Genomic DNA, 102640 nt, shown 5'->3' with positions numbered 1-102640 from the left:
GCTGCGCTTTCGCACAGATAAAACATTTGTTGCTGACGCTGCGCTTTCGCACAGATAAAACATTTGTTGCTGACGCTTCACTTTCGCACAGATAAAACATTTGTTGAAATGAAACCGAACAAGAGTTTCGCGATAAAACGTGGGCCTATTTATCTGTCCTAAGTGGATTTACGATGATTATGCTTGAACCTGAAAAATATCCATTATGGGAGGGAATCGTAAAACAAGGAGTTAAGTTAATTGGAACATAAAGGAGTTAAAGAAGCATGATCCATAACGAAGTCAAGAAAGTAATGATGCTCTATAGTAGCAGGTTGAATGAAATGTTTCCAAATCAAGTTCGTGGTGTCTATTTATATGGGTCAGAATCAGTGCCCGGAATCGGCGTCTTCATCTCTATTTGTATGATGATTATTGGGGGCATCATTGTATCAATCGTTATACTAGGTGCGAAGCGTTTTATATGGAAAAGTACATAATTTGAACCAAAACGCTTTCATAGATTATTTGATTCAAATGTTAAACAATCGCAGCATAAAACAAAAAAGTCAATTCCGTATTGTACTGGGAATCGACTTTTTATTTGCATAAAGTATGTTTTTCGGCTGAACCTCTAAAGACAGAATTTCAACGCTTTAATTATTTTCTAAATACCATCAACTAAAGTGCAGAAGGTATTGTTGTTTTAGTATATAAAACTCATCATTTGTATTATTTTACATCCTTTGTCCACTCCGAAACTTTATCTTCATTGTCTTTGATCCATTTTTTTGCTGCTTCTTTAGGATCAGAGCCTTTCATAATATCGAACATAACACTTTCAATATCTTCTGGAGTCCAGTGGAAGTTTTTAAGAACACTATACGCCCCTGGATTATCTTCTTTCAATCCTTTACGTGCAAATGTACCAATATATTCTTCGGCTCCGTATATACCTTTAGGATCGTCTAAATATTTTAAATCAAAGGCGTTAAATTTCCAGTGTGGAGACCAACCAGTTACAATGATTTCTTCATTTTTTGCAATGGCTTGAGTAAGGGCTGCTGTCATTGCGCCTCCAGATGAGGTAACTACATTCCAGCCTTCAAGGTTACTATATTCTTTATAAGCATTTTCTGTAGTTGCTGTCATATTTGCGCCTGGGTCAATACCAGTTATCGTTTTACTAGCTTCATCTGTTAAATCTTCGATAGAGTTTACATCCATATAACTAGGGACAACTAAGCCAATTTTTGCACCTGTAAGGTTTTCACCCAAATCGACTATTTTATCCTTGTACTTCTCAACTTGTGGGGCATGTGTTTGTGGTAACCAAGCTGACACCATGCCATCAACCTCTCCTTTTGCAAGAGCTTCCCACATAATTCCGTTATCTAGTGGTGTTAGTGTTACATCATATCCTAAATCCTCTAGAACTTGTCCTACCACGTGTGTAGAGGCAATTTCAGTATCCCATTCAACATAGGCTAAGTTCACTTCTTTTTTTTCTTTATTTTGAGCGCCTTTATCATCTGAACCACAAGCAGTTAATACTAACATGAATGCGAAAGCCAATCCTATCTTAAATAATTTATCGAATCTCATGAAATCTCCCTTTCTTCTATATATACATACCTAAAATTAACAAGTAACAACTTAACGTTATCAAAAGGTTGTTACTTTTGTCAAATTGGCGTTTTTGGTAGAGTGTGTAAATCTCTTTAGAGAATAATTTAAGGCTGTCGTAAGGCTCACTTTAGATTTGGGAAAGGTGAATTCATTAAAGTCTAAGCTGTAGAGAAAAAAAGACTTGAATGGAGATGATTTTTCTTATGAGAACATCGGCTATTGTGCAAACACAAAATCTGACCAAAAAGTATGGATCTATTAATTCTGTAAATAAAGTTGATCTTCATGTTCAGGAAGGAGAGATCTATGGGTTTTTGGGTCCGAATGGTGCTGGAAAAACAACCACACTAAAAATGCTGCTCGGACTTATCAAGCCTTCGGAAGGGACAATCAATATATTTGGGGACAGTTTAAGCAAACATCGGTCTTCCATTTTGCAACGTACTGGATCCTTAATCGAATCACCTTCTTACTATGGGCATTTGACAGGACTCGAAAATATGAAGGTCATGCAACGGCTGCGAAATGTACCTGATAAAAATGTGCATGAGGCACTTCGTATCGTACGTCTAGAAAATCAGAAAGACAAAAGAACTGAGCAATATTCGCTAGGAATGAAGCAACGATTGGGTATTGCAATGGCTCTGCTTGCCTTTCCAAAGCTACTGATTCTTGATGAGCCGACGAACGGTTTAGACCCAGCTGGTATCGGTGAAATACGGGAGCTCATTAAATCATTGCCTAAAACCTATGGGATAACGGTATTGCTCTCTAGCCACCTGCTCTCTGAAATTGAACAGATCGCTACTTCAGTAGGTATTATCAGTGATGGGAATCTGCTGTTTCAGGGTAGTGTAGAAAGCTTAAGGGAAAAAGGCAGAAGCGCCATCCTTCTTAAAACTGGAGACAATACTAAGGCGGAGCAGCTGCTTCACACGCAAGGCTACAGTCTAACAATAAGCGGTAGCCATCTTGAGTTCGACAATCTGCAGGACAAAGAAGTGGCAGAATTGAACCGACTTCTTGTTAAACATAACATTCCTGTCACTAGGATTGAAGAGCATAAGAAAAGTCTGGAGGACATTTTCCTGGAGCTGACAGGGAGGGGGCAGAGCTTGTGATGAAAACATTAGGATTAGAATATTACAAAATACGCCGCAAAAAAATATGGATTATGATTACCTTGATTCTTGGTGTGGAGATGCTGTGGGCTTTCAATTCCATCAATCATTCTATTACTAAAAATCCGGTTAACGCAGTGTGGGAATCTATCTTTTTTGATATATCTTCTATGAATGGGCTTTTTATGCCAATTATTTCGGCTATCGTCGTTTCTCGTATTTGTGATATGGAGCATAAAGGAGCCACTTGGAAAATGCTTGTTGCTACTAACGTGAGCCGCGGATATCTTTACGCGGCGAAGTATATTTGCGCTAATAGTTTGCTCCTGTTTGGCATTCTTACACAGACCGTACTGATGATTATATTCGGACTGATAAAAGATTTTCCTGGTGCTCCTCCTACTGATTTTCTATTCAAGTTTATTGTTGGTAACTTGATGACGACTCTTGCTGTTACGGCACTTCAGCAATGGATTTCTTTAGCCATTAAAAACCAAGCATTTGCGCTGTGCTTCGGCATGCTGGGGGGCTTCATCGGTATGACCGCAGGATTTTTCCCTGCTGCAGCCAGACATATTTTTATATGGTCGTATTATTTGGATCTCAGCCCGGTAACATTTCATTTCGCTGAGTCTGCAAGTTTTTATATGGCACAGTCTGTTGGGTTCGGTCTTGTATTGATTGTACTAACGATGACTGTTCTATTTTATACTGCCGGAAGTATTCATGTATCCCGGCAGGAAATCTGAGGTGAGAAATTGATGAAACAAAGTATCTTTGCTGAATTGCTCAAGCTGCGCCATTCTCGTATAGGTCTTGTACTAGCTGTACTTCCTATCATAAGTCTGCTGTTTGGATGTACGAATTATTATTTTAACAAGGGCGTCTTGGGAAATGGATGGTATAGCTTATGGAGCCAGGTTTCCTTGTTTTACGGCGAGTTTTTTCTACCTATTTTAATTGCCATTTGTTGTTCTTATGTATGTAGGCTGGAGCATTTGAACCGAAATTGGAATATGATTTTGACCTCTCCAGTATCGGTTGCAAGTGTTTTTCTTGCCAAATTGTTTGTCGTCAGCATATTAGTTATGTTCACACAAACATTTTTCCTAGGGTTGTACTGGTTAGCAGGTACCCTGTCCCCCTTACCAGGTCCTTTTCCTGTAGAGACTATAGGTTGGACGGTCCGTGGTTGGTTTGCCACTCTCTCCATTAGTGCTCTGCAATTGGGAATATCGTTGCGAATGCGCAGCTTTGCAACACCTATTGGTATTAGTCTATGTGCAGTGTTTATCGGTTTGGGTATGTATGCTGCTAATTTAGGTATGTTTTTCCCGTTTTCATTACTCACGATTGGCATGAGTGTTTTGAGTCAGGATCGGCTTACTGACATACAGAATATTTTATTTTGGATAGTAAATTTAACTTTTGTAATTATTTTTGCGTCGATATCTATTCGCCGCTTGAAGAATAAAGATATTGTCTCATCCTGATTATGCTTGGAGGAATTTTAGATGAAAAAAATATTGCTGATGCTGGGGCTTTTCATCGTGCTTGGAGGTGTTTACTTGTGGTTTTTCTTAACCCCAGAGAAGCTAACACCTGAAAATCCTGCGGGAAAAACTATCTATTATACAATGATATCCGATTCTGGTATTCAGGATAACAATGGACGTCATGCCTATGAATTAACTGCCTACAATAAGAAAGGGAAGGAAAAAAAGCTTGAATTTTCGGCTGGAAAGCAATTGAGAGAAGGAGCGTATATCCAACTTAATTACACACGGATTCGAGGGGTCACATATTGGGAAGAAGTTGCCTTTGAGGAGTTGCCAGAAGAGGTACAACAGAAATATCAAAAATAATAAGAAAGCCTTTGAATGAAAATAGGAAAATACTGATAAATCCCCTATTCATGTATAATAAAAGTCAGGTGATATAGCATGGTAAATTTAAAAGACAAAAAAATATTAATTGTAGATGATGAACCAGAAATCAGAAAAATGATTGAAAGCTTTTTAAGAAAAGAGGGCTTTTTCCGTATATATAATGCAACTGACTGCGGTTCCGCCCTGTCAATCTGCCAAACAGATAAGCCTGATATAGCTATTCTCGACGTCATGTTACCTGATGGCGATGGATTCTCACTTTTGTCTTCTATCAGACAGATCTCAGAAATGCCAGTCCTTTTCCTTTCTGCACGGGGCGAGGATGAAGATCGCTTACTCGGACTAGGTTTGGGGGCAGATGATTATATTGTGAAACCGTTCCTACCGCGTGAACTAGTTTTAAGGCTTATGGCCATTCTGAAAAGGGTCTACTCCTCTCCTATTTCGGAACAATTGTCTGTTTTTCAATTAGGAGAACAGACTATTAATCTAGAAAGTGCTGTCGTATACGGGAATCAAAAGGAGCTACCATTGACGGCAAAGGAGCACGCTATACTTGTGAAATTATATGAAAATCAAGGGAGAATCGTTACGAGCGATGCCTTATGCCAGGCCGTCTGGGGAGATGACAGCTACGGTTACGAAAATACATTGATGGTCCATATCAGGCGGGTTCGTGAAAAAATCGAGGTGGATCCATCCAAACCACTTTATCTTCTTACTGTCAGGGGACTGGGATATAAACTGTTAGTGAAGGGGACGCGTTAAGTGGAAGGAGTTATTCGCATATTACGACGATTTGTCGCCGCTACTATTATAATCTCGATATTTCTGCTTATTTTTAACTTAGTAATGTTATGCGTGCTAGTGTTCACAGAAAATAATCAGTCTCCGTCTCCAGAAAACGTGGTGAAGCAAGTGGCCCAAAGTATGGACAAACAGGGTGACAGCTACCGATTGAACGAGAACACTGTCAAGCTTCTGCAGCAAAACAATGCCTGGGCTATGTTAATTGGTGAAGATGGCCATGTGCGATGGAACTACCATCTACCTAATGATGTTCCGCAATCCTACAATCTAGTAGAAGTAGCCAAGTTTTCACGTTATTATCTTATGGAATATCCTGTTTATACTTGGGAGCATCAGGATGGTCTGATTGTAGTAGGATATCCAAAGAAAAGCCACTGGAGGTATCAATTTGACTATCTCTCAGATTGGTTAGAGTCATTGCCTTTGCGGCTTATATTATTACTGATTTCTAATGCGATACTTGCTTTGCTAATATCTATCATGATTGGGACACGATTAATAAGAAAAATACGTCCTCTTGTGGATGGAGTTCACAGTCTTGCAAAGAAGGAAGTGGTTCAGTTGGATGCCGATGGGATATTCGATGATTTAGCCCAGAGCATTAATTCCACGTCTACTATGCTTCAAAATAAAACGGATGCGTTAAAGGCTCGGGATGAAGCCCGCTCCAATTGGATTGCTGGGATTTCTCATGATATTCGAACGCCTCTGTCGCTAGTTCTCGGCTACGCAAGCGAAATGGAAGAAAATTCAGACCTGCCAGACGAGCAAAGGCATCAGGCCAGCATTATCCGGCGCCAAGGCGAGAAACTACGATCACTTGTAAGTGACCTGAATCTGGTCTCCATGCTTGAGTATGAAATGCAACCTTTACATTTGAAGAACATTCGACTATCGGTTTTGGCAAGACAGGTTGCCACAGATTTTTTAAATAACGGAATAGATGATCGCTATGCCATTGATTTAAAGCTTCCCACCGAAGCAATCCACATCATTGGAGACGAAAAATTACTACTTAGAGCAATTAACAACCTCGTCCAAAACAGTATGCATCACAACCCAGAGGGATGCAAAATCGTACTGGAAACTGCCTTGTCTGAGGAAGGCTCCAAGTATCACTTTATCGTAACGGATAATGGACAAGGCATTCCGCAAGAACAATTAAAGAATATTACCGAGTTACCTTATTCACCAAAGAGAAAAGGGACTATCAAGCAAGGTCACGGTCTGGGGCTTCCAATGGTGGCAAGGATTGTGCAGGCGCATAAAGGACGCCTTATTCTTGAGAGTGGCGAGGATCAAAGCGGTCTAACTGCTGTAATGGAATTTCCTATCAAGCACCAAAATGATGAACATTAGAAAAAACTAAGAGGCAAATAAAATATTTTAAGAGAGTTTAAACGAGGCATTAGTTATAAAAACTATTGCCTTTTTTCATTGAATAATTTTGTCCCGTATTATCTGCCCATAAAAGACCGATTGTGAATGAAGCAAACCCTCACTGGTTAATGTTGCGATTTATCTTTTGTAGAAGGTTACCGCAAGTAATGGGTAGCAAGTGTTTTCGTATTCAATATATCGCTGGAATTGGAATGAGCCTTAGTTGGAGTCTTATGAAGCTGATATTGATGAAACTTAAAATTGCAAGAAAAAAGATTATCAATATTTGCTAAAAAACTAACAAATATTGATTGTAGAAGTTTAGTTAAATAATGCTATAGTTTCAATGTCAAATTTAAAACAGGCCACAAGGGTTTGTGGAAAGGAGATTATAATGAAAAAAGCAAGCTTACTATTGATGATTGTCATACTTTTGATATCTTCTCAACTATCATTAAGTAATCTATCTGCTTACGCAAACAGTGATAGTGAAGGTGAAGGTGATTATATAACAAAGAGCGTGGATGGCGGTGTTGCCATTGTCGGATATGAGGGTGAATCAAAGGATATTGATATTCCCGATAAGATTGAAGGGCAACCAGTTGTAGCAATTGAAGAAAAAGCATTTAATGACAAGGGATTAACAAGCGTAAAGATTCCATCAACAGTTACCTCGATTAAAAATAATGCATTCTCTAATAATTTATTAACAAGTGTAGAAATTCCATCGAGTGTTACATCGATTCAGAATTATGCATTTACCAATAACAGATTAACGCGCATAGATATTTCATCAAACATAACATCGATAGGAACTGGCGCGTTTTTTATCAATCAATTAACAACTGTAGAGATTCCATCAAGTGTTACAGTGATTGAAGCAGAAGCATTTGCTCGTAATGAATTGACACATGTTACTATTCCATCGAGTGTTAAAACGATTGGAGAACTGGCATTTTATCAAAATCGAATTATTAAGCTAGAGTTCGAGCAAGATCCCTCATCAAATCTTAAAACAATCGGAAAAAAGGCGTTTAGGAAAAATAAAATACCTGGTGTAAAGATTCCGTCAAGTGTTGCAACGATTGAAGAAGCGGCCTTTTCTTATAATCAATTAACAAGTGTGGAATTTGAGCGCGAGGCCAACAAACCTAACGGAGATAGAGAAATATGCATTTCATCAAAATTTGTTAACAAATATAAAAATTCCATCTAGCGTTTCAACGATAGGGGACGCCGCATTTTTGTTCAATCAATTAACGAGTGTGGAGTTTGAAACCCCATTAAATATAACAACGATAGGGACACATGCATTCGCAGAGAATCAATTAACTAACATAGAAATTCCATCAACACTTACAGAAATAAAGAGATCTATATTTGCTTATAATCAGTTAACAAGTGTACAAATTCCATCAAGTATCACAATGATAGATGAAGGAGCATTTGCATATAATCGATTGACAAATGTTGAATTCGAGAACCCCTCCAATGTTAAGACAATAGATGGAGTTGTATTTAAGAATAATCAATTAACAAGTATTGAAATCCCATCAAGTGTTGAGACAATCCGTTATGATGCTTTTATTGAAAACAGCCTAGATTATGTAATATTTCATGGGAAGCCTCAGTTCTCATCTGACAAAACTCCATTCGATCAACAATACAAGGAAGGAAAAACATTCTATGGATGGTTCGAAGACAAGGACTATACTATAAAATGGTCTAATACTATACCACAACCAATGACAATATATGCGATGTGGGATTTACCTAACAATTGTACCGTCACCTTTGATACGAACGGAGGTAACAATGTTCCATCCAAAACAACTAAGTGTGGAAATCTATTAATTGAACCGACTAATCCAAAGAAGGAAGGCTATACATTCGAAGGTTGGTATAAAGATAAAGGGCTTACGGAAGCATGGAATTTCAATCAAGATGTAGTAACAAAAGATATAACGCTATACGCCAAGTGGTCGAAAGCAAGCTATATCGTTACTTTTGATGCCAATGGCGGAAGCGAAGTCCCATCCCTATCTGTAGGACATAGTGAATTAGTAAAAGTACCAGTTGTTCCAAAGAAGGAAGGCTATACATTCGATGGCTGGCACAAAGATAAAGAATTGACAGTGCCATGGGATTTTGCAAAAGACGTAGTGACAAAAAATGTTACGTTGTATGCGAAATGGACAAAGGATCATACGTCGGGAGGAGGGTCTGGCTGGTCGCGTTTATATACTGTCACTTTTGATTCCAATGATGGGAGTGAAGTACCGCCACAAACAGTTGGATTTAACGACCTAGTGAAGGCCCCATCTACTCCAGTGAAGGATGGCTGTCAATTTACTGGCTGGTATAAGGATGCAGAGCTAAAAAATGCATGGGATTTTGCGAAAGATAGAGTAACAGCAGACATAATATTATATGCGAAATGGACAAAGGATAATGTGTCAGAAGGTAGTTATATTGTTACGTTTGATTCCAATGGAGGCATTAAAGTTCCTTCGCAAACAGTAGCATATAAAGCTTTAGTGAAAGCCCCTTCTAATCCAAAGAAGGAAGGCTACATGTTTATCGGTTGGTATAAAAATAAAGAATTCACAAAAGCATGGGATTTTGAGAAAGATGAAGTCACAGTAGATATAACGTTATATGCTCGGTGGATGCAGGAGAGTAATGGTTGTGACATTACTTTCAAGGATATTGATCATAACTGGGCACAAGATATGATTCAAGAAGTTGCCAAAAGGTGCATTATTAAAGGTTATCCAGATGGCACTTTCCGACCAAATGATCTGGCTCAACGTCAGCATGTGGTGCTTATGATTGACCGTGCGTTACAACCAGCACCAATTCGAGAGGCTGTATTATTTTCAGATGTACCTAAAAGCCATGTATATTTTGAACAAATTACACGACTACAACGAGCAGGTATAGTGGATGGTTCAAACGGGGCGTTTCGTCCAAATGATTATATAACACGTGCGCAAATGGCAAAAATAATGGTGCTTGCATTCGGCTTAACGCCAGAAGGCAATAGTACGTTCAAGGATGTCGACCGATCACATTGGGCGAGTGGATATATTGCCTCTCTAGCAGACTATAACATTGCACTAGGCGATGAAAACGGTAATTTCAGACCAAATGAAAATTTAACGCGTGCACAATTTACGGCGTGTATGTACCGAGCGCTTGGTTTATAAAACTTACCATGATGAGAGATGTATCGTAATTTGATATATCTCTTTTTTTAGATAAGAAAGAAGGACGACAGCCTGTGATGTTGGAAAATAACCCCTCACGATAGAAATTTTGTAGATGAAGATGAAAAACTAGAATTGAAAACCTCCGAAAGGTAGATGTTTTGAATAGATTTATAAGATTATCAAGTTTTGCACGAAAACGAACAAAAAGTGATTTTGCTTGTTTTAAATTGCTTGTTATAGTGTAAATAACCTTGAAAACAAAAGGCTATATTCACAGTTTCCTAAAATGAGCGAATTAGATGAAAATAAGCTGTATTTGTTGTTTGTAAGAAAATTCAAAAATTCACTTACTTCCGTTTTATTGTCTGAGTAGTTATAAAGTATTAAAAATAATGCTTTTTAATGTTTAGTGTTGTAAAAAAGCGGGAATAGAATTTATTGATAAGGGTTATATAAACTTATCTAAATTCAAATAAATGGTTTATTAGTGTGACACAGCTGGGTCTACTGGTGGAAGACATTGAGGTGTTTTTATGTATAATTTTTTGGATCGTTCATCTTTACAAAAGGTGGGAATTCTACATCATATTTATGAAGAACAGAGGGTATATTCAAGTTTAGAGTTATCTCAGATGATGGATTTGTCTGAAAGAACAATTTTGAAAATAGTAGATGAGATAGCAATTGATTTAAAATTTATTACAGAATCTGCGGTTATCCAAAAAGAAGAGCTGAAGTATTTTCAATTAATTTATAAAGATAATTTTTCTATGAAGACTATCGAAAGATATTATTTACAAAACTCATTAACATATAAAGCTTTTGATGAGATGTTTTACAATAAATTTTTTGATATTAACATGTTTGTTTTGGATAATTTCACTAGCCCTGCATCCGTGTATCGACGAATAAAAAAAGTTAAGCCTTTGTTAGATCAATTTCACTTGAAGTATACATCTTATGCAGAAGTCAGTCTTGAAGGGACAGAAAAGCAATTTCGTTATTTTTATTTCTTGTTCTACTGGAATTCGTGTTGGGGAGAGGAATGGCCATTTGCTCTAGTTTCAAGAGAAGAAATACTTGAATTAATGGAGGAAGTAGACATAGCCTATTCCGAACAACTTTTATATTGGCTGGCTATTTGCTTAACACGCGCAAAACTAGGTTGCTTAATTGAATATCATCCAATGTATGCAAACTTTACGAAACATCATCATAACTATGAGCAATTATCGAAAAAAATTAAGTATATATTTAGGGAATTTACTGATTTATCAGATGAAGAAATTGAATTAGAAACAATGTTTTCATTTTCCATCATTAGTTGCATGCGTCATTATCAGAAGAAAGATAGTACAGTAAGTTTGTTAATGAACTTTGCACAGCATCATAATCAGGAAATGTTTGTGCAAGCCACTATATATTGGATGGAGATGTTCATGGAGCATTTTTCAGTTACTTTAGATGTAGAAGAATATGGGGCACTCTTCGTAAACTTACTGCATCTCCATTATTTTATTTTATCTTTTTCTGGTCCAGCTAATTTATTTAAAGAAGATCTTTATATACAGCGCTTAGAAATGCATGAAACTGCTCAAATAGAAATCATGAATCAGTTTTATGATCGACTATTAGAAAATAAGGCTTTCGCCATCGTATTTAATCGCAGAGAAATATTAATTGGTCGATATCATAAATTGCTAAAACAAACAATTGATATTGCAAATAGAGATTCAATTAAAATAAAAATATTTTCAATGATAAATGATGTTCCATATTTATTCAGTCAAGTTAAACGCGTTTTTATCCATGTTGAGTTATGTTCTGAAGATGAAGAGGCGGAATTAATTATAACAGATCGCTTATACTTAAATATTAACAAAGACTTAGAAGATGTATTTGTATGGAATACAATTCCTCAAAAAAGCGATTATGAAAGGTTATCAAAAAAACTACAGGAAATCTATTTTAATAAGTATCAACAGCCGAATAAGCTACTATTGAAAACTTTAATAGGGGAAGTTTAAAGAAAATTAATCGATATTTTTGAACGGGGGTCGATTTATGTTCTGGAAAATTAAAAAGAAAGAGATAAATAATGCCTTTATATTACTTGATAATAATATAAAAATGAAAATTCAAAGTGGCAGTGAAATAGAGAAACAAATAAAAATGATTAACTTTTCAATAGAAGAGTTACAAGTAATAAAAAACTTGCAGCCATTTATTAAAGAAGAAATAGATGACATTGTTGATCTTTTTTACAAGAATCTCAGCTTGGAAGAATCACTACAAACATTAATTAATAAAATAGTTCAGTAGATGCTTTAAAGAAAACTTTAAAATCACATATTTTCGAAATGTTTTCAGGAATAATTGATGATGAATATTTTTTAAAAAGGGCTAGAATAGCACAAATGCATGTGAAAATTGGTTTGCAGACAAAATGGTATTTATGTGCTTTTCAAAAATTGTTTATAACAATTATGGAGATTATCGAAAAGAATCTTTCTGAAAAAGAACTTTATTATTCTAGTGTAAAAGCACTCTCAAAATTATTTAACTTAGAACAACAAGCGGTTCTGGAAGACTACGATAAAGAGATAAGTAGAATTAAAGAAAAATTAGACGAACAGGCGAAAAAAACTAAAATTCAAGTGATGAATTCAACTGAAAATTTAGCATCAATTTCAGAGCAAACAAATGCAGCATTTCAGGAATTACATATTCATTGCACAGAATTGGTGGAAAACGTAAATGCCGGAAAAGAGTTATCTAAGTTAGCAGAGGAGAGAGCGGAACATGGGAAGTTTCAAATAAGTAAACAGGATCGTAATATGAGGAATGTTCATGAGGCAGTTCTAATAATCTCCAATGATATAGAAGACTTGTTAAAGATAACAAAGGAAGTTCAAGGCATTATTGATATTGTAACGAAAATAGCGGATCAAACTAATTTATTATCTTTAAACGCAGCAATTGAAGCTGCAAGGGCAGGCGAACATGGAAGAGGATTTGCAGTTGTAGCAGACGAAGTTAAAAAATTATCAGAAGTAACAAAAAAATCAGTCTCGAATGTAGCTCATTTAATTTTATCTACTGTATCTAAGGTAGAAAAGTTAGCTGCCTCACTTGGCTTGATAAATCAATCTGTTCAAGACGGAAAACGAACAATGGAGCAAACTGACATATATTTTGAGCAAATTTTACAATCTATGAAAGAAACACAAGAACATAATGAACATTCACAAGAAAAAATTGATATTTTCGCCAATGTTGTCAATGAGTTAGGTAAAGCATTTGAAGAAGTTGCATTGTCGGCTGATCGACTTGCTAGTTTTGCTAATGAATTAAACAATTGATGAGGAGTCGTTTGAATGCGTAAAAATATACCAAAAGAATTAACGTATTATTTAAAATTGGGTGATGCTGTTGTTATCGTTGATCAAAATCAATTAATTATCGATGTAAATCAACAATACGAAACGATCACCGGCTATAAAAGAGAATTTCTTATTGGATTACCAGTAGATTGTTTAAAATCGAGTGTAACACCATTTGTTATGTATAAATCGTTAAACAGTACATTAAAAAAGGGACAGCCATGGTCTGGGACAATGGTGAATGTCAACAAATCATTAGAGTTAAGGTACTCATTTATAACGATTACGCCAATTGAAATAACAGGAATTATTTATTATGTAGGAGTATTGCGCTTAGCGGAACAACTATTAATAGATGAAGTAAATCAGCACAAAATAGATCAAAAGGAGCTATTTAAGTTGTTAGCTCTATCGAGTGAAATGCGTGATGTAAATATAGCAGAACATCTTTTGAATGTGCAAAAGTTAGCAGAAGAATTCTTACTAAGCCTCTTTGAAGATAGAACTTATCATTTATCGTTAGAGTATGTTAGTAAAATTATAGAATACAGTGTTTTACATGACATAGGAAAATCGGGAATACCAGAATCGATCCTGTATAAAGCTGGGTCACTAACAGTCTATGAGAAAAAAATTATGAAGATGCATCCTCTTATGGGTGTAGATGTATTGAATAAACTATCTGATGAAATGAACAATACAGTTTTTGATGATAAGAAAATAGCTGAAAATATTATTAAATATCATCATGAGAATTGGGATGGAACAGGATATCCAATGGGGTTAAAAGGAGAAGAAATTCCTTTTGAAGCGAGAGTAATATCTATAGTAGATGTTTACGATGCTTTAGTTAGTGATAGAGGTTATAAAAAAGCTTGGACAAAAGAAGAAGCTCTTTCCTATTTAAAAGAACAGAAGGGTATTAAGTTTGACCCTAATTTAGTAGAAGTGTTTATAGAAAAAGTAATAGGCAAGAATAGTATTTTACTAAAATAAAACAGAGTGTTCAGATAAAAATTGTATGTAATAATAACTAAACCTTAATCTATAAAAAAGAAGTACAAGCTATTGTTGGTTTAGATTTTTCCGTGAATGACTTATTCGTTGCAGATAATGCATGGGGCATATTCACGACATTTCTTAGGGACAAGTAAGAGGAGCAAGGAAAAAAGTTAATCAAAATAGATAGGTGGTTTCCATCTTCCAAAACTTGTTCCTGTTGTGGTCAAGTATAGGAATCTCTATCTCTTCTGAGCGTAAATTCCGCTGTGAATGTGGATTTGTAGCAGAAAGGGATTGGAATGCAGCCATCAACATCAAACATGAAGGACTACGTTTATTAGCATTTCATAGCAAAAAGAACTTTAGGAACAAGAGGGATAGCTCGATCAGTTTTCATTGGCTACTAAAAGCAACGATAAGTCGAGAAGCCCCCACTTCAAAAAACGTTAGGTTTAAGTGGTGGGTAGTTCACATTATTGTGATTAAGGTGGAGAGAAAATGAAGTTTTATAAAAACACATCTTTGGTTGGAAAGTTCGGAATATTCAATACCATTATGTTTATTGTACTTGTGATTATAGGGGTTACTGGGATATACGGTGTGAAAGAAATGAATGATAATGCAAAGTATATTTATGAAGAAAATTTAACTTCTGTTAGTTTATTAAGTAAAATGTCCGATAACCAGCAAAAAATAACTAATTTGAAGCTTAGACTATTTTATAAGTCACAAGATACCGATGAGAGGATGGAGTATTATGAAAAAATAGTAGCTTTGGACGAAGAAAATAGTCGTATTTTTAAAGATTTTAAGAACACAGAAATGGGAAGCGAAGAAAAAAAGCTAAGTAAGGATTTAGAACAAGTACTTGAAAGTTATAAAGGTATACTAGAATCTATTTTCCAACAAGCTATCTCTGATGTGGATATAGGAGATGTTGATGAATTACTAAAACCTCTATTAGAAAAAGAACAGCAGAGAGATAATCTTATGGAACAAATAGAGAAAATAAATATCAAGAGTGCTGAAATGAAAAGCGAAGAAAATGATGTAGCCTATAAAAAAACATTGTATAGAAACATTATTATTATAGCTATTGCTCTAATATTTAGCGTATGTGTTTTTGTTAATTTAAACAGATATGTTAAAAAGGCAATCTCCAATATTAATGATGTTGTATCTGGAGTTGAGGATGGTGATTTAACACGACATGCCGAGGTGATATATTCTGATGACCTTGGGAAAATTACGAAAGGATTGAACAATTCTGTTTCACATATTCAGGAACTTGTTTCTAGTGTTAGTAGCACATCAGCACAAATGAGTACTTTAAGTGAAGATTTAACTGCAACAATTGAGGAGATTACGGCTTCAATGAATGAAATTGATACAACTTCAAAGGATGTCGCTATGGGAAGTACTACACTAAGTGCAACAACTGAGCAATTAAACGCCACTGCCATTGAGGTGCTTGAAAGTACAAAAAAATTAAATGAGAAAACAGAATATAGTCTGGATTTCTCACAAAAAGTAAAAGATAGAGCAATTGAAATTAAAGAAACAGCTGTTCAAGCAAATAGTACCGCTCGTAATCTATATGATGATAAACAGAAGCTAGTTTTAGAAGCGATTCAGGCTGGAAAAATCGTATCGGAAGTAAAAGTAATGTCTGACACAATAGCAGATATTGCTGCTCAAACGAATTTGTTAGCTTTAAATGCAGCTATCGAGGCCGCAAGAGCAGGTGAGCAAGGTAAAGGTTTTGCTGTTGTAGCTGATGAAGTACGGAAATTAGCTGAACAATCATCTGAAACTGTTCAAAAAATACAAATTGTCACAAGTGAAGTAGAAAAGGCATTTACGAATGTGTCTTCTAATGCTCAAGAGCTATTACACTTTATCGATAATAAAGTAACACCTGATTATGAGCTTTTCCAAAACAGTGGAATTCAATATGAAGAAGATGCTATGTACTTTAATACATTAATATCAGAAGTAACAACGTTTGTTGGAACGATGAAATATTCTATGTTAGAAATACAAGAAGCAATTGAAAATGTATCTACTGTCGCTATAGAATCATCTGATCAGTCAAATGATATAGCAAAGAGTATTTCAGAAACATTAAAAGCAATACAGCACGTAGCAGAGTCATCCCTTGAAACCGCAACTATTGCCGAGAAAATTTCTCAACAATTGAATAATTTCAAGCTATAGAAAAATGACATCCGCGGGTAAAGGCTAAAAAACGTAAGTAATTTAAGTCTTCCGCGGGTTTAAGGCGTTGAGGTATATAGAGCTCAAATCCCATGGAATCAAAAGTAATCCCAATATCTCCGCGGGTAATTACGTTCAAAACATAGATGAACAAAAATTTTTTCCCTTCATATCCTATGTGAGAATGGATTTTACGTTATTGAGGAGGAAAGGAATGCATTGGATAGCCATCATTCTTATTGGGATAGCTGCCAACTTAGATAATTTAGGAATTGGTCTCGCCTATGGTATTAAGCGAGTGAAAATACCCATATTATCCAATGCGGTTATTGCCCTTATTTCAATGATTGTCACATACGCTGCAGTAACAGCTGGAAGTGTAGTTATTAATTTTATCTCTCCAGATTTCGCAAATTTAATCGGGAGTCTTTTACTTTGTGCTATTGGGATATGGACTTTATTATCTAGTCGCTTTTCTAAACAAGGAATATTGGGAAATCCTGAAGTATTTGATGAGGATAAAAATTATATAATTTCAATTCGAGAAGCAATGACGCTCGGCTTTGTCTTATCAGCCAATTGTTTAGCAGGAGGAATGGCACTTGGAGCCAATGGTATTTCTGCGATCTGGACAGTTATTTCTATCGGTATTTTTTCGTTCATAACAGTAGGCGCCGGTGTTCATTTTGGAGTCTTACTTACTAAGACTTTTATTGGAAAACACTCAACCGCTATTTCTGGTTGGTTACTTATACTTATAGGGATCATTGAAATTGTTTCTTAAAATACGCGGTGATAGAGTCACACCTATCGTTCGAAAAAAATCTGGCACCATCGATTTAAAAAAAGTTATAAAAATAACTTGACGTAAGTAAATTATTAATATATAGTAAGTTACAGAAAGTAATCAATTACTTTTCGTAACTACTTTTAACTAGGATGTACGAAAGAAGTAACTACAAATGTTTATCCCATAAAATTGAGGGAACATAATGAATGTAGTTACTTCATATTTTATCATATATCTCGAAATCGAGACAAAAACAACTTCATTGGAGGAATTTATAATGGCAAAATGGAATATTGATTTAGGACACTCAGCAATTAACTTTCAAGTAAAACACATGATGGTATCAAAAGTAAAAGGTGTATTCGATACTTATTCAGCAGATATTGAAGCGGCAGATCTTGCAGATTTAACAACAGCAAACATTAGCTTTACAATTGATGCAGCTAGCATTAATACACGTAGTGAAGATCGTGATAATCACTTAAAAGCAGCAGATTTCTTCGATACTGAAAAATATCCGACAATTACATTCAAGTCATCAAGCATCACAAAAAAATCAGATGATGAATATGCAGTTACAGGTGATTTAACGATTAAAGATGTAACGAAATCAGTAACATTTAATACCGAATTTAATGGTAAAGGTACAAATCCATGGGGCCAAGAAGTTTATGGCTTTGAATCTACAACTACAATCAATCGAGAAGAATTTGGCTTAACTTGGAATGCTGCTTTAGAAACTGGCGGTGTTTTAGTTGGTAAAGACATTAAAATTTCGGTTGAACTGGAAGTAAATCCAGCTTAATTTTGTAAAGAGGCTGGGACATAACTAATTTGTCCTTTATGAAAGATGGATAATTTTTAAATTAACAAAGAATATAAACAGATAACCCGAACTATTACGAAACACAGAATGAGCGTTTCGTAATATAGTTCGGGTTTTTCATTGGCTAAAATCCTTTTGTCCCAGCCTCATTTTTTTATCTAAACAAAAAAAACATTGCCAAAAAATAACACAATAAATAAGTTACTTGCATAATTTTAGGAAATACTGCATATAAAACATCATATTGTTTTTGGGGGCGATGAGATGAATGTATTAGTGACAGGTGGCTATGGTTTTATTGGTAGTGCAGTGGCGAGGCATTTTTTTAAAGAGGGTGCAAATGTTTATATTATTGATAATTTAAGTACCGGTCATTTACGCAATGTCGACTTTGACCATAAATCTTATCTTTTGAATGTGGAAGATGAAGTTTGTGAGCATCTCTTTAAAGAAACATCATTTGATGTGGTCATCCATTGTGCAGCGCAAACGAGTGTTCAAAAATCGATGCAAGAGCCAGTGAAGGATGTTTTAACGAATATTGTAGGACTTAGTCAGATGCTCTTCTTATCGTCAAAGTATAAGGTAAAGCATTTCGTTTTCGCCTCTTCAGCAGCTGTTTATGGAGATAGTCACTATCCCCCATTGGAAGAAACAGATGTTAGTGAACCGATTTCGATGTATGGATTAAACAAAAGTATTGGTGAGACATATTGTGAAAAATGGCAAAAAGATTATCGTTTACCGACGTTAATTTACAGATTTGCTAATGTATTCGGTCCGAGGCAATGTATGCAGGGGGAAGCGGCGGTTATTCCTAGCATGTTAAAAAGCAGTCTTGAAGGAAAACCCTTTACGATTTATGGAGATGGAGAACAAACACGAGATTTCATATATGTAGATGACATTGCAGATGCTATTTACGCTGGAGTGCAGGCTAGATTACAGGGCATTTATAATGTATCAACTAATGAGGCATGGTCGATTCATCAAGTCATTTTATTATTACAGCATTTAAATCATCCTTTAGAAATTCAATACGCTCCTGCGAGAGAGGGAGATATTGAGCATTCATTTTTAAATAATGCAAAGTTGGCGAAGGCAATCGGATGGAGACCAAAAACTTCTTTCGCGGAAGGCATAGAGCGTACATTGCAAGCATTACAAAATGAAAAGATAGTAGAAATTTAAACAAATTGTTAAAGTATGTCCTGTATATAAGTTGATTGTTGATTGAAGTGGGGAAATCAATCCCACGTTATGGGTGATGAACACAAAATATGTAGATGATTAAGTGTAATTTTTGACGATTTACCCTGCTCTAAAGGGGAAATCGTTTTTTTATATTTACAGAGAGAACTTATCATTGGTATTACGCGGGGGAATAGGTGTTTTTTTATGTATATAGTATAATTATTTTTTAAAGGGATGCTGCGGAATTGAATGGGGGCTTACAAATGCTAGTAGATTTTAGAGTGAAAAATTGTTTAAGTTATAAAGACGAAACACTATTTTCAATGGTAGCGGGAAGCCGCATTCGTAAATTAAAGGACACACATACAATGAAATTTGACTCGTTTCACCTTGTAAAAAGTGCCTTTATTTTCGGACCAAACGGAAGTGGGAAATCAAACTTATTCACTGCTATTAAAATTTTACGTTCTTTATTGTTTAACTTTGAAAATCTTAATAATGTTAAACAACTACGCTTGCCCTACCAGCCGTTTAAGTTAGGTGGCCGGCAAGAACAACCGACGGAATTTATGATTTCGTTATTACTAGATGGGGCGCTGTACGATTATGAGGTACAGTATAATGCATCGCAGGTTCTTTACGAAGGCCTAACTAAAACGACAAAGTCCATGAAAGAGCAGCTCTTTAATAGACAATGGGATGGGACAGAATATTTGTATGAAACTGCCAGTCCAGCGCTAGAATTGACAAAATATACGCGTAATAATACAGCTTTCTTATCAGTATTAAATGTCTTTAATGATCCAGATGCTACGAAAATATTTGATTGGTTTTTACATAAAATACTGTTTTTAGATGAAGCAAATCGGTTATCAAGTCATCCACTTATTCGTAAACTTGAAGAGGAGCCATTTAAGAAAGAGGTTATTAAGTTACTAAAGATTGCAGACTTTTCTATTCAAGATGTGACGGCAAGACGCGTTGAGCGTAGAGAGAAAAATACTATTGGCTATGATTTTGACACTCCGGAGGTTATTCAGGAGGTGGATATCGATTTGCACTATTTATCATTCGATGAAGCAGGTGCGCCGATTGGAGCAGAGACGATCAATTGGACGATGGATTCAAAGGGGACAGTCCGTATGCTGCATTTAGCATGTGTTATGGTAGATGCATACAATAAAGGGAAAACGATCTTTATAGATGAATTTGATACAGCATTTCATGTGTCCATCTGCGAATTTTTAATGGCCATTATGAACAGCAAGCGTAATGTGACTAATCAATTTGTTGTCACAAGTCATGAAATTGATTTATTAGATCAGCCACTACGTTCCGATCAAATATGGTTTGTGAATAAAAGCTTTAAAAATGAATCCGAGTTATACTCCTTATTTGATTTTGCAGATTTGCAGAAGAAACGTGGAGATATTTCCTATGCCAAGCGGTACTTAAAAGGCGAATTCGGGGCAACACCGGTTATTAATGAATATTTATCAGATCAATATCTAGGGGAAGTGGAGGTATCTGAGCCGTGAGAGTGCGTCAACAAGGTAACCGAACACTGCGTAAAACCGTTTTAATTTATTGTGAAGGTGAAACTGAACGCATTTATTTTGAGCAGATGCGTATTTTAAAGCGCTCAAAAATGGTAAGTGTCAAAATAAAAAACGTTAAGCGTTCAGCTATTAAGCTAGCTCAGCATGCCTATCGGGATTCAAGCTATCAATATTTTGATGAGGTTTGGATTGTTTTTGATAAGGATGATTTAACCGAAAAGCAATTAGAGGAAGTGAATGACTTTTGCGAGGAGAATAATATTCATATCGCCTATTCAAATGAAGCATTCGAATTATGGCTACTGTTGCATTTTGAAGAAGTCGATATATCTGAAAAGTATCCTCGTGCTGTATTAAATGACAAGATGGAGCAGCATCTTGGGGTGACACGTTATTTTCGTCATAAAGCGGATGAGTCAGTCATTGCACCTATCGCACTTCGACATGAGGTCGCTATTAAAAATTGCACAAATATGATGGCACTTCGCAAGGCGGAAAGCCGTGATAATCCTTATTGCAACATACATGAAATGATACAATACATATTTTAACTTCTTTCAGTAAAAAAAGGAGTTCTTAAAAGGATGTTAGCCTAAAACCATCGCATCCATGCGATAACGGCTAACTGACCTGCATCGGTAAAAGCGCCACGTCCTGTGGCATTACCGAAATGACCTACATCGTGTTGGCCCTCATGCAGGCCTAAGCACAAAGCCGATTCCGGACGCAATTATGCCGAGGCAGAGGCAGAATGGATTGCTAATCAGCAGGTTTTCTATTACTTAATGGAGAACCTGCTATTTTTATATCTCAAAATGGGGATAACAATTATTAAAAGTATGACATATATTAAGTTGATTGGAGTGGAACTTTTTCAATGCGACGATAACAACTAAAATTTTTTTTTTTATCTTCCACTCAAAAATGGTAGTAAATAAATTTTTTGTATTTGGGAATAATATTTGAAGCCATGACAATTGAACTGTACATATGGCACGTCCTTAAACCTATAAATGATTGAAAAGTGTATGTTGTGTTCGTAATTTTTCTAGACGATCTACCTTGCCTTTTCTTTCTAAACAGATTACAATGAAATTAAGTTAATATATCAGGTTTGAGCGATTGAGAGACCATTAAAAACATATGTACATTTGTACATGTGCTTTTAATGGTCTCTTTTTTTGCTTTAAATAAGGAGGAATTTCATTATGAGCACAGCTTCAGCAATACAACGTCAACAAACGATTGTAGAATTAGAAAGTAAAGAATATGATTTATTAGTTATCGGTGGTGGGATTACAGGTTGTGGTATCGCACTTGATGCAATTGCTCGTGGACTATCTGTAGCGTTAGTTGAAATGCAAGACTTTGCCGCTGGTACTTCTAGTCGTTCGACAAAATTAGTGCATGGTGGACTTCGTTATTTAAAACAATTTGAAATAAAAGAGGTTGCAGATTTAGGAAAAGAGCGTGCCATCGTTTATGAAAATGGACCGCATGTAACAACTCCTGTTTGGATGCTACTGCCATTCCATAAAGGTGGCACATTTGGTAAATTCTCAACGAATATTGGCTTACGTGTCTATGATTTTTTAGCAGGGGTTAAACGTTCTGAGCGTCGATATATGTTAAATGCTGCAAAAACAATGGAAAAAGAACCTTTGGTCAAAGGTGAGGACTTACGCGGCGGTGGTGTATATGTAGAATATCGTACAGATGATGCACGTCTGACAGTCGAAGTTGCCAAAGCTGCCATCGAAAAAGGCGCTACACTCATTAATTATACAAAGGCAGAAAACTTTCTATACAATGACCAAAAGAAAATGAATGGTATCGTAGCACAAGATTTGATTGCCCATAACACGTTTAATATTCGTGCAAAAAAAGTTGTGAATGCTGCAGGTCCATGGGTAGATGAGGTTCGTAATATTGAAGGGGAACAAAATGGCAAGCACTTAATTTTATCAAAAGGTGTGCACATCGTTTTTGATGAATCAAAATTTCCATTACGTCAAGCTGTCTATTTTGATACACCTGATGGTCGTATGGTTTTTGCGATTCCTCGAAATGGGAAAACATATGTTGGAACGACAGATACATTTTACGAAGGCGATGCCCGAGAAATGAATATCCACCAAGAAGATCGCGATTATATTATGAAGGCAATTCATTATATGTTTCCAAAAGTTAACGTCACTGATGCAGATATCGAATCAAGCTGGGCAGGTGTTCGTCCATTAATTCATGAGGAAGGTAAAAACCCATCTGAAATTTCTCGTAAGGACGAAGTATGGGAATCTGCTTCTGGTCTCGTGACAATTGCTGGCGGTAAATTAACAGGTTATCGTAAAATGGCTGAAACAGTTTTAAATAAGATTGCGCAAGATTTAGAACAACAATTTGGCATTGCATCAAAACCATGTCATACAAAGAATATTCATATATCTGGTGGAGATGTTGGAGGCTCCCAAAACTTACATGCCTTCGTGTCAAAACGAACAAAAATGGGTGTCGATCTCGGATTATCAGAAGAGGAAGCAAAACATTTAGCACATCATTACGGTTCTAATGTGGATATTGTTTTTGAATATGCTAAAGAAAAACATCCTGTTTTACCACAAGGGCTATATGCTCAGCTACTGTATGGTATTCATCAGGAAATGGTTGTTCATCCGAACGACTTTATGATTCGTCGTACAGCGTATATGTTCTTTAATATCGCTCTTGTGAAACAATATAAAGATGCGATATTAGATGAAATGGCAAAACAATTACATTGGTCCACTGAACAACGTACTCAGTATGAAAAAGATTTAAATTTAGAAATAACAAGAGCTACTACTGCATTATAATAAAAAGGAAGGTCGTCTTAATGGCGACCTGACTTTTTGAATAAAGGGGAAATCAAATGAATTTCAATGATCAACAAATTATTCCCGCTGCACGAACAGTTAAGCAATTTGATGAAATATTAAATAGTCGATTCGAATACATTGTTCTATTAGAAGTGCATATTAGTTTGCTCATGTCCATAAAACGAGAAGCAGATCGTAACGGTAAAAAATTAATTATTCATGCAGATTTAATTCATGGCTTAAAAACGGATAATTTTGCAGCAGATTTTTTATGTAATGATATCCGTCCAGCAGGTATAATTTCCACTCGATCTAATATGTTAATAAAAGCAAAATCTCGTGGGATTATTGCCATTCAGCGCGTCTTTTTAATTGATACGATTGCACTAGAAAAAAGCTTTTCAATGATTGAATCAGCGAAGCCTGATTATATAGAATTATTACCAGGTATCATTCCTTCAATGATTTCTGAAGTACACCAGCGCACTAAAATCCCTGTTATTACAGGTGGACTAGTCCGCACTGTTGAAAGCATAGAGGAAGCGTTATCAGCTGGAGCAGTAGCGATTACGACATCAAATAAGAAGTTGTGGGAAAATTTCCGGAAATCTTGTTGACTATGTATATTACTTTCTCTACAATGTACATAAGTTAAAAAGCGCGTGGTTAGGAAAAGGAACCCACATTTATTCATCTGCATTACAACGTGCAGTTTGTTTAAGTGTGGGTTTGTTTTTATATTAAGTACATTATTACAAAGGGGGTCTTTTTGTATGTCAACATTTACAGCTGAACTTGTCGGCACGATGATTCTTATTTTATTCGGTGGTGGCGTTGTTGCAGGTGTATCACTGCACAAATCGAAAGGTTTTGGCGGTGGATGGGTAGTGATTACCTTCGCTTGGGGTCTAGCTGTGGCTATGGCTGCATATGCTGTTGGTGGTATTAGTGGGGCTCATTTAAATCCTGCTTTAACGATCGCACTTGCTACAATCGGTAATTTCCCGTGGGAAGACGTACCTGCTTACATTGCTGCACAATTGATTGGTGCATTTTTAGGTGGGGTACTCGTTTATTTTATGTATTTACCACATTGGAAAGGTACGAAAGATCCGGAAGCGAAACTGGCTGTATTTTCTACAATGCCTGCTATTAAACATCCATTATCAAATTTAATTGCAGAAATGATTGGTACATTTATACTTGTTTTAGGTATTCTAGCATTAGGAACAAATACAATTACGGATGGCTTAAATCCATTTCTAGTTGGTATGTTAATTGTAGTCATCGGGATGGCATTAGGAGGTCCTACTGGTTATGCAATTAACCCTGCACGTGACTTAGGTCCACGTATTGCGCACTTTTTCTTACCAATCCCAGGTAAACGTGACTCAGGGTGGTCATACGCATGGATTCCAGTTGTAGGTCCAATTATCGGTGGTACATTCGGTGCCCTATTTTTCCAACAAATTTTTGAGGGAAAAAATAGTATCGCATTTTGGGTGTTTGCTATTATCGTAGTTATTATTTTTATCAGTGCTCAAATGACAGTGAAAAATGTTAAAAGTGAAGAGTAATTAAAAAAATTGGAGGTATGACCGATGTCAGAAAAAAAATATATTTTAGCTTTGGACCAAGGTACAACAAGCTCACGTGCTATTTTGTTTGATGAAAAAGGGAGCATTCTCCACGTTGCACAACAAGAATTCCCGCAATATTTCCCGCAATCAGGATGGGTTGAACATCACGCAGAAGAAATTTGGTCTTCTATTCTTTCTTGTATCGCTACAGTGCTTTCTGCAAAAAATATTGAATCAAATCAAATTGCTGGGATCGGTATTACAAACCAACGCGAAACAACTGTTGTTTGGGATAAACATTCAGGGAAACCAATTTATAATGCGATTGTCTGGCAATCACGCCAAACGAACGCTATTTGTGAGGAATTGAAAGAAAACGGTTACAATGACTTATTCCGTGATAAAACAGGTTTATTAATCGATGCATACTTCTCAGGCACAAAAGTAAAATGGATTTTAGACAATGTTGAAGGTGCTCGTGAAAAAGCAGAAGCAGGCGATTTATTATTCGGTACAATTGATACGTGGTTAATATGGAAGTTAACAGGTGGTAAAGTCCATGTTACAGATTATTCAAATGCTTCTCGTACATTAATGTACAACATTTATGATTTAAAATGGGATGAAGAAATATTAGATATTTTAGGCGTCCCTGCTTCTATGCTTCCTGAAGTTCGACCTTCTTCAGAAGTGTATGGATATACGGAGGAAGCTCTGTTCTTTGGTTCGGCTGTTCCAATTGCAGGGGCTGCGGGTGATCAACAAGCTGCTCTATTCGGTCAGGCTTGTTTCGAAGAAGGTATGGTAAAAAACACTTACGGTACGGGCTGCTTTATGTTAATGAATACTGGTGAAAAGGCAGTAAAATCAGAGAACGGTTTATTAACTACGCTTGCTTGGGGTTTAAATGGCAAGGTGACTTACGCTTTAGAGGGAAGCATTTTCGTAGCTGGCTCTGCAATTCAATGGTTACGCGACGGCTTACGAATGTTCCGTTCTGCTTCTGAATCTGAGCAATATGCTGCACGTGTAGAGTCGACTGATGGTGTTTATGTAGTTCCTGCATTCGTTGGTCTAGGGACTCCTTATTGGGATTCAGATGTACGAGGCGCAGTCTTCGGTTTAACGCGCGGTACTTCTAAAGAACATTTTGTACGTGCAACATTAGAATCGTTAGCGTATCAAACAAAAGACGTACTTGGTGCAATGGAAGCGGATGCCAATATCCCACTAGCGAAATTACGTGTAGATGGTGGTGCTGTTGCAAACAGTTTCTTAATGCAATTCCAATCAGATTTATTAAACGTTCCTGTTGATCGTCCAGTTATTAACGAAACAACAGCTTTAGGTGCTGCGTATTTAGCAGGTTTAGCAGTTGGCTTCTGGAAAACAACAGATGAAATTAGTGAGTATTGGAATTTAGATCGTCAATTCACACCTAATATGGATGACTCACATCGTGAAGAACTTTATGCAGGCTGGAAAAAAGCTGTAGCAGCTGCTCAAGCATTTAAATAAAAAGATAGCTGAATAGTGATGAAAAAAACCTTGATAGGCTAATTTGAAGCGGATCCCGTTTGTTAGACAAAAATCTAACTTTGGGAGGCACTTCAGTTGCCAATCAAGGTTTTTTAGGTCTGTACCCATATTTGCACTTACATATTTTGAAGATAGAACTAAGGTGAACATAAAAATAACAACAAATACATTACTATCCGCAATTGCAATATTATGTTTTGTCGTAAATTAAGAAATAATTGAGTTTGATTTGAAATAAAGTCGCGACGTATATAAAAAAGTTTGACTGAAAATCCTGAGTTGATATGCAGGATTTTTTCTTTTTCCACAACCGTGCCAAATTCTTGAAGAGGAGTATCGAAAAATGTGTGGCTATTCTGACTAGTGCTACGAGACTTAAAAACTCCGAGTAAGAGATTTTGGTGTCTTTTACTCGAAGTAAAGTTCAGAGTATAGTGTCTTAACTAGTAATTGTGCGGTTCATTATGATCGTAATTTAACAGTTTTATTTTGATTCCTTTTGTTATGTCTCCCGGATATCTCCTAGTAAGGGTTCTTTGTTGTATTAACTAAAAATCAAATTGTAAAGTAAACTTGACACTTCAGAAAATGTAAAGTAAACTTGACTTATCAACAAATGTACAGTTTACTTTACACTTTTAAAGGAGGCTTTATGAAAAACAGAATCCGCGAATTACGAAAATCGAAGAAGATTACGCAGGAGGAATTGTCGAAACAAGTTGGAGTCTCGCGGCAATCGATCATTGCAATTGAATCAGGAAAATTCAATCCATCTATTGAGCTTGCCTACAACATATCAAAAGCTTTCAATTGTACGATTGAAGAAGTGTTTATTTTCGAAGAGGGGGGAATGTAGTTATGGAGGTTTCTATCGGGGGTATTATTGGATTATATGGAGGAATGATTTGTGGGATCCTTGGCTGGTGGTTCGGACGGAAAAAAGCTAGAGAAAACAGAGGTTTAGATGAGCTATACTACCATATTTGGAAAAATGCAAAATCCTATTCATGGTATGTGACATTAGGAGCGATTTATGTTCTCTTTTCTTTAATCATGTTTGGGATTGAATTAAGCAACGCAATGGTTCTAGGTATCCTTCTTTTAACACACCTAGGGAGCTGGGGAATAAGTGGGATTGTTTTGTCCATCAGTATGTCCAGTACAGTCCCGTTGCAGCCTTCCCGTGTGAAGCTTGGCATACTCGTCGTTGTTACGTCTATTGTTGTTTTTATGATTATCTCGATCATTACGAATAACTGGATGTTTTTATTATTAAGTATACCACCTAATTTAATTGGACTTTTTACTGCACTTACACCAAAGAGAGAAGATTCCGAGTTAACTTCCTAGATTTGAAATAAAGTCGTACCATTATACCTCTTTGGATAACAATGTGCTTAAGTTGAACAAGAGATAGCCAAAAAATAATCAAACTTATTTATAAAAACTGCATACTAAATTACCGAAAGAGAAAGTATTTTGATCAATCTTTGTTCAATGTACTTTCTTTTCATTTACTATAAAAAATGATTTTTAGCATAACCTTTAATCCATTGAGAAAGTTTTTCTATAGCAACGCAACGCCTTGAAGCATGTTTATTCCATAAAAACATATAGTGTATATTGAGATTCATGAGTATTGGAATGAAAGGGGATTGCGTGGATAAATCTAAGTCGAATCAGCGCAAAGATTTGGAGGAGAATGCGAAGGATCAGCAGCTAGAGCCGTTTCGTGTCGATAATGAAGGAAAAAAGATGACGACGAATCAGGGGCTAAAAGTTTCGAATGATGAGAATTCGTTGAAGGCTGGAGTTCGTGGGCCAACTATTATGGAGGATTTTCACTTTCGAGAGAAAATAACGCATTTTGATCATGAACGTATTCCTGAGCGTGTTGTACATGCGCGGGGCTTTGCAGCACATGGAGAATTTGAATTGTATGAATCGATGGGGGAATATACGAAAGCAAGCTTTTTACAGGACCCTAATAAGAAAACACCTGTATTTGTCAGATTTTCAACTGTAGTTGGAAGCTTAGGTTCGATGGATACTGCACGTGATGTCCGTGGCTTTGCGACGAAATTTTATACGGATGAAGGCAATTACGATTTAGTTGGTAATAATATACCGGTCTTTTTTATTCAGGATGCCATTAAGTTTCCTGATTTAATTCACGCGGTAAAGCCTGAGCCTCACAATGAAATGCCACAAGCAGCATCAGCTCACGATACGTTTTGGGATTTTGTAGCGAATAATCAGGAAATTGCGCATATGATTATGTGGCATATGTCTGATCGTGCAATACCTAGAAGTTTTCGAATGATGGAAGGCTTCGGTGTTCATGCTTTTCGTTTCGTCAATGATAAAGGAAAATCGAGGTTTGTAAAATTTCATTGGAAGCCTGTGTTAGGGGTTCATTCACTCATTTGGGATGAAGCACAAAGTATTGCTGGAAAGGATCCAGATTTTCAGCGACGTGATTTATGGGAATCAATTGAGATCGGTGATTATCCAGAATATGAGCTTGGTGTACAAATGCTTGAGCCAGAGGACGAATTTAAATTTGATTTTGATATTTTGGATGCAACAAAGCTGTGGCCTGAAGAGATAGTGCCAGTTAAAAAGATAGGGAAAATGACCTTGAATCGTAATGTGGATAATGTTTTCGCTGAAACAGAGCAAGTCGCCTTCCACCCTGGAAATATTGTACCAGGCATAGATTTCACAAATGATCCACTTTTGCAGGGGCGGCTATTTTCTTATTTAGATACACAGCTAATACGTCTAGGAGGACCAAACTTTTCTGAAATACCGATTAACCGACCCGTTTGTCCATTTCATAACAATCAGCGCAATGGCTTTAGTCGTCAAACTATTAATGTAGGAAAAGTGAGCTATCATAAAAATTCCTTGGCCAATAATACACCATCAACATCAACGGCAAGGGAAGGTGGCTTTGTCCATTATGAAGAAAAGGTTGAAGGACGTATCACACGAGCACGTAGTAAATCCTTTGATAATCATTTTTCACAGGCGAGGCTGTTTTGGAATAGTATGTCACCCCCCGAAAAACAGCATATCATTGATGCCTTTAGTTTTGAGGTAGGGAAGGTGAAAAGTAAGTCCGTTCGCCAACAGGTTGTTGATATGTTTGTCCGTGTTGATAAAGCAATGGCAACGACTGTGGCCGATAATGTTGGTGTTAATCGTCCAAAAGGTGAGCAAATAAATGTCACGTTATCATCACCTGCACTTAGTCAAGCTAATACTATAAAAATGCCACAAACACTTAAAGTAGGCGTGCTAATTGGTGATGGATTTGATGCAAATGAAGTTGGAGAAATACTGAAATATTTAACAAGACAGGGTGTTCGATACAGTATTATTTCCGACAGATTAGGGGTTGTTACTAGTAGTGATGGCGTACAGTTAACGGCAAGTGACACATTTATTACTACCGATGCTGTACTATTTGACTCGTTATATGTTGTAGGTGTAAGAGCAAAAAATCAGGCGAAATTTAATTCGCATATTGTAAATTATATCAATGAAGCGTATAGACATTACAAACCGATTGGCATAGCTACATCTGGAACGACATTTTTTAATATGTCCAATGCTAATGTAGGGCCAGGAATTGTGTTGGCAACTGGCGACAAAGATTTCGCTAAAAAATTTGTAAAAGCGATTGCGCAACAACGTTTTTGGGAACGGAATATTTATTAACTTACATTATTTTGCAGTATATACTTGCGGGCAGAGCGAATACTTGCGGAAGCAAAGCGAATATCCGCGGGCAGGGCGAATACCCGCGGAAGCAGAGCAAATACCCGCGGAAGCAAAGCGAATACCCGCGAAAGCAGAGCGAATACCCGCGGGCAGAAAGAATACCCGCGGAAGCAGAGCAAATACCCGCGGAAGCAAAGCGAATACCCGCGGAAGCAGAGCGAATACCCGCGGGCAGAGAGAATACCCGCGGAAGCAGGGCGAATACCCGCGGAAGCAGAACAAATACCCGCGGAAGCAGAGCAAATACCCGCGGAAGCAAAGCGAATACCCGCGGAAGCAGAGCGAATACCCGCGGGCAGAGAGAATACCCGCGGAAGCAGGGCGAATACCCGCGGAAGCAGAACAAATACCCGCGGAAGCAGAGCAAATACCCGCGGAAGCAAAGCGAATACCCGCGAAAGCAGAGCGAATACCCGCGGGCAGAAAGAATACCCGCGGAAGCAGGGCGAATACCCGCGGAAGCAAAGCGAATACCCGCGGAAGCAAAGCGAATACCCGCGGGCAGGGCGAATACCCGCGGGAACCGAAGCGATACTCTCTCGAGACATGTTTCTTTAGATTTTCTATGAAATACTTCATCCATCATAGTAAAAATACTTATAATTAAGTCTCTCATTGTTCTAAGAATAGTGAGAGATTTTTTATTGACTTATTGCATCTTAAATTCTATAGGTTTGTATTCCGTTTTTTGTTCATGAGGGTCTTCTGTATAGAAATCGGCACTCCCATTTACGATATAATGTCAAAATAGTTACGTTTTGCGCCTGCCCTACAAACGTTAGTTTTGCGGTTATACGTATTGATTCCCCCACTGTAAAGGTCGGGTTTTGAAATAGAAAGTTCAAACAATAAAGTTTCTCTGTTGCGCAGCTACTTAGTGTGGGCTTCATAGTTTGCTTTTCCTGACAGCCAACAACTAGTAGTAGCATAGATATTAACAATAAAAATGTCTTAGGCATACAATCCTCCTTTTATGGCAGTTGCCGTTGGAGTGGACGAAATGTTACTAAATTTCTCGTGGATTATATGGCATTGCATTCAAATTTTGTAAATGCTATGGTGGTAAATGAGGTGAATTTTGTGGGAAAATTTGATATTGCAGTTATTGGCGCAGGTCCTGGGGGCTATGTGGCGGCCATTCATGCAGCAAAAAGTGGCAAGAAGGTCGCTTTAGTAGAGCGCGATAAAGTAGGAGGGGCCTGCTATAATGTCGGCTGTATTCCTTCGAAAATTTTGTTGGAGCATAGTAAGCTTATTCAAGAAATACAACGTGGTAATGACTGGGGCATTGAAACTCCTACAGTAAATGTGAATTTTCTACGATTGATGAAACGTAAGGATGCTATTATTGACGAGCTTTTAACGAATATTGAGGGCTATATTTTGAGCAATCAGATTACTTTTTATCGAGGAGAAGCGGCAGTAGCTAATGATTTAACTGTAACAGTTGGTAGTGAGACCTTTACAGCAACGGATATCATTTTAGCAACCGGGAGTAAACCCTTTGTACCACCTTTTAAAGGTTTAGAGTCGTCTTCCTATTATACAACGGATACATTTTTTGATCTAAAAGAGCTACCAAAGCAGTTAACAATTATCGGTGGAGGCGTTATTGCAGTAGAGATGGCATTTAGTTTAGCACCTCTTGGAACAAAGGTGACGGTGCTGAATCATAGTGAAGATATTTTACAAACAGAAGAGCCAGATGCGCGACCACTTATTCGTGAAAAGATGAAAAAGCTTAATATTGAGCTTGTGACAGATTTCCAATTTGAGCATTTTAATGGCAATGAAATTTATACATCTAAAGGCATTTATACATATGAAAATCTTCTATTTGCAACAGGTCGACGCCCGAATACAGAAATAGCTCAGCAACTTGGTCTAGCATTCGAAGGTCGATTGATTGCTGTCAATGAGCATCTTGAAACAAGTCAGCCACACATCTATGCTATAGGTGACTTAGTTGGTGGTTACCAGCTAGCTCATTCAGCGAGTGCAGAGGGAATTCATGTTGTGGATCATATTTTAGGGAATAAGCCGGCACTAATTGATCAAACTTCGATTCCTCGCTGTGTTTATACCCATCCTGAAATTGCGACATTTGGTTTACTGGAAGAGCAGGTTACAGAACCTTATACGGTGACTCAAATGCCTTTACATACAAACCCTAAGGCATTAATGGAAGGAAATACAGTCGGCTTTATTAAGCTTATTGCGACGAAAAAGGAAGGACGTATTTTGGGAGCTTGTGTTGTTGCTGATGGGGCAACAGAAATGTTAAATGCTATTTTAGCTACTAAAAATGCTGGTTGCACTGCCCACACTCTCGCAAATATGATTTTCCCACATCCTACAGTATCAGAGCATATTGGGGATGCTGCAAAAGCTATTTTTGGCAAAGCCATTCACCAATAATGGTTTCAAAACTACATTTTTTAGTGGAAGGTTAAACTAAAAATTCCATTTAAGTATAAAGTACAAAAAATAGCGCATTATAGGAAATAACCTCCTATAACGCGCTATTTTTAATTAGTTTCAGGTTCTTCTTTTTTCTCGATCGGTATTGTAGAGAGATATAAGAAAGCCTCATCTTGCAAAAGCAATAATTTTTCTTCACAAATACCGTGTGCTAATGGTCCAGAAAAAATAGACTCCCACCAAGTTCCTGTTGTTGTTGCCATTCATCTACGCCTCCGTTTCAATTTTTCAATATGTAGTTGTAAATTTCCCGAAATCACAAAATCATCTACAGTTTTAACTTTATTCTTTACGCATCCCACTCATATAAGAGGAATTTTTGTTGTCAATGTTGTATCGTATAGACAAAGATAGTTTGTTTCGAAATGAAAAAACTATGTATGCCATTTTAAAAAAGGGGTGCTTTTATTATGAATTTTACGACACAAGATGTAGAAAATATGATTACAGAACAACGTCAATTTTATTTTTCACGAGCTACGAAGAGTACAAAGTTTCGAAAAGAACAATTAATAAAACTGAAGGAAACGATTTTAAAATATGAAAAAGAAATTTTGAATGCTCTATATTTAGATTTACGAAAGAGTGAGTTTGAGGCATATGCAACAGAAGTCGGCATTGTTTTAGATAGTATTTCTTATATGGTAAAGCATATTGAAGAATGGATGAAACCTGAAGCTGTAAAAACACCGATTCAATACCAGATGGGGAAAAGCTTTATAGTAAGAGAGCCGTATGGAGTAACATTAATCATTGGTCCATTCAATTATCCATTCCAGCTTGTAATGGAGCCATTAATCGGTGCAATTGTTGGTGGTAATACGGCTATTGTAAAACCGTCAGAAACATCTGTGCATACAGCAGCAATCGTTAAAAAAATAATTGAAGAAACGTTTATTCCCTCCTATGTGCGTGTTGTGGAAGGAGAGAAAGAAGAAGTGACGGCACTTATTCATGCATCCTTTGACTATATATTTTTTACAGGGAGTGTGGCAGTCGGAAAAGTTGTTGCAAAGGCAGCGGCGGAACGCTTAACACCAATTGCCCTAGAACTGGGTGGGAAAAGTCCGGCAATTGTTGATCAAACAGCCAATTTAGAAGTAGCGGCGAAAAGAATCGCTTGGGGTAAATTTACAAATACTGGCCAAACCTGTGTGGCACCAGATTATGTCCTTGTCCATAAAGATGTCTATGATCGATTTATGAAAATATTGAAAGCAACGATTCGTTCCTTTTATGGTAAAAATGCATTAAAAAGCCCTGACTACGGTCGTATTGTGAATTTAAGACAATTTGATCGCTTACAGCAAATTATCGTGGAAGAACGTGATGCCATTACATTTGGTGGTAGAACTGATCGTGATGATTTGTATATTGAGCCTACAATTATTGGATATGTGAAATGGTCAAGTCCTTCGATGCAGGATGAACTATTTGGTCCGATTTTACCTGTGATGATGTACGATGATTTACCGCTGGCCATTCATCAAATTCGTCAGTTACCAAAGCCTTTAGCGGCTTACTTCTTCTCAGAGCATGAAAAAGCTACCCAGTACTTTTTAGAGGAATTACCATTTGGTGGAGGATGTATAAATGATACGATTACACATGTAGGAAATTTACATTTGCCATTTGGCGGTGTCGGGCCATCAGGGGTAAAAGCATACCACGGGAAGGCAAGCTTTGAAAACTTTACCCATCCAAAATCTATCTTAAAAAAATCATCGAAGTTAGAGACGAATGTTCTCTTTCCCCCATATAAACAAAAGGTTAAGCTAGTGCGAACTATTATGAAATAGTAAAAGGAGGTGTCGGATCACTGACATCTCTCTTTTTTACCAACTTTCCAAAACATATTATCTAACATACATGGATTTAAGTTGTCGATAAATGCCGATTTTTGATAATCAGGTAAATTTCACATCTCAGATAAGAGTTGTAAAACGTATGCCATTTATATAAGTTGGAACGGAAATCAACTTCACTTTAAGATGATGAGCCAAATTTCATTGAAATATTAAAGATATATTAAAATGATAGCGTTTTCATTGGAAAAACGTCCTTACAGGGATTTTATTTATGGGCGAATAAGTAGTAAAATAAATTCAATAGAATGTGGGGGTATTCATCTTGTCATTTTTTGTCGAATAAACAACTAATGATGAAATGAATGTAGAGATTGATTGGAGGACTATGAAATGTATGCAGAGGAATTGTTGAATGCATTACCTTTGAAAAAAATAATTGGAGTGCTACCTGACCAAGTAAGTGATATTGTAATTGATTCACGAAGTGTACAACCAAATAGTATGTTTGTTTGTATAAAAGGTTATACAGTAGATGGTCATGACTATGCACAAAAAGCTGTTGAGGGTGGCGCAACAATTGTTGTGGCAGAACGAAAATTACCATTAGGAGAAAATATTGCACAGGTCATTGTGAAAGATACGGATCGAGCAGTTGGCTTGTTAGCTGCAAAGTTTTTTGACTATCCATCGAAAGATATGACAATGATTGGCGTAACAGGGACAAATGGAAAAACATCTGTAACAGGTATTATTCAAAATATAATGCATGGTATGGGTGAGAAATCTGCACTAACAGGAACAATCGGCTTTAATTTAAATGGTATTTTATATGAATCAGCAAATACTACGAGCGATGCATTATCGACTCAACAAATGATATTCCGTGCAAAAATGGAAGGCTGCCGATTAATGACTATGGAAGTATCTTCACACGGTTTAGCACTTGGACGTCTAGCTGGCGTAGAGTATGATGTAGCTATTTTTACAAATCTTACACATGATCATCTTGATTTCCATGGAACGATGGAGGAATATGGCCATGCGAAGGGCTTATTATTCTCTCAACTTGGACAAGACTTAGAAAAGAATAAATATGTAGTGTTAAATGCTGATGATGCTTGGTCAGAGCGCTATGCTGCGATGACACCATTTCCAGTATGGACATATGGTTTGAAAAATGAAGCAGCTGATTTCCGTGCTATTAACTGTGAGTATCATGATTTCATGACTTCTTTCGACGTTGATATGCCAGAGGGAATATACCATGTGAAAATGCATTTACTCGGGGAATTTAATATATACAATGTGCTTGCTGCTATGGTTGCTTTTTATGGCCGTGGCTATTCAATGGAAACAATCATTGAGCAAATTGAGCAATTACCACCTGTGAAGGGCCGCATGGAGAAAGTTTGTTCAGATTTACCTGTGCAGATTTTTGTTGATTATGCACATACACCTGACGCAATTGAAAAGGCGATTTCTTCAGCTCAACCATATAAAAAAGGCAAGCTAATTATCCTAGTTGGTACAGGTGGCAATCGTGATAAATCGAAACGTCCGGCAATGGCAGAAAAGGCATCAGCCGCTGATTACGTTATTTTAACAACAGATGATCCGCGCTATGAAGACTACGATAGTATTACAGGTGATCTAGCCAAAGGGATGCTACATGAAAATTATGCATGTATAGGAGACCGTGCTGAGGCAGTACGACATGCGATTGAGATTGCTGAACCAGGGGATATGATCATTTTTGCTGGTAAAGGACATGAAGATTATCAAATTATTGAGAATACTAAATATCCGCATAGTGATGCAGATATTGCAATAGAAGCTGGCCGTCTAAAATTTGTATAATATATGATCTCCAATGAGGATGTTAGAGCGTACTTGATAGTGTGAGCGTAATGCATGCAATAATGCGGCAAGTTCACCCTACTTAGAGAACCCTTTTAGTTAGTACTAAAGGGTTTTCTTTTTGGGTTCTTTTGTGAATGTATCGATGTTAACAAACGAGTGAGTAGATGGAAAGAAAGAGCAATCATCGAAATGCTTGAGGAAACTATACATAGTGCCTCGCCAAGATCACTACCTCTTTTTTGGGGAATTCATGTAAAAAGGTTGTAAGAAGGGCAAGTCTTCTTTTATTATTAGGAAGTATGAAAAAAGGAGAATGACGAGATGAATTCAAATTTAGAAAAAGATATATTATCGCGTCGAACTTTTGCCATTATCAGTCACCCTGATGCTGGGAAAACGACGATTACAGAAAAGCTTTTACTATTTGGCGGTGCGATTCGTGATGCCGGTACAGTAAAAGGGAAAAAAACAGGTAAGTTTGCAACATCTGACTGGATGGAAATTGAAAAGCAACGTGGGATTTCTGTAACTTCTTCAGTTATGCAGTTCGATTATAACGGCTCACGTGTTAATATTTTGGATACTCCAGGTCACCAAGATTTCTCGGAGGATACGTATCGTACGTTAATGGCGGTGGATAGTGCTGTCATGGTCGTAGATGCTGCCAAAGGTATTGAAGCACAAACTTTAAAGCTATTCAAAGTTTGTAAAATGCGTGGTATTCCGATTTTTACTTTTATCAATAAACTAGACCGTCAAGGGAAAGAGCCACTTGAACTGATTGAAGAGCTTGAGGAGGTACTTGGCATTAACGCTTACCCAATGAACTGGCCAATCGGTATGGGTAAAGAGTTTCTAGGTATTTATGATCGTTATAATAAACGTATCGAGCAATTCCGTACTGATGAAGAAGAACGTTTCTTACCAATTGATGAAAATGGGGAACTTGCAGTCGAAAATCCGATGAAGGTGACTTCTTATTATACACAAGCAATGGACGACATAATGTTGCTTGACGAAGCGGGTAATGAGTATTCTGAAGAAAAAATTCGCCGTGGTGAATTAACACCTGTTTTCTTTGGTTCTGCTTTAACAAATTTTGGTGTGCAAACATTCCTGGAAACATATTTACAATTTGCGCCGACACCACAGCCTCGAATTACTGAGGATGAACAATTTATTGATCCAGTTGAGTATGAGGAGTTTTCAGGCTTTATTTTCAAAATTCAAGCCAACATGAATCCTGCACACCGTGACCGTATTGCCTTTGTGCGTATCGTATCGGGTAAATTTGAACGTGGCATGAACATGACTTTATCTCGTACAGGTAAATCATTCAAAGTGACACAATCGACACAATTCTTAGCTGACGACCGTGAAACAGTAGATGAAGCTGTTGCTGGTGATATTATCGGTTTATACGACACAGGTACGTATCAGATTGGTGACACAGTCGTAGGTGGTAAAAAGACATTCCAATTTGAAAAACTGCCACAGTTCACGCCAGAGCTATTTGTTCGTGTAACAGCGAAAAATGTTATGAAATCTAAGCAATTCCATAAAGGGATTTTACAATTAGTGCAAGAAGGTGCCATTCAATATTATAAAACGTTGCATACGGAAGAAGTTATTCTAGGCGCAGTTGGTCAATTACAATTTGAAGTTTTTGAGCATCGTATGAAAAACGAATATAATGTTGAAGTAAAAATGGAGCCAATTGGTTCGAAAATTGCAAGATGGATTGAAAACGAAGAAGATGTTAAAGAATCGATGTCTTCAGGTCGTTCAATGCTTGTAAAAGACCGTTTTGATAATCTTGTTTTCCTATTTGAAAATGAGTTTGCTATGCGTTGGTTCGCTGATAAAAACGAAGATATTAAACTGTATAGCCTTTTATAATAAAAAACACGAATCGACATGTTGCGATTCGTGTTTTTTTACAAGGAAAATTGGAGCTATATGTAGAATATATACAGTATTAGGAAATCAACTTACATATGGCATTAAATATTCTCCTCTTCGGGTATTATAGAAAGGAAGAGATAGAAAAGGAGCTTGTAACAGTGAACATTAGTAATTTTTCTATTAAAAGGCCTGTTTTTACAATAGTTACGATGATATTAGTCATTATATTAGGTGGCGTATCATTATTAAAAATACCTATTACGCTTATTCCAGAATTACGTCCACCAATAGGCATCGTTGTTACCAATTATCCTGGTGCAAGTCCAACAGAGGTTAATGAAAAAATAACGAAGCCTTTAGAAACAACGCTCGCCACCTTACCGGGGATAAAAAAACTACAGTCTACCTCTCAAGAAGGATCCAATTTAATTATTCTCGAGTTTGATTGGTCAACTAATATTGAAGATGCTCAGCTCGATATTTTACAACGAATCGATATGACCCCTTTACCGAATGGTGCTGAGAAACCTAGCTTTTTAAAATTTGATCCATCACAATTTCCTATAATACAACTTTCACTACGGGCAGAAAATGACAATGTAGATGTGCGTTTACTGGCGGAAGCTTTGGAAAAAGAACTTCGTCGAACAGCAGGTGTCGCAAGTGTCAATATTTCCGGTAAGCTAGTAGAAGAAGTTCAAATAACTTTAGATGAATCGAAACTAGTTGAAAAAGGATTAACCCAAGCAGATATTATTCAAGTTATTCAATCGAGCAATGTTTCTCTTCCTGGTGACCCAGTGTTAACAGCAGATGGCAAGATGTTAACTACGCGGATTTTAAGCACTTTAAATTCGCCAGAAAGCATTGCTGATTTAATCATTTCAATAAATCCACTAGATGGTAAAGCATTAACAGTTGGAGAAGTTGCAACTGTTGAGCGCACAGAGCAAAAATCCGTAACTACAACCCGAGCAAATAATCATCCTGCGGTATTAATGTCTGTGTTACAGGAGTCGGGTGCTAATACGGCAGAGGTTTCAAAAGCTTTTAAAGAAGCTTTAAATGAATTGTTAACGAAGAAGCAATATCAAGGAATCGTTGCAGACGTGCTAGTGGACCAAGGAAACTACGTGGACTTGGCGATTAGTAATATCGGATCTTCTTTACTTTTAGGTGGATTATTCGCAATGTTCGTATTATTCATCTTTCTACGTAGTGTGAAAAGCCCTATTATCATTGGTATTGCGATTCCATATTCAGTTATTGTTACATTTGTTTTAATGTTTTTTGCCAATTTCTCGCTCAATATTATGACATTAGGGGCGTTAGCGCTTGGCATCGGTATGCTGGTTGATAATGCTATCGTCGTTATTGAAAACATTGAACGACATTTAGGACTTGGCAAGGACCCGTTAGTAGCAGCTAAGGAAGGGACAAAGGAAGTGGCACTTGCGATTACTGCTTCCACTCTTACAACTATTGCAGTATTCATTCCTGTAATGTTTATTGAAGGATTGATAGGGCAAATTTTCACAGAATTTGCGTTAACTATTTCCTTTAGCTTAATTGCTTCGTTAGTCGTTGCGTTAACAGTTGTCCCAATGCTTGCAAGTCGCCTTTTAAAAATGAAATCAACGAATATTTATGAAAAACGTAATGAGTCATCCTTTTACAAGAGCTATAAAACATCAATTATTTGGGTATTGCGTCATCGTATGTTAGTACTAATCTTAGCAGTTGTCTGTTTTGGACTTTCTTTGTTTGGACTTATGAAAATTGGTACAGAGTTTTTACCGCCAACCGATGAAGGATTTGCATCCGTTAGTGTAAGTCTTGAAAAAGGGGTAGCAGTATCAGAAACAGAAAAAGTTGTTGCGAAAATTGAGGAACGTTTGAAACGGGAGAAAGATGTTGACGTATATGTTAGCTTAATCGGTGGTACACAGCAGGCACAAGCACGAGGACAAACAAGTGCAAACCAAGCAGAGCTATATGTAAAGCTTGTCCCTTTAGCAGATAGGAACCGTTCGATTTTTGAATTTGTGGAAGAGGTTGAACGAGATTTACATGCAGAACTAGGTGAGCAAGTTGAAATTAACTTCAATGTCTCAACGACAACTGGTTCGTCACCAAATACATTAACGTTTAGGTTAACAGACTCTGATGAGCAAAGGCTTCATAGTTCTGTTGATAAAGTACAGAAGGAGCTATCAAAGGTACAGGCCATCACAAAGGTATCTACAGATTTAGATATTACTGTAAAAGAAATTCAAGTCGAAGTAGACCGAAAGAAGGCGAAGGACTACGGATTTGTACCTGCACAAATTGCGCAAACGGTCAATCAAATGACGAAGGGTCAGCTAACTACGCAAATAATGGCAGAGGATGGTGCTGTATTGCCTGTTTATACAGGCTTTGGACAAGTATTTAATGATAGTATCGAGTCATTAAAATCGATGCAGCTTCGTTCACCTGCTGGTTTATTTGTAAAGTTAGAGGACATTGCGACAGTTTCTGTACAGGAAGGACCAGTATCGATACGCCGTTCTGATCAGGCAGCTGCGGTTGCATTTTTTGTCGAGTATGAAACGAAGGAATCGCTAGGGGGCATCTCAACACAAGTAGACAAAGCATTGGAAAAAGCAGATTTACCATCTGAAACTCAAGTTGTCTTTAGTGGAGATCGTGAGCTTTATGATAGTGCGATTAATGATATGCTGTTAGCCGTTGCATTAGCAATAGTACTTGTATATATCGTAATGGCTGCACAATTTGAATCATTCAAATATCCATTCGTTATCATGTTCACAGTACCATTAATGATTATTGGCGTTGCATTTGCAATGTTTGCTACGAACACGCTAATTGGTGTGACATCTGTTATAGGCATCTTAGTACTAGTTGGAATTGTCGTGAATAACGGGATTGTACTTGTTGATTACATTAATCAACAAAAAGCTAGGGGAATGGCGACGTATGATGCGATTTTACTGGCTACACAGGATCGACTTCGACCAATATTAATGACTGCACTAACAACAATCTTAGGATTGCTACCACTTGCTCTTGGCATTGGAGAGGGAACAGAGATGAATCAACCGATGGGGATTGTCGTAATCGGAGGACTTGTGACATCAACTTTGTTGACATTATATATTGTACCGATTGTTTATAGCTTAATGGATAAAGAATCTAGGAAGATGCGGTAAGTTCAGGGGGGATGAAAGATGGGGGTTCATTTTTTTACAGGTTTTCCGGGTTTTATTTCAAGTCAATTAATACGAGAGTTATTTCGAAAAAAACAATCACAGGAAGTCATCGCTATTGTTTTAGCTGGTGAATTGGTAAAAGCAAATTTAGAAAGAGAAAATATAGTAGCAGAGTTTCCTAACTGTTCTATTCATCTTGTCGAGGGAGATATTACATTACCGAATCTCGGTCTAGAAAACAAAGCCGCACAGGAAATTGTACCTCAAATTGAGGTGCTCTGGCATCTAGCTGCAATTTATGATTTAGCAGTACCACGCGATATCGCATGGAAGGTAAATGTGCATGGTACGACGATGGTCAATGATTTTGTTCGAACACTTCCGAACTTAAGACGCTATATGTATTTTAGTACAGCGTATGTAGCAGGAATACGTGAAGGTGTTTTGCGTGAAAACGAACTCATTCGCCCGCCAGCATTTAAAAACCATTATGAGGAAACAAAATTTGAAGCTGAGCATCGAGTAGAGGATTTGAAATCAGAAATACCGCTGACAATTATTCGACCTGGCATAGTACGTGGACATTCTGAAACAGGAGAAACTATTAAATTCGATGGGCCTTATTTCATTTTAAATATGGTGGATAAATTAAAATGCCTTCCGTTTATCCCGTATATTGGTCAATCGACATCAACAATAAATGTGGTGCCAGTAGATTACATTATAAACGCTTCGACTTATCTAGTGGATGAAAAATGTGCTGAAGGGAAAACTTTGCATCTAACGGACCCAAATCCGCATCCTGTACAGGAAGTGTATCGTATGATGGTAAAATTATTAACTAACCATTATCCTAAGGGGCGATTTCCGTTAACGCTAGCAAGAATATCTTTACAAGTGCCGCTTATTCGACAAAATCTAGGTGTTGAGCAAGAAACTTTAGACTACTTAACTTGGAATGCTAAGTTCGATACATCAGAAGTAGTTACTATTTTGAAAAAGGGTAATATTACATGCCCCGATTTTTTACAGACTATGCCTAGAATGATTGATTTTTATTTAGCGCATAAAGAAGATAAACGCTATCAAATTCAAATAAGGTGAAGCAATCGGGCGTTTGTGGACAGTTTATGGCCTATCTAGCTAATAAACAAGTGATTACTATAGGCGTGTTGATTAAGAAAATATAGGTTTATTATTGACTGATAAAAGGATTTTTTGTTTATATTTTTTTATTGTATGCCCATTTTAACTGATTGGAGCGTAGGACTATTCGATTCCCGCCCGCAGGAAAGCGAGAAACCCGTAGCGGAAATCAGAGCCTTCTATTAAAAGTGGGTAGATAATTTTGCTACTCATATATGATAGTGCTATAATAAGTTAACAGAAGAAAAACCTTCGACGTTTTGTCAAAGGGGAGTAGCTAACAGATACGAGCGATGTATCTGGATTACATTCGTCATTACATGGTTTTTACCATCGGGTGTGATAAGCGAGTAACTCTATACTAGTGGTAGTTCAACTTCTTACAGCAAATGTTTAAACATCCGCTGTAAGCTAGTAATAGAGGGGTACTGATGAAGTGTCAGATATTTATTTGCTAAGCGAGACCTTTGCCTTTTTATAAAGGCAGAGGTCTTTTCTTTTGTACTCGTATAATAATGACTATTTTGGGTATACAGAGCTTTAGAGGAGGCACATGAATGGAATCAATTTTATTACAATACGGTTGGGTACTTATTGTACTTGTAGTATTAGAAGGGTTATTAGCAGCAGATAATGCAGTGGTAATGGCCGTGATGGTGAAGCATTTACCACGAGAGCAACAAAAAAAAGCATTATTTTATGGCTTATTCGGCGCGTTAATTTTCCGATTCTCAGCACTCTTTGTCATTACAGCATTAGTGAATTATTGGCAAATTCAAGCATTGGGAGCGGCTTATTTATTATTCATGTCCGCCAAAAATATATATGACTTGCGTTATAAAAAGGATTCAGAAGAAGAATCTAGCGAAGAAGTGAGGAAAAAGGGCTCTGGTTTTTGGATGACTGTGCTTAAGGTAGAGGCCGCGGATATTGCATTTGCTATTGATTCTATGCTTGCTGCAGTTGCCATTGCCGTATCTTTACCGCATTTAGGGAACTTTGATATAGGTGGCATCAATGGTGGACAATTTATCGTCATGTTACTTGGAGGATTTATCGGAGTCATCATGATGCGATTCGCGGCTCAATGGTTTGTGAAAATATTAAATGACTATCCCTCACTTGAAACTTCAGCGTTTTTAATTGTAGGTTGGGTAGGTGTGAAGCTTGTTGTGTTAACTTTGTCACATGAGAAGGTGGGTATTTTACCTGCAGAGTTCCCACATTCTACTGCGTGGGAGTTAACTTTCTGGGTTGTATTAGTGGGCATCGCATTAGTAGGCTATTTAGTAGGAGTTCGTCATAAAAAACAAGTTCAATGATCTTTTAGAGGAATAGTTGTAGCTATTCCTCTTTCTTTTTTTGAGTATTTTTTCTATACTAATATCTATCGAGTTTAGCATCATATAAGGAAGGGGTTGTCAAAGTGCCCTGGAAAAGATCAAAAAATAGACTTGTCACACCTTTTCAGGTACTTGTCTCTTATTATTTTATAGCTATAGCGATTTCCTTCCTGTTACTACGGCTGCCAGGCGTTCATCAAGAAGGTGTAAAAGTTTCATTATTAGATAGCTTGTTTACTGCAGTAAGTGCAGTTAGCGTAACAGGTTTAACAACAATCAATATATCTGAAAGCTATACAACATTTGGGCTCGCGATGGTTCTTGTTATTTTACAGCTTGGCGCAATTGGCATTATGTCACTTGGTACCTTTGTGTGGTTACTAGTTGGGAAAAAAATTGGTATGCGTGAGCGTCAATTGATTATGATCGATCATAATCAATACAATTTGTCAGGGGTTGTTCAATTAATTCGGGAAATATTGAAAATCTTAATTGGTATAGAATTGATGGGTGCATTAATTTTAACTTTACACTTTACAAACTATTTTGATACTTTTCAAGAAGCTTTGCTTCATGGTGTCTTTGCCTCCGTTTCAGCTACTACAAATGGTGGCTTTGATATAACAGGTATGAGTTTGCTTCCGTTTCATAAAGATTACTTTGTTCAAGCGATAACAATGGTGCTAATTGTGCTTGGCGCAATAGGCTTCCCAGTCTTAATTGAAGTGAAAACCTTTTTACTTAATCGCCATGATAACTTCCGCTTTAGTTTATTTACGAAAATAACAACTTCCACTTATGCAATTTTATTTGTGGTAGGGGCTGTCGTTATTTTATTGCTTGAATCATTCCATTCCTTTAAGGGGATGTCTTGGCATGAGGCTCTATTTTCTGCAATGTTCCATTCTGTTTCAACACGATCAGCTGGACTTACGACATATGATGTAACAACCTTTAGTGAAGCGACAGATATTTTTATGAGTTTTTTAATGTTTATTGGTGCCTCACCAAGTTCAGTTGGTGGTGGGATACGTACAACAACGTTTGCCATGGCTATTTTATTCCTAATTACCTTTTCACGAGGAAGAGAGGATATTCAAGTATTCGGCCGTGAAATACATTTAATTGATGTATTCCGCTCGTTTGTTGTTATTTTATTGGCATTCTTTATGGTGTTAGTTGCGACAATTATTTTACTTATTACTGAGCCACACGCATCGCTGATTCAAATAATTTTTGAAATTACATCAGCGTTCGGAACGTGTGGGATGTCTTTAGGAATCACCTCCGACCTATCGGTAATTGGCAAAATTATCATTATAATTTTAATGTTTGTTGGTCGTGTCGGTTTAATTTCCTTCCTTTACTCTTTAGGTGGTGGAGGTAGAGGTAAAAAATCAAGTTATCACTATCCTAAAGAACGAGTTATTATTGGATAAAGTACTAGGAAATTAAAAAAGAGCTAATGTAGCTCTTTTTTAATTTCCTTAATATTTTCCGGTTACCTATAAAAGCTTATTGAAATTCGTAAATGAAAACTGAGGATTTTAAAGATTACCTCAATAGAAAATCTATTCATAAAACTAAAAAATTGCTTTCGCCACACAATTGTCGAAAAATTTTAAATTGTTTTTCCTGGTTATTATGGTTGCTTTATAGGTAAAATTTACAAGGATAGGGTAATGGTGGTTTGATAATTTCGTACTAAATTTTTTTAGGATAATTGTAATGCCTCTAAGAACATCTGTTAAGCATAATAAAGCTATGGTTTTTACTTACAATGGATTCAATTAAAAATGTAATTGTTTCGTTTTATTGTAGGTTATAGGAAATTTAAGTATTCTTTATGAATGAAAAAAACGCTAGTCCTATATTTATTAATGGACTAGCGTTTCTTATTATATAGAGTGGATTGTTGCAAAGTATGGTGCTTGACCGTGACGGAAGTAAGTTAAAAGATAGCCGTTTTTTTGTACAATTTTGCCATTTGAGAAATTTTGGAAATCTATGTGATGTGGAATAATGAGCGTATGTTTAAACAACTCTTTTTCAGATAGATTGAAGCTGGCAAATTCCTCACCTGCAATTGCAGGGTTTTCACGTAAAGCATTATAAAGTGCTTTTTGTTGTTCCTCTGTAGGGCGCTCCTTCCACCATAATTTACGTGGCTGGAACTGCTGTATCATTAAATAATCTAGTTGCATTAGGCTTTGAATGATAGTTAAATTAGCACCTTCTACAGTTTCTAAAAACATTAATAAACGACGGAATAAATCCTCGAGCTGATGACCGATACGCGACCAACCTTTTGTTTCCCAATAAGTACCGAAATTTTGGAAGAAATCAAATGGTGTTTCAAACACTTCAGTTACTAAGTATTCAATCGTATGGTCCATACGGTGATCGTTCCAATATTTCTCAAGTACATCCTCTGCATGTTTAATGCGTACTATATCATCAAACGTTAAGACATTGTTGGAGAAAATCTCGTAAGGGGATAGATCCACATACGTATAGCCGAATTTTTCAGCCTCTAGACGCAGGCCTGTACCGCGCAGAAGTTTAAGGAATCCAAGCTGTAATTCTTCTGGTCGCATTGCGAAAACGTCATTAAAGGTTTGACGGAAGCTTGCATAATCCTCTTCTGGTAAACCAGCGATTAAATCTAAATGCTGATCAATCTTTCCACCTTCTTTGACCATCGTCACTGTACGTGTTAGCTTTTCAAAGTTTTGACGGCGCTGCACAAGAGTATTTGTTAAATCATTCGTTGATTGAACACCAATTTCAAAACGGAAAAGACCTTTTGGTGCGTTATCATTTAAAAACTGGATAACCTCAGGACGCATAATATCAGCGGTAATTTCAAATTGGAATACAACCCCTGGCTTATGTTCATCGATTAAAAACTGGAACATTTCCATGGCATAGCTGCGACTTATATTAAATGTACGATCAACAAATTTAATAGTACGCGCACCGTTGTCCATCAAAAATCGAATATCTTCTTTTATTTTTTCTCGGTTGAAATAACGAACCCCTACTTCAATAGAAGATAAACAAAATTGACAGCTAAATGGACAGCCTCGACTTGTTTCAATATATTGAATTCGTTTGCTTAGATGAGAGAGGTCCTCTTCAAAACGAAATGGACTTGGCAATTCACGTAAATCTACTTTTGGTGCTTGTGCGTGAATTCGTACTTTACCATCCTCTAAGTAGCAAATCCCTGGAACATCGTCTAATGCAATTTCTCCATGCAAATAGCGTAGTAACTGTTTAAAGGAAGTTTCTCCTTCACCCATAACAATGAAATCAACCTCTTCAATTCTACGTAACCAATGATGGGCATCATAAGAAACTTCAGGTCCCCCGAGCAAAATTTTAACATTTGGACAGACAGTTTTTAACATCTTGATGACGTGAATAGTTTCTTCAATATTCCAAATATAGCAACTAAATCCTACGATATCAGGTTTTTTTTGAAACAAATCTGATACAATATTAAAAGCAGGATCTTTAATTGTATATTCTGCAATAATTGGATTAAATTCTGGTAAAGCTGCACCTTTTAAATAACGCAATGCTAAATTTGTGTGAATATACTTTGCGTTTAATGTAGTTAAAATAGTATTCATGCAATAATCTTCCTTTCAATTTCTAATTGTAACAGTCAAGTAGCTGTCATACAATATAATCCTTTTTACCTATTTATTTTGTGAACAGTTCGTGAAATAATTTTTATACTTAAATTTACTAAATTTTGTAATAATAGAATCGTACAGTCATAAAGTATAGTAAAGGCTCAAAATTCGATTAAGAGGTTTTTCACTCTTTTGAAAGGTTCGGTGAGAAAGTTGAAGCAAAATGATAGTAATCAATGTTTTGGAAATCTTATGACAAGTACTTCGTCACCAACACTTACTCTTAATAAAGCAGGGAAAATTTTAAACGTGAATGAGGCTGCTATTCAACTTTTTAACCTTCATTCAACGTATATTGGTTATTTAACTATGGACGAGCCATCTAATTTAAATTGGGCGAAGTTCGTCAAACAATTAGAAAGTGATTTGAGATCAGAAGAAATCTTCAATATTCAAACAGCTGGAAATGAGTTTGAAATGATGTCTTTCAAATGTTTTTATGATCCAAACACAGAAGAAATTGTTGCGCAAATTTCAACGTTAAATAATGACATAGCTCATGAATTATATGTTAGTCAAGAGCAGGAGAGATCACAATCTTTCAATGCTTATGATCACTTACCGTACGCCGTAATTATAAGTGATGCTAGCGGGATAATTCTTGGGCTAAATAAGTATGCTGAAATGTATTTGAAAATCGAAAAATCGCAGCTTCTTCATAAGGCACATCAGCACATATTTGATGCATTTACGTTGAAGAAAGGTCAAATTACTGCATACCTTTCTAAACTGATGGGTGAAAAGCATGCAAGTATTCATGTAGTTGATGAAACTCAAGTTACTAGCACTTGCTATTATGAAATTTCAAGTATCTTTGATGAATATAACAATATTATTGTCACAGTCATTAATGATGAAACAGAAAAGAAACAACTTCAACATAAAGTTGAACATCAGCAAGCTTTAAATGTTGTCGGTCAAATGGCCGCAAGTATCGCCCATGAAATTCGTAATCCATTAACTTCTTTAAAGGGCTTTACCGAATTGCTAAAGCTAAATGCTGATGAAGAGTCACGCATGTATTTATCTGTCATCGATAGTGAACTCCAACGGATGGAACAAATTTTATCAGAGCTTTTAGTATTGTCCAAGCCAACAAGTATGAAAGTTGAATTATTGGAGTTAGATAACATTGTGAAACAAGTGATTGAGTTTATGCTTCCAGATGCGCTTATGAAAAATATTATCATTCAATACATTTCTACTTCTACACAAGTATACATTGGTGGCAATGAAAATCGCTTAAAGCAAGTATTCATGAATCTTATTAAAAATGCGATGGAATCCATGAATAACGGTGGAACGATCACGGTAGAAATAAATGTTATTGACTGTGCGATTGTAGAATTACTGATTAAAGACGAAGGTACCGGCATGGACAGTGCTACCCTTCAAAACTTATTCCAACCTTTTTACACGACGAAATCAACAGGGACAGGACTAGGCCTTGCTTTCGTGAAAAAGGTGATTGAAGAGCATGAAGGCGTAATAGGTGTGAATAGTGAATTACAGAAAGGGACATGCTTCCACTTACAATTCCCAATTTACACATTTAATCAGATAGATAAAATGGACGTATCTACGAAAGATTCTGCTTATTTAGTAACATAAAAAGATTTATAATGGTTGCATAAATCGCCATAATAGTACACAAAATCAAATATTGCTTTTGACAATGCTTTTCTAATCTCGCTATAATGGCATAAATAGCGAATTGAGAGGAAAAGGATATGACGTCAGAAGAAATAAAGCAATCATTAAAATTATATATTGTATTATCACGTGCACATAAAGCGATTAATGAGACGACCCATCAATTTTTTCAAGAGAATGGATTAAACCCTACTGAATTTGCTGTATTAGAGCTTCTTTATCATAAAGGAAGACAGCCATTACAGCAAATTGGCAATAAAATTTTGCTAGCTAGTGGGTCTATTACGTACGTCATTGACAAACTTGAAAAAAGAGGGTATTTATTACGTGTGTCTTGTCCATCAGATCGCCGTGTTACCTATGCAGAAATTACAGATAAAGGTGAAGCCTTTATGGGAGAACTATTTCCAAAACATGAACAGCATTTACATGAATTGATGAGTGTGCTATCTGTTGAAGAAAAAGACCAAGCTATCACGTTATTAAAAAAATTAGGACTGTCTATTAAGGATTTGTCTTATTAAAAAAAGTTGTCTCAATGAATTTGAGGCAACTTTTTTTTATGGAAAGCAATGACAAGGTTTCTAGAATGCCTGTTGAATCATTTGCGTCGGAAATAAGGGCAGGAGAGAGCAAAGTAGAAGGTTAAGTATGCTGTCCTGTGTTAACGCCCTCGTGACCGCCCCTAGCCGCTCATCGGACAATCTCCCCAGTCGGAACGTAAATCAACCTCACATTAAGCTATAAACCTTATTTAAAATAAAGGCTGTTGTCGTAAAGATTATTACTATTCAACTCCCATGAAAGTACTTAATCATCTTTCATTTTCTATGATGTAGCGCTAGTTTTTTGCTACATGGATGGCTAACGGGGCAGATTATTTCAATGTTTATGATTTGCATTGTTCTAGAAAAAGATTAACCATATAGATCACACCTCACTCCGTTTTGTTATAATTAACAAAAAAGGAGGTATTATATGGAATTAACCGTTTTGGTAGATAATAATACTTTAATTGATCGCTATTTTTTAGGGGAACCTGGGCTTTCTTTTTTTATTAAAGAAGGTGATAAGCGTATCCTTTTTGATACCGGCTATTCTGATGTCTTTATCAAGAATGCAGATAAAATGAGAATTGATTTAAGAAATCTCGATTATGTTGTCTTGTCGCATGGGCATGTGGATCATACATGGGGACTGACGCATTTAATTAGACTACATATGGAAGCAAAAAATGAAGAAATACTACACAATACTCCTAAGATTATTGGGCATCCAGTGGTTTTTAACACTAAACTATTTGATCCTGTAGGAGAGATAGGGAGTATCTTATCTCATGAAAAGTTAAGTAGACACTTTCCAGTCCGATTAACTAAAGAACCATTATGGCTAACAGATCAACTAGTATTTCTAGGGGAAATTAAAAGAATATTTGATTTTGAAGGAAAAGATTTTATAGGGCAAGTTGTGACAGATCAAGGGAGTGTTAACGACTTCGTTTTGGATGACACAGCAATCGTTTATAAATCTTCAGAAGGGTTAGTTATTATCGTTGGATGTGCACATTCTGGGATATGTAACATTATTGAATATGCCAAAGAGGTATGTCAGGAAGAAAGAGTAGTTGATATTATTGGAGGGTTTCACCTATTAAATCCGACGAAAGAGCAGTTAGATAATACAGTTCGTTATATAAAAGATCTTGAACCTACTAAGCTTCATGCTTGCCATTGTACAGATTTACACTCTAAAATAGCTCTTTCGACAGTTGCTCATTTAGGAGAAGTTGGAGTAGGATTACAACTTTCATATCTATAGTTTTAACTTAGTTAGCTAATAAAAGCGCTACAATTATTCCACTAATGAAGGCATGAGTTTAAGAACAGTTGCCGAAATCAACTTTTCTTATTAAGCAAAAGGTACAGTTATGTTGAACAAGGGGTTAAGTTGAATAGTTAATGCACATAAGCGTAATGATTCGCTTTCTCATTTTGATACTAATAATATTTATCAGACGTGTTGATTAGGAAAAAATAAGTTTATTATTGAGCGATAAAAGGATTTTTTCGTTACCACTTTGCCAATATATTTCCATTTTAACTGATTGTAGCGTAGGGCTACTCGACTCCCGCGGGAAAGCGAGACAGACGAGACCCTGCACGGAGCGAAGCGGAGGAAGCGGCTCGACGCTCGCCCGCAGGAAAGCGAGTAGCCCGTAGCGGAAATCAGCCTCTTTGGATATATAAAAATGGTTAATCAACACACCTGAATATTTATATTTTCTTAAGAGTTATAATAAGAGATTCTTAAGATTTATCTACTATACTTCAGTTATAGCAAGGAAGTAAAACAAATTTAAAACTTGCGATTACAGGAGGGAAAATATTATGAAATCAACGAAAATATTGGGATTAGCGTTAGTTGGGATATTGAGTACTGGAGGTGTTACAGCTATTGCACATGCATCAAATAATATAGTGCCAAAGAATACAGTAATGACTGAACAGGCTGTTGAACAAGACAGTTACAAAAAAAATAAACTTAAAGAAGTAGCACTTAATGCTTTTCAAAAGAATTTTAATGAAACAATAGATACTAAAAACTTTTATGAAAGAAACAATGAGTTTTATGAGATAGACGGGCACAAATTTTATATAACAGGATGGAGTAATAAAAATAGTAAATTTATAAATGGAAATACAGCCATTCAATATACTGCAGTATTAGACGCTGAAACTAATAAGATAGTAAGTCTACAGTATCATCCAGGAGAAGCTAAAAATCAAAATTATAAGGATTTTTCTTATGATGAAGCAAAAGATTTAGCAACTAACTTTGTTAAAGAGAATAACATATTAGATGGTAAAAGCTATGAATTTTCAGAAGAACAAAGTAAAGAAGTAAATGCAGCTAAAGATTCAAAAGAGGATTGGTACTATCATTTTTATTTTAAATATGATGGAGGAAAAACATGTTTAGTTAATGTAAATAAAGACCTTAAGAAAGTAACTGAAATTACGTTAGATGAAGGTCAAGATCAGGGATAATGATGTACTACGTAAACCCTCGATATACATGATAAAATTCTTAAGTTGTGACGAGATATTCTTATAAGAACACAAAGGACTTACTGTTAAAAGTAAGTCCTTTTTCATCTAACCTCGTATTGAGCTCCCATGAAAGAACTTAATCATCTTTCATTTTCTGTGGTGTAGCGCTGGTTTTTGCGCTACATGGATGGCTAACGGGGCGATTGTTCAATTTGAGCAATCGCTTTTTCACTAACGATGCAGTTTACTTCAACAACAAAAATATATAATCGTGAAATTTTAAATAGCTTAATTTGCATAATTAATTATGTAAATCATTTACATCTAAATAATAATCAGTTATACTGATTATCATACTTAATGATTATTTGATGGGAGGTGTAAAATTGAGTAATATATTTAAATCATTTGGTTATTTAACTGGTAAAGTAGGCCAAATTTTAGAAGAAGATTTTATTGAACAGTTGAAGCCTTATGATATAAACGCAAGACAATTTGGAGTACTGATTAGAATAAAGGAACGTCCTAATACATCTCAGAAAGAAATTGCAGAAGATTTAAAAATAGACAGAACCTCTATGGTGGATCACGTTGATCATCTGGAATCTCTTCACTATATAAATAGAGACAAAAACTTGAAAGATAGAAGATCTTACTGTCTTAGGCTTACAGAAAAGGGTGAAAAGACAATAATCGAATGTTGGGAGTTAATGAATCAGTCTGAGAGAAATGTACTGTCGGCATTAGAGGATGAGGAAAAAGAAGCTTTTAAGAAGTATTTAATAAAAATAGTGAAAAGAATAGGAGAAAAATAAAAATGAATCAAATCTCATATTTCAAAAATCGTGTTGAATCAACGTACAGTCCTATGGATTATATGATGAAGAAAAAGGAACAACCAGAAAATTATTTATTAATTGATGTAAGGAATGGCGATCCTGCTTTGAAAAGAGAAAAAATTCAAGGTGCTTTAGAAATTCCGCTTTCAGACTTAGAAAGTCGTTTAAATGAAATACCTAAAGATAAAGAAATCGTTTTGTATTGTTGGGATGTATGGTGTAATACAGCTGCAAAGGCTTCAATAATGTTAATTGAAAACGGATATTCAGTAAAGGAATTGAATGGTGGTATAGCTGCTTGGAAGACTATGGGATTCCCATTGGTTTCATTATTAAATAATGAACAGTCGAATTGTGGTTGTTAAAGAATAAAAAAGCTTTGACTTTATTTCCTTGATCAACTAACGGATGCTTAAGGGCAATAAGGATATATGAGCATGTTTTGAAAAATGATTGATCAAAACATGCTTTTTATATTTTATATTTGTTCTCATATAAAGGATAAAAATTTAATAAGACTTTACAAAGTCACAATCGCATTAATAATTTGTCTGAAACAGGGAGGAGAATAATTAACAAGTATCTTTTCTATCACTATTTATTAAATTCTAATTTTTCAAGTATATGTAACGTTTCTTGTAAAAATAAATTTTGTTCTTCTTTACTTTCTAACAAAATACCATCTTCTACACGGTCAAAACGAAACGCACGTATAGTGGCTTTTGTGTAAGCAGCATAAGTTCTTTCTAATTCATTTAAGGGGCGTTCTTTGTTATATGAATCAATAAATAATTTAAACCGCTCTGTTTCATTTAATTTACCTTTGTAGGGGACATGCCAAGCATGATATACACCAACTGCAATACATTCATTTAAATAAACTTCATTTCCAGCTAGATTAAAATCATAAATTGCCAGACTTCCTTGATATTGTTTTAACATGTTGTAATAACAAAAATCACCTTGAATCGCCCCTTGTGGTAAATCACCCCAAATTAGCTTTAATCTTTGACGATAACGGGGCAGGTTAATTTAAGAAGCCATTGAAAAGAAGGGGATTTTTTTAGAAGAAAATCCTTAGTTATTAAGTACTTCTAACACATTTATTAAACAGTTATACTTAGGACATATATTCATTTTAGAAAGGATTTTAAAAATGGAAATAGAGAATTTACTTAGAGTTAAGACACGATGGGAATTAAGAGATTGGCTTGAGGAAAATTCAAAAACAGAAAGATTTTGTTGGGTGATAGTAAGTATAACGGAACAATCAGAAGTGATTCAGTATTTAGATGCAGTTGAAGAAGCATTATGTTTTGGTTGGATTGATGGCATAAAGAAGAAAATATCAGATTCTGAACTTGCTCAAAGGCTCTCCCCAAGAAAGAAAAACAGTAATTGGACAGAATTAAATAAAGAAAGAGTAAGGAGATTATATCAATTAGGTTTGATGAAAGAAGAAGGACTGATAGTTCTTCCTGATATGCGACCTGAATCTTTTACTATAGATGCAGATATTGAAACTCGTCTGAAAGAAGATGACCAATTATATCAAAACTTTATAAATTTTCCTGAACTATACAGAAGGATTAGAATTGATACGATACAAAGTTATAGAAATGAACCCAATATTTTTAATAAAAGATTGGATAAGTTTATTGAAAATACCAGAGGAAATAAAATGTACGGTCAATGGAATGACAATGGTCGCTTAATCAATTATTAAGGGAAGGAAATGAGAATTGAAATTAGAACGTTTGATATCAATCATATTCAAGCTCTTAAATAATGAGATTTTGTCAGCTTCTAGTTTAGCTGATGAATTTCAAGTATCACCACGGACAATTTATAGGGACATCGAAGCTATTTGTGCTGCTGGAATACCAGTTGTTTCTTACCAAGGGACTAACGGAGGATTCGGTATAATAAAGGGATACAAATTTGATAAAAGCCTAATGGGTTCTTATGACATTCTGAATTTAATTACAGTATTAAGTAGTTTATCGAATATTTTTAAAGATAAAGAAATTGAACATACGATAGATAGGCTAAAATTACTGGATACAAACAGTAATAATAAGTCTTTATTGGTTGACTTGGAAAGCCATAGAACAGAACCCAATTCATTAATGAATCTGCGAAAAGCTATACATAAAAAAAAGGTAATCCACTTTAATTATGTAAGCAATAAAAATGAATTTACATCTCGTGAAGTAGAACCTATTCACCTTCATTATAAGTTCCGTAACTGGTATATATATGGTTATTGTAGAGAACGTCAGAACTATAGAGAATTTAGATTATCACGTATGATGGATGTCACTCTGACACAAGAAAAGTTTCTACAAAATCACGAAATTAAAGATGAAGCATTTTATTCAAACCGTAATCTGGTGGGTTTTGAGGATGTAGTAATCTGGGTAAGTCCTAATTCTTTAGCAGAAGTATTAGATCAATTCCAGAATTCTTCAAAAACCATTAACGATGACGGAAGTATGACAATTACAATTTCTGTTTATCAACCTCTACAGGCTGGATGGCTTAAATCGATTCTTTTAAGCTTTGGTAGCGGTGCTAAAATTGTAAAACCGATGGAACTGCAATCAATTTTAATAGATGAGGCAAAAAAAATAATAAAAGTTTATGAAGATATATGACAAGCTGCTGTCATATATCTTTTTTTATAATCTAGATATCGACTTTTAAAAAACAGAGCTAAAGGAGTAGATGTTAAATGAATCATGCAAAAAATATGTATAAGTACCATCTTTGGGCTAATAAGGTGTTACTAGAAAGAATAAAAGAATTACCAAACAATGTCCTATATAAAGAGGCTAATAGTTCATATCCAAATATTGCTCAAACGTTTAGCCATATCTATGTAGTAGATGTAATGTGGTTACAAGTACTTAAAGGAATTGGTATGCAAGAAGCATTGGAAGCTTCTATGTCATTATTAGAAAAGACTAATTTATATTCTGTAGATGAATTTATTCAGTCTTTCGAAGAACTAGCTTCACAGTATGAAGAATGGATGAATAGCCAAAAAGATTTAGAACAAAAAATTAATTTGAATAATCCTTGGTCAGGTGCTAGAGAGACTGCATACTCAGAAATTTTATTTCATGTTGCTAACCATGGTACCTATCATCGAGGTAACATAACAACCATGCTAAGACAACAGGGGCACGCTTCAACAATGAATGACCTCTTTTTATATTGGTATCAGAGTTAGGTTAAATAGTGTAAATTAATGATAGTTCATATGAGAATCCAATAAAATATTCAGTTGCTTTCTATAATAAATGTCCTTTAATTCATCTAACGGGGTGCTTTAGTTAAGTGGAGCAAAGTCTTAAAAGACTTTGCTCCTTTTACATTTAAAAGTACTTCTGATAATACTCTTTCCTTAGCCTCCCGCTTAATTGAGCGTAGATCCTAGTCGTTTCGCTTTTCTCATGCCCCATAAGACTTTGTATGACTTCTATGGGAGCTCCATTGTTCAACAAATGAGTTGCATAGCTGTGTCTAAGTTGGTGTGGATGAATTTCTTTATTGATTTCAGCACGATTTGATATCCGCTTGATGATGTATCGCATTTGGGCAACACTCATTTTATGTGGCTGCCTTACTGTCACAAAGATGGCAGGATTATTGTCAGTACGGCTTTCAATATAACGTTTAAGCCATATGTCACAACGCGTATTAAAATAAACCTCCCTTTCCTTATCACCTTTTCCTCTAACGATTGCGGATTGATTGGACCAATTAATATGGTTCTTTTCTAACGCAACTATTTCTCCAATTCGGCAACCAGTAGAAAACATGAATTCGAAAATCGCTTTTTCCATTGCGGAATGACAGGATTCACGGAGGTGTTCAATCTCCCGTTCGGTTAAATACTTGGGTATCCGCTTTCCTACTTTCGGTTCTTTAATTTTGGAAGTTGGATTCTTACTCAGGTATCCTTCTTCATGAGACCAACGAAAAAATGATTTCATAAAGCGAATACGGTGTGCAAGACTAGCTGGTTTTAAGTGCTTGCCGGATATAGCAAGATACTCCTTCAGTTGATTGGTGTCAAGCAATTCCATCTCTATATCCTTAAAATAACCAATTAATAGAAAAGACTGTAACCGGTAGGCCTTCAGCGTTTGTGATGAAAAGCCCTCTATTCGTTTATCAGCTTCAAACAAAGTCCATGCTTTTGACAGTAACAATTCCATCCCCCCTAAAATAGTAATATAAAAGGGATTATTGACAACTTAATAGAATTCTAGACATAAGGAGTGATTTTACTAACGGTGCAGTTTAATTTAATTAATTAATCAATTAATTAATTAATGAAAGGGAGTCTTTAGGTCTCATTCGACACTTACTTCGACATAATGAGAACAAAAATATCCATGATATTCAGAATAACTTGAATACCATGGATAAACAGTGATATTTCCTATAAAGTTAATGGGTAAATGTGTATCCTTCAAATACTTTTAGCCCTTCGGCATTTAAAACTTGTTCAACTAAGATCGGCTTATTTGGGCTTTTTTCAATAACTTCTTTACACGAAATCATTATATTACTGCCTGCAATTTCTGCTAGTTGATCGTGTGATACACTGTAGACTATTTTTCCTAAATTAGACCATACCATAGCCCCTGTACACATTACGCAAGGTTCACAGCTAGTATATAAAGTATATTCACTAAGATCAAAAATATTGTTCTCAGAGCAAAATGTGCGTATAAGTCCAATTTCAGCATGGTGTGTAGGATCACAATTACTATTTATTTCATTTTCACCACACATCACAATTTTGTTATTTTTTACCAATATAGCACCGAATGGTTCATTACCATCTTCTCTAGCTTTTAAAGCCATTTTAATGGCTATTTCCATAAATTGTTCATCTTTTTGTGTCATAAATAAAACCTCCTGTTAAATACATTATTACGGAAACTTACACAGTTTGATTATAAAGTGTAATAGAAAATAAGGTACTTATTTGACTAACGGGTGCAAGAGTTAAACAAGGTGGTGCACCGGTAGCATCTTGTTTCTTGTTGAGCTAACGGGGCAGAATAGTTCAATAAGGGTTTGGATTATTTTGGTATAATCTAATTAAATGAGACTGAGGGGGTTGAATAAATTTGTATAGCAAATAAATTATGAAAGATACAGAGAGGTGATTTTGATGGAAAGTGATCTTCAAGTTATTCGCAAAGAATCGAGGCCAATAATCTTTACGCTTATATTAGTCATAGCTACTTTTGCAGTTTTCTTTATTAGTCGTTTCGTGAATGAACCATACCTAACTATTTGTTTATGGCTATTAGCATTAATAGATATTGGATTTATTGTTTCAATGGTGATGGGAATTAGAACTAAAAAAACAAATATTATAATTTTAAGTGTCTTTGTCAATAGTCTATGTTTTGTAATTTTGACTATATTTTTATTATTAGTTAGCTTTGGGATAGGAATTTCTGAAGCATAAAAAAGCCGAATATCTCGGCTTTTTAGAAATAAATCTTTTCGAATCTTTTCTCACTGAAACCAATGACTTCTTCATTTTCTATTGAAAAGGATAAACCAGTCTGCACAATTAGTTGGAATGATAATGAAGAAGAGATTATCTAAGAAAGTAAATAATGAATAGTTATCTTATAAAAATACCTCAAAATTATTAATATCATATGTAGTTTGAAGAACTTATTAAACTAACGGGGGCTTTACTTGAAGAACATGGAGTTGCATAGGCAGCTCTTTTTTATTGAACTAACGGGGCAGGATAGTTTAATATGATATGTTAAACTTAATGATTCAGATGGGCTATTTTTACCTATATAGTAATATGTGGATAAGAACGATTGGGAGTGTTAATTTGATAGAACAAATTTTGAAAAAGTATTTGAAAGATAAATATGGTGATTTTACACCTGTTCGTTTAACTGGGGGATATACTAATGCAACATTTTTATTAAATGGAACGAATCTTCCTTTAGTTGTTAAAGTGGCAAATTCTTTCAACAAGGATATTAAAAATGAGGTCAATTGTTTAAAAATCACTCAAAAAACAGGTGTAGTTCCGAAAATTTATGACTTTATTGAAACAGATAATGTTCAGTTAGTTGTAATGGAGTACCGAAAAGGTAAAAATGGACAATCTATTTTAGACAACGATGAGTTAGAACGAACCAAAGATTTGTATAAAAGTTTAGGGGAGTCTCTTTCTAAAAGTACCCACTCCATGAAATATAATTTTGTCTCAAAAGGAATAAAGGAATGTAATTTACAAGACCTAAACTTAAACTTAGATTTTGTCCCTGAAAACCTCAAACAAATTTCACAAGGGGTATTAATAAAAATCAACGATACAAAGGAAGAATGGGTATTAACACATGGGGATTATGGAATGCACAATGTTTTATATACAGACAATAATAGCCTTACCGTCTTAGATTGGGAATGGTCTGAATGGGCAAATCCATTAACAGATATTGGTTGGGTATGCTGGTTTACTAAACTTCATTATCCTAAACATGCTCCTTTATTGAACTCCTTGTTTATTGAAGCGTATAAAATAAATACTCCTATTGAATTATCTCCTGAAAAACTAAAAGCATATTGTGTATATAAAGTTTGGAATGTATTAAATAAAGTCAAAAATGCACAACAAGATGTAAAGCAGGAATGGATTAGACGTTTAAAGTGGACAATTGAATCAGATATTTTTTAATTCCGATTTATTCGACTAACGGGGTGCTTTACTTGTGCGAAATGTTCCTAGTTCAAATGGATGATGGTTACATCAATCTGGTAAAGGCTAGGCAGTTCCTCTCGGAATTGAAGGGTTATATCGAAGAATCAAATGATAGGGTAACGCCTAGAAGGGTTCTCTCTTAGTCGAATAGCACTTGATTTAGTAAGAATTACAGTGTTATAAGCTCGGTGAAAAGGCGTAAGAATTTACCGTAACAGTTCGGCTGTCGAAAGCCTACCCGCGGGGGTGGTGTAAATCATGATGCTTGAGTTGAATGAATATGGTGAGAATGCGAATGAACCTAAAATAAAAGGTTAAGCTGACAAACTTCTGAATGTACGGGTCTATAAGCACGATACATAGAAATGTGTATATCACCAAATTGTGAGGTTAGTTGTGGGTGAGTAAAACTAACTAATATGAAAATCCATGATACGTTACAGGCGTATGAATACTAACAGGCTTAGAGGAAGCACCTAAGTTCATTCCATAATAGATATAATTCAACGTTGTAAGCTGATAACGTGGAGGGATAGCCACTAGACTAATAAAGATTTATTCAACCAAGTAAGGCAGTTCTTTATCGGTTAATAAGGTTCTCGTGAGACTAAAAGAGGTTTAACTCCGAAAGGGGTCACCAACTTATTGAAACGGAAGAAATTGAGGCACAATGAGTATTATAGTATGCAAGATTGTTTTGATACACTTTATGCTCAAAGTGTCAGTGGTCATCACTTCTATGACTTAACAGAATTAATGAGTTCTAAAGACAATATACGTCTAGTCTACCGAAACATCAAAAGAAATACAGGTAGCAAAACTGCTGGAACCGATAAATTAACAATCAATGCTATCTTGCATTTAACTGTAGAAGATGTAATAGCAAGAGTTCAAGCTATGTTTAAATGGTATGAACCACAGCCAGTAAGACGGGTTCTCATTCCTAAAGGAAAGGATAAAACTAGACCTTTAGGGATACCAACGATTTGGGATAGAATCTTTCAACAATCCATACTGCAAATTTTAGAGCCAATTTGTGAAGCAAAATTCCATAAACATAGTTATGGGTTTAGACCGAATCGCAGCACTCATCATGCCAAAGCTAGACTTGAGTTCCTTATCAATCAGACTGGGCTTCATCATTGTGTTGATGTAGATATTAAGGGTTTCTTTGATAATGTTAATCATAGTAAGCTTTTAAAACAAATATGGTCTCTAGGCATAAGAGATAAATCACTCCTCTCTATTATATCTAGGCTACTAAAAGCAGAGATTGAAGGAGAGGGTATTCCTACAAAAGGTACTCCGCAAGGAGGTATTCTGTCACCGTTATTATCCAACATTGTATTAAATGAATTGGATTGGTGGGTTAGTAACCAATGGGAAAAGTTTGAAAGCAGATATACATACTCCACTAATGGCAGTAAATATCAGCATTTAAAGAAAACAGCTTTAAAAGAGTGCTTCATTGTCCGATATGCGGACGATTTTAAAATAATGTGCCGAACTAGGTCAAACGCAATAAAAATGAACTACGCATTGAAAGACTTCTTGAGAAAAAGGCTTCATTTGGAGTCAAGTGAAGAAAAATCAAAGGTCGTTAATTTAAAGAAAAACTCATCGGAGTTTCTAGGCTTTTCAATAAAAGCCATAAGAAAGGGTAAGACCAGATTTGGTTATGTAGCAAAGTCTGATATGTCTAAAAAGGCTAAAGCAAATGCTTTCCAAAAGATAAAAGAAGCCATAAGGGTAATCAAGAGAAAGCCTTGTATTCAGACAGTTTGGAATTTTAATACCGTTGTGATGGGAATACAAAACTATTACTCAGCTGCAACTCAAATTACAATTAATCTGAATGAGTTAAATCTCCACCTACGCAAGACGTTATACAATCAACTAAAGAATATTAGAACCGAGGCAAGGTTCCATGAGATGACTAAGACTTTACAGAAGAGGTACAAGGGATACAAGGCTAAACTGTATAAGATACAGAACATGGTTTTTGTCCCTATCCATGCACAACGATGGAGAAAGACACTAGGTTTTTCACAAATAATTTGTAATTTTACAGTCGAAGGTAGAGCGAAAATTCATAATAGCTTAAAGGCTATCAATAAAAATACTCTTTCTTACATCATGAGAAACTACATTCCAAATAGATCTATTGAGTACAACGACAACAGAATCAGTAAGTTCATTGCCCAGTATGGCAAATGTGCCATTTTAGGTGAAGAATTAGGTATTAATGATTGGCATTGTCATCATATCAATCCGTTTAACATTTCAAAAGATGATAGTTATTCGAACTTAATAATTTTGAATAAGACTATACATCAACTTATACATTTGAAAGACAAGGCAAAAATTAAAACACTCTTAAAAGCTGTAAAGCTTTCGAATAAGCAAATAGAAAAAGTAAATAATTTACGACTGAAATGTAACAATGAAATAATCTAATAATGGAAGAAAAGCACTCGTCTGCTTAAGACATAGAAAGAATAAATTGGATTAGTTGGAACGCCGTATGCGATGAAAGTCGCACGTACGGTGTGAACAGGGGGAAAAGCTGGCGATAATTTCAAAGGCTTACCTATCTGTATCAACAAGCATTTCAAAAACTTTCCCAAACGACGCTTTGAGAAGGTTTGTGCTCTGTCTAATAAGCAAATTTGATAAAATAGATGAATGACACACTTATAGGGGTGAAAATATGGATGGTATTTTAAAACAACTAGCTGAAATTAAAACCGAATTAGAAAAGCCATTTCCTACTAGAGATATTAATAAAATATGTGAAGATTATCGAACAGAATTTTTGAATTTATCGGATGAGGTGGATTTCTATGAAGATTTTCGTTATTACTGTGTGAACATAGCTGGAACGTTAAGTTATGTTTTAGGGGATAAGATAAATCAAATTCCACAAGGAAAAATTGACATGCTATATAAGTCTTTTTTTGAATACTATAATCAATATGAATTTTTTGAAGGCCGAATAGCAAACTATAATCATTTCTTTCAGGAATATAAAACCTTTGAGCAAACAAGAAAATTGTTATTACAACTGTTGTCAAATAACCATTGTCCATTAAATCGACAGAATCTATAAACAAAAATAAATCTGAATTTTTAGAAATGAACTTGAAATTTATACAACAAAATTCAATAAAACATTCCCAAGTGAAAGTTTAGGGAGTAAAACACCCCATTCAATTGAATGAGGTGTTTGTTTTTTGCTGCTCATAATCAGTATGTCCCCAAACCACGCTTTGGCAACTATTTGAAATTCAAATATCTCCCTTTTTTGTCGATAAAATTACAAAGATAAAAAGGGTGGTTAGAAAATGATAGGGAAAATTGGACAAACACATAGTAATTTTTTTGAAAATATGCATCAGAGAAATACGACAAAAAATACAGCATCGCCAACTACTAAAACAGACGAATTTATTCGTTCTTCAGGTAAAGGGGATTTGTGGGGCTATTCGATGAAGGAAGTAAAAAGTCCTTTAGTAAGGAGCTATTCAGCATTTAGTTCCATTCCCGCACCAGATTGGAGTAGGATTCCTACAAAAGGCGGGCGAACGTTATCAAATGAAGAGATGCTCGAACAAATCAAAAGCGTAGCACAGCGTGAAGCCATGATGAGGCATTCAAATAACTATGAACAATCTGATCGTATAGAGCGAATGAAAGACTATTTATCTACACAATATATTTCTGATGTTTCACCAGACCGAAAAGCCTTGTACAAACAAGCAGAAAAAGAGCTGCAAAAAGCAAAAGAAGAGCAACAGACATATCCAATAAACTTTACACTCGTCGATATTTTGTCTGATTTGGATGAGGTCGAAGGTTTTAATAGCAATCATGGAACTATTACAACTGCTTATACGACAGGTTATGGGGAAGAATATGAACTGAATATTGGCGGCCAGCGTGTGATGGGCACGTCAAGAGGCATTTGGAAGTATTATTCAACCCCTCTAGAAGAAATGAAGAGAGAGGAATTTTACAAAATATATAATATGGAAATGGAGCATTCAAAAAGGATATTAGAAAAGCAATAATAAAATATAGAAAACAAATTTAATTGATGTATAAATATTTACGTATATTTATTTAAAACTCAATAAAGTTCCGAAATAAGACTTTGGTGACCCTACCATAAAAGCTTTCCAAACGACGCTTTGGTAATGTTAAACTTTAATTACACGAGGAGGCGAAAAAATGGATTATACTAAAATCTATAATGAGGAACTGATTGCCTTAGTAAAAGAGAAAATAAAGTCAGTCGGTGAAATTAAAGCGGTGAAGTTTTTGAGAGAGCAAACAGGTATGTCCTTAATACAGGCAAAAAAATTTGTAGATTTTTGTAAAGAATAGACATAAAAATTAGAGTCAATAAATTAACCTGTGTTTTATTGCAACAATATTTATAAAGTATACAAAATAAATATAATAAACGTTCCCAAATAAGACTTTGGTGACTCTACGAGGAAGGCTCCCCAAACCACGCTTTGGGGACTTTTTATATTCAACTAACGTGAGCAGAATAGTTCAATAAAAGTGTGGATTAATTTGGTAAAATAGATTCGGAGGGGAGGAAATGTAGTGAGAAATTTTATTTCTGTTTTCATAATAGTTGTTGTAGTCGTCTTAGTAATTAATATAGACATCGACAAAAATGATAGTTTCTCTTCTAATAATAATGATGAGAAACAATGGGACCGTATTGCATCAGTCCTTGATAATAAGTGGGATGAATTTGGTTTATTTAGTTTTCAAGTAACCCCAGATTCAACAATTTTTATTGAAATGGATGAAACTAAAAGTGAATCACAATTGATAAAGTATTTAGAGGAAAATGTAAATAAAACAGATTTGAATCAATACAACTTTGAAATTACTAAAAGAAGTTTACACGAAGTTGAGACAGAGAGTTTTATGATGGAGGTTTCAGATATTGTATCTGATTATTTACAAGAAAATAATTATCACGATGTGGACATTTACGCCCCTTCAATAGAACCTAAACCGATACTAAAAATATCAATTCCTAAGTCCAGTGAACGATCTAGCGAAAATATAAAAAAGGAGCTAGAAGATGTATTAGCTTCCAAGAGCGCTGAACTACCAAACAAAGATATTTCCTATGAAATCCAGGTGATAGAGCATATTGATGAAAGTACTATTGAATCAGATGCCGTAATCAGTGATGTTGTTGAAGATTTTCAAGGAACAGCAAACCATTTAATTATTTCTAGTACAGATATTTTTAAAGGAAATGGTATCTATAAAATGTCTTGGGCGCAACCATCAGATTCGAAGGACTATAAATTTCATGTTACAAACAATACAGGGACAAATGTAACCGTGCAAATTCAACAGAGTGGTCACACGCAAACTTATAATTTAGTGGCTAATGGTTCTACTACATGGGTCCAATCAGCTGCTTCTTCTGGTGACCATACAATAGTGGTAACAACATCTGATGGAAGAATTTTTGAAGGGGATGTTTTTGTTAGTGTATGTGATGCTCCATTGAACCAATTAGAAAGAATTTAACAAAGTTAAGTTCTTTAACAGGGGATTTAGTGCAACAAAGATTTATAACGTATACATAACTAAACCTAATAACGTTCCCAAACGCAAGTTTTGGGACGAAATAAAACACTTAAAACGTTGTCATACCAATGTATTAAGTGTTTTTCTGTATTTCATTCATATACACATTTTTATGCCCTATCGTTTGAACTTAGATACAATAAAGCTTTCAATGCTGTTCAAAAGAAATTGCACTGAATCATATTTTGAATAAAATATTGCATATACAGCGGATTCCTTAACGTTATAAATCAACCTTTTCTTTTAACATAGCCTTTTTCTTTCTTCAACTAACGGGTGACTTTAGTTGAAGAAGATCGCTAAACCAGAAACAACAATCTTTGAGAAAAAAGCCAAAATAAAAGACTATAGAGCAAACAAGTTTGTCTACAGTCTTTTATTTGTATCATTATTTTTTAGAAATAGTCGCTGCCATTTTAAGCATAGCATCTGTCAAATCTAGTTCATTGTTATCATGAATTGTTAGTTTTGTAATTAAACCGTCCTTTTCAAAAACAACGCCGATTACTTTTTCTGTATCAAAATTTACAACATAGCCCTCAATGTTTTTAATATCCTTAAATGCAGCTAGATCTTCAGAAGTTAAAGATGATGTTTCACCAACAGCATTCATATAATCTTGCATAGATGTTTTTGCATCTGCGTAACTTGATTGTGATGCATCAATTGCTTCGATACGCATAAATACATCAGCATTTTTATTAGAAACTAACATGTCTTTACCTGGTTCTTCTTGAGAAAGTGTAAATCCAGGTAGTTGTTGCATTTTGTAGTCTTGAGTAGCACTTTTTGATTCCTTTGCTTTCTCAGTTTTGTCTACACCTTTTTGTACATAGTTAACTTCTTGTTCTTTTTTAGTTGAATTGTCTGTATTGTCTGTATTGTCTGTATTGTCTTTAGCTGTTGCATTTGATGTAGGCGTTTCTTGCGATTCATCTACAGTTTTATCCTTAGTTGATGGTTGTTGTTGTTCAGTCGATGTATTTGATGGCTCATTTTTTTGAGCGTCAGAATCCTCTGTTTTGTCAGAAGTATTACATCCTACGACTAGAACGGCTGTTAATAATAAAGCAGGTACTGAAAGTAATTTTTTTTGCATGAAAAGCCCTCCTTTTTAATTAAACGTTGGTAAAGACAAAATGTTTCCAAATTTTAATGTTATCATGTTAAAGGTAACACTAAAAATAATAGTAGTACAAAAACTACATGAGTTACAATAACAAGTGGCATACTTTTACGCCATTCATATAACAAGCCCCAAATAAGGCCGGTTACAAGTGCGGCGATCATACCAAGCATAAAGCCGCTTAGTGCAATGGAGATTGCGCATAAAATCGCAGTTACAATAACTGCAAAAGTAGGACGCATAAAGCGTTTCAGCTGTTGTTGAACATAGCCACGCCAAAAGATCTCTTCACCGATCGCAACAATGAATACGAGGAAAATATAGTGCCAAATATTTTGTGGTCCATAATTTGCTAAAAATTTTTGTACTGATGGAACTAATGAATTATTAATGTATGGTGCAAGCCAATAACCAAAGCGTACAATACCGTATGTTATTGTACCGTATCCAATACCGAAAAGTAAAAATTTCCAGGTAGGTAACTGATCTTCAATTTTACCAACCAAAATAGCAATGGCAATACATACAAGTAAAGTAAATGCATATAGGTACCAAAATACAGCTTGGTTAGCAAAGGTAAAAGCAAGCATGCCATAAACGAATAATAAAGAAAGGATCAATATTATTGTTTGTTTCGAATTTGTAAGCATCATTCGACCTCCATGCTTTTAATAGTATCAAAAAAAAAGTCCCTTATCATCTATAAAGACAAATAGGGACTATTCAGAATATTAAGCTTCATTTGTATATAGAATTTTATAACGTTTATGGTTGACGACCGTTTTTTCTTCAATTTCAAGGGAATCGAAATTTTCCATGTATGTTAAATCAACGATCACCGAATTTTCATTTACTTTTTCAACTATACCTTGTAGGCCATCTTTAAACTCGATAATATTTCCAACTTCAGCTATTTTCACAGACAGTCAGCTCCTTCATCGACTAATAATATACAGTTTGCATGAAAAAATGGGAAACGTAAAGCCTTTTTTGAATAATTCATAATTTAGTAAACAAAATGTAAAAAAGAGAGGAATAAAATAAATGGAAAAATACGAAAATATGCTTAAACAATTACAAAATGGGGAATTAGAATGTATAGAAATAGAGAAGGAACAATTTTATGAGTTTCGAGAAGTACTTGTAAAACATCCTTTATTTAAACATTTTAGAGGTGAGGCCAAACAAAATGGGCGCATAATCTATACTTATCAGGAAGTTCCTAGAAGCTGATTTGTCGAACATTGTCGTAAGTTAATGCTGTAAGAAATGAAATATAAATGTATAATAATGGTATGATTATTTGTGTGTGGAGGTTGTATGAATGGTCAATCTACTCTTGAAACAAATGGAACAAACTCGTGAGATGATGATTCGCTCAGGTGTAGAGAACGGGTTGCAAAATGCGAAAACCATTCAACTGAGTCGCAGATTAGATCAGTTAATGAATACTTATTATAGACAGACAGCATTTGAAGAAGAAGAAGATCAAGATGATTGAAAGAATGTTCCAGTATTCACAATATAAACTTTTTAAATAATATGTTTAAAAAGCATTTGGTGGGGAATACTTTATTATGAACACAGCAACATTCTCATTTCCCCCTTAGAGCAGTGATACCCCATCAACTGCTCTCTTTTTTTTTTGCTGGCGAAATTGATTTACTCGTATATATGCAGCACATAATGCTTTTAGTACAAGCTAATAATAAAAGTTTGAATTATCGCACTTATTCAACTACACTGAAAGAGGAAAATTAGTGCTAGTGGTTGGTTAATATTGTGAAAAATTGATCGATAGCCTTGATACGAAGGAGTAAGTACATATGGGAAAAGAGCGTATTGCATTTATCGGCACAGGCGTTATGGGTGCTAGTATTATCAAGCATTTAATAAAAAATGGTCATGAGGTAACAGTTTATACACGCACAAAGGAGAAAGCGGAGCCGCTTTTGGCGTTAGGTGCAGCTTGGGCAAGTACGCCAGCAGAAGCATTTAAAAATAAGGAAATTGCCTTTACGATGGTTGGATACCCTGCAGATGTAGAGGAAGTTTATTTTGGAGATAACGGTTTATTTCAAACAGCTGAATCCGGCAATATCGTTATTGATATGACCACTTCCGAGCCAACATTGGCTAAGAAAATTTTTGAGCACGCACAAAAGCTTGGAGTAGAAGCGCTAGATGCACCAGTTTCTGGAGGAGATATCGGTGCTCAAAACGGAACATTATCAATTATGGTTGGAGGTAGCCAAGTTACATTCAATAAAATTTTATCAGTCATGAAACATTTTGGTGAAAATATTGTTTATCAAGGTGAAGCTGGTGCAGGACAGCATGCTAAAATGTGTAATCAGATTGTTATTGCTTCTGGCATGATTGGTGTGTGTGAGTCACTGGCTTACGGCTTAAAGGCTGGACTTGATTTACCAACAGTATTGCAATCTATCTCATCTGGTGCAGCTGGCTCTTGGTCGTTAAGTAATTTAGCACCCCGTATGATAAAAGAAGATTACGCACCAGGTTTTTATATCAAGCATTTTGTAAAGGATATGAAAATTGCATTAGACGAATCGAAAAAAATGGGGATTACTTTACCAGGTCTAGCACTTGCTTATGATATGTATGAAAAGCTAATGGAAGAGGGCTATGGTGAAAACGGTACGCAGGCGCTTTTAAAGGCTTATCAATAAAGGTTAAAATAACACTGACTATAGAAAAAATTTTTAGGAAGCCCGAAGTATCATCAATGATGGATACTTCGGGCTTTCATATATTAAGTAGCTTACTAACACACAGAAAATAGTAAACTTGGAAGCATCACTCTTTATCAAAAAGTTTTGCGTCTAAAGAAAGACTAGATGCTCCTACAAGTGCAAAGTATAAAGCAATTGCAGCTAAAGCCAAATCAAATTCATACCCAGCTAAGCCGTTTTCACCGATAAAGCCAACGCTAAGCTTCGCTGTGAAAATGGCAACAATCATTGTCACTGTCAATAAAGCGCCGAAAAGTCTTGTGCCTAAGCCTAAAATAATTGCTACACCACCGACTAGTTCTATAATAGCAACAATATAAGCCATAAAGCCTGGAATACCAATGGCATCAAAATAATCAGCTGTAAAGCCTATACCACCCTGAAACTTTTGAAATCCGTGAGCTGCAAAAATAATGCCAAGCACCACGCGTAAAATAGTTGAACCGATATTTTGCATAGTGTAATAAACTCCTTTTGTTTTTAACTTACATTTCGTAACTTAGTTTATTTTTAAAAACAACTTTTGTCAAGTAACTAAATTTTATTTTTGATACTGATTTTTGACAAAAATGATATACTCTTATATAAGAAAAAAATCCTTGGGAGGCAGGCAAATTGGATCAACAAAAAATTTGTCCACGATTTGAAAAGGCGCTAAAAATATTAAATCATAGCTGGAACACCCTGCTTATTTATCAGTTATTAGAAGGTCCTCAACGATACTCAACAATTAAAAATCAGGTGGGTATTAGCAGTCGTGTGTTAGCGGAGAGATTAAAAGAACTAGAGATTGAGAACATTGTGAATCGCACAGTTATTCCATCAACACCCGTAATGATTGAATATGAGCTGACAGAAAAAGGACATGCACTTGCACCGGCCCTTAAAGCAATTGAACAATGGTCTTCTACGTGGGTGAATATAGAAGAATAGTGCAAAGGTATCTAAGCGAGGGGGCTTGGATACTTTTTTTATTATGAGTAGCTCGCAAATAAGGAGAAGATTTGTTCATTCTAGAGTGTTAGGTTAAATCGAAATAAATGTATATTGTAAATAGTGTTAATTTTCTATAAATAAAAGGTATTTTTTATTACATGAGTGAATTTATTTAATAATATAGAGATGGGGAGGAGGGGTTTTATGAAGCGGAATTCAGTAGTAGACGTACAGCATCGGAGTCAGTTAGCTCTTTATTTATCACTGCCAATTTTATCGTGGGCATTTTATGATTTTGCGAATACGATATTTTCTTCAAATATTAATACTATATTTTTCCCGTTTTATATGGATGAGGTTTTAGGGACGAATGAGGTAATGCAGCAGGTGGCAAGCACGTTTATTTCTTATGCAAATGCTATTGCTAGCTTTTTCCTCGTCGTTTTTTCACCACTTTTTGGTGTATGGATTGATAATACGGGCTATAAAAAGAGATTTATAGTGTGGTTTGCATCTATCTCCATCTTCTTCACCTTTATGATGGGTGTTCTTGCGAATCTACAAACGTCAACAAATTATGCAGGTGTGCCACTTACTTTATTTTTAGTTGTGGCTAGTTTTATCATCGCAAAATTTTTCTTTAATTCGAGTCTAGTATTCTATGATTCAATGATGGGTGATTTAGGGACAAAAGAGGAAATGCCCCTTATTTCTGGCTATGGGGTAGCGATTGGTTATCTTGGTACAATTTTGGGGCTACTTGTTTATTTGTATGTAGGGAACAGCGATTTCCATCGAGCATTTATACCAACGGCAATTTTATATTTATTATTTTCTTTGCCATTATTTTTTATTAATAAAGATACACCGATTCCAATGTCTCAGCGCAAGCCTATTAAATTTCTAGATGGCTATAAGGAAATTATTCAAACCTTTAAGGACATGAAGCAATATAAAGCTATTTTCACCTTTATGATTGCTTATTTCTTTTTAAATGATGCCATTGCAACAACCATTGCAATGATGGCTGTATATGCAACAACGATTGTAGGCTTCACTTCGGGTCAATTTATCGTGCTTTATTTAGTGTCTACTGTTTCAACTATTATTGGCTCTTTTGCATTTGGTTATATTACAAAAGCAATTGGAGCCAAACGTGCGATAACCGTGGTGGCGATATTAATGATTGTTGCTTTAGCATTTGCTGTCTTTGCGACAGAGCAATGGATGTTCTGGCTTGCAGGTAGTATGTTCGGCATATCACTAGGATCGATGTGGGTAACATCTAGAACATACATCATTGAATTGTCTCCAGAAGAAAAACGAGGTCAGTTTTTTGGCTTATTTGCATTTTCGGGTAAAGTATCCTCAATTATTGGGCCAGCAGTCTATGGAACGGTCACATTATGGATGAAAGATTATGGAACGCTAGCAAGTCGTGTTGCGCTATCGACATTAATTGTGATGACGGTAATTGGCCTATTGGTGCATCTAAAAGTCAATGAAAAAAATGGGAAAAGCAAGTAGGAGAAATGTCTTGCCTATGATACAATTGAATTATAAATAGAAGATGGAAAGAAAGGAGCGGGGTTGCTTTGGAACATAAAGGTATATTATTAGAAAGTGGCACAAATGAGCTAGAAATTGTTGAATTTGAAGTAGCTAACAATAAATTCGGTATTAACGTTATTAAAGTGAAAGAAATTATTCAACCGATTCCAGTTACATTTATTCCACACGCGCACCCGCATGTAGAAGGGATTATACAATTACGAGGTGAAGTTTTACCTGTAGTTGATATGCTCCGAGTATTAGGTATTCAAAATGCAGAGCGTAGTCCTCAGCAAAAATATATTGTAGCTGAGTTTAATAAACAGCGCGTAGTATTCCATGTAGATAATGTAACGCAGATTCACCGTATTTCATGGAATCAAATCGAGAAACCTTCTGATATGTATCAGGGAGGAACATCACAAGTAATTGGTGTTATTAAGCAAAATGAGCAGATGATTTTATTGCTTGATTTCGAAAGAATTATGGTAGATATCAATCCAGATTCTGGTATTAGTATAGAATCTGTTAAAAAGCTTGGTAAACGTGATCGCTCTGAAAAACGAATTTTAATTGCAGAAGATTCACCATTACTACGTAAACTCTTATTCGATACTATGAATGAAGCAGGTTATGAGAATGTTGAATTCTTTGAAAATGGCCGTGATGCTTATGAATACCTCGAATCTGTCGTCAAAGGTGGTGGCGATGTATCCGAGCATGTTCAATTAGTTGTGACGGACATTGAAATGCCACAAATGGATGGGCATCATTTAACGCGTAAAATAAAGGAGCATCCAGACCTCCAAAAGCTTCCTGTCATTATTTTCTCAAGCTTAATTACGGATGATCTTCGTCATAAAGGTGACCAAGTAGGTGCAGAGGATCAAATTAGTAAGCCAGAAATTGCGGAGCTTATTTTACGAATAGACCAACTTATCTTATAAAATAAAGCTTTGAACAATAGAGATAAGGTTGAAAAGGTACTTCACAATATTAATAATGGGTATCCTGAAAGTATAATAATAATTTAAAGAAAGTCGGATGCCTCTTTTAGGCTTCGGCTTTTTTGTATAGATAAATGATGCTAGGAACAAAATAATAAGATTCTATTTGTTAGGTTATCTATACAATTTTGACATGAAGGTGAGTATCCTAACACTTCTACCCGAAAACCTGGCAAGCTAAGAGCTCGTAGGTTTGTATCTAAATCGATGAGGGTAAGCAGTCAGTGACGAAAAGTGAGGGGAATCATCGGAATGTTTGAGTATCTACACATTGTGGCTTACCTCACCTAACATTTGATGTAGAACCTAAAATAATATGCATGTACGCGCTAAGGAAGTGATTATTTGAATGAATTAAAAACCGCTATCATCGATATTGGCTCAAATACCATTCGATTAGTATTGTATCAATACGATAAAGAAGAGGGACTTCGTGAGATTGGAAATATTAAAACCGTTGCACGTTTACGTACATATTTACAGCCCTCTGGTGAAATGTCTGATGAAGGTATACAAGTATTAACAGAAACATTATTGACTTTTAAAGCGATGCTCGACGATTTTGAAGTGACTGATGTTAAAGCTGCTGCAACAGCTGCAATCCGTCAGGCAACAAATAGAGCAAAAATTATTACTTTAATGAAAGAACAGACAGGCATTCATATAGAGCTTTTATCTGAAGAAGAAGAGGCATATTATGGCTTTGTTGCTGTAGCGCATTCAATAGGCACGAAGTCTGCTGTAACTATCGATATTGGTGGCGGTAGTACAGAAATAACGCTTTTTGAAAATAAAGAACTACAGAAATCTTATAGTTTTCCTTTTGGTACAGTTTCTTTAAAGCAACGTTTTGTAAAGGGCGAGATTATGAACAGTAGTGAAAAAAAGGAACTCATTGCATTTGTTAAAGAACAGTTCAAATCACTTCCTTGGATGCAGGATATCGGTTTACCGATTATCGCCATTGGTGGTAGTGCTCGAAATATTGCCCAAATTCATCAGCAAAAACATGCATATCCAATTGCAAGTGTACATGGCTACGAAATGACTAAGGAAAATTTAGATGAGCTCAGTATGTTTTTAGATAATTTAAGTTTTAATGAATTGAAACAGTTAGATGGGCTTTCGGTAGATCGTGCGGACATCATCGCCCCTGCATTAGAAGTTTTCAATGTGTTAATGGAGGTTGTCGACAGTAAATTGTTCCAGATAACAAAGAAGGGTTTGCGAGAAGGCATCATTATACAGCGTATTTTACAAACAGATAAAAGTGCGTTTGATAAGTACAATGTGTTTGAGGGAAACGCTAAAAGATTGGCTCGTCAGTATGGTCGAACTGAAAAAGAAGTGGACTATTTAACGCATTTAACGGATCAATTGTACCGCGAATGCTGCAACCTCGGTTATTTACAACATCATCCAAAAGATATGCAATTGTTGGCGAAAGCGGCGAAGGTTTTTAATATAGGGGAGTATATTGAGTTAAGTTCGGCGAGCCAGCATACCTTTTATTTAATTGCAAACCAATCTATCGATGGTCTAAATCATAAGGAGCGTGTGAAATTAGCACTCTTAGCCTCGTATAAAAATAAAGATTATTATCAGCGATTCGCAGCTCCTTTTACGGAATGGATGAGTCGTGAGGAGTATCGTAAAATACGAGACTTTGGCGCACTTTTAAAATTTGTCTATGCGTTAAATGTAACTAAAAGAAAGATTGTACGTACCATTAAGATGCTAACAAAAGAGGATTATGTTCAGCTTAACATCTATGTGAAACACAATGCGGCCGCTGAAAAATATCAAGCAAACCGACATAAAAAACATCTAGAACGCGCACTAAAAATACCTATAAAAATAAATTTTATTGAAGAAGGGTTGAACAATTATGACAACTGAAGTTACGAACAATCAGTTAAGTGAAGAGGATTTCACAGAAGCACAGAGCCGTTTACTAGAGGAAATTGCTAAGCCGCAATACTATAACAACCGTGAATTAAGCTGGCTAGCCTTCAATGAACGAGTATTAGAGGAAGCAGAGGATGTCAATAATCCTCTGCTAGAACGATTGAAGTTTTTAGCAATATTTAGTTCGAATTTAGATGAATTTTTTATGGTGCGTGTTGCAGGTCTACAGGATCAAGTACGTGCAGGTTTCCATAAGCCTGAAAATAAGTCCGGCTTAACACCAAAAGAGCAATTAGCAAAAATTGCAGAGCGAACTCAAGCATTAGTGCGCCGACAAACTGAAGTTTATAGACATTTAATTTATGATTTATTACCACAACATAATGTACATATTGCAGATATAAAAGACCTAAATAGTACACAAAAAGCATTTGTTAATGAAATGTTTGCAGAAACTATTTTCCCTGTTTTAACTCCCGTAGCTGTAGATGCGTATCGTCCTTTCCCAACTTTGTTTGGTAAAACATTAAATTTACTTGTTTTATTAGAGAAAGATGAAGCAGACATGGAGAATCGTGAAAGGGTAGCAATTGTTCAAGTACCATCTGTCTTAGATCGTTATATTAAAGTACCATCAGCAGACGGAGAGACAGTTATTGTCTTATTAGAAGATGTGATTGTAGCGCATATAGAAAAGCTCTTTTATGGTTACAGTGTCAAGTCGGCACAGGCTTTCCGTTTGACACGTAATGCTGATTTGACAATTCATGAGGAAGGCGCAAGGGATTTACTTGTAGAAATCGAAAAAGAGCTGAAAAAACGTAAATGGGGTGTAGGGAGTCGTCTAGAAGTTCGTGAGGGCGAGATGAGCGAGGAAGTTCTTACCTACTTACTAGATGAATTTGAAATTGAAGAAACAGACGTTTTTCATATAGATGGACCACTAGATTTAACATTTATGTTCTCGTTTGTAAAAGGCATATCTGTTGGTCGAGAACATTTAGAATATGAAAGCTTTATTCCGCAGCCACCATTAGATTTGCAATCGGATGAAAATATTTTTGAAAAAGCTTTGCAACAAGATATTTTTTTCCATCACCCATATGAGTCGTTTGCGCCAATCGTAGATTTTATCTCAGAAGCGGCGGTCAATCCGAATGTTTTAGCAATCAAACAAACGTTATATCGTGTAAGTGGTAATTCACCTATTATACAAGCACTAAAGTTTGCAGCTGAAAATGGTAAACAGGTAACAGTGTTAGTTGAATTGAAAGCACGTTTTGATGAAGAGAATAATGTGCTTTGGGCAAAGCAACTTGAGCAAGCAGGCTGCCTTGTCATTTACGGTATGAATAACTTAAAAACACACTCGAAAATAACGCTTGTAGTAAGTCGTCGAAATGGAAAAATTGAACGTTTTGTACATCTTGGAACAGGGAATTATAATGATGCAACTGCAAAAATTTATACAGATATGGGAATAATAACGACTGATAAGGAATTTGGCATTGATGCCACTAACTTCTTTAACTATTTAAGCGGTTATACAGAAAAGCCAACTTTTAATCATTTAGTCGTGGCACCATTTGATATTCGAGATGAATTTATTAAGTTAATGGATGAGGAAATTGCTTGTCATAAGAAGTATGGTAATGGTTTTATTCGAGCTAAAATGAATTCACTAACGGACAAAGACTTAATGATGAAGCTATATGAGGCGTCTATTGCAGGTGTGAAAGTAGAGCTTATCATTCGAGGTATTTGTTGCATTAGACCAGGCATCCCTGGAATTAGTGAAAACATAACGGTAACGAGTATTGTTGGTCGTTTCCTTGAGCACTCTCGTATTTATTGGTTCCATCATAATGGGGAAAATAAAGTATATTTATCTTCTGCAGATATGATGACTCGTAATATGATTAAACGTGTAGAAATTTTATTCCCTGTATATGCAAGCGAAGCAAAAGCTCGTATTATTAACATCATGAATACACAACTTGAGGATACAGCAAAAGCTCGTATTCAAGATTCCAATGGAAAATATCATTACAAAGAGTTTGACCGTAGTGAAGATCCAATTAATAGCCAGGAAATTTTCCTAAAGGATGCACTAAAGCCTACGCTAGACGAAGAATAAAGCAAACACGCTACTTAGTGAGGGATATAATGAAAAAATATGAAGAGAGTGTAGCGCAATTTGCAGACTATCATCAAGTCATACACCTTAATCCATTTGATGCAGTTGTATGTTTGAGAAAAGTTGATACGAAAGCGTTTGAGGTCGTTAATTTTAACGATAAACTACCGTCATTTATGAAGCTACAAGATGTGAAAGCCACCAACGCAGAACATTTTTTTACAGAGCAATGTTGGCTGCAATTATCGAATATATTACAACAAGAATTGAATATAGACCAAAGTCTAGAGATACGTACAGAGCACGAAGTAAAAACATTTGCTGTTCGTGTACAGCCCTTAGAAAAATCAGTTGTAGCAGTTATTCTACGTGAGAAACAGCATGAAGTAGAACCGCATTTGCAATTTGTGGAACAGCACGTAAGTCCGGTATTAACAACTGATTTACAAGGTCGCATTATTCATCAAAACGTTGTTGCCACTTCTCTATTGTCAAAAGAACATCAAAGCTTGATAGGACAAAATATTTTTTCATTATTAGAGAGTAAGTATATCAACGAATTTAAATTACTATTTGCTAAAACTGTTGAGGGCTCTGCATTTGGAATGCCCAAATGCTTGTTTAAACGCCAATTGCTAAGTAAAGAACCATTTTATTTAAGAACGCATCCAACGTACTTTAATGGTGAAATTGTAGGTGTCCATTTATTTGTGAAAGACGCCACTTCATTTATGAATGATCATGAGGGCTTTTATTACCTAGCATTAATGGATGAATTAACAGGTATTTGGAATCGCAAGGCTTTTAAGGAGCATTGGCTTCAGTATTTAAATGATAAAAAGCATAATAAGCAAGCAGCTATTATTTTAGTGGATATTGATCGCTTTAAAAAGTTCAATGAATCACTTGGTGAAAGTAAGGGTGATGAACTTATACGAATGTTTAGCCATAGACTTCGTGAGCTCTGTTACTCCAAATGTTCGCTTTACCGTTATAATAGCGATGAATTTATTTTTGTTCTAAAAGATGCAACCGTCAACAAAATTGAACAGACGGCTAACGCTATTTTAGACGCATTAAAACAGCCGTTTATGATTGATGGGCAGGAATATTTTATTAGCGTGTCGATTGGTATCTCACTCAGTCCTGCAGATGGTAAGGATTTAGAAACACTTGTACGTAAAGCAGATAAAGCATTGTTTTCTGTAAAAGAGTATGGGCGTTCACACTACCGTTACTATCGTGAAGATATGACAACTATTTTTCCAAATGAAGCACTAATGGAGGCCCATTTACGTCGTGCTATCGAATTTAATGAGCTAAGTATTCATTTACAGCCACAAATGGATTTAATGAATAATAGCATCAATAGCTTTGAGGCGTTATTACGATGGAATAATCGAAAATTTGGCTTTGTGTCTCCTGCACAGTTTATACCTATTGCAGAGGCATCAGGCTTAATAATTGAAATCGGGGATTGGATTATTGATGAGGTGTGTCGCTATCAAAAAGAGTGGCAGATGAAGGGCTATCGACCAGTACGAGTTGCCATTAATATTTCGCCAAAACAATTTAGAAAAGAAAACTTTGCTCGGAAAATTAAAGCGGCCTTGAAAAAATATAATGTGCCACCTGAATTATTAGAAGTGGAAATTACCGAAAGCTCCATGACGAATGTCCATGAAACATTTTCAATTTTAACTGAATTGAAGCAGCTAGGGGTTTTTGTTTCAGTTGATGATTTTGGAACAGGCTATTCATCTTTAAGCTATTTAAAGCGCTATCCAATAGATATCATAAAAATTGATCAATCATTTATAGCTGATATTACAAAAGATGATAAAAATGAGGCAATTATTAAGGCCATTATTTCAATGTCCCACAATTTAGGATTAGAGGTCATTGCTGAAGGAATCGAGGAACCATCACAAGTTGATTTTTTAAAACACCATCGATGCCAAAAAGGCCAAGGCTATTTATATAACAAGCCATTACCCGTAGAAACCATTGTTAATGAATATTTTGTTAGCTAATAAAAACAATCCAGTAGCACTTCATCATGAATTGGATGAAGTGCTACTTTTTTTAGAGCTTGGGAAGGGGGGATCTAAGCGAAATAAAGGTACAACCTGATCAAAAAAGAGCATAACCCGATCACTTCTCTGGGCAAGCCGATCGAAAAAAGGTATAACCTGATCACTTCTCCGGACAAGCCGATCAAAAAAGGCATATACCTGATCACTTTTCTGGTCAAGCCGATCAAAAAAGTGCTTTACCTGATCACTTTTCCGGACAAGCCGATCAAAAAAGGCATATACCTGATCACTTTTCCGGTCAAGCCGATCAAAAAAGTGCTTTACCTGATCACTTCTCCGGTCAAGCCGATCGAAAAAAGGTATAACCTGATCACTTTTCTGGTCAAGCCGATCAAAAAAGTGCTTTACCTGATCACATCTCTGGTCAACCCGATCAAATAGTGGCTTTACCCGAGCAGTTCTCCCGTCAACCCGAACGAACGGAGATATAACCGAATTGGAAAAGGACTACACCCGAGCGCATGCTGTTTCCACCCGAGCAAACCTGTCTAAAATGAGCTATTTATTTTCTACTTTCAATCCATCTAACACAATAGCTGTAAATTGTCCCATTTCTGCAGCCAAATTGAAATCTTCATTATGGATTAACCAATCATAAACATTTGCACGCATACAACGTTGAATAATAGCCTGCATTTGAGTAACCTGCAATTCCTGACGAAATTCTCCAAGTCGAATGCCTTCCTCTATATAAGAATTAATGATTTGAAATATTTTTCTTTGTGGATTTATTAAATAATGATCTTGTTCCACTTGACTTGTCATCGCCGCAGTATAGACTGTGCGCATTAAATCCTTTCCAACAACGTTTGTTAAATACATCATTTGCTCTTTATAAAGCGTTAGAATTTTTTCGCTTGCCGGTAAAGAAGAGTCAATATTTTTTTCCACCGTGCTATAAAAACTATCTAGTTCCTTAAATTTCTCTAAAATAACATCGTATTTAGATGGGAAATGGGTGTAAAAAGTTCCCTTTGATACATTACATGCCTTTGTAATTTGTTCAACAGACACATGCTCGAATCCATATTTATTAAATAAATCTAATGATGTTTTGAGTAATTTTTCTCGTGTTTCTAAAGCCTTTTTTTGACGGCTTGTTAATGAATTCATATTTTAATATTCCTCCGAATTTAAGTATGCAATGATATTTTTATAAAAAATTCTGAAAATATATTTTTTTTGATTGACGATATGGAATTGATTTGATTATGATTTAATTGACTGAGGTCAATGACTATGGTCATTCAGGTTTTCTCGTACTAATGTTACGATAAAAGACTGGAGTTGGCTACATTGGATTTACAAGAAAGATTGAGATGTCTGCAGATTATTTAAGTCTAAAAAATTGAACATTTTTAAAGGAGGACAATAAATATGACAACGGCACATGAGGTTAAAACATTAACACATTTCATTGGTGGAGAGCTTGTTGAAGGAAAAAGTAGTCGCTTTGGTTCTGTATACAATCCAACGACCGGTGAGGTGATTGCCAAGGTGCCACTTGCAACTGTAGAAGAAACTAGGGAGGCAATCGATAAAGCACAGGCAGCTTTTCCACAATGGAGAGATACGTCAGTAGCTAAACGTGCTGAGATTGTATTAAAGTTCCGTAATCTCATTACTGAAAATATGGAGGAGCTTTTACAAATTATTTGTACAGAAAGCGGTAAAACAATTGAGGATGCGAAAGGTGAAATTACGCGTGGTTTGGAGTCTGTTGACTTAGCTATCAATGCACCTCATTTAATGAAGGGGGAGTATTCAGTTAATGTTGGCGGTGACATTAATGCTTACTCTGCAAAATATCCATTAGGTGTTGTAGCGGCTATTTCACCATTTAACTTCCCAATCATGGTACCTTTAGCGCAAACAAGTATGGCAGTTGCTGTCGGTAATGCCGTTATTTTAAAAGCTTCCGAACGTGTTCCTATGACGGCCTTATTTGTGAGTGAGCTTTGGAAAAAGGCTGGGTTACCGGATGGTATTTGGACGGTAGTAAATGGGGATAAAGATGCAGTTAATGAACTATTAGAAAACCCGAGTGTGCAAGCAATTTCATTTGTAGGATCGACACCAGTTGCCAAATATATTTATGAAACGGGCTCGAAATATGGCAAACGTGTCACAGCACTTGGTGGAGGAAAAAACAATATGGTTGTTATGCCTGATGCGGATCTTGATCAGGTGGCAAATGCATTTATCGGTGCGGCTTATGGTGCGGCCTCTCAACGTTGTATGGCCATTTCTACGATTATGCCTGTTGGAAAGGATACAGCAGATCGTCTTGTTGAAATCTTAAAGGAGAAAATCGCTAATTTGAAGGTAGGTTCATATACAATTCCAGAGACAGATTTTGGCCCTGTCATTTCACAGCAATCGAAGGAAGCGATTATTGCTGCGATCAATCGAGGAGAGTCTGAAGGCGCAACAGTTGTTTGTGATGGTCGTGAGCTTGCTATTGTCAAAGAGTCAAAAGGATTTTTTGTAGGGCCAACATTGCTAGATAACGTAAAACCAGGCATGGAAATTTATGAACAGGAAATATTTGGTCCAGCACGAAATGTTGTACGTGTTGATTCATTGGACGAAGCCATCCAACTTATTAATAAGCATGAGCTTGGAAATGGGGTCACAATCTTTACGAATGACGGTTTAGCAGCTCGTAAATTTACTACAGAAATCGATGTTGGTATGGTTGGCGTAAATGTCCCAATTCCAATCCCAGTAGGCTACCATAACTTTGCTGGATTTAAAGGTTCTCGTTTTGGAGAAGGGCATATGTTCGGTCCAGATCAGGCACGCTTCTTCACAAAAACAAAAACAATATCAGAGCGTTGGATGACAGGTCAAGCATCGACAGCATCTACGTTTGCATTTCCAAGCAATAACGACTAATACAAATGAAGAGCTGTATTCTTTTGCAGCTCTTTTTTAATTATTCTAAGGAGGGATTACGTGAAAGGAAAAACAGTTTTTATTACTGGAGCAGCCCGTGGTATCGGGTTATCCATGGCACTAGCGTTTGCTGAGCAGGGAGCAAATGTCGTTATAACTGATATTAATGAACAGCTTTTAGCGGAGGCAATTAAACACAATCCGCAATTAACTGCATACACATGTGATGTTACGAATGAACAGGCAATATGTGATGCAATTGACTTTACTGTTAAAAAGTTTAAGACAATAGATGTTTTAATTAACAACGCAGGGTTTCAGCATGTTTCTCTTATAGAGGATTTCGCGACAGAAATCTTCGAATCTATGCAAAAAGTGATGCTCGTTGCACCTTTTATAGCAATGAAATATGTCTTACCACATATGAAAAAAAATAAGTTCGGACGCATTATAAATATGGCATCTATTAATGGCGTTATTGGGTTTGCAGGTAAGGCTGGCTACAATGCCGCCAAACATGGACTTGTCGGTCTAACGAAAGTGGCAGCGCTAGAGGTTGCAACTGAGGGGATAACCGTGAATGCGATTTGTCCAGGATATGTCGATACAGAATTAGTGCGTAATCAGTTTACGGATTTGGCAAAGACAAGGGGCATTCAAGTAGAGGAAGTGCTTGAGCAGGTGCTTTATCCACTCGTTCCTCAAAAACGTTTACTAGATGTCTCAGAAATTACAGGACTTGCGCTTTATTTAGCTAGTGAAATGGCAAAGGGTTTAACAGGTCAAGCAATACTTTTGGATGGCGGATATACAGCACAATAGCTTAGGAGGATGAAATATGATTCAAACAAAAACAATCTTTACGGTTCATTCGCCTGGAACGATCGTTTATGGACGAGATTCTTTTCAAGAAGTAGGCGTATATGCAAAAAAAATGGGGACTAAGGCTCTTATCATTAGTGATCCAATAATGGATAGCTTAGGCTTTGTTAATCAATGTAGCGCTTTATTAAGAGCTAGTGGATTGGAAGCGCTTTCGTATTTAGGCGTAACAACGGAACCAGTAGATACGTATGTAGCAGAGGGGCTTCATATTCTACAATCTGAGGGCTGCGATATTATTATTTCCGTCGGTGGCGGGAGCTGTATCGATACAGGAAAAGCAATCGCAGTAGTTGCAACGAATGGTGGCTACATTGGTGATTATATGAAAATGGCAAAAATCGCAGAGCGAGCACCGATTCCACATATAGCAATACCGACAACAGCAGGAACCGGCTCAGAAGCAACCGATGTAACCGTCATTACGAATACGAAAAATGACGTGAAAATGATGATTAATCAGCCTGCATTTATGCCAAACATTGCCTTTGTCGATCCAATTTTAACGGTTACATCTCCACCCTCCATCACTGCGGCGACTGGTATCGATGCATTAAGTCATGCTATTGAAAGTTATTTATCTCGTCTAGCACATCCATATTCGAATGTACTTGCACTTTCAGCCATGGAGCTAATCGTAAATAATATTTTAAAAGTTTATGAGCAAGGTAATGATATTGATGCTCGGGAAGCGATGTCGCTAGGTTCAATGCAAGCAGGCCTTTCATTCTCAAATGCTTCTGTAGCTTTAGTACATGGCATGTCTCGCCCAATAGGAGCATTATTCCATGTGCCCCATGGTATTTCAAATGCCATGCTACTGCCAGCAGTTTTAGAATATTCAAAAGATGCTTGTGTCGATCGGCTGGCGGATTTAGGTAAATTTTTCAATAAAGATAATGAGCAATTATCTCAAGAGGAGCTTGCCGATTTAGCTATTGTTTCGATTAAGGAAATGTGCAAGAAGATGGATATAGGGAATTTAAAACAGTGGGGAATTGATGAACAAGCCTTTTACGCAGCTATTCCAAAAATGGCAGCTGATGCAATTGCCAGTGGTAGCCCTGGAAATAATCCTAAGGTTCCAACACAGGAAGAACTAATGGAGCTTTATAAAATTGCTTATCATTATGAGTTTTAGGGCTTCGAAAAGAATTTGTCTAAAATAGAGTTACAAATCATAAGTAATTTGTAACTCTATTTTTTATTGATAGCTATATTATAATTTTGAAACGCAAAGGGGATGGGTTTAATGGAAGAATGTTTTATTTGCAATAAGCATGCTGGTAATATCCAAACTTCAGGGGTCATGATTTATGAAGACGAATATGTTTATGTTGGGCATATAGACAGGAATGGGGCACCCAATTATTTAGGTCATATCATGATAGATTTAAAAAGACATGTCCCTACGCTCGGAGATATGACTATAGAAGAAGCAAAAACTTTTGGTGTGATTATGGCTAGAGTCAGTAAGGCAATAATGGAGTGTGAAAAGGCAGAGCATATCTATTCGTTGGTTTCTGGAAACTCAGTGCCACATTTGCATATGCATTTAGTTCCTCGATATCCAAATACCCCTAAACAGTATTGGGGACCAAATGATGTGTATGATTGGGAAGATGCTCCAATGGGTGACAATATAGAAGTTGTTAAACTTTGTACTCAAATAAAAACATATCTTGAGAATAATGCAGATGAGTGAACTTATAGAAGATTTTAGCTGGATAGGCAGCCAAGAAAATTTCATTGATCTTCCAAATCTTTATCAAATCAAGCATATTATTGTTGGGCGATATGGTGGTAACTCCGAAGCAGGACAATATAAGAATGAAGATGGATGTTTGGTATGGATAGATGAAAAGGCAGATTGGGAGTTTGCTATTTTAATGGATGCTCATAATACAGCTGAGAGTGCTCAAATCATCATAGAGCAATTTATTAGTAATAAGAATGAAATTAAACATTTATTATCTTTACCGACAAACCATCAAACCTTTAAAAGGATTGAAGAGAAGATTTTAACTATTTTTCTATCTGAAGAGTTTTTATCTGTTTGCAAAAATATTACTGGAGAAACTGCGTGTTTAATTGTCGTAAGAAAGGATAAATATGTATGGTGGTTTTCAGTTGGAGACTGTGTTCTTTTTTTATTTCACCAAGAATTGGCTGCATTAGGTCAGTACCAATTAAATCAAAGGCAATTTTACGAATGGATAGGACAAGTCAATACTTTTGAACAGGACGTCCCTTGCTATAGTGTTGGAATAAAAGAATTAAGAAAAGGCGAAAATCGTCTTTTTCTAACTACAGATGGCTTAATTGAATGTCCCCATGAACCTTACTCTAACCCTATTAACATTTATAATTCCTTCTTTAACTCTAAGGATAAAGAGAGCATTTGGTCAATGTTAAAGAATATCAAAAAAAATGGTGTCAGAGATAGCACTACCATAGTTTTTTGGAAAGTTGATATTTCAAAGGAAGCCACTAGAGCAAGTAATCAAGAAGCGAGCCCGTAATGGATGCTAGCCGTGCGCGCCAGTGAAATACCCGCGAAAGAGAAGCAAATACCCGCGCCCGGCAGTGAAATACCCGCGAAAGAGAAGAGAATACCCGCGCGCAGCAGTGAAATACCCACGAAAGAGAAGCAAATACCCGCGCACAGCAGTGAAATACCCGCGGGAGAGAAGCGAATACCCGCGCCTGGCAAATACCCGCGGAAGAAGCGAATACCCGCGCCCGGCAGTGAAATACCCGCGAAAGGGAAGAGAATACCCGCGCCTGGCAGTGAAATACCCGCGGAAGAAGAGAATACCCGCGCGCGGCAGTGAAATACCCGCGGAAGAAAAGAGAATACCCGCGCGCGGCAGTGAAATACCCGCGGAAGAGAAGCGAATACCCGCGCGCGGCAGTGAAATACCCGCGGAAGAGAAGCGAATACCCGCGCCTGGCAGTGAAATACCCGCGGAAGAAGAGAATACCCGCGCCTGGCAGTGAAATACCCGCGGAAGAGAAGCAAATACCCGCGCCTGCAGTGAAATACCCGCGGAAGAGAAGAGAATACCCGCGCCTGGCAGTGAAATACCCGCGAAAGAGAAGCAAATACCTAATAACTTAAGAAACTCTGCTAGCAGAACCCATCAATTTTGCATCCTTTTTCATCATTTTACAGAATTAATATGACATATACGAGAAAATATAGTAATATTTTATATGAATCATCATTCATTTTTCAAAGGGGGAAATCGTATGTTGCAGGGGAAAACAATTATTATTACTGGTGGATCAAGTGGAATGGGACTTTACATGGCAAAGCAATTTGTTGCTGAAGGGGCAAATGTTGTTATTACAGGTCGGAACGAGGAGCGATTAGCGGAGGCGAAAGCCTTTATTTTAGAGGCTGGAAAAACGATTGAAACGTTCCAAATGGATGTTCGTGTGCCTGAGCATGCTGAGGCAATGCTAGCCTTTGCCGTTGAAAAGTTTGGACAGGTTGATGGGCTTGTGAATAACGCGGCTGGTAATTTTATAGTGCATGCAGAGGATTTATCACCAAATGGTTGGAAGGCTGTTGTTGATATTGTTTTAAATGGGACATTCTTTTGTTCTTCTGCAGTCGGTAAGTACTGGATTCAAAATAATATTAAAGGATCTATTCTCAATATGGTCGCAACTTATGCATGGAATGCAGGTGCTGGTGTTATTCATTCTGCAGCGGCTAAAGCAGGTGTATTGTCAATGACTCGAACGCTAGCTGTTGAATGGGGGAAACAATATGGCATTCGAGTAAATGCAATTGCTCCAGGTCCAATTGAGCGTACAGGTGGTGCAGAAAAGCTCTGGGAATCAGAGGCTGCGGCTGCTCGTACGCTAGACTCTGTTCCGTTAGGTCGTACAGGTACGCCTGAAGAAATTGCTGACTTAGCTACATTTATAATGTCTAATAAAGCAAGTTACATGAACGGTGAATGTGTAACACTTGATGGCGGGCAATGGCTTAATCAGTATCCATTCTAAAACAATAATCTTTGCATAATAAAGAGCTGGGTTGACGCATACTAAGGGTAAAGAAAGGAGTTTTGCCTATGGGTATGTGGTTAATACCGGCTCTTATTGCCATTACGATTATTTCTGCCATTTCGCTTGTGTCAACGTTGAAAATTGCCAAAATGACGTCCCAACGGAAATCAGAAAATGATACGCCGATTTCAGAAACCGTTGAAGAGTATACGACTATGCTTAATCCAATTGTTTGGGTATATATCATTTTTTTACTTTTTTTAGGGATCATGATTTTTTATTATTGGAGCAAGACAGGCTATTAAGTGAAATTTTTCTTCATTCAGTTTATATTTTATTATGGCTGAATGAAGATTTTTCTCCATTGCCCTCAGGTAAAAACCTCGCTATTTATACACTTTCGATACTTAGTTTTGTTCAAAATGCTAAAATAATTCGTTGCTTATAAAAAACTCTTCTCGGCCTTGTCGTGGTCATAAAAGGAATAGTTATGATATGATATAAGGGAAGCATCCTGTTCTGCAAAACGAGGACAGAAAAGGAGAAGAAGTTCATGATTTCAACTAACAGCAAGGACTTTTTAGCAATGCCAATTAGTGATTTTATTATTTCATCTGAAAAAGTTGCGCATGTACAAAGTGGAAATAGTGCAGAACATGCACTCCTAGTACTTACACGTACAGGGTATTCATCGATACCTGTTTTAGATTTGAAATATCGACTTCAAGGTTTACTAAGTATGAAAATGATTACAGAATCCATTCTTGGACTAGAACATATTGAATATGAAAAGTTACCCGATATTAAAGTGAATACAATAATGGAAAAAGAAATCGCTGTATTAAAGTTAACGGATACTTTTCAGCGAGCTCTTGACTTAGTTATTAATCACGCCTTTTTATGTGTTGTAGACGAAGAAGGAACATTTGCGGGAATTTTAACGAGACGTGTAATATTAAAGCAATTGAAAAAATATATTTATCAAAAAGAGTAGTAGTTTAAGAGGGGACTCAGATGAAAATCATGAGGCCCTCTTTGCTTGTATCGGAGGTTTACTGATTGATGGCAACAGAGGCTGAAATTTTAAAAGTACTAGCAGAGGAACGTAATATGCGTAAAGCAGCAGAACGTTTATTTTTATCTCAACCAGCACTTTCTCAACGTCTGCAAACTATTGAAAAGGACTGGGGCGCGCAGTTATTTATTCGTTCACAAAAAGGACTAACGGCGACACCTGCTGGAGAGCTTATTATTGCCTATGCAACTGAAATGCTCAGCAAAAAAGAAGAGATTTTTGAAACAATCCAATCATTAACGACGAAAGTAAACGGGACATTGAAAATCGCCTGTGCATCGATTGTCGGCCAAAACTGGCTTCCGATAATATTAAAGGATTTTGTAACGAAATATCCTGAGGCAAAAATCTCACTTATGACTGGCTGGAGCTCTGAAATTGTAAAAGCGCTTTATGAGGGTGAGGCTCATATAGGGATTGTGCGTGGGCAGGTTGATTGGAAAGGGGAAAAAATTCACCTTTTTCGTGACACCCTTTATTTAGTTGATAAAGAGCTAAAAACTATAGAAGATGTCCTGACGACAGACCGACCTTTTATTCAATTTAAAAGTGATTCCAATTACTATCAGGAAATTCAACAATGGTGGCAGCAGCATTTCGCTTCAAATCCAAGAAAACAAATTTTAGTTGATCAGATTGAAATTTGTAAGCAAATGGCATTGAACGGCATTGGTTATGCTATTTTGCCTTCCATTACTTTAAGTGACCATGATGGTATTAATAAAATAGCATTAACGAATAATGAAAAAGAATTTGGTTTAACGCGTGATACTTGGTTAATTGGCTATGAATCCTCATTTGAGTTACGACAAGTAGAGGCTTTTGTAGAGGTAGTGCAAGACCATGCACGATGTTTGTTTGATTATACGAAATAAGAATACTATCAAGGCAGTCTCAAGTGATTCACTCGGGACTGTCTTTTTTTATCCATTCTTAATCTCATCATAGCGTGGGGTTGATTTCCGTTCCGACTGGGCGCTTTCCTGGGGGCGTCCGATGAGCCGCTTCGCTTCGCTGCAGGGTCTCGGGGCAACAGGATGTTGGTCACGAAGGCGTTATCACAGGACGTGATGCTTTTAGCCTTCGTTCCTCTATTGCTAATCCTCAAGGAGTCGCCCAGCCTCCACTCCAATCAACTTATTCACATGACATACGCTTTAATAAAATGTCACCCAACTTTTGAATTATATCGCTTAACTTTCACGTTTTATCACTCAACTTTTAAATTTTATCGACTAACTTTCACGTTTTATCACCCAACTTCTGAATTTTATCGACATCCTCCGTCCAAAGAACAAAAAAGGATTTATACACAAAATTGTGTGTGAATCCTTTTTCTTAGCCTCCACTCCAATCAACTTATATGCATACGTTTAACAAAATGTCACCCCACACTTTGCTAATTATCCAATTCTTAAGAGTTTATGAATATTCATGAAGATGTCGTAAGAAATGGAACAAAGTGCAATTTAAAACGTATAATTATGTAACCAACAATTTACATAAAAGGGGTTGAGTTTTTGAAGAAAAAGAATATAGCGGCACTCATATTACTATTCATGCTTGTTATTAGCTTTATTCTACCTATGGAGCAGGCAAAAGCGGCTGCTACATTAGATGTACAGGCTAAGGTAGGGATCGCGGGTAAAGCTAAATATCAAACAGTGGTGCCAGTGCAAGTAACAGTAAAAAATAATGGTGCAGATTTTTCTGGGGATATGGTCATTAATGCATCCAGTTTCTATGAAGCTGCATCAGCACAAGTGCTTCCAATAGATATAGCGGCAGGAGAAGAAAAAATATTTGATATTTATCTAGATGGTAATTTCTCAAATGCCGATGCGTTTGCGTTCTTTGAAGGAAGCATAGAAAAAGGAAAAAAGGTTGCTTATGAAGGAACGAAACAGCTACAAGCTAACTTTTTAGATCCGTCATCAGTTTTTATTTATACATTAACGGATAAAAGTGATCGTTTATCAGCATTTTTGCGTCTATCTCAATCTGCTCCTCAAAGTAATGTTGAAGTTTTAAATTTAAATCAAATTAAGGATTATACACTGCCAGAGGATCCACAAGGATTTGCAATGGCAAATGTTATCGTCATCGATGAAATTGCTATTGCTGATTTATCGCAAAAGCAACAAGAGTCTTTATTAAAATGGGTACAAAATGGCGGAACTTTATTAGTAGGAGCTTCTGATCAAGTAAATGCAACAGCAGGTATTTTCAAGGATTATCTACCACTAGCGTTATCCAAGCAAATGACATCCGTTTCGGCAGATAGTCTATCAAAATTATCAGGCGGCGGAACTTTTACACAACCTATTTCTCTTTATGGGGCAACTGAAAGTCAAGGAAGTATTGCTGTATTAACAGATAACAATAAGATTTTAGCGTCTAAGAAAAAAGTTGGCAGTGGAGAAATTATTCAAACAGCCTTTTCTTTAGGGGATCAACCACTTGCGTCTATGGATGGCTATCCAGCATTAGTGCGAAAATTGCTAGATATTCAAAAGATGTCACAACAAGGGATGAGCGTTAATGGACAGTCACCGGTGGAGCAAGTTTCATATGAACTGCGTAATGTAAATGAATTATTCCCTTCGTTTGAAGTATCTGTTAGCTATATGCTAATAGTTATTATTCTATATATTTTAATTATCGGACCTATTTTATATTTTATTTTAAAGAAAATAGACAAGCGAGAGCATGCATGGTGGATCATTCCTGCGATATCAATTGTGTTATCTATTGCTCTATTTATTTTTGGTGCGAAAGATCGAATTGGTCAACCGCAAATTCAACAATCTGCATTTTATAAAGTAAATGAAGATAGTAGTTTAAATGGTTATTATGTAGAGTCTATTTTAACAAATCGTAGCGGTGATTTTGTTGTTAATGCAGATAAGGATACAAGTGCATTAGCGTTGCGAAGTTCCAATAATTTCGCGGGGACAAGGGATGATTTACATGAAATATCCTATGTTAAGGAAAATGCCAATGGTTCAACGTTAACACTACGTGATTTAAGTTATTGGTCTGTTCAGTCGTTTGCAGGAAAGACAGCGGCACAAAATATTGGCAAGATGGATATTGATATTACGTTAAAAAATGAAAAGCTAACTGGGACAATTAAGAACAAATTCCCGTTTGCTCTAAAGGATGTTACGTTAATCTCTGGCATTAAAGAAGTTAAACTTGGCGACATTGAAGCGAACGGTACACTTAAAGTCGACACAGAGCTAAAAGCAACGGTTCTTCAAAAACCATCTGATTTTACTAGTTACAATTTTAATAATTATCCAGCGAAGAAGGAAGACGTGAATCCTTCACGTATCGAGCGTATGAAATCTCTGGCAATACCGCATGTAGAAAATGATAAAAAGCCTGTCATTACAGCATGGGCAGATCAAGCAATTGCTGGGGTTGAGCTAGAAACAAGTGCCAATATGTCACCGATTTCCTATTTTGTTCAGCCATTTGATGGCAAAGTAGAGCTCTCAGGTCCATTTACAATGAAACGTAACAATTTTACGTATTCAGTAAACCAGCTTTCTCCTAATTCGTATGCCGAAAAAGTAGATGAACAGTTAAATAATTGGCGCTTGTCTGATGGGTTATATGAAGTAACCATTGCGATGCCAGATAAGTTTATGAATTCAGTTCAAACATTAAACGAATTGACAGTTTCAAATAAGGATATTGATCGTATGCAGCTATCGATTTGGAATAACGAGACGAAAAATTATGAGCCATTGGTCGATGCGAAACAGGTGTTTACAGGTAACATAAAAAAATACTTCAATGAAAATGATGAGTTGCTAATTGAGGTTAAATACGGACCAGATCAAACGGGTGAGGAAACAAAATTACCAGATGTAGAGCTGAAGGGAGTGGCAAAATAATGATTGAAATTCGTGATTTAACGAAAAGATATGGCTCCTTTACAGCGCTAGATCATTTGAATCTATCTTTGGAGGAAGGGGTTGTATTTGGTTTTGTAGGTGCTAATGGGGCAGGTAAATCGACTACATTTTCTATTTTAGCAACCTTGCTGGCTCCTACTTCTGGTGATGCCCTAATTAATGGGAAAAGTGTTATTAAGGAACCAAAGGAAGTTCGAAAACAAATTGGCTATATGCCAGATTTCTTTGGTGTTTATGATCAACTAAAAGTAGACGAATACTTAGACTTTTACGGTGCAAGTTACGGTATTGGGGCAGCTGAACGAAAAGTACTGATTCCACAGCTGCTTGAACTCGTGAATTTAACAAATAAACGTTATGAATATGTTGATTTACTGTCACGTGGGATGAAGCAGCGTCTATGTTTGGCACGTGCTCTTATCCACGATCCTAAAGTATTAATTTTAGATGAACCTGCTTCAGGTTTGGATCCACGTGCCAGAGTAGAAATGCGAGATATTTTACGGAATTTAAAATCTATGGGGAAAACGATTTTAATCTCCTCACATATTTTGCCTGAGCTTGCAGAAATGTGCGATGAAATCGGTGTGATTGATAATGGTAAGCTTATCGCTCATGGTAATGTGGCTTCCATTCAAGCACAGCTACAGGGGGAGAAGCGTATCGTAGTAAAAGTAACAGATCGTTTAAACGAGGTACGTGCATTTTTGGAGGAGGATCCACTGATCTCTTCTATTGATGTAATGGATAATCGCTTAGAAATAGCCTTTAATTACCGAGGAACAGATGCTGATCAGGTAGCACTATTGAAAAAAGCAATACTTGCAAATTTACCTATTTATGCATTAAGTGAAGAGGAAAAAGATTTAGAGGATGTCTTTATGGCTATTACGAAGGGAGCGGATCATCAATGATGGAACGATTTTATAATCCGGTATTCGTAAAAGAATTGAAGTTACGCTTCCGTTCTTTTAAAAGCTTTTCAGGTTTAATGTTTTATTTAGCGGTTATTTGTATTTTTATCGCAGGATTTTTGCTACTAACAACTGGATTCACAGGCAAGGGTTTCTTTAGACCAGAAATGAGCTTTATGATGTTTGCGGTCTTAACAATATTACAAATGGCTCTTGTTCTTTTCATTACTCCTAGCTTAACTGCCGGTGCAATTAGTAGCGAAAGGGAAAAGCAAACACTAAATATTTTACTAACAACGACACAAAGCTCTACTCAAATCATTATTGGAAAATTACTATCCTCGGTAGCATTTTTAGTATTAATGCTTCTCGCAGGGCTACCATTGTATAGTTTAGTATTTTTATTTGGTGGCGTATCGCCGTCTCAATTAATCTCGATATTTTTATTTTATTTATTAACAGTTGTAGCAATCGGTAGTATTGGTGTTATGTTTTCAACCATTACAAAGCGAACAATTGTTGCGATGATTGCTACGTACGGCTCGATAATTTTTTTAGGTGGCATTACAGCGTTTTTCTTCTTTTTATCAATGGCCTTCCATCAAATGGGTAATGCATTAGGTACTACTCCTTCTTATATGACTTACTTTTGGGCTTCTATTAACCCGGGTGCATTAATGCTTACGCTTACTTCATCATCTATGGGCGATGCTTTAGTGCAAGTTTCGGGCGTGAAATTACCTGTATGGATTAGTTATTTAATAGCTTATTCATTGATCATTGTTGTATGTTTAACAATTGCGATTAAAAAATTACGTGCCAATATGAAAAGTAATCGATAAGGAGGAAATTTTATGGAGCGTCGTAAGCAATTACGACAATATATTCAACGTGCAAAGACGAGTTTAACAGTAGAAAGAAGCATTCCAATTGCACAGTACGGCTTGTTTTTGGCATTGCTTTCGAGTGCTTCCCTCTTCCTCGTCTCAAGGCTATTTGTTTGGCCGTATTATCGCCAAACAGCTCTTACTACCTTTATTGTTGTCATACTAGCAACAGTGTTGTTTATGTGGTGGAAGCGTGTACAAGAAAAGGAAGCATTGCATACATTGGATGATTATTTTTCGCACAATGAGCTTGTGACAGCCTTATCGTTCGAGGACGATAAGGACCCGCTCGTGCAATCTCTACTAAAGACAGCACTAGGAAACGTGGAAAAGGCGTTTGCTGATTTTAAGGCTCGAAAGAAAAATTTATTCCGTCCAAAAGCATTAATTGGATTATTTGGAACAGCTGTCGCACTGGCCATTCTTTATATGTTTCCAGCAGCTACACAAATTGAAGCAATAGAGGCGGAAGAAGAAAAAGCTGTCATTGAGGACGTAAAGAAGGAAGTTGCTAAATTAGAGAAAAAAGCAGAAACAAAAGAAGTGAAAGAGCAATTAAAAGAATTGCAAAATACGTTAAAAGAGGCAGAAAAGGCTGAAGAAGCATTACGCGAAGTCGTGAAAAAGCAAAAGGAGCTTGCTTTAAAGGAACAACAATTAAAGGATAAGCAAACGGCTAGTAAGGAGGGCACTTCTGACGACAAAGGCTTATCGAAGGAAGAAGTAGAGCAATTAAAGGAGCTCGCCCAAATGCAGCAGGAGCTAACGCAAAATGCAAATAGTACTCAGACAGCTATGAGCAAGCTTGGGAAACCCGCAAGCAATACGCTACAAAATGCTATTGCGAGTGCCAATAGTGCCAATAACAATCAGCAAAACAATCCTAATAGCAATCCTTCAGCGAATTCACAGCAAAGTAATCAGCAAGGTCAAACAGGACAACAAGGCCAAAGTAATTCCCAAAATGGATCCCAACAGGCTAGTGGTAAAGGTCAGAAACAAGGATCGAATCAAAGCAATCAACAAGGTCAAGGACAGGGTAATGGTCAGGGACAAGGAAACGGACAAGGGCAGGGACAAGGGCAGGGCAATGGCAATGGTTCAGGTCAAGGTCAAGGTGCAGGCAAAGGTCAAGGCGGCCGCGATTTATTAACGACACCAAATAGAATTGGTGGTTCTAGTCAGACTTCAGTTGATGGGGGAGCATTAGGCGATGGATCACATGTTTCAGAGCAACAAGGAAATGGCCCTATTACGAAAGGTTCTATTCGTCCATATGAGGAAGTTATAGGCTCCTATAAAGATAGCTATTTAGAAAGCTCAGAGCGTTTACAATTACCGAAGGATTTACAAAATGTCGTGCAATCGTATTTCACGTCAATTGAGTCTCAGTAGGAGGAAAAGGAATGGCATTTACAGAGCAACAATATGTTGAAATGAGTACGAAATTACAACAAGTAAAGGAAGAAATTCATCGCTTTATCGTAGGCCAAGAAGAAGCCATTGATTATACATTATACGCAGTCCTTGCTGATGGCCATGCATTATTAGAGGGCCTACCGGGTTTAGGGAAGACGATGTTAATTCGTACAATTTCTGAAGTATTAGATTTATCATTTTCGCGCATTCAATTTACACCAGATTTAATGCCGGCGGATATTACAGGAACAAGTATGATTGAGCGCACAGCTGATGGCAAGCAGCAATTTACATTCCAGCAAGGGCCGATTTTTAGCCAAATGGTATTAGCGGATGAGATTAACCGAGCAACACCCAAAACACAAAGTGCACTGCTTGAAGCAATGGGTGAAAAAACTGTAACAATCTTGGGTGATACAAAGAAGATGGCAAGACCATTCTTCGTGTTAGCAACACAAAACCCGATTGAGATGGAGGGAACGTACCCTTTACCAGAAGCACAAATGGACCGTTTCCTATGTAAAATTCTTGTGCCGTATCCTGAGAAAAGTGAGCTAATGGAAATTATGAAGCGTACAACAGGCGCTATGGAAATTGGTTTACAAAAGATCATGGATACGGAAGCACTGATTGAAGCGCAGCAAATGGTCAAGGAAGTACTGGTTGCTGATGAAATGCTCGAATTTGCGACGGATCTTGTTGTGGCTACACATCCTGAGAGAGTGGATGCCATTAATGAGGTCAAGCAATATGCGATGTATGGTAGCGGCCCTCGAGGTTTACAAAGTTTAATCAAATTAGCGAAGGCAAGGGCGCTTATGAATGGACGTTTCCACGTTTCTGTAGCAGATATTAAATCTGTGGCTAAGCCAGTGTTACGCCATCGGATGCTGTTGAATTATGAAGGGGAGGCTTCTGGCAAAACAGCAGACGATGTGATTGATGTTATTTTAGAAAAAGTACAGCAAGGTGTTAGCAGGTGACACAAAAATTATTATTGCCCGAGGATTGGTTAGCGAAAATCAGTCGCTTCCAAGTGGCAACGGCCTCCAAATTACGTGGGCAGCACAAGGGCTCGCACCGTTCGCAACGCTTCGGGGCATCGCTTGATTTTTCGGATTTTCGTGAATATCATTTAGGTGATGATGTACGTCAGGTGGATTGGAACGTCTTTGCGAGAACGGATAAATACTTCATTAAACGTTTTTTAGATGAACAAGAGATGCGTGTACACATTTTGCTAGATACAACGAAATCGATGGGCGATCAAGCAAAATGGACTTTTGCCAGGCAAATTGTTGCCTCACTTGGGCTAATGGTGCTCGGTCGTGATGATCGCTTATCATTTTCTTTTCTACAGGATGAGGTGAAGCTACCGTTTCGTCGTAAAGGTGCCATGTATCGTCGCGCCTTTTTACAGGTGGTCACAGAAATTGAACAAGCAACGTATACAAATAGCTTCGCACAGGGAGCTTTAAAAGCATTGCCTAAGGATAGTACTGTACTATTTATTGTGACGGATGGACTTGAGCCAATCGAGGAATGGGCGCAACTTTTAAAAAGGCTACCACGTTATGCAGGGGATGTACGTATTTTGCAAATAGTTACGCAAGAAGAACTATCACCAGAATATACGGGTGATGTGCGCTTACTTGACCGTGAAACAGGCAGAGATGTAAATGTTACGATGTCTTCTAAAGTTCTGGACACTTATACGGCAAAACGTTTATTACATGAAGAGGAATTTGAAGCAATTTGTCGGCGTTTTGGTGTTCGACAATTACAACTTAAAGTAGAGGATGGATTACAGCATGCCATCTTCCACCAATTATTAAAAGCACATTGGATTAGGTGAGGTGAGCCGTATTGGGCTTTAGTCAAATACTTTTTAGCTGGACGGCCATCATCCCGGTCATTGTCCTTCTATATTATTTCTTTCGAAAAAAATATACCGATCAAACCGTATCTTCCACACTTTTTTGGTCGGAAATTATGCAAGAAACACGTGTTTCACCATACTTAAAACATTTACAAAAAAATGCACTGCTTTATTTACAGCTGCTAGCTCTTCTTTTACTTGTACTGGCATTAATGAATCCATATGTTAAAAAGTCAACGATCGTTGGTGAGCAGACGATTTTCATTGTAGACACGTCTGCAACGATGTTAGCAGGGAAAGAGCAGTCAACATTTGACACACATAAAAAAGAAATGCTGTCATTGGTCAATGAGCTTGATGGAAGACCTGTGACTCTTATTACAACAGGCAATACGCCAAAAGCTATATTACAGCAGGAAACAAATACAAAAGAGATTGAAAAAGCCATTCAACAGTTACATGTAACATATGAAACCGCTCAAATGAATAAAGCGCTAGATGTGGCACAGGCTTTCGTCGGAAATACACCAACATCTATTTATGTCTTTACAGATACGCTCGATAAAAAGCAATTACCGATGGAAAAAGATACGGTGAAGTGGATCGTAAAAGGGTCTGCAAAGGACTTAACCAATATCGCAATGACACGTTTTGCTGCTACTACAGATGGACAATCTGCTATGGCGCTTGTACAGTTACAAAATGATACGGACCAAGAGCAACATGTAACACTTTCGATAGACAATGTTAAAGGTAAGGAGATAGCTACGGAGAGTGTTGCATTACCTCCAAATGAAGCCGTAACAAAAACATTTAAAGACCTACCGTTAGAAGATACTATGACTGCCAAGATAGACGCTAAGGACGATTACGCTGTTGATAATTCACAAACGGTATTGCTACAAACAGCTACTTCAAAAGTAATTGTCGATCAAAGTATGCATCAACTCATTCAAAAAGGTTTGCAAACGATTAATATTAGTGTGAAAATTGTTCCATCTTCACAAGTGGCTGACAATCTGGATGCCACTGTTGTGACAAATCAGACGGCGCTACTCGAAAAGATGGACAAGCCAATTGTATTATTTGGACGGGATGACGTTGAGAAGGTTGAAGTTACTGGGGAAATCAGTACAACAAGTGATGCATTGTTTGCATTTAGTGAGCTAAAAGATATTTACGTCAGTGCTGTATATCCTGGATTCGATGACTATAAAACGATTGCATCAGTTGGAGACCAGCCATTTATTCAACGTTCACCTAAAGGGGATATTGTCGTATTAGCGGATATTGCAGATACAGATTGGCCGTTACATCCTTCATTCCCATTATTTTTATGGAGCACTGAACAAGAGCTTTCAGAATCTATTGGTTCACTTGGCATTTTTACACCAAATGAGCAACGTGCAGTTGCCTTAGCGCAGGGTGATTGGAGTATATATTCGCAGGAAGATGAGTTTTTATCGTCCATTACGAATGGTCTTTTAACAGCTCCAATGAAGCCAGGAATATATAAAGCTCGCTCAAAAGATGAAGAAAAGCGCTTCATCGTACAGCTTCAAGCGCAAGAGCGTGTGATTGAAAAAGGGACAAGTTATACGCTTGGAGAGCTTCCGGACAATGGTAAGGAAGAAATATCGAAAACCTCGTTCGTACATTGGCCTATCCTTATGATCTTAGTATTACTTGTTTTAGAGTGGGAGGTGCAACGACGTCGTGGATTTACGAATTGATATGCCATTAGCATTGTTGCTTTTACTTCCATTGCTTATGTATTTTGGATGGACCTATTGGCGTGAACGTCAGCGACTAAAAAAAAGTCATATCGTCGTACTAGGTATTCGTATTGTGGCAATAGGCTGTTTGGTTTTTGCGCTTGCTGGGCCCTATATTTTATTGCCCGTAAAGGAAGAACAAGTATTATTCTTAGTTGACCGTTCTGCTTCAATGAATGGGACAGATGATGAGATGGCCAATTTTATAGCGGAAAGTTTACAATCTAAAAAAGATGAACAGCTTGCAGGGATTTATTCTTTTTCAACGACATTACAAACGGAAGCTATTTTATCGAATTCTTTAAAGGAAGTGCCGAAGTTTACAACCATAAAAGCAACAGATCAAACAAATATTGAACAGAGCCTACAGCTCGCTTCAGGTATTGTAGATTCGAAAAAAGCAACAAGACTTGTGCTTTTAACGGATGGTAATGAAACAAAAGGAGATGCCTTAGAATTTGCATCGAAGTTTAAAGGGTCAAATACCAGTGTTGATGTAGTGCCATTTAGCCAACCTGTTGCTAAGGATGTATCCATGAAAAGCTTTGTCACACCACAAGTTGCTTATGTAGGTGAGCAGCAGCAGCTAGTCGCTGAAATAAATGCGACTGTAGCAGAACGAGGTGAGCTATTATTATACGAAAATGATAAGCTTATTCATCGTGAGGCAGTGGAGCTTGCAGAAGGATCAAATATTTTTACATATAAACATTCAGCGACGGCTGAAGGGCTTGTAAAATATGAGGCACTCGTGCAAGTTGAACAGGATGCAATTTTTGAAAATAATAAATTAACAAGCGTCACGATGGTGCAAAGTGAACCACATCTACTAATTGTTAATGGCTATGATACGGCATCACCAATTGCAGCAGCACTTGGCAAACAATCAATTGCCTATGATGTTGTAAATGCTAAAAGTCTGCCAAATGAACTTTCTAGTTATTTACAATACAATGCCATCATTTTTGATAATGTGCCAGGGCATTTAGTAGGCGAGGCAAAAATGAATGTTATTGAGCAGGCAGTGAAAAATTTCGGTGTCGGTTTTACGATGGTCGGTGGCGAAAATAGCTTTGGCTTAGGCGGCTATTTTAAAACACCAATCGAAACTTTATTACCAGTTGAAATGGAAATTAAAGGTAAGGAACAATTACCGTCATTAGGGCTTGAGATTGTCCTCGACCGCTCTGGAAGTATGTCTGGAGCAAAGCTAGAGCTCGCAAAAGAGGCGGCCGCTCGTTCAGTTGAAATGCTACGAGATGAGGATACGCTCGGGTTTATTGCCTTTGATGATCGACCTTGGGAAATAATTGAGACAGGACCACTTGGCAAAAAGGAAGAAGCGGTGGATACGATTTTATCTGTAACGCCGGGTGGCGGTACCGAAATATATGGATCACTTGCTAAAGCCTATGAAAATCTAGCTGATTTAAAGTTACAGCGTAAGCATATTATTCTATTAACTGATGGTCAGTCTCAACCAGGTAACTATGAAGACTTAATTGCACAAGGAAAAGAGAACGGCATTACTCTTTCAACAGTTGCAATTGGTCAGGATGCAGATGCAAACTTACTTGAAGCGCTCAGTGAGATGGGAAGTGGGCGTTTCTACGATGTTGTTGATGAGCAGACGATCCCCTCTATTTTATCTCGTGAAACTGCCATGATTTCACGCACATATATTGAAGATAACCCATTCTATCCAACTATATTTAATGCATCTGGCTGGAATACGTTATTTGCAAATGGTGTACCTAAAATGAACGCTTATATCGGTACGACAGCAAAGCAGGGAGCTACTGTTATTGCAGAAAGTGGAAAGGAAGATCCAGTTCTAGCAGGGTGGCAATACGGCCTGGGCAAAACATTCGCCTTTACTTCTGATTCGACAGGAAAATGGACGGGAGACTGGGCAAGATGGCAAAATTGGGGCACGTTTTGGCAAATGCTTATTTCAAAAATGTTACCAAGCTATAACGATGTTGCCTATGATGTACGTCTAGAATCAGACGGCTCATTTGTCATCACTGACCCAACAAATGAAGCAGCGTTCTTAGATATTGTTGCTGTCAATGAAGCGGGTGAAGAACTTGAAACACAGCTTGAAACAATTTCAGCATCACAAGTTCGAGCAGTCGTACAAGCAGAACCGGGACTCATTTTCTTCCGCATTGCCGATGAACAACAGGCTATTTACCAGGCAGGTTTAAGTGTACCTTATAGTGCTGAGTATGAATTACGACCAGTGAACGATAAGCTAGCCGAAGAGCTAACGAAGCAAACAGGCGGCTCCGTTTTGAAGGAGCCAAGTGAAGTGTTCCGTGAATTTACGAAAAAAGGTGCGGAACGCCAAAATATTGCAACATGGCTTTTATTAGCAGGGATGCTGCTATTCTTCATTGATATTACTATTCGACGCTTTGGTTGGAGTTTCTTAACTAGGCCGAAGAAAAAAGAGCAGCTTGTTGAGGAAAAGCCAATACAGGCAGAGGACACAAATGTTGCCCAGCTATTAAAGGGCATGAAAAAACGATCCTAACAGATAAAACGATGGTGCATAGAGATGTGCCATCGTTTTTTGTCATTTCAACCGTTGAAGTATGAGTGAATTTGTTCGGAACAAAAACGTTACTTTCTTAATTAATGAAAGTAACGTAACATGAATCATTATTTAAGAAGAGTATTAAGGTTAGTTACAAATACTGTCTTACGTAAACTGTTAGCAACGACGATGCCTAACATAGCACCAATAATACTCGATGTTAAAAAAGCTGGCATGAAAAATAAAGCAGCAACGGATGTCCCCATTAATAAATGAGCGTAAGGTACTGCAATGAGTGATGCAATGATACCTGTCCCAAACATTTCACCGATACCTGATAGCCACATTTTGCCGCTATATTTATAGGCAAGAGCTGCACACAGAGCGCCAATAACACTGCCAGGTATAGCTAATAATGAGCCTGTCCCTGTTAAAATACGAATAATGGCTGTGATAAGGGCGACCATAACAGTAGGCACTGGCCCAAGAATGATAGCGCCAATAACATTTATAGCATGCTGTATAGGGTAGGCACGCGCAATCCCCGTTGGTATTGAAACGAAGGTAGAACCTGCTACGGCAATTGCTACTAATAAGGCCATAATTGTTAGTTTTCGAATTGACATAATTTCCACTCCTTTGAAATGTGAATTTTTATAGTTATCGCCGGTAGACATGGAAGTTCCGCCGCTAAAAGCGAGAGAAGCGCTGCTAAACTAGGGAGTTCCGCCGCTAAAGCGTGAGAACGCCGCTAACC

89 protein-coding genes and 3 pseudogenes are annotated in these 102640 nt (G+C 36.5%); 80 read left to right on the top strand and 12 right to left on the bottom strand.

The features are described 5' to 3' along the window. Positions 1–107: 107 nt before the first annotated feature. Together AMS59_RS26940 and AMS59_RS25005 are read left to right on the top strand one after the other, a co-directional pair. A pseudogene (locus AMS59_RS26940) lies at positions 108–251 on the top strand (TetR/AcrR family transcriptional regulator); the annotation flags it as partial. 15 nt (positions 252–266) lie between these two features. After that, positions 267–374 (top strand): annotated as a pseudogene (locus tag AMS59_RS25005) (nucleotidyltransferase); the annotation flags it as partial. Positions 375–711: 337 nt separating this feature from the next. On the opposite strand, the gene AMS59_RS09845 reads toward AMS59_RS25005, so the two are convergent. After that, complete coding sequence (locus tag AMS59_RS09845; RefSeq protein ID WP_053483556.1) at positions 712–1584, bottom strand: glycine betaine ABC transporter substrate-binding protein; 873 nt, start codon at positions 1582–1584, stop codon at positions 712–714. A 227-nt stretch (positions 1585–1811) separates the two neighbouring features. On the opposite strand from AMS59_RS09845, the gene AMS59_RS09840 reads away from it, so the two are divergent. From AMS59_RS09840 to lpdA, 28 genes and pseudogenes are all read left to right on the top strand, one after another. Continuing rightward, positions 1812–2729, top strand: coding sequence for an ATP-binding cassette domain-containing protein (locus AMS59_RS09840; RefSeq protein WP_053483555.1), 918 nt, complete (start codon positions 1812–1814; stop codon positions 2727–2729). Beyond that, positions 2726–3478: an ABC transporter permease gene (locus tag AMS59_RS09835; protein WP_053483554.1), complete on the top strand. Its 753-nt coding sequence runs from the start codon at positions 2726–2728 to the stop codon at positions 3476–3478. The genes AMS59_RS09840 and AMS59_RS09835 overlap by 4 nt, the downstream gene beginning before the upstream one ends. A 12-nt stretch (positions 3479–3490) precedes the next feature. Then, positions 3491–4222, top strand: coding sequence for an ABC transporter permease (locus tag AMS59_RS09830; protein WP_053483553.1), 732 nt, complete (start codon positions 3491–3493; stop codon positions 4220–4222). Positions 4223–4243: 21 nt separating this feature from the next. Continuing rightward, on the top strand, positions 4244–4594 hold the full coding sequence (locus tag AMS59_RS09825) for a YxeA family protein (RefSeq protein WP_053483552.1): 351 nt from the start codon (positions 4244–4246) through the stop codon (positions 4592–4594). 78 nt (positions 4595–4672) lie between these two features. Then, positions 4673–5386: a response regulator transcription factor gene (locus AMS59_RS09820; RefSeq protein ID WP_053483551.1), complete on the top strand. Its 714-nt coding sequence runs from the start codon at positions 4673–4675 to the stop codon at positions 5384–5386. Beyond that, complete coding sequence (locus AMS59_RS09815) at positions 5387–6787, top strand: sensor histidine kinase KdpD (RefSeq protein WP_053483550.1); 1401 nt, start codon at positions 5387–5389, stop codon at positions 6785–6787. A 415-nt stretch (positions 6788–7202) separates the two neighbouring features. Next, a complete protein-coding gene (locus tag AMS59_RS09810; protein WP_053483549.1) occupies positions 7203–8024 on the top strand; it encodes a leucine-rich repeat domain-containing protein in 822 nt (273 codons plus the stop codon). After that, positions 7930–10017, top strand: a complete 2088-nt coding sequence (locus AMS59_RS09805) for an InlB B-repeat-containing protein (protein ID WP_082337444.1) — start codon at positions 7930–7932, stop codon at positions 10015–10017. Before AMS59_RS09810 ends, AMS59_RS09805 begins: the two co-directional genes overlap by 95 nt. A gap of 536 nt (positions 10018–10553) precedes the next feature. Next, positions 10554–12047, top strand: a complete 1494-nt coding sequence (locus AMS59_RS09800) for a helix-turn-helix domain-containing protein (RefSeq protein WP_053483547.1) — start codon at positions 10554–10556, stop codon at positions 12045–12047. A gap of 37 nt (positions 12048–12084) precedes the next feature. Then, positions 12085–12342 (top strand): protoglobin domain-containing protein, encoded by a 258-nt coding sequence (locus tag AMS59_RS26640; protein ID WP_156304600.1) that lies wholly within the window; start codon positions 12085–12087, stop codon positions 12340–12342. A gap of 38 nt (positions 12343–12380) precedes the next feature. Further along, positions 12381–13382: a globin-coupled sensor protein gene (locus tag AMS59_RS09795; protein WP_156304599.1), complete on the top strand. Its 1002-nt coding sequence runs from the start codon at positions 12381–12383 to the stop codon at positions 13380–13382. Positions 13383–13397: 15 nt separating this feature from the next. Next, a complete protein-coding gene (locus AMS59_RS09790) occupies positions 13398–14399 on the top strand; it encodes an HD domain-containing phosphohydrolase (RefSeq protein WP_053483546.1) in 1002 nt (333 codons plus the stop codon). 107 nt (positions 14400–14506) lie between these two features. Next, a pseudogene (locus AMS59_RS24145) lies at positions 14507–14748 on the top strand (zinc ribbon domain-containing protein); the annotation flags it as partial. 155 nt (positions 14749–14903) lie between these two features. Continuing rightward, the gene (locus AMS59_RS09780; RefSeq protein ID WP_053483544.1) at positions 14904–16622 is read left to right on the top strand and encodes a methyl-accepting chemotaxis protein; all 1719 of its coding nucleotides are present in this window, start codon (positions 14904–14906) and stop codon (positions 16620–16622) included. A gap of 214 nt (positions 16623–16836) precedes the next feature. Beyond that, complete coding sequence (locus AMS59_RS09775) at positions 16837–17406, top strand: manganese efflux pump (RefSeq protein ID WP_053483543.1); 570 nt, start codon at positions 16837–16839, stop codon at positions 17404–17406. 283 nt (positions 17407–17689) lie between these two features. After that, positions 17690–18217, top strand: a complete 528-nt coding sequence (locus tag AMS59_RS09770; protein ID WP_053483542.1) for a YceI family protein — start codon at positions 17690–17692, stop codon at positions 18215–18217. A gap of 285 nt (positions 18218–18502) precedes the next feature. Beyond that, a complete protein-coding gene (locus AMS59_RS09765; RefSeq protein WP_053483541.1) occupies positions 18503–19429 on the top strand; it encodes an NAD-dependent epimerase/dehydratase family protein in 927 nt (308 codons plus the stop codon). Between the two features lie 266 nt (positions 19430–19695). Then, positions 19696–20970 (top strand): ATP/GTP-binding protein, encoded by a 1275-nt coding sequence (locus AMS59_RS09760; protein ID WP_053483540.1) that lies wholly within the window; start codon positions 19696–19698, stop codon positions 20968–20970. Continuing rightward, positions 20967–21542 carry an RloB family protein gene (locus AMS59_RS09755; protein WP_053483539.1) on the top strand — a complete coding sequence of 192 codons (576 nt, stop codon included), beginning with the start codon at positions 20967–20969 and terminating at the stop codon, positions 21540–21542. The genes AMS59_RS09760 and AMS59_RS09755 overlap by 4 nt, the downstream gene beginning before the upstream one ends. 657 nt (positions 21543–22199) lie before the next feature. Beyond that, positions 22200–23843 (top strand): glycerol-3-phosphate dehydrogenase/oxidase, encoded by a 1644-nt coding sequence (locus AMS59_RS09750; RefSeq protein WP_053483538.1) that lies wholly within the window; start codon positions 22200–22202, stop codon positions 23841–23843. Between the two features lie 56 nt (positions 23844–23899). Beyond that, on the top strand, positions 23900–24463 hold the full coding sequence (locus tag AMS59_RS09745; protein WP_053483537.1) for a glycerol-3-phosphate responsive antiterminator: 564 nt from the start codon (positions 23900–23902) through the stop codon (positions 24461–24463). 156 nt (positions 24464–24619) lie between these two features. Continuing rightward, a complete protein-coding gene (locus AMS59_RS09740; RefSeq protein WP_053483536.1) occupies positions 24620–25423 on the top strand; it encodes an MIP/aquaporin family protein in 804 nt (267 codons plus the stop codon). A 24-nt stretch (positions 25424–25447) separates the two neighbouring features. Further along, on the top strand, positions 25448–26944 hold the full coding sequence (gene glpK, locus AMS59_RS09735; RefSeq protein WP_053483535.1) for a glycerol kinase GlpK: 1497 nt from the start codon (positions 25448–25450) through the stop codon (positions 26942–26944). A 673-nt stretch (positions 26945–27617) separates the two neighbouring features. After that, positions 27618–27821 carry a helix-turn-helix transcriptional regulator gene (locus AMS59_RS09730; protein WP_053483534.1) on the top strand — a complete coding sequence of 68 codons (204 nt, stop codon included), beginning with the start codon at positions 27618–27620 and terminating at the stop codon, positions 27819–27821. Positions 27822–27823: 2 nt separating this feature from the next. Further along, positions 27824–28315 carry a hypothetical protein gene (locus AMS59_RS09725; RefSeq protein ID WP_053483533.1) on the top strand — a complete coding sequence of 164 codons (492 nt, stop codon included), beginning with the start codon at positions 27824–27826 and terminating at the stop codon, positions 28313–28315. Positions 28316–28609: 294 nt separating this feature from the next. Beyond that, on the top strand, positions 28610–30691 hold the full coding sequence (locus AMS59_RS09720) for a catalase (protein WP_053483532.1): 2082 nt from the start codon (positions 28610–28612) through the stop codon (positions 30689–30691). Positions 30692–30715: 24 nt separating this feature from the next. Next, a complete protein-coding gene (locus tag AMS59_RS09715; protein WP_234007719.1) occupies positions 30716–31312 on the top strand; it encodes a hypothetical protein in 597 nt (198 codons plus the stop codon). Between the two features lie 522 nt (positions 31313–31834). After that, complete coding sequence (gene lpdA, locus AMS59_RS09705) at positions 31835–33172, top strand: dihydrolipoyl dehydrogenase (protein WP_156304597.1); 1338 nt, start codon at positions 31835–31837, stop codon at positions 33170–33172. A 110-nt stretch (positions 33173–33282) separates the two neighbouring features. On the opposite strand, the gene AMS59_RS25795 is transcribed toward lpdA, so the two are convergent. Continuing rightward, a complete protein-coding gene (locus AMS59_RS25795) occupies positions 33283–33438 on the bottom strand; it encodes a hypothetical protein (protein WP_199777704.1) in 156 nt (51 codons plus the stop codon). 207 nt (positions 33439–33645) lie between these two features. On the opposite strand from AMS59_RS25795, the gene AMS59_RS09700 reads away from it, so the two are divergent. The 7 genes from AMS59_RS09700 to AMS59_RS09670 all read left to right on the top strand — a co-directional run bounded on the left by AMS59_RS09700 (position 33646) and on the right by AMS59_RS09670 (position 45948). Then, complete coding sequence (locus tag AMS59_RS09700) at positions 33646–35034, top strand: aldehyde dehydrogenase (protein WP_053483529.1); 1389 nt, start codon at positions 33646–33648, stop codon at positions 35032–35034. 399 nt (positions 35035–35433) lie between these two features. Continuing rightward, complete coding sequence (locus AMS59_RS09695; protein WP_053483528.1) at positions 35434–36900, top strand: UDP-N-acetylmuramoyl-L-alanyl-D-glutamate--2,6-diaminopimelate ligase; 1467 nt, start codon at positions 35434–35436, stop codon at positions 36898–36900. 324 nt (positions 36901–37224) lie between these two features. Next, entirely contained in the window at positions 37225–38802 is a 1578-nt protein-coding gene (locus tag AMS59_RS09690; protein ID WP_053483527.1) for a peptide chain release factor 3, read from the top strand. Positions 38803–38966: 164 nt separating this feature from the next. After that, entirely contained in the window at positions 38967–42020 is a 3054-nt protein-coding gene (locus AMS59_RS09685) for an efflux RND transporter permease subunit (protein WP_053483644.1), read from the top strand. 18 nt (positions 42021–42038) lie between these two features. Then, complete coding sequence (locus tag AMS59_RS09680; protein ID WP_053483526.1) at positions 42039–43124, top strand: SDR family oxidoreductase; 1086 nt, start codon at positions 42039–42041, stop codon at positions 43122–43124. Between the two features lie 599 nt (positions 43125–43723). Then, entirely contained in the window at positions 43724–44488 is a 765-nt protein-coding gene (locus tag AMS59_RS09675) for a TerC family protein (RefSeq protein ID WP_053483525.1), read from the top strand. Positions 44489–44592: 104 nt separating this feature from the next. After that, positions 44593–45948 (top strand): TrkH family potassium uptake protein, encoded by a 1356-nt coding sequence (locus AMS59_RS09670; RefSeq protein WP_053483524.1) that lies wholly within the window; start codon positions 44593–44595, stop codon positions 45946–45948. 459 nt (positions 45949–46407) lie between these two features. Here AMS59_RS09670 and AMS59_RS09665 read toward each other — a convergent pair whose 3' ends face one another. Next, positions 46408–48147 carry a B12-binding domain-containing radical SAM protein gene (locus tag AMS59_RS09665; protein WP_053483523.1) on the bottom strand — a complete coding sequence of 580 codons (1740 nt, stop codon included), beginning with the start codon at positions 48145–48147 and terminating at the stop codon, positions 46408–46410. A gap of 210 nt (positions 48148–48357) precedes the next feature. On the opposite strand from AMS59_RS09665, the gene AMS59_RS09660 reads away from it, so the two are divergent. The 6 genes from AMS59_RS09660 to AMS59_RS09635 all read left to right on the top strand — a co-directional run bounded on the left by AMS59_RS09660 (position 48358) and on the right by AMS59_RS09635 (position 54120). Further along, the gene (locus tag AMS59_RS09660) at positions 48358–49824 is read left to right on the top strand and encodes an ATP-binding protein (protein WP_234007728.1); all 1467 of its coding nucleotides are present in this window, start codon (positions 48358–48360) and stop codon (positions 49822–49824) included. A 119-nt stretch (positions 49825–49943) separates the two neighbouring features. Then, positions 49944–50390 (top strand): MarR family winged helix-turn-helix transcriptional regulator, encoded by a 447-nt coding sequence (locus tag AMS59_RS09655; protein ID WP_053483521.1) that lies wholly within the window; start codon positions 49944–49946, stop codon positions 50388–50390. A 454-nt stretch (positions 50391–50844) separates the two neighbouring features. Continuing rightward, complete coding sequence (locus tag AMS59_RS09650) at positions 50845–51684, top strand: MBL fold metallo-hydrolase (RefSeq protein ID WP_053483520.1); 840 nt, start codon at positions 50845–50847, stop codon at positions 51682–51684. A 569-nt stretch (positions 51685–52253) separates the two neighbouring features. Then, positions 52254–52913 (top strand): hypothetical protein, encoded by a 660-nt coding sequence (locus AMS59_RS09645; RefSeq protein WP_053483519.1) that lies wholly within the window; start codon positions 52254–52256, stop codon positions 52911–52913. Positions 52914–53302: 389 nt separating this feature from the next. Next, a complete protein-coding gene (locus AMS59_RS09640; RefSeq protein ID WP_053483518.1) occupies positions 53303–53731 on the top strand; it encodes a MarR family winged helix-turn-helix transcriptional regulator in 429 nt (142 codons plus the stop codon). Positions 53732–53733: 2 nt separating this feature from the next. Continuing rightward, positions 53734–54120, top strand: a complete 387-nt coding sequence (locus AMS59_RS09635; RefSeq protein WP_053483517.1) for a rhodanese-like domain-containing protein — start codon at positions 53734–53736, stop codon at positions 54118–54120. Between the two features lie 229 nt (positions 54121–54349). Here the strand turns inward: AMS59_RS09635 and AMS59_RS09630 are convergent, their stop codons facing one another. Next, positions 54350–54697 carry a hypothetical protein gene (locus AMS59_RS09630; RefSeq protein ID WP_053483516.1) on the bottom strand — a complete coding sequence of 116 codons (348 nt, stop codon included), beginning with the start codon at positions 54695–54697 and terminating at the stop codon, positions 54350–54352. A gap of 214 nt (positions 54698–54911) precedes the next feature. Between AMS59_RS09630 and AMS59_RS09625 the strand changes: the two genes are divergently transcribed. The 3 genes from AMS59_RS09625 to AMS59_RS09615 all read left to right on the top strand — a co-directional run bounded on the left by AMS59_RS09625 (position 54912) and on the right by AMS59_RS09615 (position 56990). Next, positions 54912–55481 (top strand): YdeI family protein, encoded by a 570-nt coding sequence (locus tag AMS59_RS09625; protein ID WP_053483515.1) that lies wholly within the window; start codon positions 54912–54914, stop codon positions 55479–55481. A 16-nt stretch (positions 55482–55497) separates the two neighbouring features. After that, complete coding sequence (locus AMS59_RS09620) at positions 55498–56412, top strand: YafY family protein (RefSeq protein WP_053483514.1); 915 nt, start codon at positions 55498–55500, stop codon at positions 56410–56412. 77 nt (positions 56413–56489) lie between these two features. Next, positions 56490–56990, top strand: coding sequence for a DinB family protein (locus AMS59_RS09615; protein WP_053483513.1), 501 nt, complete (start codon positions 56490–56492; stop codon positions 56988–56990). A gap of 145 nt (positions 56991–57135) precedes the next feature. On the opposite strand, the gene xerA is transcribed toward AMS59_RS09615, so the two are convergent. After that, the gene (gene xerA, locus AMS59_RS09610; protein WP_053483512.1) at positions 57136–57975 is read right to left on the bottom strand and encodes a site-specific tyrosine recombinase/integron integrase; all 840 of its coding nucleotides are present in this window, start codon (positions 57973–57975) and stop codon (positions 57136–57138) included. 241 nt (positions 57976–58216) lie between these two features. Beyond that, entirely contained in the window at positions 58217–58678 is a 462-nt protein-coding gene (locus tag AMS59_RS09605; protein WP_053483511.1) for a nucleoside deaminase, read from the bottom strand. A gap of 271 nt (positions 58679–58949) precedes the next feature. Here AMS59_RS09605 and AMS59_RS09600 point away from each other — a divergent pair, with 271 nt between their 5' ends. The 7 genes from AMS59_RS09600 to AMS59_RS09575 all read left to right on the top strand — a co-directional run bounded on the left by AMS59_RS09600 (position 58950) and on the right by AMS59_RS09575 (position 66086). Then, a complete protein-coding gene (locus AMS59_RS09600; protein ID WP_053483510.1) occupies positions 58950–59252 on the top strand; it encodes a hypothetical protein in 303 nt (100 codons plus the stop codon). A gap of 387 nt (positions 59253–59639) precedes the next feature. Continuing rightward, the gene (locus AMS59_RS09595; RefSeq protein WP_053483509.1) at positions 59640–60494 is read left to right on the top strand and encodes an aminoglycoside phosphotransferase family protein; all 855 of its coding nucleotides are present in this window, start codon (positions 59640–59642) and stop codon (positions 60492–60494) included. Between the two features lie 708 nt (positions 60495–61202). Continuing rightward, a complete protein-coding gene (gene ltrA / locus AMS59_RS09590; protein WP_053483643.1) occupies positions 61203–62975 on the top strand; it encodes a group II intron reverse transcriptase/maturase in 1773 nt (590 codons plus the stop codon). A gap of 253 nt (positions 62976–63228) precedes the next feature. Then, on the top strand, positions 63229–63627 hold the full coding sequence (locus AMS59_RS09585; protein ID WP_053483508.1) for a YxiJ family protein: 399 nt from the start codon (positions 63229–63231) through the stop codon (positions 63625–63627). Between the two features lie 235 nt (positions 63628–63862). Next, a complete protein-coding gene (locus AMS59_RS09580) occupies positions 63863–64588 on the top strand; it encodes a hypothetical protein (RefSeq protein WP_053483507.1) in 726 nt (241 codons plus the stop codon). Positions 64589–64748: 160 nt separating this feature from the next. Next, on the top strand, positions 64749–64904 hold the full coding sequence (locus AMS59_RS25790) for a hypothetical protein (protein WP_169786300.1): 156 nt from the start codon (positions 64749–64751) through the stop codon (positions 64902–64904). A gap of 228 nt (positions 64905–65132) precedes the next feature. Continuing rightward, on the top strand, positions 65133–66086 hold the full coding sequence (locus AMS59_RS09575) for a hypothetical protein (protein WP_053483506.1): 954 nt from the start codon (positions 65133–65135) through the stop codon (positions 66084–66086). Between the two features lie 448 nt (positions 66087–66534). On the opposite strand, the gene AMS59_RS09570 is transcribed toward AMS59_RS09575, so the two are convergent. From AMS59_RS09570 to AMS59_RS09560, 3 genes are all read right to left on the bottom strand, one after another. Next, entirely contained in the window at positions 66535–67245 is a 711-nt protein-coding gene (locus AMS59_RS09570) for a hypothetical protein (protein ID WP_053483505.1), read from the bottom strand. 62 nt (positions 67246–67307) lie between these two features. Then, complete coding sequence (locus AMS59_RS09565; protein WP_053483504.1) at positions 67308–67922, bottom strand: CPBP family intramembrane glutamic endopeptidase; 615 nt, start codon at positions 67920–67922, stop codon at positions 67308–67310. A gap of 81 nt (positions 67923–68003) precedes the next feature. Then, positions 68004–68192, bottom strand: coding sequence for a DUF2187 family protein (locus AMS59_RS09560; RefSeq protein ID WP_053483503.1), 189 nt, complete (start codon positions 68190–68192; stop codon positions 68004–68006). A 124-nt stretch (positions 68193–68316) separates the two neighbouring features. Here AMS59_RS09560 and AMS59_RS09555 point away from each other — a divergent pair, with 124 nt between their 5' ends. From AMS59_RS09555 to AMS59_RS09550, 3 genes are all read left to right on the top strand, one after another. After that, complete coding sequence (locus tag AMS59_RS09555) at positions 68317–68505, top strand: hypothetical protein (protein ID WP_053483502.1); 189 nt, start codon at positions 68317–68319, stop codon at positions 68503–68505. A 91-nt stretch (positions 68506–68596) separates the two neighbouring features. Then, positions 68597–68773 carry an aspartyl-phosphate phosphatase Spo0E family protein gene (locus tag AMS59_RS24140; protein WP_082337441.1) on the top strand — a complete coding sequence of 59 codons (177 nt, stop codon included), beginning with the start codon at positions 68597–68599 and terminating at the stop codon, positions 68771–68773. 325 nt (positions 68774–69098) lie between these two features. Further along, positions 69099–69965 (top strand): NAD(P)-dependent oxidoreductase, encoded by an 867-nt coding sequence (locus AMS59_RS09550; RefSeq protein ID WP_053483501.1) that lies wholly within the window; start codon positions 69099–69101, stop codon positions 69963–69965. A 127-nt stretch (positions 69966–70092) separates the two neighbouring features. Here AMS59_RS09550 and AMS59_RS09545 read toward each other — a convergent pair whose 3' ends face one another. Continuing rightward, on the bottom strand, positions 70093–70485 hold the full coding sequence (locus tag AMS59_RS09545; protein ID WP_053483500.1) for a DoxX family protein: 393 nt from the start codon (positions 70483–70485) through the stop codon (positions 70093–70095). A gap of 158 nt (positions 70486–70643) precedes the next feature. Here AMS59_RS09545 and AMS59_RS09540 point away from each other — a divergent pair, with 158 nt between their 5' ends. From AMS59_RS09540 to AMS59_RS09515, 6 genes are all read left to right on the top strand, one after another. After that, complete coding sequence (locus tag AMS59_RS09540; RefSeq protein ID WP_053483499.1) at positions 70644–70961, top strand: helix-turn-helix domain-containing protein; 318 nt, start codon at positions 70644–70646, stop codon at positions 70959–70961. Positions 70962–71168: 207 nt separating this feature from the next. Next, positions 71169–72491: an MFS transporter gene (locus AMS59_RS09535; RefSeq protein WP_053483498.1), complete on the top strand. Its 1323-nt coding sequence runs from the start codon at positions 71169–71171 to the stop codon at positions 72489–72491. A 68-nt stretch (positions 72492–72559) separates the two neighbouring features. Continuing rightward, positions 72560–73462, top strand: a complete 903-nt coding sequence (locus AMS59_RS09530; RefSeq protein WP_053483497.1) for a chemotaxis protein — start codon at positions 72560–72562, stop codon at positions 73460–73462. A 405-nt stretch (positions 73463–73867) separates the two neighbouring features. After that, entirely contained in the window at positions 73868–75421 is a 1554-nt protein-coding gene (locus AMS59_RS09525) for a Ppx/GppA family phosphatase (protein ID WP_053483496.1), read from the top strand. Next, on the top strand, positions 75411–77567 hold the full coding sequence (locus AMS59_RS09520; RefSeq protein WP_053483495.1) for an RNA degradosome polyphosphate kinase: 2157 nt from the start codon (positions 75411–75413) through the stop codon (positions 77565–77567). The genes AMS59_RS09525 and AMS59_RS09520 overlap by 11 nt, the downstream gene beginning before the upstream one ends. A 29-nt stretch (positions 77568–77596) precedes the next feature. After that, positions 77597–79600, top strand: a complete 2004-nt coding sequence (locus tag AMS59_RS09515) for an EAL domain-containing protein (RefSeq protein ID WP_053483494.1) — start codon at positions 77597–77599, stop codon at positions 79598–79600. A 561-nt stretch (positions 79601–80161) separates the two neighbouring features. Here AMS59_RS09515 and AMS59_RS09510 read toward each other — a convergent pair. Further along, complete coding sequence (locus tag AMS59_RS09510; RefSeq protein ID WP_053483493.1) at positions 80162–80776, bottom strand: TetR/AcrR family transcriptional regulator; 615 nt, start codon at positions 80774–80776, stop codon at positions 80162–80164. Positions 80777–81040: 264 nt separating this feature from the next. Here AMS59_RS09510 and AMS59_RS09505 point away from each other — a divergent pair, with 264 nt between their 5' ends. The 18 genes from AMS59_RS09505 (at position 81041) to AMS59_RS09420 (ending at position 101880) form a co-directional block, all read left to right on the top strand. Continuing rightward, entirely contained in the window at positions 81041–82561 is a 1521-nt protein-coding gene (locus tag AMS59_RS09505; RefSeq protein WP_053483492.1) for a CoA-acylating methylmalonate-semialdehyde dehydrogenase, read from the top strand. 60 nt (positions 82562–82621) lie between these two features. Continuing rightward, complete coding sequence (locus tag AMS59_RS09500; protein ID WP_053483491.1) at positions 82622–83383, top strand: 3-hydroxybutyrate dehydrogenase; 762 nt, start codon at positions 82622–82624, stop codon at positions 83381–83383. A gap of 16 nt (positions 83384–83399) precedes the next feature. After that, positions 83400–84584 carry an iron-containing alcohol dehydrogenase gene (locus tag AMS59_RS09495; protein ID WP_053483490.1) on the top strand — a complete coding sequence of 395 codons (1185 nt, stop codon included), beginning with the start codon at positions 83400–83402 and terminating at the stop codon, positions 84582–84584. Between the two features lie 111 nt (positions 84585–84695). Continuing rightward, positions 84696–85148 carry an HIT family protein gene (locus AMS59_RS09490; protein ID WP_082337440.1) on the top strand — a complete coding sequence of 151 codons (453 nt, stop codon included), beginning with the start codon at positions 84696–84698 and terminating at the stop codon, positions 85146–85148. After that, on the top strand, positions 85141–85965 hold the full coding sequence (locus tag AMS59_RS09485) for a protein phosphatase 2C domain-containing protein (RefSeq protein ID WP_053483488.1): 825 nt from the start codon (positions 85141–85143) through the stop codon (positions 85963–85965). The genes AMS59_RS09490 and AMS59_RS09485 overlap by 8 nt, the downstream gene beginning before the upstream one ends. A 308-nt stretch (positions 85966–86273) precedes the next feature. Then, on the top strand, positions 86274–86564 hold the full coding sequence (locus AMS59_RS26195; protein WP_234007718.1) for a hypothetical protein: 291 nt from the start codon (positions 86274–86276) through the stop codon (positions 86562–86564). A 131-nt stretch (positions 86565–86695) separates the two neighbouring features. Beyond that, entirely contained in the window at positions 86696–87463 is a 768-nt protein-coding gene (fadH, locus tag AMS59_RS09475; RefSeq protein ID WP_053483486.1) for a 2,4-dienoyl-CoA reductase, read from the top strand. A 68-nt stretch (positions 87464–87531) separates the two neighbouring features. Then, the gene (locus tag AMS59_RS09470; protein ID WP_053483485.1) at positions 87532–87771 is read left to right on the top strand and encodes a hypothetical protein; all 240 of its coding nucleotides are present in this window, start codon (positions 87532–87534) and stop codon (positions 87769–87771) included. A gap of 248 nt (positions 87772–88019) precedes the next feature. Continuing rightward, positions 88020–88460, top strand: a complete 441-nt coding sequence (gene cbpB, locus AMS59_RS09465) for a cyclic-di-AMP-binding protein CbpB (RefSeq protein ID WP_053483484.1) — start codon at positions 88020–88022, stop codon at positions 88458–88460. Between the two features lie 68 nt (positions 88461–88528). Further along, positions 88529–89416, top strand: a complete 888-nt coding sequence (locus AMS59_RS09460; protein ID WP_053483483.1) for a LysR family transcriptional regulator — start codon at positions 88529–88531, stop codon at positions 89414–89416. 645 nt (positions 89417–90061) lie between these two features. After that, the gene (locus AMS59_RS09455; RefSeq protein WP_053483482.1) at positions 90062–92446 is read left to right on the top strand and encodes a hypothetical protein; all 2385 of its coding nucleotides are present in this window, start codon (positions 90062–90064) and stop codon (positions 92444–92446) included. Then, complete coding sequence (locus AMS59_RS09450; protein WP_053483481.1) at positions 92446–93381, top strand: ABC transporter ATP-binding protein; 936 nt, start codon at positions 92446–92448, stop codon at positions 93379–93381. The genes AMS59_RS09455 and AMS59_RS09450 overlap by 1 nt, the downstream gene beginning before the upstream one ends. Beyond that, positions 93378–94223, top strand: a complete 846-nt coding sequence (locus tag AMS59_RS09445) for an ABC transporter permease (protein WP_053483480.1) — start codon at positions 93378–93380, stop codon at positions 94221–94223. The genes AMS59_RS09450 and AMS59_RS09445 overlap by 4 nt, the downstream gene beginning before the upstream one ends. A 12-nt stretch (positions 94224–94235) precedes the next feature. Then, a complete protein-coding gene (locus AMS59_RS09440) occupies positions 94236–95663 on the top strand; it encodes a hypothetical protein (RefSeq protein ID WP_053483479.1) in 1428 nt (475 codons plus the stop codon). Between the two features lie 11 nt (positions 95664–95674). Next, positions 95675–96670 (top strand): MoxR family ATPase, encoded by a 996-nt coding sequence (locus AMS59_RS09435; RefSeq protein ID WP_053483478.1) that lies wholly within the window; start codon positions 95675–95677, stop codon positions 96668–96670. Beyond that, complete coding sequence (locus AMS59_RS09430) at positions 96667–97542, top strand: DUF58 domain-containing protein (protein WP_053483477.1); 876 nt, start codon at positions 96667–96669, stop codon at positions 97540–97542. Before AMS59_RS09435 ends, AMS59_RS09430 begins: the two co-directional genes overlap by 4 nt. 11 nt (positions 97543–97553) lie before the next feature. Then, positions 97554–99299, top strand: a complete 1746-nt coding sequence (locus AMS59_RS09425; protein ID WP_053483476.1) for a BatA and WFA domain-containing protein — start codon at positions 97554–97556, stop codon at positions 99297–99299. Beyond that, positions 99283–101880, top strand: coding sequence for a VWA domain-containing protein (locus tag AMS59_RS09420; RefSeq protein ID WP_053483475.1), 2598 nt, complete (start codon positions 99283–99285; stop codon positions 101878–101880). Before AMS59_RS09425 ends, AMS59_RS09420 begins: the two co-directional genes overlap by 17 nt. Positions 101881–102008: 128 nt before the next feature. Here the strand turns inward: AMS59_RS09420 and thiW are convergent, their stop codons facing one another. Next, positions 102009–102509 carry an energy coupling factor transporter S component ThiW gene (gene thiW, locus AMS59_RS09415; RefSeq protein ID WP_053483474.1) on the bottom strand — a complete coding sequence of 167 codons (501 nt, stop codon included), beginning with the start codon at positions 102507–102509 and terminating at the stop codon, positions 102009–102011. Between the last annotated feature and the right edge of the window lie 131 nt (positions 102510–102640).

Source organism: Lysinibacillus sp. FJAT-14745 (assembly GCF_001275675.1).
In the GTDB taxonomy this organism is placed as follows: domain Bacteria; phylum Bacillota; class Bacilli; order Bacillales_A; family Planococcaceae; genus Lysinibacillus.
Note: the sequence above shows the minus strand (reverse complement) of the source record. Positions and strands in the feature narration are given on the sequence as shown.

What these genes read in the sequence shown, in the direction of transcription:
- AMS59_RS09845 (WP_053483556.1), bottom strand. Translation starts at nt 1,584, where the DNA reads ATGAGATTCGATAAATTATTTAAGATAGGATTGGCTTTCGCATTCATG.
- AMS59_RS09840 (WP_053483555.1), top strand. Translation starts at nt 1,812, where the DNA reads ATGAGAACATCGGCTATTGTGCAAACACAAAATCTGACCAAAAAGTAT.
- AMS59_RS09830 (WP_053483553.1), top strand. Translation starts at nt 3,491, where the DNA reads ATGAAACAAAGTATCTTTGCTGAATTGCTCAAGCTGCGCCATTCTCGT.
- AMS59_RS09825 (WP_053483552.1), top strand. Translation starts at nt 4,244, where the DNA reads ATGAAAAAAATATTGCTGATGCTGGGGCTTTTCATCGTGCTTGGAGGT.
- AMS59_RS09820 (WP_053483551.1), top strand. Translation starts at nt 4,673, where the DNA reads ATGGTAAATTTAAAAGACAAAAAAATATTAATTGTAGATGATGAACCA.
- AMS59_RS09810 (WP_053483549.1), top strand. Translation starts at nt 7,203, where the DNA reads ATGAAAAAAGCAAGCTTACTATTGATGATTGTCATACTTTTGATATCT.
- AMS59_RS09800 (WP_053483547.1), top strand. Translation starts at nt 10,554, where the DNA reads ATGTATAATTTTTTGGATCGTTCATCTTTACAAAAGGTGGGAATTCTA.
- AMS59_RS26640 (WP_156304600.1), top strand. Translation starts at nt 12,085, where the DNA reads ATGTTCTGGAAAATTAAAAAGAAAGAGATAAATAATGCCTTTATATTA.
- AMS59_RS09795 (WP_156304599.1), top strand. Translation starts at nt 12,381, where the DNA reads ATGTTTTCAGGAATAATTGATGATGAATATTTTTTAAAAAGGGCTAGA.
- AMS59_RS09790 (WP_053483546.1), top strand. Translation starts at nt 13,398, where the DNA reads ATGCGTAAAAATATACCAAAAGAATTAACGTATTATTTAAAATTGGGT.
- AMS59_RS09780 (WP_053483544.1), top strand. Translation starts at nt 14,904, where the DNA reads ATGAAGTTTTATAAAAACACATCTTTGGTTGGAAAGTTCGGAATATTC.
- AMS59_RS09775 (WP_053483543.1), top strand. Translation starts at nt 16,837, where the DNA reads ATGCATTGGATAGCCATCATTCTTATTGGGATAGCTGCCAACTTAGAT.
- AMS59_RS09770 (WP_053483542.1), top strand. Translation starts at nt 17,690, where the DNA reads ATGGCAAAATGGAATATTGATTTAGGACACTCAGCAATTAACTTTCAA.
- AMS59_RS09765 (WP_053483541.1), top strand. Translation starts at nt 18,503, where the DNA reads ATGAATGTATTAGTGACAGGTGGCTATGGTTTTATTGGTAGTGCAGTG.
- AMS59_RS09760 (WP_053483540.1), top strand. Translation starts at nt 19,696, where the DNA reads ATGCTAGTAGATTTTAGAGTGAAAAATTGTTTAAGTTATAAAGACGAA.
- AMS59_RS09750 (WP_053483538.1), top strand. Translation starts at nt 22,200, where the DNA reads ATGAGCACAGCTTCAGCAATACAACGTCAACAAACGATTGTAGAATTA.
- AMS59_RS09745 (WP_053483537.1), top strand. Translation starts at nt 23,900, where the DNA reads ATGAATTTCAATGATCAACAAATTATTCCCGCTGCACGAACAGTTAAG.
- AMS59_RS09740 (WP_053483536.1), top strand. Translation starts at nt 24,620, where the DNA reads ATGTCAACATTTACAGCTGAACTTGTCGGCACGATGATTCTTATTTTA.
- glpK (WP_053483535.1), top strand. Translation starts at nt 25,448, where the DNA reads ATGTCAGAAAAAAAATATATTTTAGCTTTGGACCAAGGTACAACAAGC.
- AMS59_RS09730 (WP_053483534.1), top strand. Translation starts at nt 27,618, where the DNA reads ATGAAAAACAGAATCCGCGAATTACGAAAATCGAAGAAGATTACGCAG.
- AMS59_RS09725 (WP_053483533.1), top strand. Translation starts at nt 27,824, where the DNA reads ATGGAGGTTTCTATCGGGGGTATTATTGGATTATATGGAGGAATGATT.
- AMS59_RS09720 (WP_053483532.1), top strand. Translation starts at nt 28,610, where the DNA reads ATGAAAGGGGATTGCGTGGATAAATCTAAGTCGAATCAGCGCAAAGAT.
- AMS59_RS25795 (WP_199777704.1), bottom strand. Translation starts at nt 33,438, where the DNA reads ATGGCAACAACAACAGGAACTTGGTGGGAGTCTATTTTTTCTGGACCA.
- AMS59_RS09700 (WP_053483529.1), top strand. Translation starts at nt 33,646, where the DNA reads ATGAATTTTACGACACAAGATGTAGAAAATATGATTACAGAACAACGT.
- AMS59_RS09695 (WP_053483528.1), top strand. Translation starts at nt 35,434, where the DNA reads ATGTATGCAGAGGAATTGTTGAATGCATTACCTTTGAAAAAAATAATT.
- AMS59_RS09690 (WP_053483527.1), top strand. Translation starts at nt 37,225, where the DNA reads ATGAATTCAAATTTAGAAAAAGATATATTATCGCGTCGAACTTTTGCC.
- AMS59_RS09680 (WP_053483526.1), top strand. Translation starts at nt 42,039, where the DNA reads ATGGGGGTTCATTTTTTTACAGGTTTTCCGGGTTTTATTTCAAGTCAA.
- AMS59_RS09675 (WP_053483525.1), top strand. Translation starts at nt 43,724, where the DNA reads ATGGAATCAATTTTATTACAATACGGTTGGGTACTTATTGTACTTGTA.
- AMS59_RS09665 (WP_053483523.1), bottom strand. Translation starts at nt 48,147, where the DNA reads ATGAATACTATTTTAACTACATTAAACGCAAAGTATATTCACACAAAT.
- AMS59_RS09655 (WP_053483521.1), top strand. Translation starts at nt 49,944, where the DNA reads ATGACGTCAGAAGAAATAAAGCAATCATTAAAATTATATATTGTATTA.
- AMS59_RS09650 (WP_053483520.1), top strand. Translation starts at nt 50,845, where the DNA reads ATGGAATTAACCGTTTTGGTAGATAATAATACTTTAATTGATCGCTAT.
- AMS59_RS09645 (WP_053483519.1), top strand. Translation starts at nt 52,254, where the DNA reads ATGAAATCAACGAAAATATTGGGATTAGCGTTAGTTGGGATATTGAGT.
- AMS59_RS09635 (WP_053483517.1), top strand. Translation starts at nt 53,734, where the DNA reads ATGAATCAAATCTCATATTTCAAAAATCGTGTTGAATCAACGTACAGT.
- AMS59_RS09630 (WP_053483516.1), bottom strand. Translation starts at nt 54,697, where the DNA reads ATGTTAAAACAATATCAAGGAAGTCTGGCAATTTATGATTTTAATCTA.
- AMS59_RS09625 (WP_053483515.1), top strand. Translation starts at nt 54,912, where the DNA reads ATGGAAATAGAGAATTTACTTAGAGTTAAGACACGATGGGAATTAAGA.
- AMS59_RS09615 (WP_053483513.1), top strand. Translation starts at nt 56,490, where the DNA reads ATGAATCATGCAAAAAATATGTATAAGTACCATCTTTGGGCTAATAAG.
- AMS59_RS09605 (WP_053483511.1), bottom strand. Translation starts at nt 58,678, where the DNA reads ATGACACAAAAAGATGAACAATTTATGGAAATAGCCATTAAAATGGCT.
- AMS59_RS09600 (WP_053483510.1), top strand. Translation starts at nt 58,950, where the DNA reads ATGGAAAGTGATCTTCAAGTTATTCGCAAAGAATCGAGGCCAATAATC.
- ltrA (WP_053483643.1), top strand. Translation starts at nt 61,203, where the DNA reads ATGCAAGATTGTTTTGATACACTTTATGCTCAAAGTGTCAGTGGTCAT.
- AMS59_RS09585 (WP_053483508.1), top strand. Translation starts at nt 63,229, where the DNA reads ATGGATGGTATTTTAAAACAACTAGCTGAAATTAAAACCGAATTAGAA.
- AMS59_RS09580 (WP_053483507.1), top strand. Translation starts at nt 63,863, where the DNA reads ATGATAGGGAAAATTGGACAAACACATAGTAATTTTTTTGAAAATATG.
- AMS59_RS25790 (WP_169786300.1), top strand. Translation starts at nt 64,749, where the DNA reads ATGGATTATACTAAAATCTATAATGAGGAACTGATTGCCTTAGTAAAA.
- AMS59_RS09570 (WP_053483505.1), bottom strand. Translation starts at nt 67,245, where the DNA reads ATGCAAAAAAAATTACTTTCAGTACCTGCTTTATTATTAACAGCCGTT.
- AMS59_RS09565 (WP_053483504.1), bottom strand. Translation starts at nt 67,922, where the DNA reads ATGCTTACAAATTCGAAACAAACAATAATATTGATCCTTTCTTTATTA.
- AMS59_RS09555 (WP_053483502.1), top strand. Translation starts at nt 68,317, where the DNA reads ATGGAAAAATACGAAAATATGCTTAAACAATTACAAAATGGGGAATTA.
- AMS59_RS24140 (WP_082337441.1), top strand. Translation starts at nt 68,597, where the DNA reads ATGGTCAATCTACTCTTGAAACAAATGGAACAAACTCGTGAGATGATG.
- AMS59_RS09550 (WP_053483501.1), top strand. Translation starts at nt 69,099, where the DNA reads ATGGGAAAAGAGCGTATTGCATTTATCGGCACAGGCGTTATGGGTGCT.
- AMS59_RS09545 (WP_053483500.1), bottom strand. Translation starts at nt 70,485, where the DNA reads ATGCAAAATATCGGTTCAACTATTTTACGCGTGGTGCTTGGCATTATT.
- AMS59_RS09535 (WP_053483498.1), top strand. Translation starts at nt 71,169, where the DNA reads ATGAAGCGGAATTCAGTAGTAGACGTACAGCATCGGAGTCAGTTAGCT.
- AMS59_RS09520 (WP_053483495.1), top strand. Translation starts at nt 75,411, where the DNA reads ATGACAACTGAAGTTACGAACAATCAGTTAAGTGAAGAGGATTTCACA.
- AMS59_RS09515 (WP_053483494.1), top strand. Translation starts at nt 77,597, where the DNA reads ATGAAAAAATATGAAGAGAGTGTAGCGCAATTTGCAGACTATCATCAA.
- AMS59_RS09510 (WP_053483493.1), bottom strand. Translation starts at nt 80,776, where the DNA reads ATGAATTCATTAACAAGCCGTCAAAAAAAGGCTTTAGAAACACGAGAA.
- AMS59_RS09505 (WP_053483492.1), top strand. Translation starts at nt 81,041, where the DNA reads ATGACAACGGCACATGAGGTTAAAACATTAACACATTTCATTGGTGGA.
- AMS59_RS09495 (WP_053483490.1), top strand. Translation starts at nt 83,400, where the DNA reads ATGATTCAAACAAAAACAATCTTTACGGTTCATTCGCCTGGAACGATC.
- AMS59_RS09490 (WP_082337440.1), top strand. Translation starts at nt 84,696, where the DNA reads ATGGAAGAATGTTTTATTTGCAATAAGCATGCTGGTAATATCCAAACT.
- AMS59_RS09485 (WP_053483488.1), top strand. Translation starts at nt 85,141, where the DNA reads ATGAGTGAACTTATAGAAGATTTTAGCTGGATAGGCAGCCAAGAAAAT.
- fadH (WP_053483486.1), top strand. Translation starts at nt 86,696, where the DNA reads ATGTTGCAGGGGAAAACAATTATTATTACTGGTGGATCAAGTGGAATG.
- AMS59_RS09470 (WP_053483485.1), top strand. Translation starts at nt 87,532, where the DNA reads ATGGGTATGTGGTTAATACCGGCTCTTATTGCCATTACGATTATTTCT.
- cbpB (WP_053483484.1), top strand. Translation starts at nt 88,020, where the DNA reads ATGATTTCAACTAACAGCAAGGACTTTTTAGCAATGCCAATTAGTGAT.
- AMS59_RS09460 (WP_053483483.1), top strand. Translation starts at nt 88,529, where the DNA reads ATGGCAACAGAGGCTGAAATTTTAAAAGTACTAGCAGAGGAACGTAAT.
- AMS59_RS09450 (WP_053483481.1), top strand. Translation starts at nt 92,446, where the DNA reads ATGATTGAAATTCGTGATTTAACGAAAAGATATGGCTCCTTTACAGCG.
- AMS59_RS09445 (WP_053483480.1), top strand. Translation starts at nt 93,378, where the DNA reads ATGATGGAACGATTTTATAATCCGGTATTCGTAAAAGAATTGAAGTTA.
- AMS59_RS09440 (WP_053483479.1), top strand. Translation starts at nt 94,236, where the DNA reads ATGGAGCGTCGTAAGCAATTACGACAATATATTCAACGTGCAAAGACG.
- AMS59_RS09435 (WP_053483478.1), top strand. Translation starts at nt 95,675, where the DNA reads ATGGCATTTACAGAGCAACAATATGTTGAAATGAGTACGAAATTACAA.
- thiW (WP_053483474.1), bottom strand. Translation starts at nt 102,509, where the DNA reads ATGTCAATTCGAAAACTAACAATTATGGCCTTATTAGTAGCAATTGCC.